The sequence below is a fragment of the Streptomyces gottesmaniae genome, from assembly GCF_031845845.1.
GTDB classification, from domain to species: Bacteria; Actinomycetota; Actinomycetes; order Streptomycetales; family Streptomycetaceae; genus Streptomyces; species Streptomyces akebiae.
This window is the reverse complement of the sequence record NZ_JAVRFJ010000020.1, coordinates 57,672-169,311: the sequence shown is the minus strand read 5'-3', so window position 1 is coordinate 169,311 and position 111,640 is coordinate 57,672. Positions and strand designations below refer to the sequence as shown.

The window sequence follows — 111,640 nt, the reverse complement described above, 5'->3', positions numbered from 1 at the left end:
GCGGGATATGCAGCGCTGGCGCGCTGCATAGGAAACGGCTCCGCTGACGCTTCGCCAGATTCCCGCGCAAGCGCGGGAATCGAATTCCGCAAGCGGAATTCTAAATGCGTATCAATTCGCGCAAGCGCGAATTGATGGAATCCCGCAAGCGGGATTCTTGGGGCTGGCAGTAAGGGGTGTGCATCAAGCGCGGGTCTGTGTAGGGCTTGGGATTCCCAGCCACCACCCCTGCAACGGATATGACAGGTCGTCGGCCTGACGGAGTGCCGGCCTCACGGTAGCGACGGGTTCCGCTGCGCTCCACCCTGAACCCCTCCCCCATCGTCTGACTGTCCCAATGTGTTCACCAACACCCTGTCAGCATATAGGACAACCTGCCGTTCGTGGATGGGATTGAGTCAGGTGTCACCCTCGGGTGCAGAAGTTGGTTCGCAGTGATGCATCACGAATCGTCTCTGTGTAGAGTCTGGGATCAGATGCTACACCCCTACCGCCGCGCACCCTTGCGCCTGGTTTCCATTTGCTATTACGCGCTGCATTCCGCGAAAAGGAGAACACGGGGCATGTCCGTGAAGCTGCGTGACCACCAGATCGAGGCCGTTGCTGCCATTGTGCGCGGTCTTGATGTTCCGCCGGGTGGAATTCCCTGGAATGGTCTTCGTGGGCAGGTGCACGCTGCGTGTGGCACGGGGAAGACCATCATGGCTGCCGCGTCGGCGAGGCAGCTTGTGCCCAGGGGACGTGTGCTCGTGCTGGTGCCGACCCTGGACCTGCTGGCGCAGACGGTGAGGGCGTGGCACGAGGCAGGCCATAAAGGGCCAGCGGTGGCGGTGTGTTCGCTCCAGGACGACCCGGAGCTGTGGTCGTTGAAAGTGCGCTCCACGACGAACCCGATCCAGTTGGCGCTGTGGCACGGCTCCGGGCCCGTGACCATCTACGCGACGTACGCCAGCCTGGGTGTCCTGGCGGAGGCGTTCGAGGGTGTCTACGGTCAGAAGCTTGATCCAGTAGACCTTGCGGTGGTTGATGAGGCCCATCGGACAAGTGGCTCGATGGGTAAGGCGTGGGCGGACATCCATGACCAGAGCGTCATCCCGGCCTACCGGCGGTTGTACCTGACGGCGACGCCGCGGATCTGGGAGGAGCGGCTGAACCGCGAGGTTGCCGAGGGGGTGCGGGATCCGCTGCCGCGGGAGATGGCGGCGAGCATGGATGACGAGAAGGTCTTCGGGCCCGTCCTGTACAAGCTTTCGCTCGCCTCTGCCGTCTCCCGGGGCCTGTTGGCGCGGTACCAGATCATCGTCCTGGAACTGAAGGACCCGGTTGTCACGCCCGAGCGGCTGATGGGCGAGGAACGACACACCGAAGAGGTCCGCGGGCAGCGCCTCGGAGCCCTCCAGGCCGCGTTGCTGCACACGATGGCGCAGCACAACCTTCAGACGTGCATCACCTTCCACCACCGGACCGTCGAGGCCCAGGCGTACGCGGAGGGCCTGGAGCGGGTGGCCGCGAAGCTGCACGCTGATCAGCCCGAGAAGTACCCCGCTCGGATCTGGGCCAACTGGCTGTGCGGCGAGCACGTCCCCGAGCGCCGGCGGGAGGTCCTGGGTTCGTTCGGGTCCACGGCGCAGCGGGCCGTGCTCTCCAACTGCCGTGTCCTGGGCGAGGGAGTGGACATCAGAGCGGTGGACAGCGTTGCCCTGTTGGACCCCAAGGGTGCTCCGCACGACATCGTCCAGGCCATCGGCCGGGCGCTCCGTCAAAAGCCAGGAGAAGGCAAAGTCGCCTCCCTGATCGTACCGGTATTTCTCCAGCCCGGAGAAAAGCCCGAGGATATGTTCACCTCGGGATCGTATCGCCCGTTGGTGAAAGTCTTGGAAGGTCTGCGCGCTCACGATGAAGAGGCCGTGGAATTGCTCGCGATTCCGCAGGAGCCTCAGAAGGACGTGGCGCAGTCGTCGGTGAACATCGGTGTCGCGCCAGAAGAGGGCGAGGAAGAATCCCGGTTGCTGCTGCGTTTTGCTGCCCCCAGGGATCCTGTGATGGTCGCGGACTGGGTCAGTTTCAACGTGATCGACACCGAACGCCAGGACTGGGCACGCGGCTGGGCGAAACTGAAGACGTACGTCGAGCGGGTCGGGAACGCGAGGGTGCCCTACGGACACCGCGAGGGTGCGACACCACTTGGACAATGGGTCGCAGAACAACGACGCGTCTATACAGCCGGGCAGATGACCGGCCAGCGCGCCCGACGGCTCGAACAGCTCGGCATGGTCTGGTCCCTGGCCGATGAGCGGTTCCAGGAGAACCTTGAGGCCGCGAAGGCGTACTACGCGCAGCACTGGACGCTGTGCGCGCCCCGCTCCGCGAAGATGCTGGACCGGCCGTTGGGGATGTGGCTCGCGAATTTGAGGCGGCCGGGTGCGCTGGATGGCCACCCGGAGTGGAAGACGGCGCTGGAGGCCGTGGACGAGGACTGGAAGCCGGAGTGGCCCGCGGAGTGGCAGCGGCACTACGCCGCGCTGCGCGAGCTCGTGCCCGGCGAAGACGGCCAGGCCGGCGGGGTCCATGTCCTGCCCGGCGTCACCGTCCACGGCATGGACATCGGGAAATGGCTGGCCAAGCAGCGGACGCCGAAGGTCTGGCAGGTCCTGTCGGACGGGCAGCGTGAGCGCCTGGAGCAGCTCGGCATCGTGCCGGTGGCCCCCGAGCCGGGAACACCCGCCAAGGCGCCCGCCACGGCCTTTGGGGCCTTCGAGAAGGGCGTCGCGGCCCTGGCGCAGTACAAGGCCCGCGAGGGCTCTGTGACGGTTCCTCGGGCCCACGAAGAGATCATCGTGGTTGACGGCCAGGAGCACGTCGTGAAGCTCGGAGTGTGGCGCAGCAACATGCGCAGCAGGCGAGACTCGCTGCCCGATGCACGGCGCCAGTTGCTCGCGGACCTCGGTCTGTTCGAGTGAGGGATGGCTCAGGGGCTGGTCGACGCTGTTGCGTGGCGGGGGCTGCTTGCTGGGCGGGACTTCTGCTCGCAGAGTTCTGTCTGCGTTCCGCTTCGTTCAGGAAACCGGCTCGGGAACGTCACCCGGCCTGACCGGCACGATTTCGACTCGGGTGCAGCCCACGGCTTTGAGTTCGGTGCGGCGGCGCTTCGCCGACCGTTTGTCGTACCTGCCGGCCGACGCCTGCGGGGCACCGTCAGGGTCGGTCCACAGCAGACCGTAGTGCTGCATCACGCTCGTCATGGCGATCACACTTCCCCTCCCCGACGACCGTAAGCACGCTGCGCGAAGCCCATCGTCGGCAAACTCGCCGCACCCGCCGCGCTGGAATGGGCGCATCAAGGTTAAGGAGTGGGATAAGTTTACGGTTAAGGATTGCCTGGAGCGAGGGTGCAGGGTCATGCCATCCGAGGAAGAGCTGTTCGCGTCCGTCGACGCTCTGTTGAACGAGGAGCCGCGCCTCCCGCCTCCGGCGGAGCGTGCCCGGCTGCGTGAGGCCGCCGGCATCACCCAGGCCCGCCTGGCCACCGCGTTGAAGACCACGACCCAGTCGGTGAAGAACTGGGAGAACGGCCGTAGCGAGCCGAAGTCGCCGCGCCTGGACGCCTACCAGCGGCTGCTGAACGGATGGGCGGCAAAGTACCCCGCCCCCGGCGCCGTCTCGGCTGCCGCGACGGCGCCAGCTGCGTCCGCCGCACCGGCCGCGTCCAAGCTGGAGACGACAAACGCCCCTCAGCCTGTTGACGTTCCAGGGGCGGGACCGGCGCGTCCCGCCACCCCGGCTGGGGCGACATCGCGGCGTCCGGCCCCTAAGAAGGCTGCGAAGCCGGCAGCCGATCCGCGGTTCCCGCATGGGCCGCTCGCTGTGCTCGACGGTGACGGCTCCGCGTACGGGGTGGACGGCATCGTGCTCGACTGCCCCGCGGCCACCGTGGTGGAGCTGGTGGAGTGGACGCTGCGCGAGTCCGGGCTCGGTGCGCCACGTCTGCACCGCAACGGCAAAGACAGCGACCCGCTGATCGTGCTCACCGCCGCGGCCGCCGTGAATCTCGGGCTGCCCGAGCGCCTGGAAGGCCACGAGCAGCGCCGCTCCCTGCGTCTGCCGGAGGATCACCCGGTGGTCAAGCAGGTGGTGAAGGCGAAGTGGCGGCTCACCCAGCGCGGGTTCGGGCCGTGGGCAAGGATCTACCGCAAGGCCCAGGGGCGCGAGCGGCAGTGCGTGCAGCTGGCGATCCTGCCCTGGGACGCTCTCGATGAGCGGTCCTGGCCCGGCGTTGCGGAGATGGAGCCGGCCGACATCGCGCGCGTCCTGGGGGTGTACGCGCAGCGGGTCATCACCCCGCGAGGGTCGACGGCCGTGTCCGGGCTGGAGCTGATGACGGCGCTGCGCCCGCCCACCCGCGCGGTGCAGGACCCGCTGACGGGGAACTGGGTGCCCGGCCACAACCCCGGCTCGCTGGGCACCGAGCCAATGGACCCGGCGCCGCCGGAGGCCACCCCCGAACACCCGGTCGTCGTCGACAGCGGCTGGAGCGGCGGGTTCCTGAACGAGGAGGCGTACCAGTGGGTGCGGCCGGTGGACCTGCTCAACGATGAGGAGTGCACCCTGCCCTTCGCGGTCGGCCTGGATCTGAACACCGCCTTCCTTGCCGCCGCGGCCCGCCTGGTCGTCGGCCTGTCCGCCCCCGACCACTTCGTGGGCCCGACGTTCAACCCGAAGATCCCCGGAAGCTGGCTGGTCGACCTGTCCCACGTCGAGGTGGACCCGTGTCTGCCCTCGCCCTTCACACCGACCGGCGAGCGTCCGACGGGACCGGCCTGGTACCAGACACACACCGTCGCCTACGCCCAGGAACTCGGCTACAACGTGGCTCCCCTGGAGGGGTACCTGCGCCGCGAGACCGGCGCGTACCTGGACCCGTGGCACGACCGCCTCAAGGCCGCCTACGTTGACACCCTCGCCGACCTCGGCGTCACCAAGGACCTGAACGACGCGGAGTTCCTGGCGGCGATGGAGCGGCACAAGGAGGTCGACCCGGCGATGGCGGCCGTCCTGGCCGCCATCAAGGCCACGGTGAAGGGCGGCATCGGCAAGCTGCGCGAGCGCCCGCAAGGCAAGAAGTACAAGGAGGGCGAGCCGTGGTCGGCCCTCCAGCGGCCGACCTGGCGCCCCGACATCCGCGCCGCCGTCATCTCCAAGGCCCGCATCAACATGCACCGCAAACTGCGCAACATGGCCACCATGACGGGCCTCTACCCGCTCGCCGTACTCTCCGACTGCGTCGTCTACCCCTCACCGGGCGACAGCCCCCTCGACTTCCTCCCCTACGCCGCCTCCGGCAAGCCCCAGCCCGGCGGATTCCGCCTCGGCCCCACACCCGGCTTGGCCAAGCTCGAGGGCGTCCAGCCGATGCTGTGGGCGGTCGACCTCATGGAACAGGGCCACAACCCCGCCCGCCACATCAAAGGCGGCGACGCCGTCCACGACGAAGGAGAGTAGCCGTGGCCGGAGAGATCGACGACGCCATCGAACGCGCCGACCGGGAAGCCTTCACCCGCCAGCCACCCAAGACACTCCAGGCACGCATCAACTTCCTGATGAAGCAGCTCAAGACGACCAAAGCAGTCGCAGCGGAGCTCGGCGTCAGCCAACGGTCGGTGGAGCGCTACCGCAAGGGCGAACGCAAACACCCGCCCCAGGCCATCGCCGAACGGATCGACGACGCCGTACGGCAGCGGTGGCAGCCCCAGGTCCGCAAACGCCGCCGCAAGCAGGCCGCCACCACGCGCGGCATCACGGTGGAGACACGGGCCCGGTTCGGGTACACCGCACCCATCGGCACCACTGACGACGGACGCTTCCGGCGCCTGACCGTGCACCTCCCCCCCGCCTACGCGCAACGCCTGTTCGACGCCCGCAACACGGGTGCCAGCGACCAGGAGATGCGGGGGATCATCGCCGAAGGATTCAAAGAGATCTACTTCCAGGACGGCGGAGCCCGCGCTCTGGGACTCTCCGACGTCACCCTCAACGACATCGACTACCTCGACCTCGACTACTGACCCGGCGCCGACCGGGGCAGGAACCTGTCCAGTCGCGTTGCGAGCCGAAGAGGACATCGGGGGTGAGGTGTGGCCGCAGGTGTGTTGCGAACCGTGCCGCTGGCAGGGGAGCTGACCGCGTCGCTGATCAGCCGGGTGGCTGCCCGCTACGGTCTCGCAGCCAGCAGCGTGATGCGGCTGTGGACGTGCCGCAACTCCCCCAGCCGGCACGACGGCGGTGGTGTGAGGGCAGATGCGGAGGTCGTCCTCAACGGGGCCGGGCGGGGTGTGCTCGCCGAGCTGTGCGGAGTGGAACCGGCGGTGCTGGCGCGCGCTCTGCCGTCGTTCACCGTGGACGATCCCACGATCAGCACCGGCCGGGACGCCTCCCTGGCGCAGGCACGGTGGCGGGCGGCAGTCGCGGTGGCGGGGGATGCAGCGTTCGGCTGCCGCCTGTGCACCGCGCGGCGCACCGGGCAGGCCCTGCGGGCGGTGCGGTATGTGCCGCGCCGGCAGCGGGTCTGCCTGCGGCACGGGCGCTGGCTGCTGGACGCGGACGCCGACCAGCCGCTGGAACACCTCGATCTGCGCCTGCTGCCGGAGGTGGTGGCCGCGCAGCGGCGGTGGCCGGGCGTGGCACGGCGTGCGGTGCGCGCCGGGGTGGAGCCGCAGCAGGCGTTCACGCTGGCGCATGCGGTGGTGGCCCGCTGGTGGGAGCAGGCTCTGTACTGGGAGCAGGAGGAGGTCTGGCCGCGCCGTCTGCACCACTTGGCAGGCGGCAACGCGGGATCACAGCTTGGGTGGTGGCGGATCGTGGGCCGGGACGCGGCGATCTTCCCGGAGGTGACGGCCGTGGCACAGGCGCTGCTGGAGCCGGCCATGGCCGAGGTGGCCTGGCGGGCAAGCGGCGGGATGCAGCCTCGGGCGCGGGGCGCCGACGATGCGTTCTGTCACCGGCTGGGCGAGCTGGTAGGCCGCACATGGCTGGGACCCGAACTTGCGGCTGACCACGGCAGCCCGCTGAACGACTGGAGGGGTGCGATCGTGCGCGCCCGCCGCCACGAGACGGGGCCGGCCGGGTGGCGGGAGGATCCGTGGCGGCTGAAGCGGGAGCAGCAGCCCGCCACGATGGCTGGTCAGCTGCGCGTCCTGGCGGCAGAAGCCCGGTCGGGCGGCTCGGGGACCCGGTGGCGGGCTACGGTGAGCGCCGAACAGCGGTTCCGTATCACGCAGTTGGTCGACGAGGCGCGTGAACAGCTGGTGGAGCTGCGCGGCGTGCACAGCGGCACCACCGCCGAGGTGGCCCGCACCCTGCTGGAGCACCTCAGCCGCAGTGCCGCCCTGATCGATGAGGCCCTCGTGCACACCGCCACCGCGGCCGTCGCCGCCGGGGTGGCACTGGAGGAGGTCGCCGCGTGGTCCCGCCTGAGCGCCCAGGAGCTGGCCGAGGTACTCGCGGCGGGTGAGGTCGGGGACTGACACGGCCGGCAGCTGCCGAACGGCGGCGCGGGCCAGTCGGCAGTCGGCCAGCCGTTGCCGACAAGGTGCTGCGCGGCGGGGTGAAAGTGCAGAACTCTACACTGACACCGGTGCCGCCGCCCGGCGCCCTGGGTGCCCCGCGCAGCCCAACAACCCGCGATTGCACCGATGTTGCGGTTACCGGCTGGTTCTCCTGCGCGGCAGGTCAGGCATGGCGTTGTGTGGGGTACGTGATCATCGACAGCAGCCAGGAGGCCGCATCGTCCGCGGTACCCGAGGGCGGGTGCCGCATCCCCGGGCCGCACAGCACGGATGGTGCTGTGCGACGCGAAGGCGGTTCGGCCGTAGACGCCAGCCTGATCGATGTGCGCTTTCGAGACCCTCTGGGGTGCTCGCGTCAGGTCCCGTGGCTTGAGGCTGCGCAGGACGTCCCTTTCGAGGACTCTCCTGCGGTACGGCCTTTTCCCGTCCGGCCCGGGCGGCGTGTGGCTCCGGGTTGGTGGTGGTCGTCGACGACCGGGCGGCTGGTGGCGTACGGGTCCGGTGTCATGCGGACCGAGTTGATGCTGCTGGACCGGGATCCGGCGGTGGTGGCGCTGGCCTGCCGGCCGGTGGAACTGGTGTGGCGTGAGGACGGCAAGGCTGTCGGTCATGCGCCGCAGCTGATGGCCAGGCTTCAGGACGGCAGTGGCCTGTTGCTCGACTGCGCGGGACGCAGCGGGCCCTCTGCCCGGCTGGCGGCGCGGGCACGGGTTGTGGCGGCGGCCGCCGAGGCAGCGGGCTGGTCCTACCGGCTCGCGGAGCCGCCGGATCCGGTGCTGGTGGCCAACGTGCGGTGGCTGGCAGGTTACCGGCATCCCCGGTACGCCGCGGGTCCGTGGATGCCGGCTCTGCTGGAGGCCTTCGGCAGTCCGCGGCCGGCGGTGGAAGCGGTGTGTGGGCTGGGGGATCCGATCGCCGTGTGGCCTGCGGTCTTTCACGCGCTGTGGAGCGGGGTGCTGCGGGTGCGGCTGGACGAACCGCTGCACGAGCGCGTGGTCGTCTCGGTCGCGCGGCAGGAGGCCGAAGCGGCGTGACGCAGGTGGTTGTCGAGGTCGGGGCGCGCCTTCGCTACGACGGACGGGTATGGACGCTCGCCGTGCTGGAAGGCGCCCGGGCCACACTGGTGACCGACGAAGGCGCCGCGGCGGTGGTACTGCTGCCCTACCTGTTCGCTCATCCGTCCTTTGAGGTGGAAGGCGGGACGGCGCCGGGGAGGGTGCCGCCGTTCGGCCTGCTGGAGGCACTGCCGGTTGAGGTGCGGGAGCGGGCTCTGGCGTGGCAGCGGCATGTGCGGGAGGTGGAGACCGGCTTCCCTGACACGGTCGGGCAGAGCGCCCCGCGTGAGCAGTTCGATCCGGCCACGCGGAGCCTGGCGCAGCGCGAGCGGGCGAAGGCCGAGGAGCTGACGGCGGCGGGCTGGTCGGCGAGTGCGGCGACGGTGCGCCGGATGCGGGCGCGCTACCGCAGCGAGGGCTTGTGGGGGCTGGTGGACGGCCGGGCGGTGAGGGAGCGGTCGGCGGTGGGGCGGGCCGATGAGCGGGTGGTCGCGGCGGTCAGGAAGGTGCTGGAGGGGCAGCGGGAGCGGTCGACGGGCACGTTGGTGCGGCTTCGCCGCCGGGTGGGGTGGCTGCTGGAGGAGGAGTACGGCCCTGGGGTGGTGGCGCTGCCGCCTTCGTCGACGTTCAACCGGCTGGTGCACGCGGTGGCCGACGGCCAGGGGCTGCTGGGGACGGCGGCGCAGCGGCGGTGGCATGTGTCGCGGCCGGCGCCGCCGTTCACGCCGACGGTGGCACTGCGCCCGGGTGAGCTGGTGATGCTGGACAGCACGCCGCTGGACGTTATGGCGGTGCTGGACGACGGTGTGACCGGCCGTCTTGAGCTGAGCATCGCGCTGGACGTGGCGACGCGCAGCATCTGCGCCGCGGTGCTGCGTCCGGTGGGCACGACGTCGGTGGACGCGGCGATGCTGCTGGCGCAGATGGTGGTGCCAGCGCCGATGCGGCCGGAGTGGGATGCGGCGCTGTCCATGCAGCGGTCGGTCATCCCGTATGAGCGGCTGATCGCGTTGGACGCGCGCCTTCAGGGGGCGGCTGCCCGGCCGGTGATCATGCCGGAGACAGTGGTCGTGGACCAGGGCCGGGTTTATGTGTCGGCTTCGTTCGTCTCGGCGTGCGAGAGCCTGGGCGTGTCGGTGCAGCCGGTGCCGCCGGCGAACGGCCCGGCCAAGGGGAACGTGGAGCGGACCTTCCGCTCCATCGCCGACGGGTTCAGCCAGTACCTGCCGGGCCACACCGGCTCGGACGTCTCCCAGCGGGGCGCGGCCGCGGAGCAGGATGCCTGCTGGAGCCTGGCACAGCTGCAGGAGCTGCTGGACGAGTGGGTCATCTGCGGGTGGCAGGAGCGCCGGCACGAGGCGCTGCGGCACCCGATGATGCCGCGGGTCGCCGTCTCACCCAACGAAATGTGGGCAGCTTTGGTGGCCGTGACGGGGCATGTACCAGTGCCCTTGTCCGCCCACGACTACGTCGAGCTGCTGCCCCTGCGGTGGCAGGCGATCAACGACTACGGCATCCGCTTCGGCTACCGCACCTACGACCACCCCGGCCTGAACCCCTACCGGCGTCGCCGCTCACCGCGGGCGGACAAGAACGGCCGCTGGGAGGTCCACCACAACCCCTACGACCCGAACCGGGTGTGGGTGCGCCTGCCCGAGGGATGGCTGGAAGTGCCGTGGGTCCACGCGGCGGGGGTGAGGCGCCCGTTCACCGCGTTCACCTTCGACCACGTCCGCCGCACCGTCCAGCGCCGACATGGCCGTGAAGAGCACGAGGCAGCGATCGCCCAGGCACTCGATGCGCTACTGCGCCGTGCCAGCCAGGGACTGGGCAGCAGGCGAGAGCGGACGGTAGCCGCCCGCGCCCAGGCGGCCGCGCAGATGACCGATTCCGCTCCCGCCACCACCGGGCAGCAGTGGCCAGTGCCTCTGGCGCCGGGGGCCTCGTTCGGGCTGCCCGGCTCCTTCACCGTCCCGCTTGAAGACGGCGACGGCTGGGACACCGACGACAGCCTGGACGACCTCGAGGACGACCCGGACGGCGAGGACTACCTTCTCGCCGCCCTCGCCGACGGCCAGGACACCGCGGACCAGTCCGCTGGGCAGACACTGGACGCCACCGGGGCGGGCGGCATGCGCATCTACGACCCGTACCAGGAGGCTCAGGCATGGTGACAGCGGCGCAGCCCGCCACCACGAGCACGTTCAGTCCGCTGACCACGTGGGACGGGTGGCAGCAGTTCGTCGACACGCCCCACGCACCGGCACGGGAGGCCGACGACCAGGAGTGGACGCTGGAGCAGCGGGAGGACTACCACGCACGGTTCGTGGTGCTGAAGACCCCCGCCATGGACACCATCTCCACCGCGGTACGCCGCCTGCTGCTGCTCAACCGCGGCCAGCAGGGCGGAGCCCGGCGCGGCCTGATCATCTCCGGGCCGGCCACCACCGGGAAGACCACCGCGATGCAGCAGCTCGGGCGCACCGTCGAACTCGCCGACCGGCGCCGCCACCCCAACCAGGACGGGCGTCTGCCGGTGCTGTTCATCACCGTGCCGCCGTCCTCCACCCCGAAGATGCTCATCAGCGAGTTCGCCCGCTTCCTCGGCCTGCCCGCCCTGGAACGGATGAACCAGATCCAGATCACCAACGCCGTGTGCGAGCTGCTGTGCGAGATGAGCACCCAGCTGGTCCTGGTCGACGACGTGCACCTGATGGACACCCGCAGCCGGGCCGGCGCCGAGACCTCTGATCAGCTGAAGTACCTCGGCGAGCGGATCCCGGCGACCTTCGTCTACTCCGGCATCGACGTCGAATCCTCGCCGCTGCTGACCGGCGTGCGCGGCTCCCAGCTCGCCGGCCGCTTCAAAATCGTGCGCAACCAGCCCCTGCGCTACGGCAGCAGCGCGGACAAACAGATCTGGCACGACCTCGTGCGCAGCATGGACAGCGCCTTGCGGCTGCGCCATCACCGGCCGGGCACGCTGGTCACGCACGCCGCCTACCTGCACGCCCGCACCGGCGGCCGCATGGGCAGCCTCTCCCACCTCATCCGGGAAGCCGCCCTGGTGTCCCTGCTGGACGGCACCGAGAAGATCACCAAGAAGCTCCTCGAACAGATCGAGCTCGACAGCGCCGCCGAACAACGGGCCCGGGCACCGCACCGCCGCCGGATGCCCTCGCAACGCCAGCCCTGACCTGCGCGTCCGCCCCAACTGTCCGTCCTGATCCCCCATTTGGCGACTACTTGGATGCAGATGCATCCGAGCCCGCCAGGAACGACCTCTGCTCCCTCATGCTCGACTCTCTTCCACCACAGCCGCAGCCGCCTCGGACAGCAGAGGCACGTCCGGGGCCGGTTCGTCTCGCCCCGCTGCGCGGCGAGACGAACCTGTCGTACCTGGACCGGCTGGCCGACCGCTACCGGCTCGGCGTCAGAGACCTCATCCCCGCCCTGCTCCAGGTCGGCGGAGGCCTGTTCAAGGGCTACCGCACGGACGGCGAGGTGTACCTCAACGCCGAAGCCCGCGCCCGCGTCTCCGCGTTCTGCCGCGTGCCCGAGGAGATCCTTCAGCGGGCTCTGCCCGCCTGGACCGCCCAAGAGCCCGTCTCGCCGGACGGGGCGGGTGCGGCCGGGCGGTTCCGGTTCGGGGCCGTGGTGCCGGCCGCGGGGGAAGGCTGCCGGCTGTGCACGGCCACACGCACCGGACGGACCAAGCCCGCCCGGCTCTATCTGCAGCCGCACACCCGCATCTGCCCGCGCCACCGGCGCTGGATGCTCGGCACCCACTGGATCGACGGCGCGCCGGCCGACACCGAGCAGGTCGACTTGGTGGAGCTCGCGGAGGTGGTCGCGGCGCACCGGCGGCATCTGGATCTGCTGCGCCACCGGCCGGACGCCGCCCGCGCGTTCGAGGTCGCGCATGCCGTCGTCGTCTCCTGGTGGGCACAGCAGTGGCCCGAAGAAGAGCAGTGGCCCCGCCGGGTACGCCAACTCACGCCCCAGGGGGCCGATCCCGGCTGGTGGCGGCTGCTGGCCAGGGACGCGGTCACCTACCCCGAGACCGTCGCCCTCACCTCAGTCCTCACCGACGCACGCACCAGGCAGCGAATGCTCGCCGACACCGGCGGACATCTGCCCCACACGCTCGCTCACGCCCCTGGTCTGGTCACCCAGCTGGCGCGGGTGACGAACCGGCCGTGGCTGCCCGAACAGATCGCCTCCACCTCGGCTGGTCCATTGCTGCTCTGGGTGCAGCACTGCGTACGAGCCGACGCGGACACAGCCGTCGCCGACCGGCTGTGGACGCTGCACATGGCACACCGGCCCCGCCCCATCGCCCGCGAACTCACCGCCTACCGCGACATCGCCAACAAGGGCGAGAACGCTGCGGGTGGTACGCGGCTGCACCTGGGGCTCCGGCACACCTCGGACCAGGCATTCACCACCGGCCTGGCCCACGCTCGCGCCTACGCTGCGGTCCACGGCCATCTCGCCGCTCCGATCGGCGAGCGGTTCAACGGCTTTGCCCTGGGCCGGTGGCTGTCGAACCACCGGAAATTCCCCGCGATGCCACCCGAACACGTCGCGGAACTCGAGGCGCTGGATCCGTGGTGGAGACCGCCGTGGACGGTCATGTGGCAGCGTTCCTACTACGAAGCCCGCGACCACGCCCGCGCCCGGGGCGGCCTGCGGCCCGAACACGGCTTCCCCGCCACCAGCTTCGGCCTGGGCGAATGGCTGTACAACCAGTGCACCGGCTACGACGACCTGCACCCCGCACAACAGCGCCTCCTGGCCTACATCGGCCTCACCCGCGACAGTGCCCGGGCGGCCCGGCCCCGCCGCAAGCACATGGCCACCCACTTCCAGCGCGCCCTCGCCTGCGCCCGCACCTTCGCCGAAGCCCACGGCACGCTGGTGAACGCGACCACCGACACCGTCCAGGACGGACTGAAGCTGGGACAGTGGCTGTCCAACCAGCGCAGCAAAGACCGCGCCCACCAGCACCACCACTGCACCCCCTCACCCCGGGCGCAGGCGCTGTCGGCAATCGATCCCTGGTGGAACCCGCCCTGGACACTGGAATGGCAGCGCTCCTGGCACCAGGCACACACCCACGTCCAAGGCGGCCACGTCCTGGACGCCGCGGCAGGATTCCCCGGCACCAGCAGCGCACTCGCCACATGGCTGACCACCCAGTGCGCCCAGTACGACACCCTCCAGCCCGACCAACAGGACCTGCTCGCCCGTATCGGACTGACAATGGAGACCGCGCGCGGCGCTGCCGCCCGGCCCGCCGAGCGCGAGGCCGACTTCGCCGTCGGCCTCGGATACGCGCGCTCCTACCACGCAACGCACCGAACCCTCGCCGCCGCGATCGACACCGTCCACGACGGATTCCAGCTCGGACGATGGCTGCGCCGGCAACGCCAGCACGCCCGTACCGACGCCGACCGGGGTACACCTCCCTCTGCCGCGGCGAAGGCGCTGAACAAGATCGATCCCTGGTGGTGCCCGCCCTGGAGCCTGGCGTGGCAACGCGCCTGGCAGCACATCCACGACCAAGTCCGAGCCGGCCACCGGCTCGACACCGACCACCACTTCCGCAGCTTCGCCCCCACCCAACGCGCCTGGCTCCGCCAGCAGCGCACCCACTACGACGACCTCCACCCCGACCAGCAGCGCCTCCTGGCCGACATCGGCCTCACCCGCGAGAGAGCCCGCACCCGTCCCATCAACCCGTACGCCGAGACCGCACTCACGCATGCCCGCGCCTACGCCGCCACCCACCACACCCTGGCCGTGGCCTACTCCACCGTCCACGACGGCTTCCCGCTGGGGCGCTGGCTGAATGACCAACGCCAACAAGCCCGACGCGATGCCACCCCCAACGCCCGCCACCAGGCATTGACCGCGATCGACCCGTGGTGGAACCCGCCCTGGGACCTTGCCTGGCAACGCGCCTACACCCGCGCCCGCACCACACAAAACCGCCCCACCGGCCTGCCGGCCGACGTCAGAAGCTGGATCAGAGCACAACACGCCGCCTGGACACATCTACGCCCCCAACAGCAGAAACTCCTGACCGACCTGGGAATCACGCCCGGCTCAGAAGAAGCCGCCGGCCCCCGCCGGACCAGCCGCGTCTACCTCGCAAGCCCCGGAGTCACCCACGCCCGCGCCTACGGGGCCCTCCACGGCCACCTCTCCCCCAGCACCGACACCCACCACGACGGCTTCCCCCTGGGCCGCTGGCTGGTACAAACACGCCGCAAAGCCCGACAAGGCCGCCTCTCCCCCACCACCCCCCAAGCCCTCGACACCATCGATCCCTGGTGGAACCCGCCCTGGCCCAGCATCTGGCAACGCACCTACCAACAGGCTCTGTTGCACTACCGCTCCGGCCAGAAGCACTCCCCCGCCCTCCAGCGATGGACCGAGCGGCAACGCACCCGCTGGACCACCCTCCACCCCCAGCAGCAACACCTCCTCACCACCATCGGCATCCACCCCGGATAGAACCGACAACACCACCACTGTCAGACCCATACGGAACAATCCCGCCATGGGCGAATCCCTCGCGACACAGTTCCTCAGCGCGGACCTCGATACGGCCTGCCCCGCCTGCGGCTACCTGATGTGGATCCGCTACTCAGAGGTCGTGGCCCAGACCGCCGTGACCTGCCCCTGCTGCTACACCCACATCTGGCTGGTCGACGAGACCGGCAGCGCACAGAACGCAGGCGACGTCGTCCAGCAGCAGATCGCACAAGCTCTGAAAGGCCTCTTCCGGTGAAATACCAGCAACGCCTCCAGGTCGCCGTACGCGAACGCCTGCGCAAACTCATGACCGCGTCCTACTCCAGTGCCGGCCACGAAGTCCACCTCGCCGTCACCTGGATCAACAGCCAACCGGCCCTCAAAGGCCTCCTCGAGGAGGCGTCCCGGGCAGAGCCAGGTGTAGACCGGGAGCGGTTCCGCACCGGACTGACTCGCAGCGGCCGGTTCGTCTGGCCCAGCCGAACCGAGCAAGGGCGAGCCGCCCTCATCTGGGAACTGATGCAGGACATCGCTTCCAAAGAAGCGAGCAACCCCGACGTCGGGCTGCGGACCGCGATCGGTTACAGCATGCAAAGGCGCCATCAGGACAGCTGGCGAGAGTTCGCCGAGGACATCCTGCAGCCCCTGTTCGACTTCCTCAGCGAACGTGTCGGCGCCGAAAGCAGCATCCTGCACACCCTCGAGCGCTACCGCACCCGCATCGAATGGTTCGACCGGGAGGAGCTCTACACGCGCTTCACCGCCGACACCGCCAACGGCGAAGAGGTCTACAACCTCGACCTCCAGCGCTTCCTCTTCCTCGAAGGCGACCACATCACCCACGCCAAGCCCCGCTCAGCCTCCGGCGAAGCCGACCTCATCGGCGACCTCGACGGCCGTGACCCCCTCGTCTGCGACGGCAAGATCTTCGACGGCAAGAGCCGCGGCAAGAGCTACCTCGTAAAAGGCGTGCACCAGATCATCAAGTACGCCCACGACTACGGGCAGCACACCGCCTACCTCGTCATCTACAACATCACCGACAAGCTCCTCGAACTGCCCACCGACGGAACCCCCGGTGCATGGCCCCCGTACACCAAAATCTCGGGCGTCCGCGTCTACTTCATCCACGTCCGCGTGGCGCCACCCACCACCACCGCCAGCAAAGCCGGCAAAGCCACCCGCGTCACCCTCACCCACGACGACCTCACCAATCCCGACACCACCTGACGTCCGATTCAGCAGATACCTTCGGCGGTCCATACCTCAGTCACACGCCACCCGTTAGGAAGCACCGTGAACAGCCGGGACCGCATCCCGTACTTCCGCTGGCAGCGCCACCTACCGCGCATGATCCAGGACCGAAGCGCGGGCCTGATGATGGCCGCAGCGGCGGTCATAGCCCTCCTGTTCAGCGTCATCGGCGGTCTCGCTGAGCTGTCCAGCCCATCATCAGATCCGTGCCAGCGGGCACGTGACATCGCCGACGAAGCCCGCCCCGCTGACGGCAAAGTCGACTCCGGCATTGAGCGCGAGCAGGCCATCGAACCAGCAGGCGATTGGCTCGATGCCGCAACGGAATGCCGACAGAGCGGCGGCGACCCAGGACCCGGGTTCTAGCCACCCACACCACAGAGCACCGGCGCCCCATGACATCTCAAGTAGCGACCCAGGAAAACTGCACCACGCTCGATCAACCTGCACACATCACATAAACGCAGGTCAGACAGCCACCGCCGCACCCAACCCCACACACCGAGGACCCGACCCACCAGGAGGACCCCACCCACAAAACTGAGAAACCCCAGCTCATAGCCACAACAGCCACTCAGAACCACTAGGCGACGACACTATCCACTGTGCCTGGGGAGATCGTCGTCCAGGGCGAGGACCTCGGGCGGTGGGCCAGAGTCCAGCGCACCGCGGCCGTATGGGACGGCTTGCTGCCCGCCCAGCAGTGGCTGCTCACGCAGGTGCTGCACCTGACGCCGGACCAGGAGCAGCCTGAGGCCGGACCTGCGCCAGGCCGGCAGAGCGTCGTGGGCAGGACGCGGGCGCAGATGTGGGCCGATAACCTTGCCGCTGCCCGCCAATATCATCAGCGGGAAGGACACTTGAACGTCCCTCGCCAGCACGTGGAAAGCGTGGGGGGCGAGGACCGTGCGCTAGGCGTGTTCATCGCCAACTGCCGGGCCCGCCAGCAACGCCTGGCCCCTGAGCGGGTGCAGGAACTCAGTGCCGTCGGGATGAAGTGGGCTTGAGGAATCGCGTGCGGAGGTCGTCGAGGTGCGCGGCTGCGGGCCCGCACCTCCACCCGCTTGGACGGTGTCAGTGTACGGGCTCAAGTGCAGAGGTTGGTGTGCTCCAACCGGCTTCCATACCGGGGGTGGCGGAGCCGTCCGATAGGGAAATGTGAGGACCAGGTCCGAGTGGTCAAGAGCGCCTACGGCGGGGCTTTTGCGGTGACGACGTCGGCGAAGACTGGGGGTGCCAAGAAGTACTCGCCCATCACAGATCGTTGCGCCAGGAATCGTCTCGTCGTAGCAGCACTGTTCCGGTAGCCTCCTGGGCCAATCGACTCCCGGCGACAAGGATGTCAGCTACCAGGCGACGGACGGTTTTAGGCAACCAGGAAACGCGTCGTTCGGCGACGAGCGGTTCGACTGGCTTCGGGGCCGGTCCTCGGGCGTTGTGTCGGAGAAGGAGCCGGTAGAGGCCGACGGCGGGACGGACCGGTGGGAGTCCCAGTGCTGCGCTGGACACGTTGGCCCGCTGCGGGATTGTCAGTCCGTCATCATCAAGATCGCCGTAGTAGGCGATGTCCGTGACGCCGTCCAGCCTCGCGATTCGGGCGATTGAAGCCTCGAAGGCGTGGCCGCCGCCGAACGCAACCCAGCCAACTCGCCCGCAGTCGCCCGCCAGCAGTGTGCTGACGGTTTCAAAGGTGTCGCTGTTCTCGATCACCAGGACGGTGTCACCCTCACCAACGCGTTCGTAGGCCAGTGGCGGCGGGATCCGCTCGGCGAAGAGTGTGGCCAGGGTGAGGCGGCCGGGCGCGAACAAGGTGGTGGCGGCGAGCGCGTCAAGGCGCTTCTCATCACCGAAGATCTCCAGGGAGCGCTCGCGCATGGGGACGATGGTCCGCCGGTCATCGTCCCCGTCGGTGTCGCGCAGCCATCGATTGATCGTCTTGAGGACATCGATCTGAGCGGTGGTCAACTTGTCGGCGCTCGCCCAGGAAAGCTCGCGACGCCAGACGACTGGTGTCGACGCGCGCGCGGATTTGGACTCTGGCTTGAGCGGTACCGGCAGACGGAGCCAGCGCGGCAGCGGCGGCTGTGCGTCGTCCCACCCATCACGGCTTCGCGGCAACTCAACCAGGTGATGGTCAGCGAGCTCATCGAGTAGCGCGGAGAGGACGGGACGGCCTTGTGTGGTGCCGGCCGTCCCGGGGCACGCCTGGTCGAAAGCTGCAAAGATCGTGGCCTGTTCGACACGGCGTTGCGTCATCGAGCTCAGGGTTGCCGCCAGGCAGGCCGCCGATTCCGACAAGGGTTGCCACTCGGCTTCCTCGGCACCTGGGTCGTCGCTCATCAGTCGTCGTCCATCTCGCTGTAGCTCTCCTGCTGTGTCTCCTCGCCGACGCGGGGCGTGGTTTCGGGGTCGCGTGGTTTCACCAGCAGCCGTGCGGCGGAGACTCGGTGGGTGGCATGGTCCTCGTCCGGCATCGTCTCGTTTGCGAGGCGATCGGTGACGTGCAGGTGCCGTATCCCGGTGCGCTGGTCGGCGTCGTTGCGCAGCCGGATGCATAGGGGGAACGTGGCCAGCACCCGGTCCTCCATGTTCCCGGTGGTGTAGATCAGCTGGACGCCGAGCGCGGCGGCCATGTTCATCTGCAAGCTCAGCAGGTAGTCGGCGCTGGCCTTGCCGATCGGGTTGTCCAGGATGAGCATCCCGCCCAGGCGGCTGGTGCTGCGCGCTCCGGTTCGTGTACTGCTGCGTAGTGCGGCGAGGGTGCAGTACAGCATGATCGCGCCGGTGAGTTCCTGGCCGCCGGAGAACACCTTGCCCATCTCGCTGATTGACGCGTAGTCGGCGCGGCCTGCGGAGTCGGGCTTGAGGATCTCCACCTTGAAGTCACGTGGTACCGCGGCGCCGACACAGCGCAGAAGGAGGTCACGGCCGGGGAGGTTCGGCTGAGCGCGGGCGTTTTCGTCCAGGGTCTCGGCGATCCGTACGGCGAGGACCTGCGGCTCTGGCTTATTGAATCCGATCTTCAGGATCCTGCGTCCGGCCCACACTCCGGCGCCTTCGGGGAGGCGGGAAAGCCGTTCGGCCTTCTCCAGCAGGGACAGCGCCTCGCCGGTGTGGTGCTTGAGCTGATCGATCAGCAGTTTCCGGTGCCGTTCGGAGCTCTCCAGGTCGGTGGTCAGGCTCGCGGTCCGCCCCATCAGCTGGACCGTCCACTGGTCGGCGCGCTGGATCAGCGACGTTTTGTCGATCTCGGTGAGCTGCTTGTAGATCGGCGCCTTGAGCTTGCCGAACCGGTTGTGGTTGGCGATTTCGCGGAATTCGAGAACGGCATCGTCCACGGCCTGGTTTGCTTCGTGCAGCTGGTCGGACGCCGTGCCGTATGTCTCAGTCGCCGTATCGGCAGCCTGCTGCGCTTCGTCGGCGGTTCCCACGAACGGTGCAGAACCGGACGGCAGCTCCAGTTTGCGTACGGCGGAAGCAAGGCCGCGGTGGACGACTGTCATCTCGCGAGCCGCAGCTTCGGCCTGGTGGAGCTTGCGCTCGGCGGTCTGTTGCGTCTCAGAGGCTGACTTGAGCAGGGCCTCAGCGTCCTTCAGCGCGGCGGCTGCCCGTTCGGTGAGCATGGTGCCTTCGGCGGGGTTCGATGGCGTCCAGTCGGCATCCAGGCTGGACCAGGGCATCCCGTTTCGCTGGCTGGCGGCGGTTGCTTCCGCTTGCAGTTGGCCGCTCCGCTCGCTACGTCTGCTGTGCTCGGCCTCCAGCATTTTCACGGCGCGGCCGAGTTGCCGTTTTGTGGCCTCGATGGTTTCGGTGCTGCCGGCCTGCGGAGAGGAGGCCAGCGCTTGGGCCCGGACCAGGATGTCGGCCGGTTTGTCGAGTAGTTCGGCGTCAAGATCCGATGCTTCCTTCTGCGCCTGGTCGACGCGCCGACGCAGGTCCTCGCCGACTTCCACGGCGTGGAAGCCCTCCGCCGCTTCCTGATAGGAAATGTCCAACGCAGCCAGGTCGGATTCGCCCTGGTCGTGGCTGAGTGGCTGATTCCCGTAGATGACTTTTTTGAGCCGGTCGGCGTATGAGGCGGCGTCACGGCGGAGTGACTCGGCTTGCACCGCGTATTCGGTGGCTCGGTTGCGCAGTCGCTCGGCTTCGCCGCGGCACTCCTGGGCTGCCGCGTGATGTCCTTCGGCTTCCGCTTCGAGTGTGCCGATCTCGGCACGGTTCTTGTCGGCCTCCGCGACATCGGCCGCGAGCCGCCCGAAGAAGTCGGCGATACGGGTAGCGTCGGCTGCGGCCTCCTCAGCATCTGCAGCAACGATGGCACGCTCGTCGAGGGTGTCCACGGCCTGGGCGTAGGCGTCGCGGGCGGCATCGAGTGCGAGCTTGGCCTCGGCGGCTGCGGTTGACGCTGTTTCCGCGGCGGAGCGCAGCCGGTCGGTGTGACCTTTCGGGTGGTCCAGCAGCCAAGTGTCGAGCCGGTTCTCCAGCTGGAAGGCCGCTGTCCGACGTTCGGCGAGTTCGTGGAGGGTGTGTCTGCGGTTTTCGATGCGGGCTTCGGCCTGCTCCCGCAGGCCAGCGGCGGCTGTCGGATCGTGCAGAGCGGGTGTCGGCTCCACGACGAACCCGATGCTGGGTTCGTTCGGTGCTGTCTGCAACGACTCGGCGGTGGTGACGAGCACTGCCGCCGCTGGCAGCAGTTGTGCCTCAGTCAGTGCCGTCCGTGCCTTTTCCAAGGCTTCCTGGTCGGCCACCACGATGCCGTCGACCAGCGCGGGGTGCGCTTGGATGGCCTCGGCGTGCAGGCGAGGGTTCACCAGCTGTTCCAGTGCCCGCCAGCCCGAGGTCGCGGTGATCTCGTGGTCTGCCAGCAGTCCGAGCAGGTTCTCGACAGCCTGACGCGGTGGCATGAGCGCTTCGTCGTCGACGGTGAGGGCCTCGATCAGTCGCTGATCCGCCCGGTTGTCGGCGGTCAACGCGTCCAGCCGGTCCCCGGCCGATGCCTGCGCCGCGGTGGCCAGGTTACAGAGCGCGGATGCGTTGTCTTCCAACCACAGCGCGGGGTCGCCGCCGGGGACATCATCGTCGCCGTGGAGTTCGGCGAGTTCGCGCAGCAGCGTCTGGGCGGCGAGTGCCCCGGCGGCGATTCCCGTGTCCTCGACCGCCCGTACTGCGGCCTCGGCTGCCTGCCGGGCCTTCACCTCGGGTTCGATCAGCTGTTGCGCGGCCTGGTCGAGCCGGCGGGCTTCCAGCTCGAGTTGCTTGTGGGCGTCGCGTTCCCGCGTCGCCTTGATCTTGCTTTCGTCGGCCTTGTTGCGCAGTCGGGCTTCGGCTCCGGGAACGGATTCGCCTTCCTCAAGGATGCCGTGATCCCGCGCCTCCTTCACGCGGGAGTCCACGTCCTTGACCTGTTTGGCCAGCAGCTCGGCACGGACGGTATGCGAGGTGGCCTCTCGTTCGTCCTGCCCAGCGCGGCGGTCGGCCTCGGCCGCGTCCGACTTGCCCTTGGCGCTCTTGTGGTCGAGGGCCTCGGCCTGCGTCGCGCACCGCTGACCGGCGCTCTGGAGGGCACCTGCGAACCGAGCCCCGGCCCTATCGCGACGTAGCCGGGCTGCACCTGCGGCCTGTTCAGCGGCATCCAGCAGCTCGCTGGCGACCTGGTACTTTTCGTGCGCGGCGGCAGCTTTCAGCACCTTGGGGACGAGCGCCCAGGCGGCCAGCTCCGTGCGCTCGCCGGCAAGCCGGTTCTCGGTCTCCTTGGCTTCGGCACGCGCTCCGTCGCAGCGAAGGAGGAGGGTTCTGCGCCGCACCTCCTTGTGGAGCAGGTCGGCCTGCTCGCGAAGCTGTTGGCGCCCTGCGGCGTTCGTCTTCGCGATCAACCGGTCTTCACGGTGCTTGCGCAGCACGTCCTCCGAGCGCTGGACAGACTCGTGCACCGCTGCCGCGAGCTGTGCCAACGCCGTCGCGGCGTTCTGGGCCGCCTTGGCTGCGGCAATCTGCTCGGTGTGCCGTAAGGCAAGGCGCTGGGTGGCTGTCGCCGTTGCTGTGGAGAAGTCGCGGTCCAGCAGCAGTTGTTCGCGCCGCCCGATGTTCCTGGCATAGGCCCCGAAGGCGCTGCCCAGCTCAGTGAAGTTCTCGGCGTCCAGCGCCTTGCTCAGCAGCCACTCCACGAACCGTCGGCCGGTGGTGGTCTTGAACGCCTCGGCCGCGTCCCCCTCGTCGACGTTCATCGCCTGCTGGACCGCGAAGAGATCTGGCTCCAGGCCGAGCCGCCGCAAGTGGTTCTCCCACTCGCCCTGCCGTTTCTCGATCTCCACGTGCAGCGCCTTGTCGGCAGCGTCCAGCCGTTTGAGCGCATCGTGAAAGGAGTTCATCGGCAGCCGCCGCCGGCCCTCGGCAAACGGCAGCGCGGCCAGGGTCGTGACTGCGTTGGGGTTAAGCGAGTAGAACAGCCGCTCGACCCTGTCGTCCGTGGTTGGGGCCAACACCTGTCCGGTCACCAACGTCTCACCGGTGCGGACATTGACCCATTCCAGGACCACATGTGACGGGGCCGCCGCGGACACCACGTAGGCGCGCAGCGCCTCACGGCCTTTACGGGACTGCCGGTCGGGCAGCACCGTGGACAGCAGCATCCGAATGAATACGGACTTTCCGCCTCCGTTCTCCAAGACGAGCAGTGTCGCCAGCGCCGGACGCCTAAACAGCTGGCCGGCCGAGGGGATCAGCGTGCTGGTTGGGATAGGGGGGCCGCCGTTGGACAGATCCAGCAGGACGTCGTCATAGCGGGCCCCGGTCGGGCCGATGTTGTACAAGCGGACGCGGTTAAGCTCATACATTGCTGGGATCAGGCTCCTGGTCAGCTGGCGGCAGAGACGGGGATGCCACGGTGTCGGCCGTATCAGCGGATTCGGCCTCCGGGCTGCTGAACGAGGGCTTGCCGTCCAAATCCACCGTGACCCCGAGCGCGGCCAGTTCGCCGAGCATCTGCTGTCCGGCCAACTCCCGCACCTGGATCTGGTACCGGGCCGTGGTGGTGTAGGTGCCGCCGTTCTCCCTGCCCGCGCGCCGCAGCATCCCGTTGTCCGCGAGGTACTCGGTGACCCGCTTGATGATCGCGTGCCGGCTCTTGGAGTGGGCTCGGTCGTCCTCAGTGAAGGCCACCGGGTTGCGCCGCTGGTAGTAGCGCCACAGCTGGATGAGGTCCGGGTGGTCGACCGGAACTCCATCGTCCGTGTCGGTTTCGGCGGCCCGGCGCTCCAGCTCCTTGGCAGCCTGCTCGACCATCGCGTCGACGTGACGGACCGTGACGCGGCCGATGTGGGCTTCGTCGTCCAGGTCTTCGGGCCGGTAGTAGGCGAGGGCGGCTATGGCCAGGTGGGCCAGCGCCGCGATCGGCCGGTCGGCGGGCTTGCTGATGTGGTCGGCGACGCTGACCGCGAACTGTGTTTCGGCCGTCGCCCCGAGCACCAGCCCGGCCCGCGGGTCGACCGCGATGACCGTCAGGTCGAAACCACGCGCGGCGGAGTGCAGCAGTTGCGCGAACGCCGGATCGGTACGGCAGCGGCCCACAAGCGCGGCGTACTCGACGTTGCGTCGGGGCGTCAACCCCGCCTGGAAGCCGAAAGCAAGCAGCCGGCTCACTGCGGCCATGTCGTTGACGTCGTGCACGCCACGGCCTCCTTCAGGCGTTCTCGGTCGATGGGGCAGCGGCCGCCGGGATGCGGAATACCAGCAGGTCGTCTCCGGCGAACACCTCGTCGTCCAGCTCGCTGTCGTCTGCCAGTGCGGCCAGCATCGTGCCGTGCTCGGGGTCGGGGCGTGGCGCTCCGAACAAGCCCAGCACGTGCAGGGCGAGCAGATGATCGAGGTTGTCCCGAGCAGCCTTCGCGGTATGACGGCGTGCTGCGTGCAAAAGCTCGGACAGGCGGACGCCCTCGGCGTCGGCATGCTCCAGCAGCGAGCCGACGGCCGTGTACTGCTCGTCGCGGAACGCAGAGACGTCTTCGGCGCTGGCGAACTCGGGGTCGATGATCAGACTGTCGTCGTCATCCTGCTCGGCCGGCAGCGTCATCAGGCCGGCGATCAGGTCGGGGAGGTAGACGATCGCGGGGCGGCGAGGCGGCGTCGCCGCTGTAACGAACCCGTCCAGCAGCGGATATGCCTGCCGTATCGGCAGCTCCAAGGCCGGCTCCAGCAGCTGGTGCTCGAGGTCGACGTGGGACCGGCTCGGGGGCGGCACGAAGGTCTGGCGTTCCTGCTCGGCCCGGAACCGGTCGCCGACCTCCTGCAGGTTCGCTTGCAGTGCCGCGTGCCTGCGTAGGCATTCCTCGAGGATCGCGATCAACTCGGCGGCCTGGGCCGGAGTGGCGTCCTCGGTACTGTTCTCCATCATCCGGACCAGGTTGTCCTTGATGGTGCTCTCGGCGCTGATGCGGTCCTCGATGTGTTCCAGCGCTTCGGTCTGCAGGCGCTGCACGTCACGGTCCCAGTCCACCGAGCGGATATCCCGGCGCATCCCCTCCAGCCGTGTGCGGATGTACTCGGCGTACTGCACGCTGCGGCGCAGCGCCATCTCCGCAGCGCGATGGGCGTCCGTCAGCCGTCCACGTCTCACCAGGGCTTCCAGCTTGGCGTCGGCGGCGACCTGTTCGGAAGCGATGTCGATGTCCACCGCGCCGACCAGCACCGCGATCGCCTCGTTGGAGGCACGAAGCCGTGGCCGTCCATCGTGTCCGGCGACTTCGCGCAGCAACTTGAAGGAGAAGCGGTGCGAGGCGTACGTACCGTCTGAGGCGATGCCGTAGACGTGGCTGAAGTCGCGGTCGACTGTCCCGACGTTCAGCAGGCTGTCGAGGACCCAGCGGGCCACGTCGGCGTGTTCGTCGTTGTCGCGGTCCGGTATCTGAAGTCCTGCGACGCGCGCCACCGCGCTCACGACGTCCTCGTGACGCGCACCGTCCTCGAAGTCCATCTTCAGCGTGACGGTGTCGATGGCGGTGAGCGCCAGTTCCTCCATCTGGTAGCCGCTCCAGTCTCGCGAGGTAAGTAATGGCTTGCGGCGTTCCAGGTCGAGGACCGGATCGGCGACCGCGAGTGCCTTCACCCGTGTGGCCAGACCCAGGGTGTCGCGGCCGCGGACCCACGCTTCAGACATGCAGTTTCCTTCCCACCCCGTTCAGCGCAGTCGCGATGATCAGGGTGAAGGGTGCCGTTGGGTATCGCCGGGCTGGAGTGCGAACGTATGTAACTATCGGATTGGCCGGACCCATCGAAACCACTATTGGGCCAGTTTCTGCAGGCCGCTGGCTAGATCTGCCTGCACCAGCTCGTCCCGTTGGTCCGGTGTCAGCCAGCGCGCGGAGGATCCAGCAGCGTTCCGCCGCACCCACAGCACGTCATCAACGGCCTCGGCGACGGCGTGCAGATGACTGATCACCATGACGAGGCGGTCGCCGTCGGCCTGGGCGCGCAGCACCTCCAGGGCGGAGTCCAGTGCGGTGGTGTCGAGGGCTGCGAAGCCTTCGTCGAGGAACAGTGAGCCGAGACTCGGCCCGCTGCGGGCGTGCACTTCGGCGAGCGCCAAAGCCAGGGCGAGCGACGCCAGGAACTTCTCCCCGCCGGACAGCCGGTTCGGCTGGTGGACAACTCCGGAGCTGCGGCTGACGATGTCGAAGCTGTCGGCGAAGCCGAATCGCATGTCGGTCATCTGCCCGAGCAGGTCGCTGGCGACGCCGAGCAGCGCACGAGTGCGCAGCGTGGTGAGGTGGCCGAGGAACTTGGCGTCGACCAGTTCGCGGCGCAGCACGTCCAGCGCCTCATAGCGGGCCTCCCCGGCGGCTATCGCAAAGTCCAGGTCAGCGGCTGGCTTGATCAGAACCTGTGCCTCACGCTGCTTCCTGTGCTGGTCCTCGACCTCTCTGGCTGCTGTCGCAGCCGCGGCGACGAGAGGGTGCAACACCTGCGGTGCCGTCAGGTCGGCCGCGGGGTCGAAGCCGTCGACATCGGCGAGCGCGGCGGCGTGCTCGCCGAGCCCGGTCAGCGCGGCGGCAGCGCGGGCCGCGCCGGCTGCGGACACCTCGGCGAGCTTGTCGCCCAGCCTCGAGGCGGTCTTCGACAGGTCGGCGGTGAACTGGCGGATCTCGGCGATTCCCGGCTCAGCGGGGGCTTGCGGCATCTGATACGGGTCGGCGGCGCCCAGATGCGTGATCGCCTGTGTGACGGCCTGAGCCCACACGTCTAGGGCGCCGCGCAGCTCGTTCAGCGGCCGTTCCACGGCAGTGCGGTTCTCCTGGTCGAGGGCGCGCTGCAGGTCGAGGACCGCGTCCTTGTGCGACCGCTGCGTTTCCCTCTCATCGAACAGCCCCTGGATTTCGGTCAGGCGGGCGGCTACGGCAGCGGCAGCGGCGGCCGCGTCATCTGCGCTCACATCGATCGCTTCGCCCGGCAGCATCGCCTGGATGCGGACAGGCAGCGCGCGGACCTCGGCGGCCATCCGGACCACGGCGCGGGCGTGCCGCTCGGAGGCTGCCGCGGCGTCATCGAGGTCGCGCTGATGCGAACTCCTGCGCCCTGCCAGCGCCTTGCCTTCTGCTTCGATCACGGCGGTGCGGCCATGCACGTCGCTCTGCAGCCGTTCGGCGTGCGCGGCGGCTGCCTGTTCGCATGCGGTGACGGCGTCAGTGATCGGCGCTGTGTACCGCTCGGAGGATTGCTCCAGGTGGGCGGCGCTGGCGGCCGGCACGGCCAGGGCTGCTGCGGCCGCGGTCAGCGTCGCAGCAGCTGATTCGGCGTCGAAGTCTGCCTTGGTTGCGGCGGCCAGGGCCGCGAGGTCCGCGAAGGCGCGCACTGCGTTTGCTGTGGCGTCTTGTGCCTTGTGCTGAGCGCTTTGATGCTCCCTCCCGCGTTCGGACACGGCCTCCTCGGCCGCGGTCACGGCGGCGCGGGCTTCGGCGAGTCGGCCGGCGGCCTTGTCACGTGAGGCCTTCGCCTCGCGCAGCTGCTCTCTCGCGGCGGCCAGCTCGGCCGTACCGGTCTCGGATGCGGGTTCGAAGTCGGCCGGAAGCTTCCGCCGGCACACGAGACAGTCGCCGCCGGGATGGAGTTCGGCGGCGATCGCGGCAGCCTTGTCCCGCAGCTGGAGCGTCTCCAGATGCGTCTCGGCGTTCGTGACGTCTTTCTCGGCTGTGGCTGATTCCGCTTGCAGCGGGCCGACATCCTCGCGGACAACGTCGCGTTTGGCCACTGCGGCGGCTTGATCGCTGGCGGTGTCGGCGACGCGGCGGACGGCCGAGATGGCAGCGGTGATCAGTGTACGGACAGTGGTGGCGCACGTGCGGATCTCTTGGCTCGCCTCCGCGGCGGCACGGGCTGCCTCTGCCAGGGGTTTGGCGTGGTCGGCGCGCTTGGTCAGCTCCGCTTCGGTTGCGACGATGGCGGCGCTTTCGTTGGCGAGTTGTTCGGTGAGTGCGGCAAGCCGGTCGCGTTCGCCACGGTGTTCCTCAGCGCGCTCCGCGAGGGTCTCCAGGACCACGGCGGCTTTGCCGAGGGCGTCCCGTCCTTCTCCGCCTGTGTCGGCTGCCGTGATCGCTGCGGTCAGTTCATCTTCCCGGGTCGCAGCCTGGGCGGCGCGCTGGTCCAGGGTGTCCCGTCGTGAGGCGATGGCGGCGGCGACGGGCTCGAGTTCGTCAAGGACGGTATGGGCGTCGGTCACCGTGCGCGCGGACAGGGTCCGGGCGGCGGTGGCGGCTGCTTCGGCGACGGCACGCGCTGCGGTGGTTTCCTCCTGCAGCGCTGTGATGCGGTCGATGGCGGTGTTCAGGCGTTCGGCACGGGCTGCGGCTGCGTCGGCGGCCTTGCCGGCTTCTGCCGCGGCCTGCTCGGGGTCCTCCGGCATGACGGCGCGTTTGACCCTGGCATCGCCCAGCAGTCCCTTGAGCGTCAGGCAGTGGCGGGCGGCCATCTGCTGGACGGACTCCAGTGATTCGGCGCCGAACAGTTCCCGCAGCCGCTCGCTTCGCTCCCTGGGGGCGGCGGTGAGGAGCTGGTCGAACTTGCCCTGAGGGAGCAGCCCGACACGCAGGAACGTGTCGTAGCTCATCTGCAGCACCGTTCTGATGCGGGCGTCGACGGCGCTGGCGTTGTCGATCTCCTCGCCGGTATCCAGGTTTTTGAGGTGGTGCCGGCCTGCGTTCGCGTTGGTGGCGTGCATGGTGCGGTGTACGTGCCAGCGCTGCCCGTCGTGCAGGAAGGTGAGCTCGACGCTCATGGCCTGCGCGCCGTCCGCGATGAGCTGCCGGGGTTCTTTGGCATCCCAGGAACTCTTGCGGAACAAGGCGAAGGTGATGGCGTCCAGCAGGCTGCTCTTGCCGGCGCCCGTGTCGCCGAGGACTGCGACCAGGCTCCTGCCGGTGAACTCGACGGTGACCGGGGTGGGGTAGCTGCGGAATCCGGTGAGGGAAAGCGCCAGCGGTCTCATCGCGCCGCCTCCGATCCGGTGCCGTCGGCCAACAGACCCGAGCGGTCGACGCCGTCAAGGGACAGGCCTGCGATGGCCGCGGCCAGCAGTGTCTCCTCGCAGCACGGTGCGGGATCTTCGGGATCCGGTTCGGCTTGCAGGTGGGCGAAGGCGGCCATGACGCGGTCCAGGGCTGGGCCGGTCGTGCCACGGCCGGGCAGGTAGTCGCACAGCAGGTCCTTGATGTCGGGCAATTCCCCGGCGGAGGCCTCCCGGTCCAGCACGCGGCCGGCTACCCCGGGGCGGCGCTCCTCGATGTCAACGATCGTCGCCTTCGGCAGCATCCTGGCGAGAGTCTCCGGCAGGAACGCACTGGAGGCCTCGGTGTTCACCACCGCTTTCACCCAGGCGTCTCCGACGCGGCCGGCGCGCTGCACGATCTCTTCCAGAGTGCCTTCCAGGCGGATCAGGCGGCGGCCGGAGGTCAGGGGTACGAGTTCGATGCGCGGGTTGGCGCCCGGGCCGACCTCGGCGAGTACGACACTCTTAGTGTCGCCGCTCTCGCCGAAGTCCATCTGCAGCGGGCTGCCGGCGTAGTAGGCGGGGAACCCGGCACGGCCGACGGGCTGCGGCTTGTGAATGTGGCCGAGGGCGCCGTAGGCGACGTCGGGCAGGTCCCCGGCTGCGGCCGCGTACCCAGCGCTCAAGGAGATACGCCGCTCCGAGTAGGAAGGCGTGGCCCCTTCGATAAACAGGTGGGCGGCGAAGACCAGGACGTCCCGGGCACCGCGGCCGGCGGTCAGGCGGCGGTAGACGTCGGCCTGGACGGTGCGCATCCGCTCGGCGTAGGTCGCGGTGGTCAGGGCGGGGTCGGCGAAGTCGTAGGTGAACCGGTTGGGATGCAGGTACGGCAGCGCGCCGATGCGCAGCGTCAACTCCCCGTCCTTGGTGGGGTATTCGGCGACGAGCAGCCCGTCGGGGCGGGCGTCGGTAGCAAAGCGCACCCGGACCTGGTCTCCTTCGCGGGTGCCCATGTCGTTCAGGACGAACTCCAGGAACGCCAGGACGTAGGGGGTGTCGTGGTTGCCGGCGACGACGACCACGGGCGCGATCGCACCGAGGCGGCGCAGCGCCTGCGCGGCGCGCCGCATGTCGTCCAGGCTCGGCCTGGGGCCGTCGAACAGGTCACCGCTGTGCACGATCAGGTCGGGGGCGAAGTCGGCGGCGATCTCGACGATCTCGTCCAGGACGGCGTCGAACTCGCCGTCGCGTCGGTGGTGGCGGCCGATCTGGCGACCCAGGTGCCAGTCGGAGGTATGGAATACGCGTCCCGTCACGGGGTGCCTCCAGGAGGACGGTCTGCAGGCCGACGCGGGCTGCGCCGCCGCGGGTCGGAGGTTCGGTGGCAACGACTGTACACACAATCCCAGGAAGAAGTCTGGAAAACTCTGGAAGTCTGGTAGCGTCTGGGCCATGAGTGATCCGCTGGACGCCCTGGAGAAGAGCATCGGCACCCTGCGCCGCGCGATCCGCGACGCCTCCGCCGCCGGTGACACCGAGCGTGCCGGCGAGCTGCGGATGCAGCTGCGCCGCGCCGAGCGGGCCTGGGACGCCCTCATCGACGCCGACGAACCGGCGGCCACGCCGCCCCGCCCCGCCCCGGAAGCAGCCCCTGCCGCCCGGGGGGCGCAGCTCCCGGCGCGCGAACACGTCCACCGGGCCCTGATGCTGCTCGGGACCCCGGCCGCCCCCAAACTGATCGTCGGCGTGCACGAGGCGTTCTTCCCGGGAGAGCTGTCCGCGTCCAAGCTCTCCAGCCTGCGCCGGGACGAGGAGCGTTCCTACCGCTCCAGTCCGGGTGCCCGCCCGTACTACCTGTGCCCGGCGCTGGCGCACGACCTGCTGACACCGGTGCGGGCACTGATCACCATCAGCACCTGGACGCTGGAGCAGCGCATCATCGGCCCGCTGTCACCGCGCGTGGACTTCCTCACCAGCGCGATCAGCATCGCCGAAGCGGTGCACACCGCAGCCGAGTCCACACCGGACGGGCCCAGCCCGGAGGCCCTGCGCCTGCTGTGGCGCTTCGCCGTCAACATCCCCGACGCCATGCCGAGGAACGCCTCCGGTCACGAGGGCGCGCTGGAACCCCAGCAGGTGATCGGCGCCGCCCAGGCCGAGCTGGACGTGCATACCGGCACCGACCGCGCCACCCGGGCGGCAGCCGCACGGCGAGCCCGTAAGTCCCTCGGGGACGACGGACAGCTGTTCGGCGCGCCCCTGCAGGGCGTCACGCATCTGCGGTCGGCCCGCGCCTGACTCCCGTCTCCCCGCAGCCCTTTCTCCTCCGCAAGGATCTACGAGACCGTGAAAAACCCAGTCGACGACCGCCTCGACGCACTGCGCGGATCCGCGAAGCGCCTGGACTACAACGCCAGGTCGCTGGCGGCCCTGGAGAACAACCCGCGCTGCACGCTGCGGGCCCTGCTGGACGCCTCCGGCTCCGACAAGGCCGCGATCGCCACACACGTCGGCCATCCCCCGTCCTTCGGCCAGTCCTCCTTCGCCATCACCCGCGGCAACGCCTTCGAGGCGATGGTGAAAGACAACGGCTGCGCGGAGCTCCTGCGCGTCCTGCGCGAGACCCTGGAGCTGACACTGCCGGAGGTGGGCTACGAGGACCTGAACGACGTCGGCGGCGACGGCCGCTCCAAGCAGCGCCACGAGCGCACCGAAGAGGTCCTGCTGCGGGCCGCCCGGGGCGAGGGCGACGCCACCTTGTTCGACCACCCGATGCTGCGCCTGCTGATCGGCGGGCACAAGGTGTACCTGGAGCCCGACCTGGTCGCCCTCCGCATCGACGGACGCTTCCACGTCGTGGAGATCAAGAGCTTCCCGATCATCGACGACCAGGCAGACTCCACGCAGGTACGGGCGGCGACCACACAGGCATGCGCGTACATCATCGCGCTGCGCGACCTGCTCGGGCGGGCCAGCATCGGCGAGGAGGCCGTCTCCGACACGATCGTGCTGGTCGCGCCGAAGGACTTCACCAACCGGCCGACCGGCGCGTTCGTCGACGCCCGCAAGCAGGTGGCCGCTCTGACCCGTCAGCTGTCCCGCATCGAGCGCATCGGAGACCTGGTGGACCTGCTCCCCGAGGACCTCACCTTCGATCTCGACCCCACCCCTGACAAGAACAAGCAGCCCCGGCGCCCGGCCGAGGAGCTGACCGAGGCACTGGATCAGGTCCTCGTGACGTACCGACCGGACTGCCTGAACCACTGCGAGATGGCGTTCTACTGCCGCTCCCGTGCCCGAGCGGAAGCCTCGCTGGATGTCCTCGGGCCGGCAGTGCGCGAGCAGTTCGGCGGCATCGACACCACGACCATGGTCATGGGACTGGCGCGCGGAGAACTGACACCGAGCGAGGACCAGGTGGAGATAGCCGCGGCCCTACGGCACGCCGCACGGCTGCGCGCAGAACTGGAAGACCTCGGGGGTGCGGCATGAGCACGCTGTCGGCGCTGGCACACGTGCAGGCGATGGAGACGATGCAGGCGGTACCCCGGACCGAGTTCCGGCACCGGCACCTCTCGGGCCGGCCACTGGTGATCGTCCCGCTGGCCATGGCCGGAGAGGCCGGGGCTCCCCTGGCCGCCATGGTCGGCTCCGCCAAGAGGAACGGAACCCTGCTCGTCGTGGCCCAGCCCCGCAACCGCGACCAGCGGTTCGCGTTCGCCGCCGACCTCGGCCGGATCGTGATGAACTACATCGACTCCTTCCGCCAGGACCGCCGCGGGGAAGGCGAGCGTTCCCGGTACACCGACGCGCCTCAGATCCTGGTGCCCAACGCCGGCGGCGTCAAAGCCCTGGCCGACCTGGGCCGCATGTGCCGCTTCCGCGCGACGTCCGGTCCCTACGCGGTACCGGACGTCGTACCGGAGTTCGGCATGTGGCTGACGTTCCTGGTCGACAGGGCCGAACAGGCCGGCACCTCCACGCTGCTGCCCGTCACCGCAATGCTCACCGAGCACTGGGCGACCGGCCAGAGCACGCTCGAGGATCAGAACCTCGCCTCCCTGATGGCCTGGATCGCTCCCCCGCCGGGCCTGAGCGTCGAGCAGGCCATGGCCGATGCCGAGAACCCGGACGTGTGCCCGCCGGCGGGCCCGTCGACCTCCCCCGAGTTCGACAACCGCGACCTGGCCCCGGCGATCAGAAGGTTCGACACGGCCCACACCCTCGGCGACCCGCATGCGCTGGCCGCCGCCGAGACCGAACTGCGGGAACTTATCGCGGGACAGATCCAGCCCACCTGGCGCATGGTGTGGCAGGCCATATCACTGCTGCGCTCCGTGCCCGAGGCACCGCGGACCGCCAAGCGCTTCGAAGGCGACTGCAAGGCCTTCACTAAGTACTCCGACTACCGGGACTCCGACGGCCTTCCACAGCGCAAACGGGACAACGCGATCGGTGCGGCCCGGCGGCTGGGCTGGCTGGAGCACGCGCTGGCCGAATTCGAGTCCGACATGGCGTTCGACGATCGGTTCGTGCTGGCCGATCGGCGCAGCGCCGGGGAGGCGTTCGCCGGGACGGTCGTGGAGGCCGACCCCGGCCGGGTGGTCACCACGGACAAAAACAGGCGTGTGCCGCGGCCCCGCGTCACCGTCCGCACCGAAGATCCCGTGCGCCTGGCCGCCGACACCAAGCTGATCAGCCCGTCCCTGCCGGCCGGACACAAAGCCATGATCGTCTCCGTCCTCTCCGACGGCGGCACCACACGGGTCACGGTGGAGATCACCGGCGGCATGGGACGCAGCCGCGTCCCGCAGCAGGGCACCGTCCCAGAACTGGGCCAGCGCATCGCCTACCTACCCGATCCGGGATGGCGCCCAGCGCCGCAGTTCCCGGCCTCCGACGCCACCCCGTGGACACACAGTGCCGCCGACGAGAGCGGCACCGACTCCGTCATACCCGAGGACGCCGCCGCAGAGGAGTGGGGCAATGAGGACTGACACCAGCGCGACGCCCGAACCAGCCGCACCCAACCCTGCAACGGCCGCTGCCGCTGCCACCGAGGCGATCCTCACAGACATGGCCGACGGGCGTCACAGGGCCGTGGTCGTCGACTCCCCGCCCGGCGCTGGCAAGAGCACTCTGGTGGTCCGCGCCGCCCAGGAACTCACCGAAGGCGGCGAGCGCCCGATCGTCGTCGCCCAGACCAACAACCAGGTCGACGACCTGGTCGTGCGTCTGGCAAAGGAGCACCCCGGCATCGCCGTCGGACGGCTGAGTGCCACCGGCTACAACCCGCCGCCGGTCCTGAATGCCCTGACGAACACAACCGTCGGCCGCACCCTGGCCGACCTGGCCAGCTGCCGGATCATCGTCGCCACCGCAGCCAAGTGGGCCACCGTCCGCGACGCCACGTTCGGCTGGGCGATCCTGGACGAGGCCTACCAGATGCGTTCGGACATGCTGCTGCAGATCGTCGAACGCTTCGATCAAGGCCTGTTCGTCGGCGACCCGGGCCAGTTGGACCCATTCACGATCGTCGGTACCGAGCGCTGGATCGGGCTGCCGCACGACCCCACGCAGAACGGCGTCAGCGTAATGCTGCAGCACAACCAGAACATCCCCGTACACCGGCTGCCGGTGTCCTGGCGCCTGCCGCTCTCGGCCGCACCCACCATCGCCCAGGCGTTCTACCCGTTCACCCCCTTCACCTCCGGAACCGGCGACGACACGCGTGCCCTGGAGTTCCGCACCGCCGGACTCGCCCGCACCGACCTAGACGAAACCCTCGCGGAGGCCTTCACCACCGGCTGGGCACTGCACGAACTGCCCCGCCGCCACGTCCCGCGAACCGACACCGAGACCCTCCAGACCGCCGCCGACCTCGCCGGTCGGCTGCTGGGCCGCGGAGCGGTCGCCACCTGCGAACGCCACCCGGGCGGCCGGCCCCTGGAACCCGGCGACATCGCCATCGGCGTCGCTCACCGCGACCAGGCCGACTTGGTCCGGACCGCGCTGGCCCGGACAGGCAACCCCAACGCGCCAGGCGTGGCGGTGGACACCGCGAACCGGCTGCAGGGCCGCGAGTTCGAAGTCGTCATCGTCGTGCACCCGCTGTCCGGCCGCCGGGACGCCACAGCCTTCCACCTGGAAGGCGGACGACTGTGTGTCCTCGCCTCCCGCCACCGGCAGGCATGCATCGTCGTCACCCGCGAAGGAATCGCCGACCTCCTGGACAGCCACCCCTCGACCGACCCCGTGCATCTGTCCGTGCCCGCCAAATTCCCCGACGGCTGGGAAGCCAACCAGGTCATGCTGGCCAAACTCGCACTGCATCGCGTCGCCGCGTGACTTCGGCACAGGCGCCCTGCCCGCAGATGGCCGGAACGACACAACCATCGCCCTCACAGTTGGAGTAGTTCTTCCGGAGCCGGGGCGCGCTGACCTTCGAGCAGCTGCACGCGAAGTGGTCGGCCGGTTCTCGTGCCGGGGCCCCTTATTGCAGGCACCGGCATCATGCTGGTGAGCACACACGATCGTGGAGTCCACCGACACGGCCCAGGCCAGGTCCTCATCTGCGTCGGCCTGGGCCATCAGCACGGTGAAGACCCGCTTCCAGGTGCCGTCGACGGCCCACATCCGCAGCCGGTTGTAGAAGCCCTGCCAGTTGCCGTACTTCTCCGGCAGTGCACCCACTGCGTTCCGGTCTGGAACTTGAACGCGATCGCGTCGATCACCGCCCGATGATCAGGCCACCGGCCACGACGCTTCGGTGTCCGGTCCGGGAGCAACGGCTCGATTCGCGTCACCCCACATCAGTCAACGGCCCGTCCGGACCATCGATCGACTGATCCAAACGAAACTGCCTAGCGGTCCCGGTGCCGGGCGGCAGGCAGAGCATGGTCGACGGCATGCGCCCCGAGCGCCGGCTGGAGAGCGCCCCGTGAATCCGTGGTGCCCCCAGGTCTCGTGGCGGGGGCATGTGTGCAGTCATCACGGGGCGGCTGCGGGGCGGTCCACGGCATCGGCGGGTTGCCGTCGGGGTGCTCGTGGATCCAGGACAGGCCGCCGAGATCGAGCCGCTGGCGGGTGCGGGTGATGGCCACATAGGCAAGACGTGCTTCGCCGTCGTCGATCGGCCCGGGTACGGGGCGACCGGTGTCGTCGTGCTCCTCGGTGTCCTTCGGCGGGGTGAAGTCGTCAGCGATCTTCACGCGGGGCCATTCACGGCCCTTGGCCTTGTGGGCGGTGGAGACGGTCACCTCCGCCTCCGGCTCGGGGACCATGCGGGCGAGGGCGGCCAAGATGGCGTCGGTGCCGTGGGCGTCGACGAGGTCGACCAGCGGCAGCAGATCGCGCCCAGCCGGATCGTGGGCGGCGTAGTCCTGCAACTCGCCCCAGGAGGGGAACAGCACCAGTTCGGGGTGGTGGGTGCGGCGGCCCTCCTGGAGGTCGCGGGCGGCCAGTGCCAGAGTGCGCAGGCTGTCCCCTCCGCCGGCCAGTCCCACGCGGTGTCCGGCGGCCAGCAGGTCCATGACGTGGGCCATGGCGCCGACGTTGGTGCGGCACAGCACGGCGTCGGGCCGGGTGAGCGGGCCCAGTTCGGTGGGCACCGCCTGGGTGCCGGTCAGCCGGATCGGGGCCTCGGCGATGGCCAGCCAGCGGTTGGCCTCCGCGGCCAGGTGGGGGCCGAACCGGAAGGACTGAGAGAGGGCAAGGTGGGTGCCGTCGAAGCCCGTCATGACGTCTTTGGCGCCGCGCCACTGGTAGATGGCCTGGGCGGAGTCGCCGACCATCACCAGCTGGGCATGGCCGCGCTGGGCCAGGAAGATCTGTTCGACGACGCGGTTGGTGTCCTGGGCCTCGTCCAGCAGCAGGAAATCCGCGTCGATCTTCGGCTGGGTGAGGGCCCAGATCTTCAGGTAGTGGTCGTGGTCAAAGCGGACGTTGCCGTCGTCGGGGTGTTGCAGGTCGGCCCAGGCCTTCTCGGCGAACGGCACGATGTGGCTGGCGAGTTGGGCGTGGAGGTCCTTGTCGTCCAGTCCGCGCAGGCGAGGTACGTGGTGGCGGGTGATCGTCTCGTCGGCCGTGTGACAGAAGTGGGCCACGGTGCGCAGGACGGCGTTGGACAGGGTGCGTTGGGAGATCTCGCGTTCGCCGATACGGACGGCTTTGGTGATGCCGAGGGCCTGTCCGGTCTGCCAGGCCGGACGGCGAGGGGCGTTCAGGCGCGGGGCATAGCGGTGGCCGACGGCGGCGTAGGCCAGGGAGTGGGCGGTTTTGCACTGCACCGTTGGCGGGAAGCGGGTGCTGGCGTCCTGGGCGATGGCCCGGTTGTAGGCGAGGTAGCGGCCGCGGCGTTTCGTGGTGCGGGCGAGGAGGGTCAGGGTGGTGGTCTTGCCGGTGCCCGCGCCAGCCTGCAGGGCGAGGTGGTTTCCGGCGTGGAAGGCGTCGGCTGCTGCCGCCTGTTCGTCGGTCGGTTTCATGGCGTGGGCCTTTCGGGGAGCCGGGTGAGCGCGTGCCCGACGGCGGACAGCAGGTAGGCGGGGGTGGTGTGGGCCAGCAGCTGGCCTACCGCCCGGTCGAGGCGGTCGGTTTCCTGGTCGGCGTGCTCGGCCAGGGCCCTGTGCAGGGCCAGTTCCACGAAGCGCTCCGGGGTCTGCTGCGCACGGCGGGCGGCGGCCTTGAGGACGGCGTGCGTGGTCGGCGGGAAGGCGACATTGAGCAGCACCCTGTGGTCTGCGTCCGGGTAGTGCGTGGTGATCACGTCGATCGGCAGCCGTGCGCCGAGCCGGTGGCGTAGACGGCGGGCTGCCCGGTGGGGGGTCTTGGCAGGTACGAGGGCCATCAGACGGGTGGCGTCGTGGTTGGCAGCGAGCGGCAGCACGCGGGCGGCGCGGAGCAGGACTGCCGGGGACAGGGGGCGGGTGAGCATGATTTCCAGGGCGTGATGCGGCATCGTCATCCCCTGCCGTGCCGGCGGGCTGGGGGGTGGGGCAGGCGAGTGTGGATGTGGGCCGCATGCAGGAGGGGGGCGAAGGGCTGCGATCCGGCCAGGGCGAGGTCAGCGACGCTGGGGGCGGCGGCGTGTGCGGAGCAGTGTTGGGTGCGCCAGCGCAGTTGCTCGCCGTAGGGGAGGTGGCCCAGGTCGTAGACGGCCATCGGGGTGTCGGGCAAGGCGAGTTGGCCTCGCTTGGGGCCGGTGGGCAGCAGTCTCCAGGTCCCGGCCGGGCCGGTGGGGGCAAGGACCGGATTCGTGCAGCGGTGGTGGCGGGTCTGGGCCACGCAGCGCAGTCCCCTGACGGGACGCTCGGCAACGTAGCGGCACAGCAGCATCTGCACGACGGGGCGGTCAGGGACGTCGGTGTCGGCGCCGGGTGCGCTGCCGCCGACGGGCAGGGCAGGGGTGAAGGCGCCGGTGTCGGTCAGACGGCGGGTACGGACGGCGAGTTGGCGGCGGACCGCCTCGAGGCAGGGGCTCATCCGGCAGGTGGGGGTGCGGCGCGGGCAGAGCACGGCGTGCGGGATGCGGCACCATGCGCTGCCGTCGCCGTGCGGGTGGGCGATGCCGCCGCTCAGGTGCCAGTGGCAGGATTCGGGGACGTGGGCGGCGGTCAGTTCGGCGGGGTGCAGGGCGATGGGCCGCTGGTCGGTGCGCGGGTAGAGGTCGATGCGGTTGCCGCAGCGGCGACAGCGGCTGGGGCTGGTGGCGGTCACCCGCAGGGCGGGGGCGGTGGGTGACACGGGGGCTGCCGTCCCAGTGTCGGCCGGCAGCGGCTGGAGTGGGGCACATGGCAGGGACCGTGCCAGGCAACTTGCAGGCGCGAGCAACGTGTCGGAGGGATTTCCCACGGCCAGCTCAACGAGCTCGCACGCATGAGCGTTATTGCGGATGGTTGTTCTATGCCTGTTGCCCGATCGGGTGATTCATGACGTGGTGCACGCCGGGAGGGTGCGAGGGCTCAGGAACGGACCGTGCCAGGCGGAGTGTGACCCTCGCACAGGGCGCCCAGAAAGTGCTCGATGGGCACGTCGAAGGTGTGGGCGAGGGCGTGCCAGGTGGTAACACTGCCGGTGGTGCGGCCGTGTTCGAGGTCGATGAGGGTGCGCCGGGCCAGACCGCTGCGGTCGGCGAGTTCGTCGAAGGTCCAGCCGCGCTCGGCCCGCAGGCGCGCGAGCACAACGCGCAGCGCAGTGAGGTCGGGGTCCGGCGGCAAGATCGTCACCCCACCATCCGACGGTGCAGACCCCTGCCCCGTCAGTGCGGGTTTCTGCACTTTCGCCGGGACGGAGCGGGTGAAGCGAGCTTCACAGTGCGGGAAACTGCACTACGGTTCGTCCGTCTCGGGGGCCTGTCACGGTGAGCCCCCGCCACGGCGCGAACGGACAGGAGGACGACCAGCCCATGAGGCTCGGTGGCGCGCATGCCGCAGTGCGGCGCATCTGGACAGTGGAGCTGCGTCAGCGGGCGGGCGGCCCCACGCTCGTGTGCCCCTCCTGCACTGCCCACACCTCTCCCCTTACGGCCTCCTCCGCGCGGTCCGCCGCCCTGGCACATCTGGCCTGCCATGCCCGCGCCGACGCACTGCCGGCGTATCTACGCAGCTGCCAGTGCCAGGTGCAGGGCTGTTTGTGGCATCCGCGTCGCCGGGGGTGCGGCGGGCCGGTGCTACTGGCCCTCACCCGCGACCGCAGCGGCCGCACCTGGCGACTGGCCGACACCTGCGCGGCCTGCGCGGCGGCGACCAGCCATACCGCCGTGGTGCCGGACACGCTGGTCAACTCTCCCCGGCCGCTTCCCTCTGCCTGCGCGCCGCCGCAGCCGCTGGTCGGGCTCTGGGCGGAGTCCGACCAGCGGCTGCGGGTGCGGGAGATGCTCACCTACCTCGGCGCCGCGCTGCCCCGGTTCACCTCCCCCGCCGCCCGGCTGCTGGGCCTGCAGTGCGCCCTGCGCACCAACAGCCACGGGCATGTCCGGCTGCCGACGGGTCTGCTGCGCGGCATGCGCCTGGGCGGGCACCGGGAGCTGTGGCAGGAGCTGGCCCACGCCGGCTGGCTGGAGCCGCCGGCCGTCAGGCCGGTGCCTGTGCAGGTGCGGCTGCTCGATGCTGCGGTCCTGGACCAGGGGCCCGGTCGCCGTGCCCGCTGCCGCGCCACCCACTGGGCGCTGCGCCCCGCCCCGTTGGCCTTGCCGGCCGCGCCGCCCGCCCTGCGGCTGACCGCTCTGGTGCTGGCCGCACACACGTCCGTCGATGCCGAACACAGCGCCGATATGGACGTCCTCGCCCGCCTGTGCGGGCACAACCCGCAGCAGACCGGAGAGCTTCTCGACCGACTGGTGACCACCCGCACGCTGGAAGCCTGGCACCACAACCGGGAGACCGACGAGGTGCTTTGGCACCTGCCCCAGCCTCGTGGACGAGCCCGCCCTGCGGTACGGCCCGGCCGCCACCAGGCACCGCGGTGTTGAGACCGGCTCCGGGCAGAGGACAGGAAGATCGCGCCGCCCCTCGTCAGGGGCAGCACCTATGGTGGCCGTGGTGCGGCCCGCAAAGGGACCGCTCGTGCGGAGGGGCAAAGGGCGTTGGCCAGCGTGCAGATCACCGACAAGAACCGGTTGTCGACGGTGAAGCCGGACTTGGCCGCAACGCTGGACGCCGAGAAGTCGGGAATCACGGCGGATGAACTCACGGTAGGAGCCAGCCGGAAGGTCTGGTGGCGCTGCCCGGACTTCCCTGACGATCACGACGGGTGGGAAGCCGTCGTGGGCAACCGCACGGGAGGCTTCCGCAAGCGCTATGGCACTGGCTGCCCGGACTGCCGCCTGGTCAAAACGTCCGCGCAGGAGCTGCGCCTGAAGGCGGAACTCAGCACGGTCCTTCCCATCGACCCCAGCCGTGGCGCCATACGTACCACCCGCGTCGAGCATGTCGACATGGTCGTCGAGGCCGACAGCCTGCGTCTCGTCCTGGAGTTCGACGGCTCCTATTTCCACGGGACCGCCGACTCACGGCGCAAGGACAGCATGAAGTCCCAGCGGCTGCGCTCCGCTGGCTGGACCGTGGTGCGTATCCGTGAGGACCCCCTCAGCCTCCTCGACAGCTATGACGTCGTGGTCGGCTTCGTCGCCGAGCCCGAGGAGGCCGCAGCCGACGTCCTGGACCACCTGGCGCAGCTCGGCCTGGTCGATGCCGCTGCAGCCGAGCGCTACCGGGCCCTTGGCGCTCCGCAAGGTGCCGCGACGGCGCGTGAATGGATCCGCGAACGGATCGGCGAGCAGGCGCTGAAGATCGAGTACACGGCGCACAACGATGCCTGGGACTCCATGTTCGAGGCCCTGGTGGCCTATGCCGCCGATGCCGGCCACTGCTACCCCACCGATGATGTGGCTGTCGACGGCCGGAGTCTGGGCAGATGGAGCCGCAAGCAGAGGAGCATGCAGCGCCAGCGACGCCTGCGGCCGGATCGGGCCGAGCGGCTGACCACCATCCCCACCTGGTCCAGCGGCACCGCGCACGAAGCCGGCTTCTGGTCCCGATACCGTGCCTACCTTCAGCGTGCCGAGGCCACGGATCCGGACGAGCGGGAGAACGCGATGCCGGGCCGCGAGGCCACCGTGTGGGCGAACAACCTCCGCAGCCGACGCGAAGACCTGGTCGCGCACGGCCGCGACCTGCCGGACGACCAGCTCAAGGCCGTGCAGGAGATACCCGGCTGGTCCTGGACTCCCTTCGGCGACAGCCACACGGCGAAGGTTCAGGTGATGCAGCAATTCGTCACCACCACCGGCCGACCCGTCGCATCCATCAAGCAACGCGACGAGTGGAACGGCCACCCCATCGGAGTCTGGCTGAATTCCTGGCGCACCAACCGTGGCAGGCTCCTGGAGTCGCAGAAGGCGGACCTGGAGACCCTGGCGGGATGGACATGGGACCAGCGAGGCGATCAGTGGGAGGCGATGTTCCAGCAGCTCACGGACTTCGCCACAGAACACGGCCACCTACGGCCGAGCCTGACCCTCGGCAACGAGCAGGAGAAGACGCTCGCCCGGTGGAAACGCAACCAGAAAAACCGCCTCCAGGGGCGCGACGACGCCAGGGCCAACGCACTCCGCGCGCTGCTCGCCCGGTACGGGGAGGAACTCGCCTGAACCGGCCAGCAGGGCGTACCGGCCGGCTATCACGCCCAGTTGCTCGAACACTCAGGCGCACATGTGTGCCGAAGCACGATAGTTGTCACCGCCGACGGCCGCTGACCTGCGGCTCCAGGATGACGAGGCGCGATAGTTGCCACCGAATCCGCATATTGCTTGTCACCGACTACGGATCAGGCCACGGGCCTCACCCCGGAAGGGTCGGGTGATCAATTTTGTCAGCAGCGGCGGGGACTCGAGAGGATTACACGTTGACTCCGTGGTCCAGCGCGATTCCACGCAACCCAGAGGCGTAGCCTCGGCCAATAGCCCGGAACTTCCATTCCGTGCCGGTTCGATACTCGACGAGCAGACCGTCGTCGTCCCGGGCACCGAGGCTGCCGCATTGATCGTTCCCAGCCTCGCCCGGTCGCTCGTCTCAGTCCTCGACCAGCGCAAACTCCTTGCCGCAAGGGTCGAGGAACTGCTGGATGCCCACCCTCTTGCCCAGGTCCTGACCTCCATGCCCGGCATCGGGGTCAGGACCGCAGCCCGGATCCTCATCGACGTCGGCGATGGCAGCAGTTTCGCCACCGCCGGACACCTCGCCGCCTACGCGGGCCTGGCTCCGGCCACCCGCAGATCCGGCCCCTCTATCCGAAGCGAACAGCCATCCCGGCGAGTAACAGACAACTCACGAGAGCCTTCTACCTCGCCGCCTTCGCCTCGCTGTCACAGCCAGACTCACGTGCCTACTACGACAGAAAACGGCGGGAAGGCAAACACCACGTCGCCGCGATCATCTGCCTCGCCCGACGCCGCATCGACGTCCTCTTCGCCATGCTCCGCGACGGCACCTTCTACCAGCCACCGACACCCGCTACCGCTTGACGAAGACCATAGGGGCACTTTTTCGCCGCTCCCGCGGCGTGCTGGTGAGCCCGGCAGACGGTGGAGTCGACGTTGACCTCCCAGGTGATCAGGCCCTTCGCGTCCACCGTGGCCTGGAGCTGGGTGAGGATCCTTGCCCAGGTGCCGTCCCGCTGCCAGCGCCGGAACAGGTCATAGACCCGGTCCCAGGGCCCGTAGCGTTCGGGCACGTCCCGCCAGGGAGCCACCGGTCCGGGTCCGCCACCGTATGCCGTCTATCAGCTGCCGCCGCGTCCACACCTGCGGCCGACCCGGCTTGATGCCCGTCGGCAGCAGAGGCTCCAGCCGGGCCCACTGGCCGTTCGTCAGATCCCCACGTCCCACAGGACGTGATCATCAACGAACATCCACTTTCGCAACAGACCCTAGGCGAGGCGTCTGTCGACCGCTTCGCGCCATGCGGCAAACTCGCGGAACCACAGGTCCGGTACCTGGGTGGGATCCGAGGCAGAGCCACCAGAAAGGTGAGCAGGAACGGGCCCAATACGGTCTGGGCCTCGTCGGGGTCGGGCTCAACGGGCTGGTTCATCGGGGAAGCCTAGAACCGAATGTGCGCGCCGGGCGGCTTTTCGGTCCCGAGCCTGTACAGGTGGAGAGGCACCCCCGTCGGGAGATCGTGGACGCGATCCGCTACGTGGCTAACGCCGGCTGCAAATGGCGGGCCGCCCAGGGACTTCCCGCCTGGCACACGTGTTACGGCTTCATGGCCAGCGCCGGGTCGCCGTGAACTGCCATGCGCACGCCCCTCACCCGGATCGCGCGGGTGGCGACACCGTCATCCTGACCTGTGGGCCTGTGCCCACCAGGAGATCGGTCGCATGACCGACCGGACAGGCCCCGGCCCCGCCAGGGCGGCGGTCCCCCATCGAGGCGCCTCTTCCGGGGCCGCTGCACGTCGCTGGAAGCGGGGTCCACTGATGCCTGCCCTCATTAAGGGCAACGGGAGGGGCACTCGTGTCCGACCGTGCAATCCCCTCACGTAGAAGGAGTCGACTCATGATGATCGCCGCCGTGATAGCCGGGTGCGTGGTCCTGGCGGTACTGGCCTTCCTCGTCCCCCGCCTCTCGCGCCACCCCGAACGCGGCACGCAGCGTTCGCTCGGCGTGGGCGCACGCGCGGGCGGCAAGGCGCCCGGCCCTCTGGGCCGGCTCTTCGGCAAGCCCTTCCGCAGCGGTTCCCGCGCCGTGGGCCGCAGCGGCTCGGTCGGCCGCCGCGCCCGCGGCCGTATGCCGTTCTGACCGCGGCCGCCGCACACACAGACCACGACAGCCACGACGGACAGCCCGGACCGACACGGTCCTGCACACCAATACTGAAAACATAGCATAATAAGGGAAGTGGTGTGATGAACAAGGATGAGTCGGACAAACTGTTGGACGGACTGACCGTGGACACCCGCCGGCGTGAGCAGCCGGTCGTGCTCGACCAAGCCGGGCGTCCCATCAAGACATGGCAGGAGAATTATCCCTACGACCGCAAGATCGGCCGCAAGGAGTACGAGCGGACCAAGCGCGTCCTGCAGATCGAGCTCCTCAAACTCCAGCGGTGGGTCAAGGACACCGGCGCACGCCTGGTCGTGGTGTGCGAAGGGCGTGACGCGGCAGGAAAGGGCGGCACCATCCAACGCCTCACCGAGCGGCTGAATCCTCGCGGCGCTCGGGTGGTCGCCCTGGACAAGCCCACCGAGCGGGAGGCGGGCCAGTGGTACTTCCAGCGCTACATCGCGCACCTGCCCACGCAAGGAGAGATCGTCTTCTTCGACCGTTCCTGGTACAACCGGGCCGGCGTGGAGCGCGTCATGGGCTACTGCTCGAAGGACGAGTACGAGCTGTTCCTCGAACAGTGCCCCATCTTCGAGAAAATGCTCGTGGACGACGGCATCCGGCTGGCGAAGTTCTGGTTCTCGGTGTCCCGCTCCGAGCAGCGCACCCGCTTCGCCATCCGGCAGGTCGACCCCGTGCGTCAGTGGAAGCTCTCCCCCACCGACCTGGCCTCGCTGGACCGCTGGGACGAGTACACCGAGGCGAAGGTCGACATGTTCCGCGCCACCGACACGGAACACGCCCCCTGGACCGTGGTCAAGAGCAACGACAAGCGCCGCGCCCGGCTGGAGACGATGCGCAGCCTGCTGTCGCGCATCGACTACGCCAGGAAGGACGCCGAGGCGGCCGGCACACCCGACGCCCTCATCGTCGGTGCCGCAAACACCTTGCTCGAACCCGGCGAGGAGGACACGGCCCTGTCCCCCACTCCCCTGTTCCCCCGCACCGACGGACCCGGCAGCCACCCCTCGTCCCCCTGACGGGAGGAGACCTTCTCCACGGGGACCGCTGCGCACGTCCCGCACACGTACGACATCATCGGGAACGAGGTCTCCGGCGACGAGGCGCGAAGTCAGCCGCTGACGGATGATCTTCTCCGCGGACTCCCGCCCACGACCAGCACGAGTACCACGAGAGCCGAGCACACCAGCTCTTTGACCTGGGACTTCAAGTTGACGGAGGCTCAGTCAGCCTCCCCTCCCCATCCACCGCAACAAGCCGCCGCACCACCACACCCCGCGCCAACGGCACACCCCCAGCCGATCCCGCCCCGACCCCACCCGCCGGCCCCCCGAAGCCGTCATACCGCCCACCCGACCCCGCCAACCCTCACACAGGACAGCGAAACCCATGACAGCCAGCAACCGACCTGCTGGTGCTGTGACCGCAAAGTTCGCCGGGGTCTTGGGTATGGCGTTGTTCCGTGCGACGAGCTGGAGGTACACACTCACAGGATGGGGAGGCGTGTTGACCCGCCGGGAGATAGTGCGGCGTGAGGGTAGCGATCTGTTCGCGTTCTTGATCTCGGATGGGGGTTTCGTCGGGCCCGAGGTGCTTGAGTCCGGCTTGGTTTACCACCACCGCTCGGGGCTCCAGATCGCGATCTCTTACCTGGGACCGCGTGAACCGGAAGTGACCACGAGGGTTCGTGTGTCGAGGGACGGCGGCGCTACGCGCTCAGCGTCGCTTGACTGCCTCTGGGTGGCCTTCGAGTACGGGACGCTTCAGGATGTGCCCACGTCAGCCGTCAACGCGCGGACAACGGCAAAGCGGTTGCAACAGCAGGCGGAAGCTCTGCGTCGACTGCTGCCGGCACTGTTGACCTCGGAGGTTGATGATGCGGTTCGTCGCTGCCAAGGGCGGTTGCTGCCCGACGGATGAGGTGCGGTTCAGGCTGCTTGAGTGATCGGGCGGCCTCCCCATCGGATGCCTCTCTCGCTGCGTACCTGGGCGCGTTCGCGGCGTTGGGCGGCGAGCACGTCGGGGTGGCGGGGGGGGGTTGACGTTGCGCCAGCGCAGGTAGCGGTGCAGGGCCCGGGTCTGTGCGGGGTGGCTGCGGTGGTGGGAGTTGGCCAGGGTGAACTGCCGCAGTGGGCCGAAGTGGGCCTCGATCGGGTTGGCCCAGGAGGCGTATGTCGGGGTGAAGCACAGCTCGGCCTTGTTCTTCTTCGCCCAGCGGCGGATGTCCGCACCGGTGTGGGTGGAGAGGTTGTCCACGATGATGTAGATCGGGGCGCCGTCAGGACGGGCGGCGCGAAGCGACTGCAGTGCGGCCAAGCTGTTGGCGGTGCCCTTGCGGCGGCGGTTGACGCCCCACAGGGTGTCGTCGCCCACGCAGTAGCAGCCGTGGAAGTAGGTCACGCCGTGGGTGCGGTGATAGGCCGCGGGGACCCTGTTGGGCTTGCCCTGCTCAGCCCAACAGGAGCCCACCGTGGGGCGGATCCCCAGCGGCCCGAACTCGTCGAAGGCGAAGACCCGGCCCGGGAAGCGTTCGAGCACCTGCTCGATCCGGTCGAGCCTGGTGTCGCGGTTGGTCGGGGGACTCCTTCCAGGTCTTGGTGCGCTGAAAGGTGATGCCGCGGCGCAGGAGTAGACACCGTAAGGCTTCACGGCCGATGCGGATGACGCGTCCGTGGACGCGGCGCAGGTGAGCGGCGAGTTTGCGGATCGACCACCGGGTGAAAGGCTGGCCGAGCTTGGTAGGGCGAGTGATGGCCGGCTGGATGACGAAGACCTCGTCGTCATCGCTGAGCAGGCGGGGACGGCCTCCCGCCCCTTGAGGGTCCAAGCACGCCAAACCGATCTCGTTGAACCGGTGGATCACCTCCCTCACTGTGTCCTCGTCAGCCTGCACCAGCTGGGCGGTCACCGGAACTCGGTTTCCGCCGGCGGACGCCAGCAGCATCATCGCCCGGCGATAGCGCACCGAGCTGGTACTGCCCCGGCGCACGATCCGCTGCAGCTTCTGCCCCTCCTGAGCGGCCAGTCCGCGCCCCCGCACAGGCTCGGCCACCACACCTCCAACAATCGGAACGGACGCGTCACCGCCCATCCACCCGCTCCACCCCCCAACCCGGCGAACCTATGCGGTCACAGCACTAGCCACACCCCAACAGCCGCTCGGTCACCCCATGACAGCGACCACAACCCCGCCCCACACCCCCTACCAGAACATCCACATCACGAGCCCGCTGACGCCCCCCACTGCCACCCCACCAACTCACAGTGGTCGGGGCTCCCCGGTGCCCCGACCACGCACGGGTACGGCCGGTTCACAGGGCGAGGATCAAGGCGATCAGGGTGGCCATCAGCATCACCGCGCCGAACGCGACGCCAAGGGGCTGGGCCCAGGCCGGGTGGTGGTGGACGACGTAGGCGGCGCCAGCCGCGAGCAGCACCACGACGACGACCAGGAGCAGCGCGACGAGCAGAGCAAGCTTGGACACGAACGATTCCCCCTCGGGATTCGGGCACGCCCCTGGACGGGGCGCGCGGATGGTTGGGATGGTTGGGCGGTGGAGGCTCTGCCTCCTTGTCCCTTGCGGGGCGTGGAGTCGTCCCGGACAGGGCGGCTCAGGTTGCCTGGCGCGGGGGTTAGCCCCGCAACCCCGCTGAGAAGGTCTTTGGGCAGATCGATGTGGCTTTTATCGAGCTCGTCGATCAACAGGACCCGCAGGAGGTCGTAGGGCAGCAGCGCGATCCCCAGCAGGCCTGAGGCATGGCCGACTCTGAGCCAACCGGGATCTTCATTCAATGGTTCTGATCTGCGGAAACACCCGCCCGGAACTCTTGAATGCGCGCCGCCCATCCGGTACGCCCCAGGTGGATGAGAGAGGCGTTGCGCCGCCTTCACCCGGTCACCAGAAGAGGCCGCCGCAGAAACAGCACAGCGTTGGCCCGCGGAGGTCTGTCGAGTCATGAACGCAACGGACCGGCGTCCACCCCCCCCCACCTCCAGACGGGCGAACAGCGCAGCGGGCAGACGCTCCTGCGCCCGACCGATGGCGTCCTACTCGTACAGACGGACCCAGAACGTCGTACGTGTCGTGATCGACCATCGGTCGAAGACGGACCTCAGCCAGTACGACACACGCGCTCCTTGGACCCACCGCCGCGCCAGGCCGGGCGGTGAAGAGGAACTACACCCGCCCGCTTGCCGGCGGGCCGCCAGGAGCGCCGGAGGCGAACCCGGCGCGGGGGTGCGAACCGGGCAGCACAGACAGCCAGGATGGGCGGATGACCGACCGGGCACCGGATGCGACCGAGCCGACCCGGTCCGCACGGAGACACCGAGCTGCCCGACGCACCGCGCGCCCTGCTCGCCGCCGCACGCCTCCCCACCACCACGGCAGCCGCGCCCAAGCCCGCGCGTCTGACCGGGCGCCGCGTCGTGAGCATCGGTACTGACTCGCCAGCACTCACAGCCAATGAGACACACTGGCAGTGAGCCTCATGTTCGGCCGGAAAAAAGACCGGTGGCCGGTTCCCTCAATTCAGGAACCAGCCACCGGACGGAACACTCAAATGTCGAATTGAATGTGTTCTACCTCGGTGAATTCGACTTCCAAGCCGTGAGCGCGGCGACCTCCGTCGCGGAAACAAATTCCCCCAGCCCTTCGACGGCGATGTCGCACAGTTGCTGCTCACTCGCCCCCGCGCCCTGGCCGTCGAACAACCGTGCCGCGTAGTACGGAGGCAGGGCGAGAGTGAAGTGGCGGATGCACGCGTCGTCGGTGGTGCCGGGCGCCGCAGTGAAGCCCAAACGGGCGCGGGTGTCGACAACCAGGCCCCTATGGGTGGCAGCCTGGCGACGCGCGTTCACGGACGCCGGGCCGCCAGCGAGCGGTTTCGCAGGTAGGAGCGGACAACATTTGCCGGCGCATTCCGGCAGCACTTAGCGCTCACTCGGGTCGGAAATATTCGATGAGAAGTGACAACACCGGAGGCCGCAACTGATCCATGCCGTGTGCCTGAGTGAGTTGATCTAGACCCGGGCTTGAAGAGCCGGATGGCGGTGGGGAGCTGGCAGTGAAGGGGCGTTGCTCAAACTCACAGACGTCGCGCTGCAAGTCGCCGAGCACACATCGTTCTTCTCGACGTTGATCTGCCTACCAGGTGACCGGAAGTTCATGGACGCCGTAGACCGTCATGGCCGACCGCAGTGGCGCTTCCTCGGGCGCGACAGCGAGACGTAGTGCCGGGAAGCGGCGAAACAGTGCGGGGAGGGCGATGCGCATTTCGGCGCGGGCCAGCCGCTGCCCGAGGCACTGGTGGAGGCCGTGACCGAACGCGAGGTGTCCGGCCGTGGAGCGGGTGAGGCCAAGCGCGTCCGGGGCGGCGAAATGGTCAGCGTCCCGGTTCGCCGCGGAAAGTGCGACGGTGACGGACTCGCCAGCCTTGATCAGGCAGCCGTGGAGCTCGATGTCCACGAGCGCGACGCGGACCACGTGCTGGATGATCGTGAGGTAACGCAGCAGCTCCTCGACCACCGCAGGGGCGTCTTCCTCCTTGTCGCGGACCTCGGCTAACTGTGCGGGGTCGGCCAGCAGAGCGAAAGCGCCCAGCGCGAGCATGTTCGTCGTTGTCTCATGCCCGGCGATCAGGAGCAGGAGCGCCAGTCCGGCTCTCTCGTCCGCAGTAAGTTGCTCGTGCGCAGCGAGCCCGCTAGCACATCTCCCTCTGGCCAGGAACGCTTGTGGCGCAGCAGGTCCCGTAGGTATGCCATGAGCTCCCTGACCGCCTCTTGCCGGTGTTCCGCTGTGAGGTCGATGTTCAAGAGCGTGGCGGCGTTTCGCTGGAACCCCTGCCTGTCGGAGTAGGGCACCCCGAGCAGTTCGCCGATCACTTGTGACGGGATCGGCAGCGCGAATGCCTTGAACAGGTCGGCCGGGCGCCCGGCGAGCTCCATCGCGTTCAACTGGTCATTGACGATCGCTTCGATCTCCGGTTCGAGGAGCTTCATCCGGCGCACCGTGAAGTCACCGGTGAGCAACCGCCGTAGCGGTCGTGCTCGGGCGGGTCATGGCGGGGCGGTCGGCAGGCTGCCGTACTCGCAGCAGCTGGTCGCAGGCCGACCGAGGGCGGCGGCCGGGTGTCGGGCGGCAGCTGGGCCAGCCGCCGTTCGGTCAGCGAGGTCACGTTCGTCCGGTCCGGCTTGGCCGGGACAAGATCCGCGACCTCGTCGGCTTCGGCTGCCCTCCGCGCTTCCAGGGCGACCGCGTCCGCGGTCAGGGCGCCGGCCCTGAGCGCGGAGGCATGCCCCGCGACCAGGTGTTCGTGGGATACGTGGCGGCCCATCAGCAGGACCTCGATCAGGGCCCGGGGGCCGTCCCGCTCGCCGTGGGCAGCGTTCGCCGCCTCCCACCGGGCGTCGTGGACGGGCGTGAACTTCCCTGCGGAACGGGTCTGAGCGCGGCGGCACCGGGGAACGCTCCGGGCTTGCGGACCAGGGCTTCCAGATGGTGGTCCAAGATCCAGCCGGGCCTGCCCCTTGGCGATCAGCCGTTCATGGCGGGCGACCTCCAGCTGGCCGTCGTAGACCACCAGCTCGGACGCGTGCAGCATCGCCCGGGCCGTCCGGCCGATCAGCCGCACCGGCACCGAGTAGCGGTTGGTGCGGACGCTGATCTGTTCTCTGAACTCCGCGATCGGATGCCGCACCCACCGTCTGGACGATGGCTCAGGGCAGGTGCTTGCGCACCTCCGTCCAGGTGATGAGCCGGTCCTTGTCAGGTCCCGGTGGCAGGAAGTCCAAGAGCCAGACCAGGTGAGCCGTCTTGTTCTTGTAGCGGCGAAGTTCGCCGATCTGCTCAGTCGGGAGGTCACGCCAACTGGCGGACATCGCTAGGACCTGGCCAGGATCGAGGGCGAGCGCTGCGAGCGTGTCGGCGGCGAGGGCTTCGGGATCCCAGTCTGAATCGGTGTCAGGGCCAAGATGATCGATGATCCAGGTACGGAGTGCAAAGTTCTGGCGGGTCTTCCGGTCCTGACTCCATGGGGTGTCGCCCGGCAGACGTGCATTGGCATTTAAGGACAGCTTGGCCCAGCGCAGGCGAACGTGCCGTGGCTCGTCGGATCGGTAGGCGTGGGATTGGGCGACGACTCTGATTCGCTCCAGCTCATGGCCCTCCTGTGTGATCGTGAAGGCTTCGAGGCGGTCCACTGTCCAGGTGCTGAGGTCCCGGAGCGGTTGGTCGCGGTCTGCGTCGTTGCTCAACGTTCCTCGTTTCGGACTGCAGGAAGACCAAGGTCAACAACGGTAGCGCCGCCGAGGGATCTGCGGTCGATCTGGGCGATCTTGTCGCTGGCTCCGGCCAAGCCGGCTTGCAAGCCCTCGACCTCGCCGAGCCAGCCCTCGCGGCTCCGCGTGACAGCGTGGCGCGTGCGGCTTGCCGGGTTGACCGGCTTTGCCCAGCCGACGATGACGCGCGCCCGGCCTCCTTGGGCGGTCGGCGGCCCGGCGCTGGCTGGTCGTAGTCGTGGGAAAACAGCACAGCCCACCATATTCGTCAGTATGACGATTAAAGGGGCTATGATTCTGACCAACAGCCGGTGATGTCTGTGTCTACCTAGGCCTTCGCCGGCGTAGGAGACATGGGGCGGGAAGCGAAGAGGCCACGTCGGGCGGTGCGGGCAGCCCGGTCGCGGTACCGGCCGGGAAGCTCATCGAGCCGCCGATGGCACTGGCGCTCAACGTCCACGCGAGCCCGGGCGTGTACGCGCTGTTGCTAGGTTCTGGCATTTCGATCGCGTCGGGCGTAAAGACCGGGTGGGGCGTTGTCGAGGGCCTGGTCGGGAAGGTGGCTGCCGTACGCGATCCAGGCAATGCCGACGCCCGCGCTGAGGCCATGGCCGATCCCGAGAAGTGGTGGGAGTCCAACTGCGACGAAGCCTTGGGCTACTCCGCTCTCCTGGGCGCTGTGGCGCCGAAGCCAGCTTCACGCCAAGCCCTGCTCGCCCAGTACTTCGAGCCCGAGGACGGTGATGACGACGGAGGCGAGGCACCGACCGCAGCGCATCGGGCGATCGCCCAGCTGGTCCAGCGAGGCAGCATCCGTGTCATTCTGACCACCAACTTCGACCGGTTGATGGAGCAGGCACTGCAGGAAGCCGGTATCTCACCCCAGGTGGTGCACCGGCCGGAAGCGATCGACGCGATGAAGCCCCTCGCGCACAGCCAGGTCACCGCAGGCGGCTCCCGATGGCCACGGGAGCCGCCTCTGAGTGCAGGTCAGCGCTCCCGGCCGCGCGGCGGCTGCTCCCGGAACCTCCAGGTGGTGAATAGACCCATCCCCGTGACGCTCACGGTGGAGAGCGCGGTCGCACCTCCCATCGCGTACACCAGCAAAGACAGCGCTGTCAGGCCCAAGAGGGCGGCCAGGTCCAGCAGTCGGCCGCGCACGGGGCCCCGTTCGTCGAACTCGTTCTCGTCCATGCCCCGCAGTGCAGCAGCACGGCGGAGCGGGGCGCGAGGAACGGGAATTCTGGCGAACAAACTCGAAGGCACGGCGTACAACGCAGAACATCAGTGGGTTACCGGCGAACACCGCGCGTTTTCACATGTACGCGAATGTTCGACGCAGCGTCCGGACGCGCGCCCTAGCATGACTGCCACGCACACAAGGGGGAACTATTGGACACTCCGATCTACGGTCCGACCGAGTCGGCGGAAGAGGCGTACCAAGCAGAGCTGACCGCCTTCGCCCGGGATCTGAAAGACCTGCAACTGGCCTGCAACATCACCTACCGCCAGATCGGGAACCGCTCGCCGATCAAGTTGTCGCCCTCCGGAATCGCCGACACCCTGCGCGGGAAGCGGCTGCCCAGCCGGGACTACCTGAACACGCTTATCCGGGTCCTGTACGAAGCACAGGACGGGAAGCCGGTTGGCCACGACGATCCCCGCCCACGACGATGGGAGGAACGCCGCACGCGCCTCCTCCTGCTGCGCGACCGAGCCCAGCAGTCCGGCGCGGGCGTGTCCGGCCACGACACATTGGCGGGCGATTCGCTCCCCACGGACACCGCATACGTTCCTCCGCCGGACGGCGCGACGCTGCTGGAACTGGAGTCAGCCAAGTCGGACCTGCGGGACATCCTCGACAACCTTGAGGAACACCAACGCCAGGTGCGCACCGAGTTCCGTCAAGTCCTCGACGAGCAAGCCCGGGTGAAGGAGGAACTGGGCCGTCTCACCTCTCTCCTCGAACAGGAACGGGGTGACAAGGAACGACTGACACGCAAGATCGCTTCGCTGAAGCGGGAGCGCGCGAAACTGGGCAAACAACTGGACGACCTGCGGGCCCAGTTCGCGGAGATCGACGCGGACAAGGTCGCACTGCTCAAGGAGGAGAGCGACCTCAACGACCGACGCGCCGTACTCAACTTCGACTGGGCCCGCTACGAGGAATTGCTGCGCCAGCGCGCAAATGCCGAAGTGAGCCGGTTACGCGAGGAACTAGACCGGACGCGCACGGACCCACCCACCTGACGGAGGCATTCAAGGAGTCTCGGACTGGCCCCGAGAGCTACTGATCGCTTGCGTAAACGGATGGGTCGACGGTTCCCGCGTCCTCGCCCGGTACTTGAGCGACACCGACCGCGTGAAGAACTCCCCGGGCCCGGGCGATTCTCCACCCGGGGCCCGCTGCTGTCTGTCTGGCCTACGGAGCGCTGGGCTCGCCGCTGATGTGGGCGACGGTCTCGGCGAACGCCCGCTGATCGTCCACGTAGTGCCGCACGCGAGACCACCAGAAGCCGAAGAACTGGCGTTGAACCGGCACGGTCAGCGCGAGCAGCAGTTCCACCTTGGTGGCCTCCTCCCGTTCGGACAGCATGACCGCACGCGCGTGACCGGCGTAGTCGACGGCGAGCCGGATGATGCGGGAGCTGGGCCAGCTGCCGGCGTACGTCGCGGCGTTGTCGAGCAGCCACATGGTGGTCTCGTCGAGCTGCTGCCACCAGCGGTTGCGCTCGTTCGTCAGCCGTTCGCACATGACGGACGTCCAGTCGGGATCGTCGGCCGCTGGTATCCCGAACCTCTGCAGCAGGGAGCAGGCGGAGATGACGCGCAGCATGCTCGCGCCGAAAGTGTCGCGGGCGGTATGGACCTCGCCCACCCGTTTCTTGCGGGCCTCCATACGCGGAGTGACGAACAAACCGACCGCAAGGGCGGTCACCACGGCGGCGACGACGGCCACCAGCAGGGTCCACAAGGTGTTGGGCATGGGGGGGGACATGCTCCCGCACCTCGCGGGTCCGCCCGGACCGTCAGCCCGTCGGGCCCTCGACCTCGCCTTGGGCGGTCCAGTTCCTGTGCACGCGCTCGCGGCCGTCGGTTTCCTCGATGAGCTGGATCACCACGGCCGGGCCGGTGCCGTAGAGCCCAACCCACTCCCTGTACTGGTCCTGCGCGGTGTCCGGGAAGGCCCACTCGCCCTCGACGAGTGAGCCGTCGGTCTGGAATTGCAGCCGGGCGAGGTGCCTGGTCACCACAGGTCGCTCCTCGTCTGGGTGCACCGGACCATCATCTCGCCTGTGCCGTGCTGGGGACGCTCAGCCGGAGCACAGTGCCTCGTCGCAGTCGCCGCACATCCACTCCCGATTGTTGGGAGGGAACCACGGGGCACCGGGCCCGCTCGGCGTGTACGAGAGCTTGTCCATGCCCTGGGTCGGCTCGCCGCAGAGCGTGGTGTCGCCCGGATCGCCGGGCACCACAGGATCAGCGGGCGCGGCGCGCACCGCTTCGATGTAGGGGACGCCGTCCCCGGACCGAAGTCCTCACCCAGCTGCTTCCGTGCTTCCTCGACGACGATGATTCCCATGCCTTCAAGGTGCGGCCACGGCCGGTCGGCCGCACCTCGGAAGCCGGACGTCGGCCCACTCGCCCTCGTTCTCCTCCTAGCCGTCCGGCGCAACGCCGAGAAGCCCGTGCCTTCGGCACGGGCTGCGACGTGGCGGGAGGTTATCCCGGTGCCAAGTCGCGCCCCATCCGCTTTGGCCAGCCATGCAGGCCGGCGAGTAGGGAGCGTTCATCGAGGTCGTCCTGCTCGAAGGTCCCGTCGGTCTCGACCACCGCCAGCACAGGCAACTCGTCGACAGGCCGGACCGTCGGCTCGTCTTCCAGTCGCACGTCCGCGTCGAGGGATCCGTATTTCTGCCCGGGTTATGGATTCTGGGCCGCACGGGGTTCTGGGTCGCCGACTCCCCGAACGCTGCGGACCCGGCGTCGCGCTCGTCGAGCAGGAACTCGTAACCGGTGAAAGTGGGGTTCCGGCGCAGCCCGGAGCGTGCAGGGAGATTACTGACCGTGATCCCGGCCTCGCCCGCTTCGATCCGGATCAGTTTGGACGACGACCACTCCGTGCCCGCCGCGACGCCGAGATTGCCCGGCCGACATTCCTCCCTCGGCACTGCCGAAAAGTTGCTGCGTGATTTCCCTGGGGATGAGTGCACCGAGGTCGAGGAGATGATGCGCCGGGCCGAGGTCCGGGACGACATCGCCATCGACTGCCTGGGCAGGGCCGTCCCCGCCTTCATGAGCGACGTCCTGCCGGAGTGGGACCCGGACAAGGGCCGGAGCCTGGACGGCTTCTTCCTCCATCTCGCCCTGTGCCACTTCCGGGACGCCTACCGCCGGTGGGCCACCGGCCACCGGCGGCGCCTGGGCGCGGTCCTGGGGCCCGACAAGATCTGGATCCAGGGCAGGAAGCACGACATGGTCTACGACGAGGTGTGGGAGCTGGTCCCCGCCCCCGCGCTCGGCCTCGAAGAGCAGACCGTGCTCCGGGAGACCCTGAGCGTCATCCTGGCCGAGACCTCGGCGCGCCGTCTGCGAGGCGATGCTCACCACCGGGGCCACCCAGGAGGAGATCGCACAGCGGCTCGGGACCACCCGCAAGTCGGTCGAGCGGCGCCTGAGCCGGGTCCGGCGACGCGCCCGCAAGCTCGCGGCGGCCGGGCTCATCGTGGTCCCCTCGGTCAGCTCGGCGGTGACCCGGTGAACGGTCCCCTCGACCTCCGGGTGCTCGTCCTCCTGCTGGCCGGCGCCGTCGTGGGGTACATCGCGTACGCGCACCCGGCCGTCGGCGTCGCCCTGCTCGTCGCCGTCGCGGTCGTGACCCTGCTCTACCTCCTGATGGGCCCCAACCATGGGCTGAGGGCTGGTTTCACCGGTCGTGGATGGCCCGCGTCGACACGACTGACGCAGGCCATTCATGTAGGTGAACTCATGCGCTAGAGGAGACCTGGTGGGTGCAGCAGCACGGTGCTCGCCTTCCAGAAGGGGGTCGACGGTCAGGAGACGTGCCGGAAGGCGGCGGCCGGGCCGATCGCGCCGGGCCCGTACTTCGCCCGGATGCGGTCGCTGACGGCTTCGGCGGTCAGGCGTGCCTCGCGCGCCTCGTCCAGGCTGATCTGCTCGGCGACCTGGTCGGCGTCGACGAGGTCCTCGGCCTTGAGGGCGAGGGCGGTGAGGCGGCCGCGCTGGAGCCCGGCGGCGTCCATCAGACGGTAGGCCAGCACGCGCAGATCCTCGTCGTGTGCGGACGGCGCGGCCAGACGCCGCACGGTCTCCCACGAGGTGCCGCCGGCGAACGTCAGCGTCAGCCGGAGTGCCCGGGCGGCCTGGTCCCGCCGCCGCAGGAGCTGTCCGAGCTGGACGACCAGGGAGAGCAGGGCGGCACGGACGTCGGCGCCGTCGAGGGTGTGCTGCGGGAAGGTGCAGCGGGTCGTGGCGGAGGCGGGCAGGGCTCTGGGTACGACGGAGTCGGGGTCGATGCCGCGGGCGCGGTCGGCGGCCTGCCGTCCGGCCCGGCCGCCGAGCAGGCGCTGCACGGTGGCCGGCGGGACGGCGGCGAGCAGGCCCACGCAGTGGATGCCGTAGTCGCGCAGCACACCCGCCTGCCGGGGTCCGATGCCGTGCAGGGCCTGGACCGGCAGCGGCCCGAGCCAGTCGGCGACTTCGTCCGGGGCGACGACCAGGACACCACCGGGACCGTCGATCTGGCCGGAGGCAGTGGCCGCGACCGTGATGGTCGGACCGATCCCGATCCGGACATCGACCCCGAGGCGGGCACCGACCCGCACGCGCAGCGTCTGGCCCAGGCGGCTGGCGTCCACGCCGAAGTACGGCAGCGCCCCGCGCAGCTCCACCAGCGCTGCCGACGGCGGCAGGGCCTGCACCACCGGCGACAGCTCCGCGAGCTGCTCCAGGACCTCGCGGTAGACGGGCTCCGGGATGCGGCCCGGGCAGCGCACATGCATGACCGTGGACACCTCGCGGGCCGTCTCATCGGCTCCCATGGCACACCCACCTCCTCCCTCCCCACATTATCGAACTAGAATTCGAACATGCGAGGTGTCGGCCCCCGCGCGAAAGACTGGATGAGACGTGTTCGACGACCTGCCTCCGGACCTGGAGCGGCTGCGCACCCTGCGGGTGTGGCACGTGATGTGGCTGGAGCGCATCGACCGCAAGATCGCCGCTCTGCGGCAGCGGGAAGCCGAGCAGGAACACGAACGGCGCTCCCGGCCGCCGCGGCCGGACTGGTGTGACTGAGCGCGTTAGTCGGCCGCTGAGCGCTCTGGTTGGCCACGTCGGCGCTCAGCCGTGGGCCTGCTGGCAGCTCCCGCGCTCGCTAGGCTCGGTGGCCCGGTCTGTGCGGCATGGAGGGTGAGGCGGATGACGTCAGCCGATCATGGAGACTCCCAGGCCGCTGACGGGGAATCTCCGACGACTGACCTGCGGCGATGGAAGGTCGGTGGCCTGGTCGCGCTACTTTTGCTGCTCTCGAACGTGCCGCTGGTGTGTCTTGTGATCCTGTGGCCAGAGTCAGCGGAGCTGACCAAACCCGGCCGAATTCACGTGCTGGACTGGTCCTGGACTCTCTCCCCAGAGCGACGAATTCTGCTCTGCGTGGCGTTCTGTGGGCTGCTCGGTTGCTCCATCCGGATGCTCCTACGCATTCGTGGAGACTTCGCCTCCCCGGATGACAGATCGTGGGACATCCCCTGGTGCTTCCTCACGCCACCGATCGGAGCAATCCTTGCCCTGGGCTTCTACTTGGTGATCCGGGGCGGGTTCTTCGCCGCTCCAACCGCCGCTGAGAGCGTCAACCTTTTTGCTTTTGGCGGTACAGGCGTCCTCGTGGGGCTGTTCGCCGAGAGTGCCACCGAACGGTTGGAGGGCGCGTTCAGCGGCGCATTCTCTGGGGCAGGCCGCCAGTCACCGGAGCCCTCTCATCGCGACGAGTCCACTGATGCGCCAGAGCACAGCAGCCGGACGTAACGGACCTGGCCAACTGGACGGCTGACGAGCGGCCAACTAAGAGGGCATCTGATCTAGGTAGTTGGTGTTCTGGGATGTTTTTGTGACTGGCGGCGTTGGCGGTCGTTGCACGGTGCGTGAGTTCTCGCCGTCCGTATCGCAGTGATGTGTCCGATGCCCGCTGGGCTCTGATCGAGCCGGTCTTCGCCGCCTGGCGGGCGAGACGGACCGGTCCCGGCACGGCGGCCCGGGTGCACGACTTGCGGGAGATCGTCAACGCGATCCTGTACGTCAACCGCACCGGCATCACGTGGGAGTACCTGCCCCACGACTTCCCGCCGTGCAAGACCGTCTACGACTACTACGCGAAGTGGGAAGCGGACGGCACCACCCAGCAGGTGCATGACCTGTTATGTGACAAGACCCGACGAGCCCACGGCCGCAGTGCCGAGCCGACCGCGGCCGTGATCGACGCGCAGAGCGTGAAGACCTCGGCAAACGTGGCCGAGACCAGCCAGGGCATCGACGCCGGCAAGAAGATCAAAGGACGCAAACGGCACCTGCTCACGGACACGCTCGGTCTCGTGTTGGCCGTCGTCATCACCGCCGCGAACGTGCAGGACACCACCGGCGGCAAGTTCCTGCTCAACGACGTGGCTGCGAACCAACCAAGCGTGTCCAAGGTCTGGGCCGACGGCGGATACCAGAACAGCGTCTTCAACCACGGCGCCCTCCTCGGCATCGACGTGGAGGTCGTGCAGCGACCTCGAGCGAAGGGGTTCGAGCCCCTGCCGAAACGGTGGGTGATCGAGCGGACATTCGGCTGGCTGATGCAGCACCGCCGCCTGGCCCGGGACTACGAAGCCCTACCTCAGAGATCTCGAGCAATGATCCACTGGGCGATGGCTAACAAAATGTCCCGCGAACTGACGGGAGAATCCACGCCAACCTGGCGAATCGAAACGGACATGACCACCACAACGACCTGAACGTCGATCAGATGCCCTCTAAGTCCTGCCCAAAACCGTCTTGCGTTGCTCGCTCTCGCTTACGAAACCAACCAGGCCTCGCGCGATGGCGATGCTGATGCGCTCACCCAGATCTGCATGGGAAGGCACGGCGGTTGGGGGTGGGGACTGTGCCCTGGACGAGGGCCACGAGGCCTTGTTAGAGGAGCCGTATCGGGGCTATGGCCGCGACGGCCTGCGTAATCACGCGGGTAGGCAGCACTCCTGATGACGCGTTTACGGACGCGGCGGCCATCCTGTGGCCGACCCGGTGCAAGAGGCGGCGTTCGGTGCAGAACCGAACCGGCAGAGGGCCGGCACCCGATACCAGGTCCCGGCCCTGCGGATGAGCGGGTCAGCTCTCGCAGCCGAATTCCTGGTCGCCTACGTCCCCCGGGCAGATGTCCGTGCCGGTGTCGCCGTTGGAGGAGTCGTTGCCTCCCACGCCGTCGATGGCGCCCAGCCGGTCGTTTCCGGCGTTGCCGTCCATGATGTCCCGGCCAGCCCCACCGACGATCTCGTCGTCGCCCGCACCGCCCATCAGGATGTCGTTGCCGTCGCCCCCGACCAGGACAGCGCGTTGCGTGCTGTCGATCGTCTGGAGAGTGTCGCCGCCCGCGTCGCCGTTGAGCGTGGCCCGCAGGCTCGCCCGCAGGATGACCGTGTCATTGCGGTCGCCGGCGCTGAGGAGGATCGTCCGTGTGCCCGCCGGGCAGGACACCGAGTTGGCGCTGAGCTGGGTACAACCCGTCCCTGCCGTGACGGTGTCACCGTTGTCGATGACGGTGATGTTGCTGCCGGACGGGTTGATGATGATCTGGTTCGCCTTGTCGGCCGCGGCGTTGATATTGATGAAGGCCGAATTCGCGGTCACACCGGTGGCGGCGTGGGCCTGCCCGGCCGACAAAGCCAGCGCCGCGCCCATCGCGCCTGCCATCACCACGGCCTGTAAACCCTTGCGTATCGAGGTTCCCACTGTTCCTCCAGTCAGTACGGTGCCTGCGATCAAGCATCGACGGGGAAAGAGGGCCGCACATGGGGAGAGAACCCCCAGATACTGTCCGAGATGGATAGAACGAGCCTGCCGAGCCCGGCGCCCTGGGGTCCGGAGAAACGAGGCTCGGGTTGCTGATCATAGTGGCTTGGCCCTCACCTGACGTGGTGGGACCTCAACCCGCCGCAGACGATCCGGGTCGGCTTCGTGTCTGCGGAAGAACGCGCCGCCCGCGCCCAGGCCGAACCGCTCCCCGCCCCCAAGCACGGCTACGCCACCGATCAGTCTGCGGCTCCTCGGAGGGCCGGAAGCGGCGGACGAACTCATAGCCCAGCAGCACAGGTTGGCCGCTGAGAAGGAACCGGACGGCGGCGGCCCTGTACGCCTGACACTGCTCCTCGCCGAGCTGGCGGCCGCCGACCAGAGTCTGCGTCAGCTAATGGTCAACGCGCGCGACGTCGGCCCTGTGCGGCTCGCGGCGCTGGTCGGGCGAGTCGGCTCTCGTGGGGTCTGTTGAGACCCCACGCCTTTCTGTGGTTCTCAATCTCCGTGTCATGCTCCGACGCTGTTGTAGGATGTCGCGGCTCGTGTCCCAGGGCATCGTGCTGACCAGTGAGTTCTCCGGCTGTCTCACGACGTGGCCGACCACTCTTGTCTCGAACGGGTGGCATTTCCTCAGCGAGAGCTGCGGGTAGAGCTCGTGCCTGGGCCCACTCAGCTGTCGAACCAGACGACGAGTCGCACATTGTCATCGCCGTGCTGCGAGGCGAGCGCCTCCATGACCGTCCAGACCGGTTTCCACTCGCCAGTCTCCGGGACGGCATCTCGACGGCGCAGTTTCTCGGATCTGTAGAGAGTGTCGCCGATGAGCCATTCGCTCCCCTCGGGCCACTCTTGAGCCTCGCCCGGCACTTGGTCAGGAAGGCCGACGGCTTGTGCGAAGCGAGAGCTCCAGGCGGATTTCCCCGTCAGCCTGAGCCCATCCGGAGTCTGCCGGTATTGGTGGAGTCGACCGTCGGCCTTCTCAGCTGACTCGCCCCAATCGACCTCCTTGATCTCGGCCCAGGTGATCCAGGTGGTGCCGTATGCCTGGTCCGGCCACTGGGCAAGTTGATCGAGTTCGGCACGAACAGTCTCCGACGCATCGACTGGGAGTCCTCGGTCTGCGGCCAGCGGTCGGAAGTTCGCGTAGTTGCGGACTCCAAAGAGGCAGCCAAACGCGTCGTAGTTCCGGGTGATGTTGAGGAAGAAGAGGTCGATGGCGGCTCGCCAAACCGAGTCCTCGCCCTCCTCGTGGAGGTCCCATGCTCGGCACTCGACAAACCCGCTGATGTCCGTCCCCATGACAGAGATTCTGCAACCGCCGTCAATCGATTTTTGGGTTGAGGTTCCCCGGCGTGCGGGAGGTTCTGCCGGCCCGTAACAACGGCTAACACAATGAGGTGGATCGGCGCTGATGGCCGTTGCCTGATGGGCAGTTGTGCGTTCGGTGTGTCATGGGGATGTCGCCGTGGATCATGTCGGATGAGCTGTGGGACCGCCTGGAGCCGTTGCTGCCTCAGCGTGAGCGCCGCTTTCGGTATCCGGGCCGCAAGCCGTTGCCGGACCGGCAGGTGCTGTGCGGGATCCTCTACGTGCTGCACACCGGTATCCAGTGGGATTACTTGCCCCAGGAGCTGGGCTTCGGCTCGGGCATGACCTGCTGGCGACGCTTGCGCGACTGGAACGAGGCCGGCGTCTGGCAGCGGCTGCACGAGGTCCTGCTCGCCGAACTCAATGCGGCCTCCCGGATGGACTGGTCCCGCTGCGTGGTCGACTCCTCCCACGCCAGGGCCCTAAAAGGGGGATCCACACGGGCCCCTCGCCAGCCGACCGGGGCCGGGCCGGCTCGAAGCACCACCTGATCACCGACGGACACGGCACTCCGCTCGCCGTCCTGCTGACCGGCGGCAACCGCAACGACGTCACGCAGCTCCTGCCCCTGCTCGACGCGATCCCGCCCGTCCGCGAGCGCGTCTGCATCAGGTGCAGGCCGTCCTGAGACACCGTCTCCACCCAGTCGGTGTGGATCCTCCCGTTGGTCATGCTGCTCTCCCTGCCGTTCGGTGCGAGTGGATTCGATGTCCGGCCGCGGGCAGGGCCGGATGCCGCCCGGCTCGGAGGTGGGCGATCACGGCGTGCCGGACGTCGGTCTCCGGGGTGAGGGACAACGCGACGGTGGCCTTGCCGCTGCTCAAGGCACATCTACGGGCTCGTAGAGCACGTCGGTTCTGAGTATTGTTTTCGTACCCTCAAGAAGCGGGGCCGAGTCGTGAAGCGTCCGATGCCAGAAGAGGAGCGCATCGCCCGGTTCGGGGCGGTGGGCACTCACTATTTCCTCAGGCTTCGCGAGCCGCGGCCAGTCAGAGAAGTCACGTTGCGCAAAGGGAAGATCGTTCTGCTTATCGGCGATGAACCGCGTTTCTCCGCCCACGGCCTCATACGACAGGTAGACGACGACCGTCAGGAGAGTGCGCCTTCCGTCTGTGGCGAAATAGGGCGAATCGTAGTGCGGGGCAATGAATCCGCCGTGTTCGTATGTGATGAAGCGCATACGCGGATTGACGGCCGCCGGCCTCCAGGGCCTTCCGTCCGAATCCGTCGGATCGTCCGATCCCACTTCAAGCGATAGAAGCGTCCGCAGCCTGCGGTAGAATTCTGCCGCCAGGGATGTGGATTCGGCCGTGGCGCGGAGATGGGCGACCGGATCTCCCTCTGCATAGTTGGCGGCAATGCCGTCTCGGCCCACCGGGGCAAAGCGCTGGGCGGCCAGTTCGGTCGCGAATGCCTCCACTTCGGCCGGAGTGAGGAAATGACGAATCACCTTGGCGTTGGCCTTTGGGATCTCCGATTCGATCGGGGTCCATGAGTCATCGGCAGATATTCGGCTCAGCACTTCTTCGGAGAGCTCAAAGGGATTTACCGGCATTTCGAACATGATCACTTCTCCGTGCTGAGGCCGTCGCCGATCCCAACGTGGCCGTGGGCCCCACAGCCCGGAACGGCCGCGGGCAGCGCATTGTGATGGACGGCGGGACTGCGGGCCACGCACTTGTGCGCTTCGAGTCCGTGGAGGGACTCGAAGCCCCTGGAGTCAATGCCTGCAGGGAGCGGGGACCACTGGGCGGTTATCGTCACGATGACGATATTAGGTCGGGGTGAGCCCACAAAGCAAGCAGGACGTACCCAACGCGGCGGAGAGGGCCGGGAGACGGGGCGGGGACCGGCTCAGGGGACTACCGAGGCGAGGTAGTCCCACGCGACGACCGCGACCACCGGGAACTGCGCCTGGTACTCCTCCTCCTCGCCCTGGTGGTGGGCCTGCTGATCACTGCGTCGGCCGTCTACGTTGCCCGTGTGCATCCCACCCTTGCGCAGCTTCTGGGCCTAGGAGCCGCAGTCATGAGCGCGCTCGCCAGCATCGGCGGCGTCGTGGCCCGCGTCGTCCGGAGGTGATCACCCCTGGTTCGATGCGTCGCACCGGTCCAGCGGTCGTCTCAGATCTCGAGGCTGAGTTCGTTTCTTCTGTCCGAGCGGTGCGGGAAAGCCCTTCGGGGGTGGCGCGGCCGGACAAGGCGTGCGAAAGGTCGGGCCCGCCGCCACGGGGGGACTGACGGGCCCGACCTGAATCCAAGGTGCCCTACCTGTCCTCGGCGCGCTCGGTCTCCGGGTGAAGGCGCCGCGAGGAACGTGAGATCTGGGCAGGGGCGGCAGGAGTCGAACCTGCGGCATCCGGCTTTGGAGGCCGGCGCTCTGGCCATCTGAGCTACACCCCTTTGACGGGTGACAGCCTGACATGACCAACAGGCCATCACCAAGCGATTTCTGTCGCTTCAGAGAAGGCGCAGCACACCGACGACCTTGCCCAGTATCTGCGCCTGGTCCCCGGGGATCGGCTGGTAGACCGGGTTGCGGGCCATGAGCCACACCTGCCCGTCCTGCCGTCGCAGTACCTTGACGGTGGCCTCCTCTTCCAGAAGTGCGGCGACGATGCCCCCGTGATCGGCGCTGTCCTGTCGCCTGACGGTCACGATGTCGCCGTCGCAGATCGCCGCGTCGATCACGGAGTCGCCGAAGACCGTCAGGGCGAACAGATCACCCTCGCCGACGACCTGGCGGGACAGGGAATAGACATCCTCGACCATCTCGTGGGCCAGCAGGGGTGCGCCGGCGGCGATCCGGCCGACGAGCGGCACGTCGACGCGTGCCTCGCCCCGGTCACCCAAGTCGGGTGCCCAGGAAGGCTCACGCGGTAGGCGCGGGGACGGTGCGGGTCACGGTAAAGGACGCCCTTGCGCTCGAGGGCCATCAGCTGGTGGGCGACCGAGGACCGTGCTGGCGAGCTTCACGACCTGACCGATCTCGCGCATCGTCGGCGGATAGCCCTGCCGGGCGATCACCTCCGTGATGCAGCGGACGATCGCCGCCTGGCGGCTCGTCAGCTCCCCCCTCCCCCGCGGCTCGGTTGCCCGGGGGGACGACATCGGCGTGCGGGCAGGCACGGCGTTCTCCATCCGCGGCACCTCCGTACAAGATCTCGCAGAGCCCGACCATAACCCTCCATCTCCCGCAAATGGAACATCGTTTCGGTACCTCAGCCGGTCGACGATGGCTGCGCAGGCATGTCTCCTGGTGCCACTCGTTTCTGCAGGCCTTGGTTTTCCTGGTCAGTGCTGGGGCTGCAGAGGCGGGCGGTAATCTGGCGGCCCCATTACGGCCTGAATCGGAAAGTGACTGACTGTGACCTCTGCTGCTGCCGTTCCCACCGCGATCTCAGACTTCTACTGCCACCAGGCCATCCCCGGGCTGGTGGACGTCGAGGTCGTGACGGAGACGGACAGGGTGCTGGCGTTTCACCACACCAGACCATCCCATTCGGTGCACATCGTGGTGGTGCCGAAGGTGCACGTTCCGTCGTTGGTGGACCTCGGGGACGACAACTCCGATCTCCTCCTTGAGGTCATGGATGTCGTGCGGGAAGTCGCCGGGAAAGTGAGGGCCGAGCACGGCGCTGCTTCGATTACCACGAACGAGGGCCTGTACCAGGAGTCGAAGCACATGCACTGGCACGTCTACCACCGGGGTGAGACGGAGAGGGAGATTCTGTCGATGTACGGGCACCACGACGGCTGAGCGCTACTGGGTGCGCGTGCACCGAGGCCTGGCCACGGCCAGGCCTCGGTGGCCACCAGGCGAGCGGCGCGGTGGATTTCTGTGCGGTTGGGCTCCTGGGTGTCGCCGGAGGCGGCGGCTAGACGCACGCACGCTTCTGCCAGTTTTGTTCCATCCGTCAGTGCTTCGTCGTCGGGGATGACAAGGCACCGGCCCGGGTGGCGGCTGGCGTAGGCGTGGGTGTTGTCGAGCTGGTCGCCGCGGCTGACGGAGGCAGGCAGGGGGATGAGCACGGCCGGCTTGGGACAGGCGCCGGGGCTCCGGATGCCCTGCGGGACAGCGGCGCGTACGAGGCCGCCGGCCCGACCGTCTCCGCGGCCAGGCCCACCCCAGCCGCAGGGCACCAGGGCGACCTTGTCACCGTGACCGATGGTGGTCAGCGCAGCCAGCAAACGCACCACGCAGGCCGGGCAGTCGCTAGTCGGCAGGCTCAGAGCGTCGGGCCTGTCGGACAGATAGTCCACCAGGCGGAAGGCGTTCGCACCACGCCGTGCCCGGGCTTCCTCCGCCACGACCTGCGCCTGTTCGGGGGCCAGGGATTCGCCCACCGCTGACCGCAGCAGCGTGACGATCTGCTCCTGGGAGTTGTCTGTTGACGCTACCCAGCTGCCGAGGCCAGAGCTCCTGGATGGATGGGGTACCCCTGGCAAGATGGTGCCCATTCCTTGAGCCGGTTGGCCAGGTTGTCCGAGAGGTCGTTGAGGTAGCTGTCGGGATTCTCTGCGGCACTCGCCGCCGCGCGTTCCAGGTCGCTGAGCGCCACCATCTGAATGCCATGGACCAGCTCCTTGTGACGGAACTGGCACAGCCGGTCGAAGACCACCTTGATGAGCTTGCCGATGCAGCCGCGAGTACTCGCCCGGGGCTCCTCCCGCCAGAGTCCGTAAAGACGTACCGCGACTGACCGCAGGGCACCCTCGTTGGGTTCGCTGGCCGTGGCCATCCGCACGAGAGCCTCGAGGATGAGCAGCTTCGTCTTGGGCCGGTAGGCGGGATTCCAGGAGCCGTCCACCGCGCTCGGCCAGTGCAAGGACTGGCTGACATTGAGCTTGGTAGCGTGACGGCACAGCAGTTCGGCCGCGACGAGCTGCGCGTTGGAGGATGTCGAGCGCAACGCGGCATCGATCACCAGGATGGCCGTCTCGTCCGAGATCTTGCTCTGTTCCTTTTCACCCTCCTCGGGCCACAGGTCGACGAGGAGCGCCACAGCTAGATCGGCATTGTCGAGTTTGGTGAGCGCCAGCAGTCCGGAGGCCATGCCTGCCGGGTGCGCGGTTCCCGAGTCGGCGGGAGAGATGAGCTGGCCGGCCCGCATTGCTGCATCCAGCCTGAGCTGGCGCTGCTGCTCAGCCTGTTTGTGAGCCAGTCGGCGCTCGGTCTGTCGGTTCAGCATCAGCCCGATCAGGGACACGGATGCAGTGACCAGTACTCCGGCGAAGGTGAGAACGGCAGTGAGCCGGGAGGTACTCCCCGCGCCGAAAGCGACCGGGCTGAGCAAAAGCACCGCGGGCAGAACTGCGACGAGGACCACAACACCGAGAGAGGCTGCGGCTAGCTTCTTGCTGTCTTCACTCATAGGGATCCCCGGTCCGAGGCGGCCCGCGTGACCGGGCCGCGATGCTTCATCGTGGCCGCGGTGATACAGCACATTGACCAGCGAAGCACCCGGAGCTGGTGCCGCCGGGCATCGCCACGCCGAGGGAAGGAGTGCTCATGGTGTCCCGATGCCGCGGCGCCAGTCTTCCAGCAGGATGTCACTGTCTGACCTGGTCTTTCGCCGGGTGGCGGGAGTGTAGCGGGACTTCGGTCATGTGGGGGCGGTCTCACGGAGACCGCCCCCCGATCGTGCGACAACGCCGCAGGTAGTGGCAGCGGTGGGCGACTGCTTGGCGTGGGCGGCGCCAGTTCGACCAGTTCAGTGCGTGGTGTCGTCCTCAGTGTCCGCTCAGGTGCTGGGCCGGGCGCGACAAGCTGCCAGGAGTGGCCGAACCTCCGCCACTGTGAGCCCGATCGCCGCGGCTGTCCCATCTGTCCCGCCGCTTTTCCCAGGACTGGTGTGCCGTGGCGGCCAGGAAGGCGTGCGCGAGCATGGCCAGAGCGATGTGCCGCTACCAGCCCAGGTAGCGGCGGACTTCGTACTGGCCCAGGCCGCATTCGTTCACGCGGCCTGGAAGCACTCCTCGATCGCCCCCCGGCGACCCGCACCAGCTCCTGGACAGTGACCTGAGGGGGCATGTAGGCGAGGTAGTAAGCGATCTCGTCCGGCTTGCTGATGCTGCGTCCGGCCAGTGCCCACCGCATCCGGTGAGGGACATCGCCCTGATAGCCGAACTCGGCGACGGCCGGCAGCCGCACCGCTGCCCAGTGGTAGACGCGGGGGCCCCTTCGCGCCGTCTCCGGATGGGATCTTCTCCCAACGCGAACAGCCCCTCGATCCGCGAACAGCCAACGCGGAACTGGGACTTGGGGACAGCCAGGACGTAGCCGACACCCGGCTGTTCCAGCAGCCGGCGAAATCGGTTGTCCTGACCGTAGGCGAAGTCCGCGGTGACCCAGGCAATGTGAAGGGGCTCTTCGGGAGGTAGAGCTCGCGGTCGACGAGAGCCCGGCCGCAGGCGGAGGCGGAGGCGTAGGCGGCGAAGACGTCGATCTGGCAGTTCTCGGTACTGGCGCTGGACCCTGAGGTGGCCGGCCTGTTCGGCCAGCTGCCAGCTGTTCTTGCGAGCGACTGGAGCGAGTAGCCCGCGTACGTAGTCACGCATACGTCGGCGGAGCTCGACCCGACCGAAGCGGTGCCCGATGGTCAGGAAGAGATCGTCCAGTTCGAGGTCCCCCTGCGCGGCGGCAGACTCGTGATCACCCTCGGAGGCTGCCCCGCTGCTGCCACTACCTGCGGCGTTGTCGCACGATCGAGGGGCGGTCTCCGTGAGACCGCCCCGGCATGACCGAAGTCCCGCTACACTCCCGCCACCCGGCGCCGCAGCGACGGGATCAGCCCGGCACGCAACAGGGAGGACTTGCCGCGGCCGGACGGGCCGAAAACGGCGGTGAAGCGGTGTTCGGCCACTGACTGCCGTAGAGCGGCGGTGAGTTCACCGCGCCCGAAGAACCGGTCGTGGTCCTCTGGCTCGAACCGCGCGAGGCCCTGGTAGGGCGGCTCGGCGTCCTCGTCCTCGCGGACCTGGACGGCCGTCTCCCCTTCCGCCGCGCGCCAGCGCCGCTCCCACTCCACCGGGTCGCCGCCGCAGGCACGGACGTACCCCAGGGTCACCGCCAGCGAGGGGAACTGCTCGCCGGCCGCCGCCTGGGAGAGCGAGGTCACCGAGTAGTGTGCGCGCCGCGCCATTTCCCGATAGGTGATGCCGTACGCCTCGCGCCGCAGCTTCCGCAGCTCGTACGCGAAGCGCTGTACCGGTCCCGCGTTCGGGTCGACCGGTCTCTCTCGACGCCCCACCGCGCTGTCCCCCCGTCCCCCCGGCACAGTTCCCTGCGCCCGGCACGCGGACAACTCCCCGTGCGTGCGGCCACGTTAGGAACCCATCCGACTGCCTGGCAAGCGTTCGCGGTCGCTGACCGGCCACTTCTGTTTTGTTCGGTGTGCCGACAGGGGCCTGCTGAACAACCGACCGGGCTGGTGAACTCGGTGTTGCCGGCCCGGTCGAAGGCCGGACACCGCTCCGTCAGGGGCGGTACAACGGGAGGAACAGATCATGAACTCAGGCACATCACGCACTGTGCGCCGCAGGTTGAAGGCCATCGCGACGGCGGGCGTGGCAGCCGTGGCGGTGAGCCTGCTGCCGTCGGCGGCGGGGGCGCAGGAATCGGGGGCGTCGGTGACCGAGGAAACGTCGGTGGCGGCGGCTGCCGCGAAGGGCACGACGTACCTGTCGTTCAAGAAGAACAAGAAGGACCCGTCGAACTCGCGCCTCTCCTTCTACTTCATCCAGCAGGTCTCCCCGGACAAGACCCGCACGTGGCTGGTCGACAGCTGGCGCGCGGGCTCGGGCCTCGGGACCGCCCACAACAAGATCGGCCGCGACGGCTGCAAGAGCTTCGTGGGCTGGCTGCCCAGCGGCACATACAACATCAGGAGCTTCTCCGACAGATTCGAGGGCGACATCAACGGAATCGTCTGGCGGCTCAGCGACAAGAGGTGCACGGGAAAGTCCAAGACCAACCGCACCGCCCTGTTCATCCACAGCGAGATGAAGAAGAACGGCCGGCCGGGCTCCACGGAGAAGACGCGCTGGGACGGCAACAGTGACTACACGTCGAACGGCTGCGTCAAGCTCAAGCCGGCCGATGTCCGTGAGCTGAAGAGCTACCGGTCGAGCTACCCGAAGCCGACGCGCCTGTACGTCTCCTAGATCCAGCTGTCCACACTGGTCCGCCGGCGGCCGGATGACGCGGTCGTCCGTCGGCGGTGGCAGCGCGACGGACGGGGCTGGGGCGGAAGCGGCTGGTCGGGCGGCGTGGAAGCGGTCGGTCGGCCGACGGTGGGAGCGAGACGGTCGCTGGGGGTCGCTGGGGGCCGAGTCAGTCTGTCGCGGGGTGGCTGGTCCGGCCCGCCGAGGACCGGCGCAGTTCGTCGGCCGCCTCTCGTACGGCCGGCAGCAGGGCCGCCACCGGCGGGCTGTCCAGGGCGCGCCCTCGCGCACCACGAGGGTGATCGGCGGATGGACCGGACTGTCACGTTGTTGGGTGGGCGGTGTCTGATGGTGTGGTGGAACGGCGCCGAGTGGCTGTCCCGATCACCGAGTGGCTGTCCCGATCACGGTGCCGACACCTTGTGCCACGGCGGACTCGACCGCCGCGCTGCCCGCGCCTCCGGCGGCGCCCTCGACGAGGAGGATGCGTCCCGCCAGGGGGCCGAGCGCGTCGAGCCCACGCATCGCGGTCACGGATACGAGACCGGCGCCCGCGGCCTGCACGTCGTTCCACGTGGCGGTGGTGTGCGCCCAGGCCGAAAGGATGAGCAGCTCCGCGATCGCGCCGGTGACGCCGCCCAGCCCGAAAACCGGGTCGCCGATGCTCACCCCCTGCACCCCGTCGCCGAGCTCGTCGACCACACCGGCGCCGTCGCGCCCGGGAATGTCGGGCAGATCCAGAGGGAAGATCTGTCCTGGCTGCCCAGCTCAGCGGGGAACTTCACCCTGCCGACCGGTGCCGGGCCTGCCGGCCCTGCGAGTCACAGGAACTCGCTCCGGTAGGTCGAGGCCAACTCGGCCGCGCGGCGGCGGCGCTCCGCGAGCTCGTCCTGCGACAGCTGCGGCGGCGGCGCGTCCTTGCCCGCGACGACATCGCCGATGCGCGTGAAGTACTCGTCCTGGCCGGCCGGGGTGCACATGCACAGCATGCGGGCCGGAGCCCCCGAGACGTTGCGGAAGTTGTGTGGGGCGTTGGCCGGGATGTTGACCGTGGACCCGGCCCGCACGGTGTGCTTCTCGCCGCGGAAGGTGAACTCGATCTCGCCCTCGAGGATCGAGAACATCTCCTCGAAGTCGTGCCGGTGCGGCGGCGGACCGCCACCGTCGGGGACACGCATGTCGATCAGGCAGTACCGGCCGCCAGTCTGCTCGCCGGTGATCAGCATGGCGTACGTGTTGCCCACCAAAGAGATGTACGTCGTACCGGGATCGTCGGGGTCCGCCACGGTCAGCGAGCGGGACAGGTCGTCGTCGGGAATCATCGAAATCGGCTCCTTCAAAGGTCAGTCAGGTGAGGATCAGGTGCCGGGCAGCTCTCATGCAGTCCGGCAGTCTCCCGGCCGTCGATGCGCATGCGGCGCGAAGTGGGAGTCCGGCCCGGCCGCGCGGTACTTCAGTGTGTCCGCCATCGCGTCGGCCATCGGGGCCGGCGCCTGGGTGGTTTCGGGATCCAGACTGAGTGCCATGGTCCTTTCCTTTCGGTGGAGGATCGGCGTCAGTCGGCGGACGGGAGCACGATGACCTTGCCGTGCACCGTGCCGTCGGCGGCCCGGGCGTGGAGCGCCGGGAGTTCGGCCAGCGGCACCCGCTCGGCGACGTCGACGCGCAGCTCGCCGCGGTCGGTCAGCGCCACGAGTTGGGCCAGCTGGTCGGCGTCGCTGCGGACGAACAGGTCGATGCCCCGCACGTCGCGCTCCTCGTCGCTGGGGGCGGGCATCCATACCGTGGTGTTCACGAGGACCCCGCCGGGACGGACCAGGGTGACCATCGAGGCCAGTTCGTCCGGGGTGACCGGTGCGAGGTTGAGTGCGACGTCGACCGGTTCGGTCACCGCGGCGGTCACTTTGGTGGTGGTGTGGTCGATGACTTCGTCGGCGCCGGCCGATGTGACCGCTGCGCTGCTGCGCGGGCTGGCTGTGGCGATGACGTGGGCGCCTGCGTTCTTGGCGAGCTGCACGGCGTAGCCGCCGACCGCGCCGCCGGCTCCGTTGATCAGCACGCGATCCCCGGCGGTCAGCTTGGCGTGGTCGAACAGCGCCTGGTACGCGGTCAGGCCCACCAGTGGCAGCGCGGCGGCGTCGGCCAGGGGGACGCTCTTGGGCGCCGGGGTCAGGACGTCGGCTGGCGCGAGAACGTACTGCGCGGCGGCTCCGGTGCCGTCCATCGGCAGGAAGCCGATGACGTCGTCGCCAACGGCGAGGCCGTCGACGACCTCGCCGACCGCGTCGATGGTGCCGGCGACGTCGATGCCGGGTGTATGGGGCAGCCGCACCGGTATGGGGCCTTGCATGAAGCCGCCACGGATGTTGCCGTCGACGGAGTTGAACGACGTCGCGGCGACGCGGATGCGGACCTGCCCGGCCCCGGGGACGGGCTGCTCCACGTCTTCGTAGCGCAGGACGCTCGGGTCGCCGTGTTCGTGGAAACGCACTGCCTTCATTGGGTTCTCACCTTCACTGCGATCAATTTTGCTTCGAATTCGAAGCAACTGTTGATGACGGTACATCTACTTCGAATTCGAAGCAAGTGGTGTCGGTCACCGCCGGTGCGAGCGCATCGCCGCGGCGAGTTCGACGGCGGTTCGGTCGATGCAGGCGCGCAGCCGCGCCCGCGTCGCTGAGCGCCGTGGCCTGCCAGTCGGCGGGGCCGGCGACGACGACCGTGAGCACGGGGTCGGCGCGCACGTCGGTCAGGCGTCTGCGCATCATCTGCGCGAGGCCGGATGGCTGCCGGCGGGAGCCGCTGTCGAGCGTCAGCAGTACCGGCATGCCGGAGAGGGCTTCGTCCCCGAGAACAGCGAAGAACGAGTCGAACACCTCGCTCGGGGACGCGGCGAGCACCGGGGTCGCCACCACCAGCCCGTCCGCTGCCATGACCGCCGCGATCGCCTCCCGCAGGCCGAGGCCGGCGCGGCCCTGGGCGGAGTACCGGGCGAGGTCGGCCGCCGGCCGGTGCAGCTCCAGCACCTTCACCTCGGCGCGCGCACCCCCAGCCGCCAGTGACCGGCGCACCGCCTCCGCAACCCAGTCCGCGGGCAGCCGAGTCGAGCGCCCGTGACCGACGCCGGCGCACAGGACTGCCAGGGACACCGGGCTCCACGCGGCGGTGCTCGTCCCGGCATCGTGTTCATGGCTTCCGCGCTGCGGCCGGGCTGTCGTGTCGTCACCGGGGAGGGCCGAGGACGACGTTGCGCGAGGCAGGGGATGTCCATGGCCGGTCCTCGGGATACGTGGGCGGCGGCGCCGCCCTGCTGCTCGTAACCCTGTGCCGCGGCACTGTCCGAACTCCATGTTCTGCGGTGCTCAGTCGGGCCCAACACTGCCCACACCGTCTGCTCGCAGGTCACCACATCGGGCCGGGCGACCCTCGCGTCCGTCCGATCCACCTGCCCGGTGTGGCACCGAACTCAGCAGGAGTTCAGCTCCAGCTCCGCCCGGGGTGGCTGGACGGCGCCACCCCACACGCTTCGAATTCGAAGCAGTAGACTTCGGTCATGCCTGATTCACCGCCGTCGCTCGACCCCGTGCAGCTCGGTGCCTACTTCGACCTCATCGAGGTGACCAGCCTGCTCCGGCACGCGGTCGAGCAGCAGCTGCGTGAGGCCGGCGATCTCAGCTATGTGCAGTTCCAGCTGCTGGCCCGCCTCGGGGACTCTCCGACGGGCAGCCACCGCATGACCGACCTGGCCGACGGCGTCGTCTACAGCCGCAGCGGCCTGACCTACCAGGTGGATCTGCTGCAGAAGGAGGGCCTGGTCGTCCGCGCTCCCTCGCCGGACGACGAACGGAGCATCACCGTCACCCTCACCGACGCCGGGCGTGAGCTGCTTGCGAAGGTGCTGCCCGGCCACATCAAGGTGGTCAGCGGCCTGCTGTTCGAGCCGCTTTCGCGCGACGACGTCGAAGCTCTCGCCGGCCTGCTGGCGCCGGTGCGCGACCACATGCGCTCGATGCCGTCCCGCTCGGCCGCTCCTCGGCGCCGCAAAGGCGGAGCATAAGGACCCGACCCGGGCCGCGCAGAAGGGGCGACGACACGTCCCGCTCGACGCCGGGCCGAGGCGAAGTGACGAGCGCGCCGAGGACAGGGACTGAGGCGTAACACCCGGACGACACCGAGTCGATGCCGCACACATCCGAGTAGCGACTCCTGTCCCGCGATGCTGCCCCGCGCTCGGTGCCACTCACGTAGAAAGCGCTTCATCACATCGATCTTCGACGGCAAAATGGGCCTGACGAAAGGAGCCTGGGTTGGGAGCGGCGGGGCTGGCGGACCGACTGGCCGCGGCACGAGCCGGAGCGCTGGTGGGCAGGGAGCCGGAGCGGGCGGTGCTCGACCTGATGCTGTCGGGCGCGGCGCACGCTCCGCTCGTCGCCTACCTGCACGGCCCCGGCGGCATCGGCAAGTCCTCGCTCGTGCGCTACGCCGCCCGGCAGGCGGAACTCGCCGGCCGCCGGGTGGTGCATGTGGACGCCCGGTTCCTCGACGCCGACCCGCGCAGGCTGGAGGAGGCCGCCGCCCCGGCGTGCGCCGAACCAGGCGCGGTGCTGCTCATCGACACCTTCGAACAGTGCCAGCCCCTCGAGACGTGGCTGCGCGAGACCTTCCTGCTGCGGCTCGCCGACCAGGCGATCGTGGTGGTGGCCGGCAGGACCGCCCCCGACGCCGAATGGTCGCTGGACCCCGGGTGGGCGCAACTGTTCAGCGCACTGCCCGTACGGCCGCTCGATCCCGCCGAGTCCGACGCCCTGCTCGCCGCCCGGGGGGTCCCCGCCGAGCAGCGCGGCGCCTTCGTCGCCTTCGCGGGAGGCAGTCCGCTCGCCCTCTCACTGGCCGCCTCCGTGCCCCCCGCCGCACCCGGCGCGCCGTGGTACCCCACCGGCGACACCCTGACGACCCTGGTCGAGCGGCTGGTCGGCGACCTGCCCAGTGCCCTTCATCGACGCGCCCTCGAAGTCGTCGCACAGGCCTATGTCACCCGCGAGCCCCTGCTGCGCGCGGTACTGGGTGACGAGGACACCAGTACGGTGTTCCCCTGGCTGCGCCAGCTGCCCTACATCGAGGTCACACCGGAAGGGCTGCACCCGCACGACGCGGTGCGGGGGACCCTCGAGGCCGACCTGCGCTGGCGGGACCCCGAGCGCTACGACGACATCCGCGCCCGCATCTCCCTCGCCGGCATGGAAGCCGTACGCTCCGCCACCGCCGACGACGCGCTCTTACGCGTCGCGGAATGGATGTTCCTCTTCCGCGACCAGGACGGCCCGGACAACCTGTACAACTACCGGACGCACCCTCACATCGAGGACACTCCGCTCCGGCCCGGCGACGTACCCGCCTTGCTGCGCATGGCCGAGGAGGCCGAGGGCCCGGCATCGGCAGCCGCGGTCGCGCACTGGCTGCGCCGCCAGCCGGACGCCTTCCGCGTCCACCGCTACACCGGCTCCACCACACCCGCTTCGTTCATGGCCATCCTGCGGCTGGACACACCGCTGCCCGAGGACCGCGCCGAGGACCCGGTCATCGCAGCGGTCTGGGATCTCGTGGAGGCGGCCGCTCCCCTGGGGCCGGGCGAGCACCTGGGCATCCGCCGCTTCGCGGTGCAACCCGGCGGGGGCCAGCGGCCCTCGCCCCTGATGGAACTCATCAGCCGGCGCACCCTCGCCGAGGAGATGAGGATCCTTGGACGTGCGGTCACCTTCACCGTCTTCGAAGACGCCGACCTGTGGGGGCGCTACCTTGCCAAGGCCGGAGTGCCGGAGGTCGCGGCCGTGGACGTCGGCGGCCTGCGACAGCATGTCTTCGGCCGGGACTGGCGACGGCAAACAGTGGAACAGTGGGTGCAAAACTGGGCACGCACCGCGGTCACGCCCCTGGCCACATGGCCCGCAACCGCCTCCACCAACGGCCCGGGCGACCAGCTGCCGCGCGCCGCGTTCGAGAAAGGCGTGCTCGAGGCGCTGCGCACCTGGCACACCCCGCGCGAATTCGCGACCAGCGTCCTGCTGCACTCCCATCTCGTGGCGCCGGGCTCATCCGACCCGGCCGCGGACCTGCGCGGCGCCATCACCACCGCACTCGACGCGATACAGATCGACCCGGCGGGCGTCAAAGCCCACAAGGCCCTCACCGCCGCCTACATCTCGGCCTCCCGCACCCACAAGGCCGCCGCCCGACGACTCGGAGTGCCCTACGGCACCTACCGGCGCCACCTCGCCCTGGCCAAGGAACGCCTCATCGAACAACTGCTGCGCCAACCGGCCACGAGATCCACACCGACCGCGCCGCACTCGATACCGCGGGAGTGAGGCCAGCGCGGTACCGCAGGGCAACGTCCTCGGCGAGAAGCGCGTACTGCCACTCGCTGAGCCGAGTGCCGCGTTCGTGGACTCACAGTCGGTGAAGGCCGAGGTCCATCGATCCGCCGTGAGACGGCCCCCAACCGCCGTTGCCTCACTGCCCCAGAGCAACTTGTCCAGGATGATCGGCAGGTCCCGCACTCCCTCGCCGGTCGCGTGATGCACGGCGTTCACCACAGCCGCACCGACCCCCGTCATGGACACCTCGCCGTCGCCGAGAATGCCGAGCGGCATCTTCGGATCCGGGTCGTCCAGGAAGGACACGTCGATCGGCGGAATGTCGACGTGCACCGGGACGTGGTACTCGGCCAGGCCGGGTTCATGATCCGCCCGTTGCGCGGGTCGACAAGCGTCTCCCCCGCCATCGCCAGCCCCAGGCCCGGGCCCAGGCCCAGGCCCAGGCCCATCACGATGCCGCCACGCATCTGGCTGGCCGACGTCTTCGCGTTGATCACCCTGCCGATGTCGAACACCCCGACCCACCTCGACACCCGCGTCTCGCCGGTCTCGGCATCGACCCCCACCTCGCGGAACTGCACACCGGAGGCGGCCTTCACCCACCGCTGGGCATCGAGCATGAAGTTCGAAAGAAACCGCGCCCGCCCGGCGATCCGGCCGAGCCGCGTATCCGATCCGACGACGGCCTCGAGGTGCGGCACCTTCGCCCGCCGCAGAACCTCCTCTTTGCTGCCACCGCCCGTCCTGGTCCGTCCCATTTTTGAGTGAGAGCGGGTTGTGAGAACGAATCCGGGCGCGGCTGGGGTCCGGCGGCCAGTGATTGATCCTGCTCGCGCGAAGGGACCGTTTGTGAGGGGGCGGAGTGCCGAGCCATGCGCGTGCCGTTGTCCGGCCGGCACGCCGTGGCCCGGCCCACCGTCTTCTCAGTCCAGGTCGGACATGTCGAGCACGAAGCGGTAGCGGACGTCGTTTCGCAGGAGGCGGCCGAGTGCCGTGTCCACCTGTGACGACGGGAGTACTTCTATGTCAGCGGCGATGCTGTGGTCAGCGCAGAATTGGAGCATCTCGGCTGTCGCCAGGCGGCCTCCGCTGCCCGCGGAGCTGAGCTTCTTGCGGCCGATGAGCAGATCCATGGCCTCGACGGTGACGGGGCCCAGGTACCCGAGCAGGCTGAGGGTGCCGTCCATCGCCACCAGCTTCAGATACGGGGCGAGGTCGTGAGGGGCGGAGATGGTGTCGATGACGACGTCGAAGGTGTCGCGTGCCGTGGCCATGTGCTGGGTGTCGGTGGAGGCGATGAGGTCGTGAGCACCGAGCCTGCGGGCGTCGTCGCGCTTGTCGTGGGTGCGGCTGATGACGGTCGTGGTGGCGCCGAGTGCCACGGCCATCTTGACTGCGAGGTGGCCCAGGCCGCCGAGGCCGGCCACGGCGACGCGACTGCCGGGGCGCACACCGAGGGAGCGCAGGGGTTCCCAGACGGTGACGCCGGCGCACATCAGCGGGGCGGCTGCGGCCGGGTCGAGGCCGGAGGGGAGCGGGTAGGCGAAGGTGTCGCGTACGACGTACTCGCGGGAGTAGCCGCCCAGGGTGGTCGACCCGTCGTGTCGGTCGGTGCCGCCGTAGGTCAGAGTCGGGAAGGAGTGGCAGAAATTCTCCTGTCCGGCTTCGCACATGGCGCACACTCCGCAGGAGTCGACGATGTTGCCCACCGCGACGTGGTCGCCGACCGAGAAGGTGGTCACCTCCCGTCCGATCCCGGCCACCACGCCGGTGAATTCGTGACCGGGCACCAGGGGCACTCTCGTGTGCTGGTCGTAGGCGCGCAGGGCGTGCAGGTCGGTGTGGCACACGCCGCAGTAGTCGACCCGCACCGCGATGTCATCCGGGCGCAGGTCACGGCGCTCCACCGACGTGCGCCGCAGCGACGTCGGGCCAGCCGCCTGCCATCCGGTGGTCGTTCGCATAGTGACTCCCTAAACAGACTGTTCTGTCTGTTGCAGCGTAAGCGCGACCACACCCCTAGGCAAACCAACTGTTCTGTTTGGTAGGCTGCGGGCATGCCGGAACAACCCCAGACTTCGCGAGGCGCCGCGACCTACCAGCGCATCCTGGACGCCGCCACCGAAGAGTTCGCCCAGCGCGGCATCGCCGGGGCACGCATCGAACGCATCGTGACGGCAGCGCGCACCAACAAGGCACAGCTCTACGCCTACTTCGGCGGCAAGGAACAACTCTTCGACGCGATCTTCCTCAGCTCGCTGGAGCGCATCACCAACGTCGTGCCCGTCGACGCCGACGATCTCGCGGACTGGGCCGTTCGTCTCTATGACGAATACCTGCGCCGCCCCGACCTCATCCGGCTGGCGACCTGGACACGACTGGAACGCCGGCCTGCCGGGCACCTCGTCGAGAACCACCAGCACTACGACGACCGCAAGCTCGCGGCCATCGCCGAGGCCCAGGCCGCCGGGCGGGTCCGCGCAGGGGACCCGTTCGACATCATGGCCATGGTCATCGCGATGTCCATGGCCTGGTCGCCGGTCAGCAACGTATATGCGGCCAGCAGCCAAGAACCCGATGACGTACATGACCAGCGCCGCGCCCTGCTCCGCGACTGCGTCCAAAACGCCACCGCGGTCGGCAAGGGCGACGCATCCCCCTCATGACTGCCGCCACCCCCCTGGTGGCGCTCACGCCCGTTGCCTGGGATCCGGCCAGGACCGGGTGTTCGAGGTGCCGCTTGCCTCATGGGATCCGCCGCGGCCGGAACTGCCGGCTCGGGTGTCGCGGGAGCTGGTCGAACGCGGTGAGGGACAGGAGGACGACCTACCGGACAGCGACCTGCCAGGCGCCGCCCGCGACACCACCACCCCTCTGTGGCTCCCACCTTGCGAACATGCGGACGTGCCTGAACAACCCGTAGATATCTGTCAGGCACGGTGCGCCGAGAGACGCATGCCTCACATGCCTGTCGCCCGCTCGACACCCGAGATAACGCACCTGGTCGCCGTCGACCTCCCCGGCCTGCCCCGACCGCTACGCCTACCCGTGCCGGTGACCGCGCGCGGCGAGCCGTAGAGGGGAAGCCGGGGCCGGTGGCGGCTCGAACTCACCTGGCACCCGCCGCAGTTCGGCCCGGAACGGCCTGGGCACGACCCGTCGTGCGTGTACTGCGCCCACGGCCCAGAGTGCGGGTCCTGCCCGAGGCCGCCCTACGAAGCGGACCCCCCACGATATGCATGCCCTGCGGCCAGGACGCCACCGCCGCAGAACAACGCGCCCGATGGTGTGTGGAGGAGTACTTCACATCGCTGTGCTGAACAGCCGTGACCCAGCTGGACAGGCGCTGAACGTCCCGGTACTCAACCGGGCGACTTTCTGACGCCGCCGGGCGAGCACCCGGGCACTGCGTACGGCCCGGCGGCCCTCCTTGGAAAATGCGGGTCCCTGTGTCATCTCGGTCGGGCCACTTCCCATTCGTGACCACAGAGGCGTAGTTGATCATCTCTGATGCGGATGCGTTCAACCTTGTCCCACCGGACGGCGTCAAGGCCGACATCATCCGCAAACTCCGCAAGTCGCCATCCAGGAGCTGCTCGCCGCGCGATGCGCCGTCGCGCCGGCGGACCGTACGACTCGGGAGCCCGGCGAGGCGGGTGTACGGCTGCGCTGCTTCCGGGACCTACGCCAGGAGCCCGGCTCGTAGCCCTGCGGACGGCCACGCCCTCGCTGACCAGCCGGGGTCGGCGCCATGATCCGCTTGGGGCGGTCAGCGCGACTATTCAGTCGTGAGCCCGACACCGCCTCCTCGCCGCCCACGACGGCCGGGCGGACGGCGAGGAGTCTGGTCACTTCTTCCTGGCCTTGTTGCAGACCCCGATGGTCCACATGACAAGCGACGCCCCTCCAAGGGCTGCCACGATGAGCGGTGGGGCTTTGTTCGACCCCTCTGCCGTGAGGCCTTGCAGCAGCGCGAGCACGGTGACGACCGCGACCACGGACAGAAAGATGCTCATCTTGACTTTGTTGCTCATGGTGCATCGTGCCCTTCCGCCACGGGTCAGCCGTAACTGATGGAGGTCGGCGTTGTTGTAAACGAGGAAGCCTCCGACGCTACGCCCCAGTCGGCGCTGGATGCTGCCGGGTAGGGCACGGCGGCACGGCGGCACAGCGCCCGGCCCCGGCAGAAGCGGACACGGCTACGCGGAAGGAGCCCCTCCCACCCGGCGGGCGTGCCGTCCGCACGTCGCGCGACCACCCGCGTTGCCGGGACCTTCCCGGACACGGCCGGGTGCGCGCAGCCCGTGCCCGGCGTAACCACGGACGGGGGCGGGCTGCCTGCGCGATACCTGTGCAGGGATGCGGGCTGGGCAGGTGTGGATCGGCTGCCCGCTGGCCCGGCCAGCGCGCTCCCCACCCGGGCCTACCGGGCTACTTGGAGAAGTACAGGTACTTCCAGACCCCGTAGGTTGTCGAGTTGACGTTGTCGCCGGACGAATCCTTGACGTAGACGGACCGCATCCGCGCCCGGACACCGGACTCGCCGGGCGCCTCCAGGGCGACGGCCGATTTTCCGTTCGTGCCGAGCGCGAAGTACTCCGAACCGCCGGATCGCCAGGCGCCGTTGTAGTAGACCTGCAGGTCGAAGCGCTGTTTGCGGCCCGAATAGTAGGTCATGGTCGTCGTGAGCAGCGGGTCGGTGTTCTTGTGGAACCAGGAGTACGACGTGGAGCCGATCTTGGCCGTCTTGTAGTGCTTGGAGACGGCGGTGGCGACCTTCACACGGGCGTAGGCGGTGGAGGTGACCGTCTTTGGCTTGTAGTGGGCGTCGCCCTTGAAGACCGCGGAGACGACGGTGTTCCGGGTCATGTCGACCGTTGCGGAGATGTTGCCGCTGGAGTTGGTCTTCGCCGTCTTGAGCAGCTTGTTGGGCTTGTCGGCGCCGTAGGGGTTGGCCCAGATTTCGACGGTACGGTTCTTGTACGTGGTGCCGAGGTGCGCGGTGAAGGAGACGTCGGTGCCGTAGTTGTAACGGTTGCCGTGCTTGTTCAGGGTCAGTGTGGTGGCCGCGCGGGAGACGGTGACCCCGTCGGTGGCGCTGGCCGGGGTGTGGTCGGTGTCGCCCGCGTAGGCGACCTTGTAGGTGACCGTGCCTCCGGCCGGCGGGGTGTCGGTGAAGGAGTAGGTGCCGTCCGGCTTCACCGTCACGGGCGGCAGCGCCTTGCCGCCGGGGCTCTCCATGTCGGTACGGGTGACCTGCAGTTCGGCGCCGGCGGGAAGAGGGAGCGTGGCGGAGGCCTTGCCGGTGACGGTGAGCTTCTTGGCGCGGGTGGCGGTCGCGGGCGCGTTGACCGTCAGCGTCGGAACGCTCTTGGCCGGGTCGGTGAGCGTTTTGAGGACGTAGCCGCCGGGTGCGGAGACGAGAGCGAAGAGCCGGGAGGAGTCCGGGGCCCAGGCGAGGGCGTCCGTGTCGGCGGCGTAGGTGCGGACCGGTGTTTTAGCACCCGGTCGGTAGACCGCCACGTTCGTGCCGCTCACCTGGGCGACCAGACCGTTGGGGGCGATGTCCGCGCGCTGCCCCGCCGGGTAAGCCCCGGCGGCAGTGAACTTTCCGTCCGCGTAGGTGTGCCGCTCAGTGCCGTCGACCAGCACCTCCCCCGCGCCGGGCACGAGGTCGATGTCGTTGACGTAGTTCAGTGAGTAGCCGCCGTCGTGCCAGGCCGTCAGCTGCGGTGCGGAGCCGGAGACATCGACGATGGCCATCATGTCCGTGGCCGTGTCGTCGAAGTCGGTCGCACCGAGGGCCAGGAGGCCGGGCGCGGACGGGTCGCTGTCGATACGTGCGCCGCCGCTGATCGCGGGACTGGGGTGCGGGAGCTGTCTGAGTGCCACCGTCTCGCTTCCGTCGGCGGGGGTCGCCGCCGGGTCGATCGAGCCCAGGTTGCTGTAGCCGTCAGACGGGTCCTCGTAGGTGAACCAGACCTTCTGGCCGGTGAACTCCAGGTACAGCGGGCCGATGCTGGCTGCCACGGGGTAGCGGGCCTTGATGTCCAGGGTGGCCGCGTCCAGGGCCACGATCTCGTGGCTGCCGCGCGCTGCCGCGTACAGCGTGGCGCCGTCGTCGGACAGCGCCAGGTCGAAGACCCCGTGGATGCCGCGCACCGAGTCGACGCGGTTGCCGTTGTAGTCGGCGGCGATGACGGAACCGGTCGCATCGTCGCCGATGAAGACCCGCTTCAACGCGCTGTGCACGACGATGCCGGCCGGCGAGCCGATGGTGGCAGCCGCGGCGGGCCCTGCCGTAACGACGCTCAAGGCCACCGAGCTGAAGACGACCGCGAGCGCCGTCGCGGTCGAGATGCTGCGCCTACGCACAGTGCTGAAACCCCCACAAGGAAACCCGGTACCGCACCGGGGAATCGAGGGCGCCGCGCTACACCCGGACGTGACCGCAGCAGTGTTCACGGTGACCTGCGGGGCGCGACTGCCAGAAGCAGCGTATGACATGCCAGCGACAGAACGGGAGAGGGTTTTCCGCCCGTGTCCGGCTTCGGCGCGCCGATGAAGGGTGCCCGCGACGCTGCCTAAGAGGGCGTTTGAAGTGGGCATATTGCCCTTGATGCCCTAGTAAGTTCCTCGCCAGGCGGGGGTGGTCTCGTCCGTTATGCGCCTGGCGAGGTTGTCGACCGAGGCGATGTGGATCATGGCTTCGGAGCTGGCGGTGAGGGTCTCGTAGTCGCGGGCGAGACGACTGCGCATCATGATCCAACCGATACTCCGCTCGACCACCCAGCGCCTTTTCACAACGTGAAACCCACGGGCGTCCGGGTTTCTGTTGACGGCCTCGGCGTCGATTCCGAGGCGGGCGCCGTGCTCGACGGCGGCGTTCTTGAAGCCGGTGTCGACCCAGCTCTTGGAGATGGTCGGGTACTTCTCCTTCGCCTGGTCGAGGAGGCGTATTCCCAGGGCGTTCTCCGACAGGCCGGCGGCGGTGACGGTCACAGCGAGGATGAGACCGATCGTGTCGGTGAGGATGCCGCGCTTCTTGCCGAAGATCTTCTTGGCCACATCGGTTCCCTGGCTGGTCAGGGGCACATTGTTGGAGGTCTTCACGCTCTGGGTGTCGATCACGGAGGCGGTCGGCTCGGGCTTGCGTCCCTCCTTCACGCGAGCCAGTCCCGTCAGGTCGTAATTGAGCTGGGCGAAGATCCCTTCGTCGCGCCAGACCGCGTAGTAGGCATAGACGGTGCCGTGACTCGGGAAGTCATGCGGGAGGTATCGCCAGGGGATTCCCGTGCGGTTGACGTAGAGGATTGCGTTGAAGACGTCGCGTAGTTCGACTTTGGCCGGCTTTCCGGTCGGCCGGCGGTCGAGGCGGGCCTTTCTCCAGGCCGTCAACGTCGGCTCGATCAAGGCCCATCGTGCGTCGGACAGGTCACTGGGGTACGGCTTGCGCTCACTCACGGCACACCGTGATCATGCACACGCCGGAGGGATGGATTCCGCCGGCCATCAGGCGATTCCGCGGCGTCTTCAAACCAGACGGACTTCCGGGTACGCGAAAAGGGCCTGACCTGTATAAACGCCCTCTTAGAGGGCATCTGATCTAGGTAGTTGGTGTTCTGGGATGCTTTTGTGACTGGCTACGTCGGCGGTCGTTGCACGGTGCGTGAGTTCTCGCCGTCCGTATCGCAGTGATGTGTCCGATGCCCGCTGGGCTTTGATCGAGCCGGTCTTCGCCGCCTGGCGGGCGTGACGGACCGGTCCCGGCACGGCGGCCCGGGTGCACGACTTGCAAGAGATCGTCCACGACAGCGACCCACAGGCTGACCGCGCTTCGGGGGCGTCGCCGTCAGTGATCGCGCAGATGCCGACTCCGGGCGGGCCGGGGTGCACGGCCCGCCCGGACTCACCGCCGGTCGGCGGTGGCCCTGCCCGTCAGACGACCATCCACTGCTGGTTCGCGCCGGCGGTGCACGTTGACTGGTCCAGGGCCGCGCCGTTGGCGGTAGACGCCCCGGCGACCGCCAGGCACTTGCCGCTGCGCACGTTGGCGAAGGTGACGTAGCCGCCGATCACCGGCGTCCTCGTCCACAGCTGATGCGAGGCCCCGGTGCACGTGGACTGGACGGCCACCGCACCGTCGACGGTGGAGGCGCCGGAGATCTGCAGGCATTTGCCGCTGTTGACGTTACGCAGTTCGTAGTTGGAACCCACGGCGTTGGGCACCCACTGCTGGTTGGCCCCGGAGTTGCAGTTGCCGGAGTTCACCGCCGCCCCGTCCGCCGTGCTCAGAGACCAGACGTCCGCGCACTTGGCGCTGTTGCGGTTCAGCAGGTGGTTGTTGGCGGCCCCCAGCGGACTGGCGATGACGGGCCAGCCGCCCGCGAAGGTCACCTGGCGGATGTCGAGTGTCTCCCGGCCGGAGTCGTTGCCGTCGTAGTAGTGGTAGGCGAGGAACTTGGACGCGCCGTCGTCGTAGGCGTCGGCGCCGCCGGCGGCCACCCTGGGATAGGCACCGGTCAGGACGGTCGTGCCGCCGCCGGAGGCCATGTCGGTGCCGTTCTGGTCCCGGTACGGTCCGGTGATGCTGGTGGACCGGCCGACCACGGTGTAGTAGGTGCTGTTGGTCCCGCTGCAGCACAGGCCCTTGGAGCCGAAGAGGTAGTAGTAGCCGCCGTTGAGGATGATCGTCGGGTTCTCGATGTCGACGGCGATGCGCCAGAGGTTGTGGTCGGTGGTGGACAGCTTGCCGGTGGACTGGTCCAAGACGTGCATGTAGGTGCCGGAGCCGGTCCAGGAACCCCAGGAGATGTAGAGCCGGCCGTCCGGTCCCCAGTCGACGTTGGGGTCGATCGGGTAGTTGACGTCGGTGACCATGCCCTGGTCGGTCCAGGGGCCCTCGATGTTGGTGGCGGTGGCGAGGCCCATCACGGCGTAGTTGGTGCCCCAGCGGGAACCGGCGTAGTACAGGTGGTACTTGCCGTTGAAGTACTTGATGTCCGGTGCCCAGATGTTGGGCGGGGTCGAGCCCAGCGTGCTGGTGATCCAGGACGGGGTCGACTCCCAGACGTTCCCCACCTTGGTCCATCCGGATGCCGCTGTGCCGGCGCACGTCCTGCGGATGGTGATGGATCCACTGGGGTTGAGCGAGTCGTTCTCGAATCCGGTGGAGAAGCCGTAGTGGCAGCTGCCCACCTTGATGACGCTCGGGTCGTGCATGCGCAGATCACCGCTGAGTGCCTGTGCGGGGGCAGCGGTGATCAAGCCGAGAACGGTCAGGAGGGCGACCACGATCGTGGCGAGGACGGAATGCTGACGATGTCTGCGTGTCCCGGGGCGGGACTCATCGGCGGCGTGATGGCTGCTCATGCGAGACTCCTTTGTTTCGCTGGGGTGTTGGCGCGAACCGGCAGGACGCGTACTCGAAGGACGGTCAGTGTGAGTCGGGGCCGGGATACGGTCGTCGGGTGGTGGTGGTCCCGGTCGGCAGGGTGCTGACGCCTCCGTCGGGCCACTCGATCCGTCCGGTGGCCCCCGTCGGCACGGTCGTTTCGACGGTGAGATCCGTTTCCCGCAGCTCCCATCGGATCGCCACGCGGCCGTACGGCGACTCGTGGGCGGCGCTCGCCCAGGTGATGCCGCCGCCCGGTCGTGGGCGGAAGACGATGTCGCGGTAGCCCGGCGTACTCGCGTCGATCCCGGCGACCGTGCTGTGCAGCCACTGTGCGACGGCGCCGAGGGCGTAGTGGTTGAACGAGGTCATCTCGCCGGGATTGACGGTGCCGTCGGGCAGCATGCTGTCCCAGCGCTCCCAGATGGTGGTGGCGTCGTGCTTGAGCGCGTACAGCCACGAGGGGCACTCCTGCTGGAGGAGCAGCGCGTAGGCGGTGTCGTCATGGTGCGTGGTGCTCAGCGCGGGTGCCACCAGCGGAGTACCGATGAATCCGGTCTGGATGGTATGGCCGCCCCCCTCGACCAGTTCGGCCAGGCGCCGTCCGGCGACGGCCCGGGCTGCCTCGTCGGGGAGAAGGTCGAACTGGAGGGCGACGGCGTAGGCGGTCTGGGTGTCGCTGGTCATCAGGCCGCCGGGCAACACGTACGCGTCGGCGAACGCCTGCCGGACTCGTCGCGCGAGTTCTCCGTAGCGGTCCCGGTCGTCCGCACGTCCCAGGACGTCGGCGGTCCATGCCACATGCCGCAGCGACCACGCGTAGTACGCCGTGGCGATGAGATGCCGGTCGGTACGGCCGGCTCCGGGGTCGTCCGGCGGTGCGAACGGGTCGAGCCAGTCGCCGAGTTGGTAGCCGCGATTCCACAGGCCCGACTCGTCGGCGAGTTCGGTGATGAGGTCGACCCATCGCCGTGCGCTCTCGTACTGGGCGGCGAGCAGAGCGGTGTCGCCCGAGGCCCGGTAGAGCTCCCACGGAGTGAGTGCCACGACGTCGCCCCAGCCGGCGCCCGGTCGGGCGGGGGTCCACTGCTCGCCTCCCGGGATCGAGGGGACGTACCAGGGGACGGTCCCGTCGTCGTGCTGTTCGACGGCGACGTCGCGCAGCCAGGAGGCGAGCATGCCGTGGCAGTCGTACAGGAAGGCGGCGGTGGGGGCGAAGACCTGGATGTCGCCGGTCCAGCCGAGCCGCTCGTCACGCTGCGGGCAGTCGGTGGGAAGGTCGACGAAGTTGCCGCGCAGGCTCCACACCACGTTCTCGTGCAGGCGGTTGACCTGCTCGTCGGAGCACTCGAACCAGCCGGTGCGGGCCATGTCGGTGTGGTGGACGCGGGCGACGATGTCGCGGCCCGGGTCGCCGCCGCACCAACCGGTGATCTCGGCGTACCGGAACCCGTGGATGGTGAAGCGCGGCTCCCAGGTCTCAGGTGCGCCGCCCCGCAGGGTGTACCGGTCGGTGGACACGGCATCGCGCAGGGGGCGCACGCACAGCTCTCCGTCCTGGAGCACCTCGGCGTGGCGGATGACGACCGTGTGCCCGGCGGGACCGGACACGGTGATGCGGACCCTGCCGACGAGGTTCTGCCCGAAGTCCACCAGGAGCCGGTCGGCGTCGAGCGCGGTCACCAGGACAGGGGTGATCTCCTGCGTGCAGCGCACCGGCGGGCCGGTGGGGGCGACCAGGGTCGCCGGGTCCCGGTCGACGAGGTCCACCGGCGACCAGTCGCCGTCGTCGAACCCTGGACTCGACCAGCCGGGCTGTTCCTCGCGCGCGTCGTAGGTCTCGCCGTCGAGCAGTCCCGAGGCAAGGATGGGGCCCTGGCCGGTGCGCCATGAGGTGTCGGTGCCGACGACGGTGACGGTTCCGTCGCGGTGGACGATCTCCAGTTGGGCGATGAGCGCGACCCGGTCGCCATAGAGGTCGGTGTTCCCACCGCCGAAGCCCAGCCGCCCTCGGTACCAGCCGTCGGCCAGCCACGCGCCGAGGGCGTTGGCACCGGCGCGCAGGTGGTCGGTGACGTCGTGGGTCTGATAGCGCAGCCGGTGGTGGTAGCTGGTCCAGCCGGGCGCGAGGGCGTGGTCGCCGACCCGTCTGCCGTTGATCTCGATCTCGTACAGGCCGTGGGCGGTGACGTACAGCCGTGCGCGTTCGACGTCCGCGGCGACGGTGAATTCCTTGCGCAGCAGGGGCGGTCGCCGCTCGGCGTCCGGCCTCTCCGAATGGTGCGGCTCGTGCGGCGAGATCGCGCGGGCCGTCCAGTCCGTCGGTGTCAGCAGGCCCGTCTCGATGCGCAGGGGTGGGCTCCAGCCGCCGGCCGCCTGGTCGGTTCCGCGGACCCGCACCCGGACCTCGCAGGCTTCCCGGGACGTCAGTGGCCGCAGGGGCCAGGGGACGAGCACGGAGTCCCGAGAGGTCACCCAGCCCGTGCGGTGCGTCCCGTCGGCGCGGGTGGCCTCGATCTCATACGCGTGCTGCGTCCAGCCGGCGGGTGCTGTGGTCTTCCAGGAGATCCGGGGCGACGACTCGCCGATGCCGAACGGCTCCCGGTGATGTTCCGCGGTCGGGAGGGCCACCGCGGGTATCCGTTCGGCGCTCATCCCTTCACCGCGCCGGCGGTCAGGCCCTTGATGATGCGCTGGTTGATCAGCAGGTAGAGCACCAGGGCGCCGACGACGTTGATGCTGATCGCGGCGAACAGCGGTCCGTAGGCCGTCTCTCCGTACTGACCGGTGAAGTTGAGCAGTCCGACCTGGACGGTGCGCAGGCTGTCGTCGGTGGTGAACGTGAGCGAGACGAGCAGGTCGTTCCAGATGAAGAAGAACTGCACCAGCGCGACCGTGAAGACGGCGTTGCGGACGACGGGGAATCCGATCCGCCAGAACGCGGTGAGCATGCCCGCCCCGTCGAGGGTGGCGGCCTCGAAGATCTCGCGCGGGACGGCCCGGAAGTAGGTGGCCATCATGAAGACGGTGAGCGGGAGGCCGACGGCGGTGTAGGTGATGATCAGCGGCCACATCGTGCCGGACAGACCACTTTGGAAGAACACCCGGAACAGGGGCAACAGGATCATCTGGCTGGGCACCATGATGCCCAGCAGGAAGACCAGGAGCACCTGGTGGCGTCCGCGCCAGATCATGACCTCCAGGGCGAAGCCCGCGGCCGTGCCGAGGACGATGATGAGCGCGAGCGAGGGCACGGTGGCCAGGAGGCTGTTGCTGATGTGGAGGCCGACGTTCCCGCTCGTCCAGGCGTCGGCGTAGTTGTGCAGGTCCCACGTCCCCGGCAGCGACCAGGCGGGGTCGTTCACGAACTCGGACTGGGTCTTGAAGGAACTGAGCACAAGCCACAGCAGCGGCGTCACCTCGACGACCACCAGCAGCGTGACGAGGAGGTTCCGCGTCAGGCGCCGGGTATGCGCCCGCCCTCGGCCCGTGGTCGGCCGCGGGCTGGGCAGGAGTTCCCGCGGCGGTGCCGTCAGGGTGTCGGTCATGGAGGTTCAGCCCTTGGTCAGGTCGCGGCGCGAGAAGCGGAAGATGATGAGGGTGACGCCGAGGCAGACGACGGTGAGCAGCGAGGCGATGGTGCTGCCGTAGCCGTAGTCGCCGTAGGAGAACGCGGTGCGGAACATGTAGAGGGTCAGGGGCGTCGTGTCGCTGCCCGGCCCGCCGTTGGTCAGGGCGAGGACCGAGTCGAACACCTTGAGGGTGCCGTTGATGCTGAACACGACCGACGACAGCAGCACGGGCGCGGACAGCGGCAGGACGATGTGCCGGATCAGCCGCCATCCGGTGGCGCCGTCCATTCGCGCCGACTCGAGCGTCTCGTCGGGGATGTCGAGGAGCCCGGCGAAGATGAGGACGCCGTAGAAGCCCATGGAGCGCCACACGTCCATGACGACCAGGACGATGAAGGAGCCGCCCGCGCCGGCGAACCAGTCGCCGTGGTGGATGCCGAGCCCTTCGAGGGCGACGTTGGCCAGGCCGTTCTGCGGCGCGACGGCGAAGAGCTTCTGGAACATCAGGGCCACGGCGACCGTCGGAAGGATCACCGGGAAGAACACCAGGGTACGGACGACCGCGGACGACTTGCGCAGGACGAACACGTAGAGCAGTGCGAGCAGGTACCCGCAGAGGACCTGCCCGGCGCTGACCGCGATCGCGTACTTGAAGGTGAACCACAGCGCCGAGTGCGCCTGCGGGTCGTGCCAGAGCTTGTCGAAGTTTCCGAGCCCCCCGAAGGTGAAGCCCTCGATGACGTTGCCCTTGAAGAAGGTGTAGCCGAGGGACCAGCCCATCGGTACCAGCATGACCAGGGTGTACACCAGCAGCGCCGGGCCCAGCAGGACGGCGATGGCACGGCGGTCTCCCAGAACGGAACGCATGTCGGCTCTCTCACGAAGGGGGGTTGCTGCGGATCACGGTGGTGTGGGAGGGGTCAGCCGTTGTCGAGATCCGCCTGGATCTTCTGCATGAAGTCCTTGGCCGAGAGGGATCCGTTGACGAGCGGCGCGGCGTTCGTCTGGCTGGTCTCTGTCGCCTTCGTATTGAAGAGCGCCTCGAACCACAGGGTGCTGGTCTTGGTCCTGGTGATGGTGTCCTGGACGGTCTGGGTGAGCGGAGGCAGTGTGCCGGTGTCGCCGCCCGGCTTGAACCCGGAGACGGTGCCCTGGTCCTTGAGCGAGGCGGCACCGTAGTTCTTGCTGATGCAGGAGAGCCAGTCGCCGACCTTGGCGTCGTAGGACTTCGCGGAGACGGCGACCGGGAGGCCGACGTTGGCCGGGATCTGGTCCGCGCTGCCCTTGCCGCCCGCGACGGCCGGGAACGGCATGAAGCCGACGTTGTCCGCACCGATCTTGTTCTTGGCCGGGTCGTTGAAGTCGCCGAGCGCCCAGCTGCCCATGTAGTACATCGCGGCCTTGCCGGTCAGGAACTGCTGCGCTGCCGTGTCGTAGTCGATCGATCCGACGCCCTTGCCGAAGTAGCCCGCCTTGCCCAGGTCGGCGATGGCCTGGGCGGCCTTCACGTAGGCGGGGTCCGTCAGCTTGGCCTTGCCGTCGGCCACCGCCTGCAGGGCGTCCGGGCCGAGTGCGCGGTAGATGTAGCCGCTGACCAGACGGGTGAGGGGCCAGCCGTCCTTCCCGTCCGCGGAGAACGGGGTGACACCGGCGCCCTTGAGCTTCGCCGCCGCCGCGACCAACTGGTCGTACGTCGTCGGGACGGTGATGTCGTGGTCGGCGAAGAGCTTCTTGTTGTACCAGATGCCCTCGATGTTGAACTGGTAGGGCATCACGTTGAACTTGCCGTACAGGTTCTCGACGGTCTGGACGGCAGCCGGCTGTATGTCGTTCCAGACGCCGAGGTCCTTGAGCGTCTTCTCCAGGTCGAGGATCTGCCCGGCCTCGTCCAGGGTCTTGGTGAGCTGTGGTGTGCCTCCCGCCGCGAACTGCACCGGCAGGGCGTTCTGGCCGGCGAGAAGCTGCACCTTCTGGTCGACGTTGCCGATCGGCAGCGTCTGGATCTTCAGCGGCAGAGCCTTGTTCTGCGATGCGCACGAGCCCTTGCCCAGGGCCGTGAGCTGCTGCTGCACGATGTGGTTGTCGTCGTTGATGGTGAGGGTGAACGCCTTGACGTCGCCGCCCGAGGCGCTTCCGCCGCAGGCGCTGAGCAGCAGGCTCGCGGTGGTAGCGGTCGCCAGGAGGGCGATACGGCGGGTTCTGAGGGTCTGGTGCACAGGTGCTCCTCGGCGCGCAGTGCGTTGAAACGCTTCAATGGAGGGATGCCGGGAACCTATGACCCGTTTCTGCGTGTGTCAAGGATCTGTCCTGGATGTTTCCGAACCGCATCGGCGGGACGCCGGGACGGGCGGCCGACGGGGCTGCCACGCGCGCGAGGTGACGAACTGCCGGTCAGCGCGGCAGGCTGATGCGGACGGACAGAGGTGCGGACGGGCGCGCAGGTCAGGCGGAGTCCGCTGCGCTTCGACAGCGCTCAAGCGCTCTGGAGGGCGCGGGGAACTGCCCGGCCGGTCACGATGGTGGCGCGGAGGGCCGACAGCGCATCCCGGCACTACCAGCGGAGCGCTTGGCGCGGCCTGTCAGCGCGGCGCGGACGATCAGCTCGGTGCGCCGGCGCGGACGTCAGCTCGGTGCGCTGGCGCGGACGATCAGCTCGGGCTCCAGCACGACGGTGGCATGACGGTGCCGGCTGCCCGAAGCCACCTCGTCCATCAGCAGCCGGATCGCTTCCTGCCCCATCGTCCGGCCCGGCATGTCCACCGCGGTCAGCGGTACAGCCGCGGCGCCGGCCGTGCGGTTGTTCTCGCAGCCGACGACCGCGATGCGGTCGGGCACGCGGATCCCCGCCACGGTGTGCAGCTCATGGATGATGGCGTTGGCCAACTCATCGGTGACGGCGATCAGGCCGTCCGGCAACTCTCCGGGGGCTCGCCGCGCGAGATCCTGCCCGACCACATGTCCGTGGGACGCGGTCAGGCCGACGCTGTCGATCTCCTCCAGGCTGACGCCCGGTCCCGCCTCCTCGACCGCCGCACGCACTCCCCTGCGCCTGTCGCGCACGGGCTGGTAGTCGTCGTGCGCCACCACATAGGCCAGTCGCGTGCGCCCGGTGTCGATGAGATGGCGGGCTGCCAGATATCCGACGTGCTCGTTGTTGACCAGCACCGAACAACAGGTGCCCGGCTTCGGAGCGTAGTTGAGGAGCACGACCTGGCGCCCGTGCGAACGGATGCGGGCGATGCCGGCCGAGGAGTCCTCCATCGGAGCCAGCAGCACGCCGGTGACCCGGGACTCGTCGAAGAGGTCCAGGTAGTCGTCCTGAAGCGTCATGTCGCACGCCGTGTTCGCCAGCAGCAGGTTCTGGCCGGCCGCGCGGGCGGCGTCCTGCGCACCGTGGGCCATGTCGATGAACAGGGAGTTCTCGATGTCGGCGAGCACCATGCCGACGCTGTTGGTCGATCCCGACACCAGCGACCGGGCAGCATCATTGCGCACGAAACCCAGTCGGCCGATGGCTTCGCGGACGCGTTGCGCCGTCGCCGGGCTCACCTTCGACGGATGGTTGAGGACGTTGGAGACGGTGCCGACCGAGACGCCCGCGGCGTCGGCGACGTCCTGCATGCTCGGACCGGCATGCCCCTGTGCTCGCGGACGGGCGGTTGTCACAGCGCTCCTCGACCTCCGGATTCAATCAACCCCGGACCGCACGGCACTCACAGTGACCAGGCTGTCGCGGACAAGCCGCAGAATACATGACGCGCGTTGAAGCGTTCCAAGTCCTTACGTCCAGCCAGGCTCCCAGGGCGGCCGCGCTCGTCGACAACAGCAGGTCACAGCACTGCTCCGAGCTGATCTCCGCTACGACCCCGGCGAGCGCCCGCCGACCAGGGTGAACCAACCGGCGCAGGCGGAACCGCAGCGGAAGCAGGTCTGATCAGGGAAACCGCTGTACGGTAATGTGACGGCCCGCAGAGAGCGTGTGCGTCTTCGCCGTCGACTTCATTGAAGCGCATCAATCAGTGGGCCACCGCACGCGGCGGCCACGCAGGCGCCGCACCACTCCGCGGCCTCCGCCGGGAAGGCCATAACAACAGCCCGGCGTCTGCCGGCCGACTGGTTGGCCGGGCTGCCGGAGCGCCGGAGCGCCGGAGCGCCGGAGCGCCGGAGCCAGGACATCGCGATCGCCCCCTCCGCACGCTTCCGAAGTGCCCTGTTCGGTCTGGTCCTGGAGGAGGCCGACGACCCCGAGGGGGTGTGGGCGGAATTCTGCCCGGGCGCCGTGGGTTTCCGGGCTCCCCGGGACGGCCCGGGCAGGTGCGGCCCACTCTGGTACCCCACTGCGCGAACTCATGGACGTACGCGACGCGGGCTCGCTCACACGGAGGCGATCCGTCGCGGCGGATTCCCGTACGCCCCAGGGACCACCACGGTCAGACCACAAGCCGTTGCACGTCCGTCAGGCCGCGCTCCCCGGTGCGGTGTTCCGCCGGCAGGATGTAGGTGCGCAGACCGCAGGCGGCCGCGCCGCCGTCGCGGACCGGGTTGTCGCCGACCATGAGGGTGGCGCGGGGGTCCGCGCCGAGGTCGGCGCAGGCTTTGAGGAACAGCTGCGGGTCGGGCTTTTCGCGGCCCTGTTCGTAGGAGATGACGCAGGTGTCGATCAACGCGTCCAGCCCGTGGTGGGCGAGGTGGATGCGCAGGTCCCAGGCGAAGTCGCTGACGATGCCGACGCGCAGTCCGCGCCGGCGCAGGGCACGCAGGACCGGTTCGGTGTCGGGATAGGGAACCCAGGCGTCCGGAGCGGTGAGTTCCCGGTAGGCCATCTCCTCCGCGCCACGCAGAAAGTCCACCTGCCCCCACCATCCCCACATGGCGCGGCGGTGCTGTGCGGAAGAGAGATCACGGCCTTCCTGGAGGGCTACGACGGAGGGCAGCCGGAAGGCGGCGCGCAACTGGTCGGAGATCCCGGCCACTGCGCCGGGCTCGTCCAGCACGGCCGGGCGGCCGGCCGCGGAGCCGACCCGGCGCAGCCACGTGTCCAGGTCGATCATCTGGAAGATGGTGTTGCTGAAGTCGAACAGGACGGCCTGGACCGGGGGCACCGGCGCGGCCATCTCGGCGTCGCTGGGGCGGTAGGCGCTCGGTGTTTCGAACAGGGTGTGGATCACAGGGAAGGCTCTTCGGGTTCGACCGTCTCGACGGGGACTTCGAGGTCGCGTATGGCCGCGAGTTCCGTGCCGGGGGTGCCGGTGTCGGTGATGACGGTGTGGTAGTCGGCCACGGTGCCGTACGCGTACGTGGCGGTCTTGCCGAACTTCGAGTGGTCCACCAGGAGCAGCGCCTGTTCGGCGGAGGCGAGCATGGCCAGCTTCACCTCGACGTAGTCGTTCAGGGGGTGGAAGAGGCGTCCTTCCAGGACGGCGGTGGCGGACATCAGGGCGAGGTCTGCCCGGATCTGGGACAGGGCGCGGGTGACGGTGGGGCCGGTGCAGGAGTTGAAGTCGCCGCGGTAGCGGCCGCCCAGCAGGGTGACGTTCACCGCGGGGGCGGCGGACCCGAGGCGCTGCGCGAGGCCGACCGAGTTGGTGACGACGTGCAGCTGATCCACCTCGGCCAGCGCCGGGACCAGGGGGAACAAGGTGGTCGAGTCCTCCATGAGCACCGTGCTGCCCGGTCTGATCCGGCCGGCGACGGCCGCGCACAGCGCGTTCTTGGCCGCGAGGGCGCTGTTCTCACGGAAGCGGGTGGCCGTCTCCATGGTGAGGGCGGGGAACGCCACAGCCCGCCCGCGCTCCTTGCGCAGCAGATGCCGCCCGGTGAGGTCGTCCAGGTCCCGGTGCATCGTCATCAGGCTGACGTCGAAGTGCCGGGCCAGGTCGTCGATGCGGGTCTCGCCATGATCGGCGACGTACCGCAGCACGGCCTGGCGCCGCTCCTCGACGGCCGCCTGGGACAGTCGCGTACGGCCGGTCACGGCGCCCCTCCTTCCCGCTCGCTCCGGTCTCGCAGTTTCCCACACGGGCCGGTGCGGGTCGGGGCCCGTCCGGCTCGCGGGACTCGGGCCGCTCGTGCGGCGGCGGCGTACGACCTGCGTGTCCGTGTCCATCTCCGCGTCTCTGCTCGCGTGGCCGTGGGCTACGGTCCGTCCACCGTGACCAGCACCTTGACCTGCTCGGGGTCGACTGATGCGGCGAACGCCTTGGCGGCGTCCTCCAGCGGGTAGGTGGCGGTGACGATCTCGGCGGTGTCGATGGCGCCGGAAGTGATCAGGGACATCGCGGTGCGGTAGTCGTCGCCGGTGTACATCAGGGTGCCCTCGACGCGGATCTCCCGGTCCTGGATCAGGTCGAGGCGGACCGGGGTGGTGCCGGCGGCGCCGACGCCGACGACGATGATCGTGCCGCCTTTGGTGACCAGGTCGGTGGCCTGGGCGATGGACTGTTCGCGCGCCACGCAGTCGAAGACCACGTCGGCCGGTCCGCCGAGCGCCGCGTGGGCCTGGTCGGCGAGGTCGGCGGCGTCGGCGGGCAGGGCCGTGTCGGCTCCGAGACGCAGGGCGCGGTCCCGCTTGCCCGGCAACAGGTCGGTGACCGCGATCTTCGCGGCGCCCGCGTGCCGGGCGGCAGCGAGGACGAGCAGACCGATCGGCCCGGCGCCGAGCACGACGACCGCGCGTCCGGTGAGGTCACCGGCCTTCGCCACGGCGTGCACCGGGGTGGCCAGGGGCTCGACCAGGGCGGCCTCGATGTCCGTCATACCGTCGGGGACGCGGTGGACACGGTCGGCCGGGATGGTGAACAGATCGGCCATGGCGCCGGGCGTCTGGCAGCCGAAGACCTTCAGCTCCTGGCAGATGTTGTAGCGGCCGGAGCGGCACTGGGGGCACCGGCCGCAGTACAGGTTGGGCTCGATGATCACCCGGTCTCCGGGGACGAAGTCCTCGGCTCCCTTTCCTGCCGCGGCGACGATGCCCACCGCCTCGTGTCCGGGACGGTAGGGCAGGTCGACGAAGGGGTGGTGGCCGGCCGCGGCATGGGTGTCGGAGCCGCATACGCCGACGACCGTGGTGCGTATGAGGAGTTCGTCGACCCCGGGGACGGGGACCGGCACTTCCTCGAGGGTGATGTCGTCGAGGGATCGGACGAGAACGCGGCGGATCTGCTCGGTCATGGGGGGTTTCCGTTCGGTTCGGGCGTTCACGCGGTGGCGAGGCCGGGCTGGATCTGGATCTTGCGGCCGATGCCCGCCTGGAAGCGGGTGACCGCGTCCGGGAACGCCGCCAGCGGGAGGCGGTCACTGATGAAGACGCGCGGGTCGATGACACCGGTGGCGAAGAGGTCCACCGCGCGTTCGAAGCTGTGCAGGACCGCCATGGAGCCGGTGATCGTGATCTCCTGGTTGTAGATCTTGTACGGCTCGATGGTGGCCCGGGTGACATGGTCGGCGACCCCGAACTGCAGGTACGTGCCGCCTTTGCCCACCCGGCCGAGGGCGTCCTGAATGGCTTTCGCGTTGCCGGTGGCGTCGATGACCAGATCCCATCCGTAGGGCGGCCGGTCGAGCTCATCGGCGGACGCGGCACCGGCGGAGCAGCCCAACTGCCATGCCGTGGCCAGGCGTTCGGCGTTGATGTCGACGACGTCGACGCTCGCGGCGCCGGTGGCCTTGGCGAGCTGGAGCATCATCAGGCCCATGGTTCCGGCGCCGTAGACGAGCACCCGAGAGGCGAGGCGGCTGCGCAGGACGTCGTAGCCACGCACCGCGCAGGACAGGGGCTCGATCAGGGCCGCGTCCTGGGCGTCCACATGGTCGGGCAGTCGTACGCAGTTGGCGACGGGCGCCACGGCGTACTCGGCGGCGGCGCCCGGATGGGTGACGCCGATGGCGGCCCAGCGTTCGCAGAGGTTGTTGTGGCCGAGGCGGCAGTAGTGGCACGCGAAGCAGTACAGCGACGGGTCCACGGCGACTCGATCGCCGAGCGCGAGTTCGGTGACCTCGCCACCGAGGGCCACGACCTCCCCGGCGAACTCGTGGCCGGGGACGATGGGCAGCTTCGGGGCGAACTCCCCCTGGAGGATGTGCAGATCCGTGCCGCACAGTCCGGTGGCCGCGACCTCGACGACGACTTCGCGCGGACCGGGAGCGGGGTCGTCGACGGTGGCGATCTCGATACTGCCGGGCTGGGTGATGACGGCCGCTCTCACTTCACCGCTCCCAGGGACAGGCCGCGGACCAGCTTGTCCTGGGCGGCGAAACCGGCGATGAGGACGGGCAGTGAGACCAGGGTGGCCGCCGCGCACAGCCGGGCCAGGAACAGGCCCTCGTTGGTGATGAAGCCGACCAGGAACACCGGCGCGGTGGACGCCTGCGTGGCGGTGAGGTTCACGGCGAACATGAACTCGTTCCAGCTGAAGATGAAGCAGATCAGCGAGGTGGCGGCGAGTCCGGGCATGGCGACCGGTGCGACGACCCGCCACAGCACGGTGAGCAGGCCCGCGCCGTCGACCTCGGCCGCCTCCAGGATCTCCTTGGGGACCTCGGCGAGGAAGGAGCGCATCATCCATACCGCGATCGGCAGGTTCATGGCGGTGTAGAGGATGACCAGCGTCCACACGTTGTCCAGCATCCCGGCGTCCTTGACGATCAGGTACACCGGCAGCAGGGCCGCGATGGCGGGGAGGAACTTGGTGGACAGGAAGAAGAACATCACGTCGGTCCACTTCTCGACCGGCTTGATGGACAGCGCGTAGGCCGCCGGCACCGCCAGGGCGAGGACCAGGATCGTGGAAAGGATGCTGGCCATGGCCGAGTTGAGGAGGAAGGGGGTGATGTCCCGGCTGAACAGGAGTGTGTACTGGTCGAAGGTGACAGCGGCGAAGGGGGTGGGCGGGTTGGTGGCCGCGTCGGCCTCCTGGTGGAAGGAGGTGAGGACCATCCAGGCCACCGGCGCGAAGAACGCCAGGGTGGCGAGCCAGGCGACGAAGGTCCACAGGGGTGAGAGCCGGGGCTCACCGCCCTGGTCCGGCTTGCGGCGGAAGAGCTTGGTGAGCCTCGCTCCGGGCGCGGCGACTGCTGCATGGGTCATCGGGATGTCTCCTCGCGGAACAGCGACGCGATGGTGCGCAGCGCGAAGGTCGCGATGACGAACGCGCCGAGGACGACGACGACACCGGCGGCGGCTGCCTCGCCGTACTCGTACTTGCGGAACATGGTCAGGTAGATCTCGTAGGGCAGGTTGGTGGTCTGGGAGCCGGGGCCGCCCTGGGTGATGGTGAAGACCGCGTCGAAGGTCTGCACGACGTAGATCGTGCCGAGCAGAACGCCCAGTTCGATGTACTGGCGCAGGTGCGGCAGCGTGATGTGGCGGAAGGTCTGGAGCGCGGAGGCGCCGTCCATGCGTGCCGCCTCGAGGACGTCACCGGGCTGTGCCTGCAGGCCGGCCAGGAGGATCAGCATCATGAACGGGGTCCACTGCCAGACCAGCGAGATCACGACGGCGGGCATCGGGTAGGACGAGATCCAGTCGACCGTGGGGCCGTTGTCCGCGCCGAAGAACCTGTAGACGGCGTTGAGGGTGCCGTTGAGCAGGCCGTAGTCGGGGTTGTAGATGGCGTGCTTCCACAGGAGCGCCGCCGCGACCGGCATGACCAGGAACGGGGCGATGAGCAGGGTGCGGGCCAGCCCGCGGCCGGCGAACCGGCGGTCGAGGAGCATCGCCAGACCGAGTCCGAGGATCACGCTGATGACCACCACGGACGCGGTGAGCACGACGGTGTTGAGCACGGCTGTGCGCAGCCGCTCGTCTGTGAAGACGAACGAGAAGTTGGACAGACCGACGAAGTGCCTCTCGCCCGGCTTGAGGATGTTCCACTGGAAGGGGGAGATGATCAACGTGGCCACGAAGGGCAGCTGCGTGACGACGATGGTGAAGATCAGCGCGGGCAGCAGTGGGATGCGACGCTTCCACTGGGCCGCCGCGCCCGAGGACTTCCGGGTGCGGACGGATGGGGGTGCTGTCTTGGGGGGTGCGGTGAGCGTGGTCATGAATGGTTCCTCTGCCGGTGAAGGCCGGGGTCGCGGGGAGCGGCGCCCGGCCGGCATGAGGCCGGCCGGGCGCTGAAGGTCACTTCTGGTAGGTCTTGGCGACGTCCTCGGCCAGCTTCTGGCCGTCGTCGAGGGCCTTGTCCACGCTGGTCTTGCCGGCGATCGCGGCGGAGATCTCCTGGGTCACCTTGGTGCCCAGGTCCTGGAACTCGGGGATGGCCACGTACTGGATGCCCACGGTCGGCCGGGGCTGGACGCCCGGGTTGGCCGGGTCGGCGCCCTCGATGGACTTCAGGGTGATGTCACCGAACGACGCGGCGGCCTTCTTGTACTCCGGGATCTCGTACGTGCTGGCCCGCTTGCCGGCCGGGACGCGCGCCCAGCCGAGCTTCTCGCCGACGAGGTTCTCGTACTTCTTGCTGGAGGCCCACAGCATGAACTGCGAGGCGGCGTCGGCGTTCTTCGTGGTCTTGGGCATGGCCCACGACCAGGCCCACAGCCAGCCGCTGCTGTCCGTCTTGACGGTCGGCGCGTAGGCGTAGCCGACGTTGCCGGCGATCTTGCTGGAGGCGGGGTCCTCCAGCGACCCGGCCGCGCTGGTCGCGTCGTACCACATGGCGACCTTCTTCTGGCTCAGCGCGTTCAGGCACTCGGTGAACCCGGCCTGCGGGGCGCCGGCTTCACCGTGCTCGCGGACCAGGTCGACGTAGAACTTCGTGGCCTCCTTGAAGCCGCCGCTGTTGACCTGCGCCTTCCAGTCCTTGGTGAACCAGGTGCCGCCGAAGGTGTTGACCATGGACGTCAGCGGCGCCCCCAGCTCGCCCCAGCCGGCCAGACCGCGCAGGCAGATGCCCTTCATGCCGGGCTCGGCGCCGTCGACCTCGGCCGCGATGTCGGCGATCTGCTGCCAGGTCGGCCGTTCGGGCACCGTGATGCCCTTCGCCTCCATGACGGCCTTGTTGTACATGAGCATGGAGGACTCGCCGTAGAACGGCAGGGCGTAGAGCTTGCCGTCCGAGCCGGTGAGCGACTGGACCATCGGCTTGAGCAGGTCGGCCTTGTCGAAGCCCTTGTCCTTGTCGGCGTAGGAGCCCAGGTCGTGCAGCCAGCCGTTCTTCTCCCAGATCGGCACCTCGTAGGCGCCGATGGTGGCGACGTCGTACTGGCCGGCCTGGGTGGCGATGTCCTGGGTGACTTTGTCGCGCAGCTCGTTCTCGGGAAGGATCGTGAAGTTGACCTTGATCCCGGTGTCCTTGGTGAAGTTGTCCTTGGTCAGCTTCGCGATGTCCTCCATCTGCGGGTTGCCGACCATCAGGACGTTGATGCTCTTCCCTCCGCCCGAGGACCCGCCGGCTCCGGCTCCGGAACAGGCTGTGGCGAGCAGGGCGGTGGCGGCGGCGCCGGCTATGAGGGCATATCTGGTCGATGCCATGTGACGGGGGGCCTCTCGTGCGGGTTCGCCGGGACCTCGACTGAGGCGCGGCGGGTCGAGCAGGGGTATGGATGCGTCCTTGGGGAGTCGGGCGCGTTTCGATGGCCGAATTATTAGCAGGAGACTGCGCCGTTGTTAACACATCTTGCGAGAAAAACTCTGCGGACTTATCGTCAAGCGCTCCCTGAAGGGGCTACGAGCCTCCATCGAACAGCCCCGCCATACAGCCCAGCCGAGCTCTCGGCCTGTCGCCGCCGTCCCCGAGGAACCCACATGAGCACCAGACCGGAACCCACGGATCAGCCCGCCGTCGTCGTCGCCGGCGACGCGCTGGTGGACCTCACCCCCGCCCGAACGGCCGACGGTGCCGCGGCGTTCCAGCCGCGCCCGGGCGGCTCGTGCCTCAACGTCGCCGCCGGTCTCGGCCGACTCCGAGTCCCCACGGCACTGCTCGCGCGCATCTCCGACGACCACTTCGGCGATCTCCTGCGCGCGCACCTAGCGGCCTCCGGCACCCGGCTCACCCATACGCTGCCCACGGCCGACCCCACCACCCTCGCCGCCGTGCATCTGCGCGAGGACGGGTCGGCCGCCTACTCCTTCCACGCGAACGGCACCGCCGACCGCGGCCTGCTCCCTGAACACCTCGCCGCTCTCCCGGACGGCGGCACGCTACCTGCGGGGACGGCTCTGCACCTCGGGTCGCTGGGCCTGCTGCTCGAACCCCTGGCCTCCACGCTCGACGGACTGATTCGCCGGGAGGCGGGGCGGCGACTGGTGTCCCTCGACCCGAACGTGCGGTCGGGCCTGGTCACCGACCGCGCCACCTATCTCAGGCGGTTCGCCGAGTGGGTGGCGCTCGCCGACGTGGTGAAGGCGAGCGATGAGGACCTGGCCTGGCTCCACCCCGGTGAGCCCTACGAGGCGGTGGCCGAACGCTGGCTCGCCTCCGGGGCGGGACTCGTGCTGATCACGTTCGGCTCCCGGGGCGCCTGGGCCGTCGGCCGCGACGCCCGGGTCCATGTGCCGGCCCCGTCGGTCCAGGTCGTCGACACGGTCGGAGCGGGCGACGCCTTCACCGCCGGAGTGCTCGCCCATCTGCACCACACCGGCCGACTCAGCCGCGAAGGCGTCGACCATCTCGGCGCCGACACGCTTGCCCGGCTGCTGTCGTACGCCGTGGAGATCGCGGCCGACACCTGCACCCGCGCCGGCGCCCAGCCGCCGTACCGCTACGACGGCGTGCCCCTCATCTAGCGGCAATGGCCATGCCCGGAGGCTTGTCGATCCCTCATGTCGCCGACTCGTCCGGCACTCGCCCCGGACGCTCGGGCGCGTCCAGACGGGCCCAGACCGGTCCGAGAGCCCCCAACGCCTCTTGGTACACCGCATACGCCTCGTCGAGTACGGCGACCCGGTCGGGGTCGGGTTCATGTCGTCTGAGCACGGTGGCTCCGGCGCGCGGGTCCGTCACGTCGTCGAGCAGTCCGACGGCGGTGGCGGCGAGCAGCGCCGCCCCACGGGCAGCACTCTCTTGCACGTCGGTCACCTCGACCGGCCGCCGCAGGGCGTCGGCGAACATCTGGCTCCACACCTCGCTGCGCGCGGCGCCGCCGGTCAGCCGGGCCGACCCGCTGATCGGCAGCTTCGAGCACAGGGCGTCGACGTGCCAACGGTGATTGAGGACGACGCCTTCCATCAGGGCCCGCAGCAGATGTCCGCGACCGTGCCAGCCGCGCAGCCCGAGGAACGTGCCGGACGTGGGATGCGGGTGCGGGGAGCCGTAGACGAACGGGTGGAACAGCACCTCCGACGGACCGTCCAGGTGTGCCTCGACCTCGCGGCCGATCACCTCGTGGACGCCGTCCCGCTGGTCGGCCGGCGCACCTGTCACCCGCAGGAACCACTCCATGTTCGCCAGCGACGCGGGCGAGGTGGACATGGTCATCCACTGGCCCGGGCGGACGAAGTGACGAACCTGCCAGCGCGGATCGACGACGGGGTGCTTGCCGACCACCTGGTTGATGCTGAACGACCCGGCGATCAGGCACAGTTCGCCCGGCTCGGTGCCGCCGACCCCGAGCGCGGCTGCATCGACGTCATGGGCGCCCGTCACGACGGGGGTGCCCGCGGTCAGCCCGGTGAGCGCCGCGGCGTCACGGGTGACGGTTCCGCTCAACGCGTCGCACGCCAGGACGGGTGGCAGCATGTCGGCGAGCGCGCCGAGGCCGTACAGGTCGAGCAGCTCTGGCGAGTAGCCGCCCCGCCGCATGTCGGTGAACGAGGCACTGGCGTCCGTGGGATCGGTGGCCGCCACGCCCGTCAGGCGCAGGCGCAGCCAGTCCTTGCAGGACAACAGCCAACGCGCCCGCTGAAGCACCCCTGGTTCGTGACGGGCGAGCCAGGCCAGCAGAGCGGCCGGGGAGCCCGCGAAGGGGACCGTGCCCGACAACTCCAGGGCACGGGACCAGACCGGAGTGCCCCGCCACTCCTCCAGCACCGGTTCGGCACGCGTGTCCATCGCCACGATCGCGGAGCGCGCCGGCCGACCGAGCTCGTCGACGGCGTACAGTCCGTCGCCGTGCCCGGCCAGTCCCACCGCGGCGACAGCCCGCCCCGCGTCCGGACCGGCCTCGGCGAGACAGGCGGCGATGGCCTGGTGCGCCGTTCGCCACACGTCGTCCATGTCCCGCTCGACCCAGTACGGGCGAGGGGTGGACAGCGGCAGCATGCCGCTGCCCTGCGCCACCGGCCGGCCGGCGGCGTCGAACAGAACGGCCTTGGTCACGGTGTGCCCCGCGTCGACACCGAGCACCAGTTCACGCGCCACCGCTCACACCCACCCACGTCCGAAGAGTTGACCACCGTGACCCCACCGGCCGGTCGCGGCGAGGTGCGACGACCGTGGCGTTACGGCCGGACTCCGGTACGGCCACGCCGCGTGCTGTTGGGCATCGAAGCAGTACCCGGCAGGGAGGAAACGATCAACGCCGACGAGAACCCCGCCATGCGGTCTCCTCGCGTGGCGAAGCCACACCGCTCACGAAGCCGATCGTCCCACATAACAGGACGGCGGATCCGGACCGCCGCCTGCTCAGCGGCAGACAGGCCCGCGGATGTGGACCCTCCGGCAGGGCGGCCCGGCGGCGCAGCCGGTTCCTCTCGTCGCGGTCGTCATGGACGGCTTCTTTCGGCAGCCTCACTACAGGGATCCGTACGTATGGCGGCGCCACCGCGCCCGGGCTCGACCGCCAAGTGAGGGACAGCCGGGGGCGGCGGCGTGGTCGTTGCGCGGGTCGCGCGCATCAGCGCGAGCGTGGTCAACGGTACGAGGGTCAGGGCGGCCGTCACCGTGCCGACCAGCGGCGGCCCGGCCTGCCCCAGCGGTGAGGCCAGGGCGATGCCTGCCACCCAGGAGCCGACGGCGATCCCCACGTTGGACGCCGAACTGGCCAGCGCGGAGGCCAGCGTGGGCGCGGAGCCGGCGAAGCGCATGACCAGCGCGCCGAGCACCGGAGTCGCGGCGAACCCGGTCACCCCCATCACCGTCACCAGGACAACGGTCGCCACGGGGCTCGTGGAGAAGAACACCAGCAAGAGCAGAATCAACGTGCTCGCGGCAGCCGCTGTGATGAGTGTGGCGAGCGGCCGGCGGTCACCCATGCGTCCGCCGACCGTGGTGCCCAGCAGGGCGCCCGCACCGTAGCTCGTCAGGACCAGCGGCACGGCCGCGGCGGGGATCCCGGCCCGCTCGGTGAGCAGGGGCGAGATGTAGGTGTAGGCCGCCAGGACACCTCCCAGGAGCAACGCGATGGCGCTCAGCGCCAGCCAGACGCGGGCCTGGCGCAGCGCGGCGAACTCGGCGCGCACAGAACGCACTTCGCGCTGCTCCTCGTCGGGGATGAACCGGCCGATGACCAGTGCGGCGCCGGCCGAGAGGCCAGCCAGCACCCAGAACGGTGCTCGCCAGTTGGACATCTGCCCCAGCCACGAGCCCAGCGGTACGCCGGCGACGTTGGCCACGGTCATGCCCCCGAGCAGCATGCCCAGAGCCCGCGATGTCGCTGCCGGTCCTGCCGCGGTCGTGGCCACGACCGCGCCGACGCACCAGAAGGCACCGGTGGCCAGTGCGGTCACCACACGGGCCGCGAGCACGACCGCGAAGGACGGGCTGAGGGCCGCGACCACATGGCCCAGGGCGAAGACGGTGAGCGCGAGGACCAGCGTGAACCGCCGCGGCAGGCGCAGCGTCGCGATCGCCATCACCGGTGCGCCGACGATCATGCCTGCCGCGAACGCCGTGATCAGCAGCCCCGCGTGAGACACGCTGACACCTAGATCGTCCGCGATCTCCGGCAGCAGACCCGCGACGACGAACTCGGTGGTGCCCATCAGAAACGTTCCGGCGGCCAGCACCAGGACGACGAAAGGCAGCTTGGCGGGCCGGTCGTCGGTCAGGGGTGACATGTGCGTTCTCTTTCCGGAGCGGGCGCGACTGGCCGCGGGGAGCGCTGACGCCGCACAGCCTCGCACCGGATACCCGTTCTGTGAGGGGGAGGAAATTCTCCCTTGACGGGGGCAAAGTGTCCGCGTAGGCAGATTTCTCCGCTCAACGGTTACTGGCAGAGCGTCAGGGGTGGTGTCCCGCCGGGGGCGTAGCCGGGCAGCCTTCGCGGCCTCGGAGGTCGTAGCGCCGATCGGCCCCACACCGGGCGTCAGGGCGGCATGTGCCGCCCCGGCCCGCACCGAGAATGTCGCAGTCACTCGCTACCGCAGCACCCTCGTCGACCGCCTTACGGTCACGCCGACGGAGGGCACGCTCAAAGCGCGGACGTATGAGGTCAGCGACGCCAGGCTCGCAACACTACGAGTTCAAGCTCGGTAGCCAATGCGTCAGAACATCGTGTTGTCGTTCGCCGAGGTCTCGGGGATGTTCTGGGTCACGTCCCAGTGCTCGACGATCTTCCCGTTCCGTACCCGGAACAGGTCGACGACGGCTTGACCCCGTTCGCCGGGCGCGTTGACGTAGTGGGCGTGGACCGCGACCAGGTCGCCCTCGGCGACGACGCGCTTGCGGGTGATCTTCAGTTCCGGGAACTGGTTGAAGTACCAGCCCAGCCCGGCCTTCACGCCGTCGGCTCCGTTGTCGACGTACGGGCTGTGCTGGGGGTACTCCGTGTTCCAGTGCCTGTCGATGGCGGACAGGTCCTTCTGCACCAGCAGTTCGTCGAAGGCCTTGGTGACCAGCTTCTTGTTGTACGCGGTGAACCGGCGGGGGCCAGGCTGCTCGGTGCGCGGCCGGCTGAGGGTCGAGAACATGTCGTTGCCGTTGACGGTCGTCTCGGGGACCTCCTGGCCGGTGTCCCAGTGCTCGCCGAGCTTCCCGCCCTGGAAGCGGAAGATGTCGAAGACGGCCCAGCCCCGCGTCCCGGGGGTGAAGACGAGGTTGGAGTGCACGACGACGAGGTCGCCCTCGGAGATCACGCGCTTGACGTCGTACTTCGCGTCCGGGAACTGCTGGGGGAACGTCAGGGCGAGGTTCTTCAGCGGCTCCTTGCCGTCGGGGGCCTGCGGGTTGTGCTGGATGTAGTCGGACCGCACGTAGCGGTCCACGATCTTCGTGTCGCCCTCCTCGAACACACCCTTGAGGACCTGGACGGCGACGCTCTTCTGGTAGGCGAGGCGAGCGCTCTCGTCGTGACCGGCCTGGCCCGCGACGGGCGAGAAAGCGACGGCGGTGGTGGGCACGGCGGCCGCTGTCGCGGTGAGGGCGGTGGCCACGAGCGCGGCGGCAAGGGTACGGCGGAGACGTGCGGTGCTGGTCATGGAGTTTCTGCTCTCCGTTCCTGTGGGGGACAACACGGCGCCGGCTCGCATGTGAGCCCGAGCGCAAGAACTTGAACCTTAAAGAAAATGCTTCAAAATAAAAGCACTACCGGTTGGTCAGCGTCAACCACTGACCGCAGTCGGGTAGCCGTCGCAGGCAGGGAGCGCGCCCCCACATGTAGGCGGCCGGTACGCGCTCGACGAGACGGTCGGTGCTGGTCGTTCGCCATCTGTGGAGGCACCCCCGTCGGCAGACAGCCGTCACGCGGACTCGCGCACCACCAGCCGGATGTGCGCCTCGGCCGGGCTGTCAGAGGCCTGCGCGCCGGAAAGCGCGGCCGTCACAGTGTCCGCGCACTGCTCGGCGATGGCAGGGAGATCCTGGACGACGGTCGTCAACGGTGGGCAGGCCACTGCCGCGACGGGGGTGCCATCCACGCCGACCACCGCCATGTCCCTGGGAGCCTCGAGGCCGAGGTGCCGCAGACCGGCCAGCACGCTCATCGCAACCTCGTCGTTGAATGCGCAGATGCCTGTGACCGGAGGGTCGGCAGCGAGCCAAGCCCCAATGGCGTCTGCGGCCACGCTCGGCGTCAGCGGGACGGCTCGGACCTCGGGGGCAGGCAGACCCAGGTCGGTACAGACGCCTCGGACGCCGTCCAGCCGCAACTCGGCGAAGACGGCGACCCGTTCGTCATCGGGGTACGCGTACCCCAGTCGCCGGTGGGAGGCGACCAGATGGCGGGCCTGCGCGGCACCGATCGCTCTTTCGCCGGCGACACCGACGCCCGTCCCGAGCCATTTCGAGTCGTACAGGGCGACGACCACCTCGGTGCCCGCAGCCCGCATCGCCGTGGCGTCGGAGTCGGAGAAGGTCTCGAAGGCCAGCACGGCGGCCGGCGTGAGGGTCTTCCATATCTCGCTCAGCGAGCGGGCACCCCGGATGCCGGAGTGGACGACGAAGGTGAGATCCCGTTTCGCGAACGCGACCGTCAGCTCCTGGACGAGGTGCCCGACCGTGAAGCCCAATGGCCACTCGGGCAGCAGGCCGAGCACGACATCGGAACGGCCGTACCTGAGGGTTCTCGCGGCGGCCGACGGGGCGTAGCCGAGCCTTATGGCCGCTGCCAGCACCCGCTGACGTGTCGCGTCGGTGATCTTCTGATGCCGGGTGTTGTTGAGGACGAAGCTCACCGTCGCGCGGGACACACCGGCCTCACGGGCCACGTCCGCACTCGTCACCCTGCTGCTCCGCGGTGCCATCGACGACCACCTTTCACGAACCTCTTGCGCAGCGCAGGAGACACGGTTAGTTTACGGGCACTCACTATAACGTGTTAACGACACGTTATAGTTACCCATAGTAGCGAGGTGGTGCGATGCACAGTTTCCCCAGCTCGTTCCGGTCGCCGGCATCGAAGCAGACCGCTCGTGTCGTCCACGAGACGGAGTGACCCTCCGGCAAATGGCGTGCGTGCCACCACCGGGGCCAGACCGCTGGATGTACCGCTGACCGTGGTCCGGCGCCAACGCTCCTGACCAACCTGTCGCAGTGCGACCGGGCCACGACCGGCCGACGGGCGGTCGACGCGTCATCCGATCGGTACACCGGCGTGCTCCCACCCGACCGCGACGGATGCGCCACCGCGCCGCGTCACCGGTCGCTTCCGGTGAGGCGTACAGCACCAGTTCAGCCCTGCGTGACCTCTCACGCGTTCCCCCCGGCCGCCGATTCAGCATCGACGTCCACTTCAGCGACCTCTGGCGCTGAAGTCCCCGCCTGATGACTCACAGCCCGCAGTCCAGACCATCGGTCTGGTCCCCTGACGAGCCACGTGAATTCCCGCTCCTGGCTCACCCCGGCAGCTCATACAACGGAGACTCCTCAATGAAGAGAAGAACCGCACTCCAGGTTTCCCTCGGCGTGGTGGCATCGCTCGCACTCGCCGCCTGCGGCGGCGGAAGCACCAGCGGCGACAGTGCCGGCCCGGTGGACCTGACCATCGCGCTGTCCTCGGCGCCCAACAGCCTGGACCCCGCCCAGATCGCTGTCGGGCCCTTCCTCAATTACATGGACCCCGCCTACGCGACGCTGCTGACCCGCAAGGCCGACGGCACTCTGGGGGCCGGGCTGGCCGACAAGTGGGGCTACGTCGGCAAGAAGAACAACAAGTTCGAGCTCCACCTGCGCGAGGGCCTGAAGTTCGCCGACGGCACACCGATCACCGCCTCCGACGTCGTCAAGTCCCTCAAGTACTTCGCGAAGGGCAGCGGACCCGCCGGCGCCTGGTTCCGTCCCCTGACCTACTCCACGCCCGACAGTTCGACCGTGGAGGTCAGCAGCCCGACGCCGAACCCTGACATGGGGGCACTGTTCACGCCCGCGTTCCTGGGGGGCGCCATCATCAGCCCGGCCGGGCTGAAGGCCCCGAAGAAGCTGGCCTCCGCGACCTTCGGCGCCGGACCCTACGTCTACGACGCCAAGCAGTCGGTCTCCGGCGACCACTACGTCTACGTCCCGAACAAGAACTTCTACGACCAGGACGCCATCCACTTCAAGAAGATCACCGTCCGGGTGATGCCGAACGTCAACTCGCAGGCACAGGCCCTGAAGTCCGGGCAGATCGACCTCATGTACGGCACTCCGGACGTGGCGCCGACCATCAAGGGCGACAAGTCGCTCACCACACTCACCAAGCCCACCACCTGGGCAGGTCTGTTCCTCCTGGACCGTGAAGGCACGGTCGTCGACGGGCTGGGCGACGAGCGTGTCCGGCAGGCCCTGAACTTCGCCATCGACCGCTCCGCGATCACCAAGGCGGTCTACGGCGACTTCGGCACACCGATCTCCCAGCCGGCGATGCCCGGGTACGACGGCTACAGCCCCGCGTCTGCGGACGCGTACCCCTATGACCCGGCCAAGGCCAAGAAGCTGCTGAAGGCGGCGGGGTACGGGAAGGGGCTGACCATCCCGGTGAACTACGGGTCGTTCGACCCCTCGACGACCAAGATGGTGCAGGCCGTGCAGGACCAGCTCGCCCAGGTGGGCGTCAAGCTGCAGCTGAGGGCCGCTGCCAACTTCGGTGGCTGGATCAACGACCTGCTGTCGAAGAAGTACGCGGCCACCGTGCTCTCGCCCGGCATGGGTGGCGATTCCAACTTCTACGCGCAGCAGGGACCGTTCACCAAGACGGGCATCATGAACCTCTTCGGCGCGACCGACCCGGACTTCGATGCCGCGTACGCCCGGCTCGCCGAGTCGGACGCGAAGTCCGGCGCGGCGGCGGCGAAGGACCTCACCGACGTGATCGTGCGCGAGGCGCTCGCGCTGCCGGTGTCCGCCACCGACACGATCGTCATGCACGACAGCAAGCTGCACGGGGTGCAGTTCCCGGAGGGCGGCGCTCAGCTGACCTCGAACACCATGTGGACCTCTCGCTGACGAGGACAGATGTTTCCCATCATTCTCCGTAGGCTGGCGCTGGCCGTCCCGCTCCTGGTGGTCGTCTCGGCGATCACCTCGCTCCTGGAGTCGTTCGTGCCGGGTGACCCGGCACGAACGGTCCTGGGCATCAACGCGACGCAGGAGCAGTACGACGCGCTGAGGGCCGCGCTCCATCTCGACAAACCGTTCCTCGAGCAGTATTCGCTGTATCTGCGCGACATCCTGCACGGCGACTTCGGCAGCTCGCTGTTCAGCGGCGAATCCGTGCTGGGGCTCATCGGGCAACGCCTGCCGGTCACACTGACGCTGGTGATCGGGGCCACCGCGCTGTCGACCCTGGTCGGCGTCCTGCTCGGGGTGTACAGCGCGACGCGTGGCCCGGTCACCCGTCGAGTGACCGACGTGATGTCCCTGATGGGCAGCGCCCTGCCCAACTTCTGGCTCGCGCTGATGCTGGTGTCCGTGTTCGCCATCAGGTTCCCGATCTTCCCGGCAACCGGGTACACCCCGTTCGCCGAGTCGCCGGGGCAGTGGGCGGCCGGCCTCGTGCTGCCCGTGATCGCGCTGTCGATCGGAGGGGTCGCCCTCATCTCCAAGATCACCCGCGATGCGATGTTGTCCACCCTGGGGCTGGACCACATCAGAACGCTGCGAGCCTCCGGCGTCCACCCCGCATCCATTGTCTGGAAGCACGCCCTGCGCGGTTGCGGGCTGCCAGTGGCGACCGCGATCGGCATCACGATGATCTCGTACATTCCCGGCACGATTCTCGTCGAGAACGTCTTCACCCTGCCCGGGCTCGGGACGACGGTTGTCGACGCGACCAACCAGCACGATCTGCCGGTCGTGCAGGGGCTCGTCATCACGTTCACGGTGATGGTGATTGTGATCAACCTTCTCGTCGATGTTCTCTACAGTCTCCTGAACCCGAAGGTGCGTGTGGCATGACCGCTGCAGATCCGCCTGTGAGCGTGCCATCACGGAGGTGGACCAGCCCCTTCGCCGGGATCTGGCGCCGGCCTCTTACCGCGGCAGCGCTCGTCGTAGTCCTGACGATCACCGTCGCCGTGATTCTCGCCCCCCTGCTGGCACCGCACCCGCCGCTGGCGCAGGACCTGCTCCAGGCGCGCGGCGGTCCGTCGGCAAGCCACCCGCTGGGCACCGACGACCTTGGCCGCGACGTGCTGAGCCGACTGCTCTACGGCGGACGGCCGGCCCTGCTCGGCGTGGGTGTGGCGGTGAGCGTGTACATCATCCTGGGCATGTCACTCGGTATCCTGGCCGGCTATCTGCAGGGCTGGACCGACCGGGTCATCGTGGCCGTGATGGATGTCATGCTTTCCGTTCCCGTGGTCATCCTCATGCTCGCCGTCCTGGCGATCTTCAGCCAGAGCAACGTCGCCGCGATGCTGACGCTCGGCTTCCTGTCCGCCGCGGGCC

General features: G+C 68.9%; 87 protein-coding genes, 1 tRNA gene and 10 pseudogenes (1 of these 98 running past the window's edge). 39 read left to right on the top strand and 59 right to left on the bottom strand.

The genetic code is table 11. The features are described from left to right. The first annotated feature begins 563 nt into the window (after positions 1–563). Entirely contained in the window at positions 564–2,960 is a 2,397-nt protein-coding gene (locus tag RM704_RS23395; RefSeq protein ID WP_033528239.1) for a DEAD/DEAH box helicase, read from the top strand. A gap of 96 nt (positions 2,961–3,056) precedes the next feature. Here RM704_RS23395 and RM704_RS23390 read toward each other — a convergent pair whose 3' ends face one another. Beyond that, positions 3,057–3,242 carry a DUF8636 domain-containing protein gene (locus RM704_RS23390; protein ID WP_282089577.1) on the bottom strand — a complete coding sequence of 62 codons (186 nt, stop codon included), beginning with the start codon at positions 3,240–3,242 and terminating at the stop codon, positions 3,057–3,059. A gap of 157 nt (positions 3,243–3,399) precedes the next feature. Here RM704_RS23390 and tap point away from each other — a divergent pair, with 157 nt between their 5' ends. The 11 genes from tap (at position 3,400) to RM704_RS23335 (ending at position 17,421) form a co-directional block, all read left to right on the top strand. Next, positions 3,400–5,499 (top strand): telomere-associated protein Tap, encoded by a 2,100-nt coding sequence (tap, locus tag RM704_RS23385; RefSeq protein WP_033528237.1) that lies wholly within the window; start codon positions 3,400–3,402, stop codon positions 5,497–5,499. A gap of 2 nt (positions 5,500–5,501) precedes the next feature. Continuing rightward, complete coding sequence (gene tpg / locus RM704_RS23380; RefSeq protein WP_311591144.1) at positions 5,502–6,062, top strand: telomere-protecting terminal protein Tpg; 561 nt, start codon at positions 5,502–5,504, stop codon at positions 6,060–6,062. Between the two features lie 93 nt (positions 6,063–6,155). Then, positions 6,156–7,520 carry a TniQ family protein gene (locus RM704_RS23375; RefSeq protein ID WP_192829691.1) on the top strand — a complete coding sequence of 455 codons (1,365 nt, stop codon included), beginning with the start codon at positions 6,156–6,158 and terminating at the stop codon, positions 7,518–7,520. 383 nt (positions 7,521–7,903) lie between these two features. Further along, on the top strand, positions 7,904–8,596 hold the full coding sequence (locus RM704_RS23370) for a TnsA-like heteromeric transposase endonuclease subunit (protein WP_078937190.1): 693 nt from the start codon (positions 7,904–7,906) through the stop codon (positions 8,594–8,596). Further along, the gene (locus tag RM704_RS23365; RefSeq protein ID WP_033528234.1) at positions 8,593–10,791 is read left to right on the top strand and encodes a TnsB C-terminal domain-containing protein; all 2,199 of its coding nucleotides are present in this window, start codon (positions 8,593–8,595) and stop codon (positions 10,789–10,791) included. Before RM704_RS23370 ends, RM704_RS23365 begins: the two co-directional genes overlap by 4 nt. After that, positions 10,785–11,813 (top strand): TniB family NTP-binding protein, encoded by a 1,029-nt coding sequence (locus RM704_RS23360; protein ID WP_033528233.1) that lies wholly within the window; start codon positions 10,785–10,787, stop codon positions 11,811–11,813. Before RM704_RS23365 ends, RM704_RS23360 begins: the two co-directional genes overlap by 7 nt. Positions 11,814–11,911: 98 nt before the next feature. Continuing rightward, positions 11,912–15,139: a Helicase associated domain protein gene (locus RM704_RS23355; protein ID WP_033528232.1), complete on the top strand. Its 3,228-nt coding sequence runs from the start codon at positions 11,912–11,914 to the stop codon at positions 15,137–15,139. Positions 15,140–15,185: 46 nt separating this feature from the next. Beyond that, entirely contained in the window at positions 15,186–15,416 is a 231-nt protein-coding gene (locus RM704_RS23350) for a hypothetical protein (RefSeq protein WP_033528231.1), read from the top strand. Continuing rightward, complete coding sequence (locus RM704_RS23345) at positions 15,413–16,390, top strand: hypothetical protein (RefSeq protein ID WP_033528230.1); 978 nt, start codon at positions 15,413–15,415, stop codon at positions 16,388–16,390. The genes RM704_RS23350 and RM704_RS23345 overlap by 4 nt, the downstream gene beginning before the upstream one ends. Positions 16,391–16,456: 66 nt before the next feature. Further along, a complete protein-coding gene (locus RM704_RS23340) occupies positions 16,457–16,780 on the top strand; it encodes a hypothetical protein (RefSeq protein ID WP_033528229.1) in 324 nt (107 codons plus the stop codon). A 239-nt stretch (positions 16,781–17,019) separates the two neighbouring features. Next, the gene (locus RM704_RS23335) at positions 17,020–17,421 is read left to right on the top strand and encodes a helicase associated domain-containing protein (RefSeq protein WP_052146325.1); all 402 of its coding nucleotides are present in this window, start codon (positions 17,020–17,022) and stop codon (positions 17,419–17,421) included. Positions 17,422–17,668: 247 nt separating this feature from the next. On the opposite strand, the gene RM704_RS23330 is transcribed toward RM704_RS23335, so the two are convergent. The 6 genes from RM704_RS23330 to RM704_RS23305 form a co-directional block, all read right to left on the bottom strand. Beyond that, positions 17,669–18,754 (bottom strand): Wadjet anti-phage system protein JetD domain-containing protein, encoded by a 1,086-nt coding sequence (locus RM704_RS23330; RefSeq protein ID WP_311591138.1) that lies wholly within the window; start codon positions 18,752–18,754, stop codon positions 17,669–17,671. Further along, complete coding sequence (locus RM704_RS23325; RefSeq protein WP_157856760.1) at positions 18,754–23,223, bottom strand: coiled-coil domain-containing protein; 4,470 nt, start codon at positions 23,221–23,223, stop codon at positions 18,754–18,756. The genes RM704_RS23330 and RM704_RS23325 overlap by 1 nt, the downstream gene beginning before the upstream one ends. Positions 23,224–23,239: 16 nt before the next feature. Then, a complete protein-coding gene (locus tag RM704_RS23320) occupies positions 23,240–24,079 on the bottom strand; it encodes a hypothetical protein (protein ID WP_033530291.1) in 840 nt (279 codons plus the stop codon). A gap of 13 nt (positions 24,080–24,092) precedes the next feature. Further along, the gene (locus RM704_RS23315) at positions 24,093–25,565 is read right to left on the bottom strand and encodes a hypothetical protein (RefSeq protein ID WP_033530290.1); all 1,473 of its coding nucleotides are present in this window, start codon (positions 25,563–25,565) and stop codon (positions 24,093–24,095) included. Between the two features lie 123 nt (positions 25,566–25,688). Then, entirely contained in the window at positions 25,689–28,886 is a 3,198-nt protein-coding gene (locus RM704_RS23310) for an AAA family ATPase (RefSeq protein ID WP_033530289.1), read from the bottom strand. Continuing rightward, a complete protein-coding gene (locus RM704_RS23305) occupies positions 28,883–30,202 on the bottom strand; it encodes a metallophosphoesterase family protein (protein ID WP_033530288.1) in 1,320 nt (439 codons plus the stop codon). The genes RM704_RS23310 and RM704_RS23305 overlap by 4 nt, the downstream gene beginning before the upstream one ends. Positions 30,203–30,338: 136 nt before the next feature. Here RM704_RS23305 and RM704_RS23300 point away from each other — a divergent pair, with 136 nt between their 5' ends. From RM704_RS23300 to RM704_RS23285, 4 genes are read left to right on the top strand one after another with little or no spacing between them, the layout of a single operon-like run. Then, positions 30,339–31,184, top strand: coding sequence for a hypothetical protein (locus tag RM704_RS23300; RefSeq protein ID WP_033530287.1), 846 nt, complete (start codon positions 30,339–30,341; stop codon positions 31,182–31,184). 48 nt (positions 31,185–31,232) lie between these two features. Beyond that, positions 31,233–32,378 (top strand): hypothetical protein, encoded by a 1,146-nt coding sequence (locus RM704_RS23295; protein WP_033530286.1) that lies wholly within the window; start codon positions 31,233–31,235, stop codon positions 32,376–32,378. Next, positions 32,375–33,883, top strand: a complete 1,509-nt coding sequence (locus RM704_RS23290) for a hypothetical protein (protein ID WP_033530285.1) — start codon at positions 32,375–32,377, stop codon at positions 33,881–33,883. The genes RM704_RS23295 and RM704_RS23290 overlap by 4 nt, the downstream gene beginning before the upstream one ends. Continuing rightward, positions 33,873–35,234, top strand: a complete 1,362-nt coding sequence (locus RM704_RS23285; protein WP_033530284.1) for an AAA domain-containing protein — start codon at positions 33,873–33,875, stop codon at positions 35,232–35,234. Before RM704_RS23290 ends, RM704_RS23285 begins: the two co-directional genes overlap by 11 nt. Positions 35,235–35,749: 515 nt before the next feature. Here RM704_RS23285 and RM704_RS23280 read toward each other — a convergent pair. From RM704_RS23280 to RM704_RS23265, 4 genes are all read right to left on the bottom strand, one after another. Then, positions 35,750–37,369 (bottom strand): UvrD-helicase domain-containing protein, encoded by a 1,620-nt coding sequence (locus RM704_RS23280; RefSeq protein ID WP_078937332.1) that lies wholly within the window; start codon positions 37,367–37,369, stop codon positions 35,750–35,752. After that, entirely contained in the window at positions 37,366–37,848 is a 483-nt protein-coding gene (locus RM704_RS23275; RefSeq protein WP_033530283.1) for a hypothetical protein, read from the bottom strand. The genes RM704_RS23280 and RM704_RS23275 overlap by 4 nt, the downstream gene beginning before the upstream one ends. After that, complete coding sequence (locus tag RM704_RS23270) at positions 37,845–38,627, bottom strand: DUF6083 domain-containing protein (RefSeq protein WP_311591134.1); 783 nt, start codon at positions 38,625–38,627, stop codon at positions 37,845–37,847. The genes RM704_RS23275 and RM704_RS23270 overlap by 4 nt, the downstream gene beginning before the upstream one ends. A gap of 218 nt (positions 38,628–38,845) precedes the next feature. Then, entirely contained in the window at positions 38,846–39,109 is a 264-nt protein-coding gene (locus tag RM704_RS23265; RefSeq protein WP_033530282.1) for a helix-turn-helix transcriptional regulator, read from the bottom strand. Positions 39,110–39,549: 440 nt separating this feature from the next. Here RM704_RS23265 and RM704_RS23260 point away from each other — a divergent pair, with 440 nt between their 5' ends. Together RM704_RS23260 and RM704_RS23255 are read left to right on the top strand one after the other, a co-directional pair. Next, on the top strand, positions 39,550–40,353 hold the full coding sequence (locus tag RM704_RS23260) for a hypothetical protein (protein ID WP_311591132.1): 804 nt from the start codon (positions 39,550–39,552) through the stop codon (positions 40,351–40,353). Positions 40,354–40,476: 123 nt separating this feature from the next. Beyond that, a complete protein-coding gene (locus tag RM704_RS23255) occupies positions 40,477–42,033 on the top strand; it encodes a Helicase associated domain protein (protein ID WP_157856759.1) in 1,557 nt (518 codons plus the stop codon). Between the two features lie 247 nt (positions 42,034–42,280). Here the strand turns inward: RM704_RS23255 and RM704_RS23250 are convergent. After that, positions 42,281–42,376: pseudogene (locus RM704_RS23250) on the bottom strand (TerD family protein); the annotation flags it as partial. On the opposite strand from RM704_RS23250, the pseudogene RM704_RS23245 reads away from it, so the two are divergent. Further along, a pseudogene (locus tag RM704_RS23245) lies at positions 42,377–42,906 on the top strand (transposase); the annotation flags it as partial. Between the two features lie 17 nt (positions 42,907–42,923). Here the strand turns inward: RM704_RS23245 and RM704_RS23240 are convergent. Continuing rightward, a pseudogene (locus tag RM704_RS23240) lies at positions 42,924–43,269 on the bottom strand (IS5 family transposase); the annotation flags it as partial. Positions 43,270–43,537: 268 nt separating this feature from the next. Here RM704_RS23240 and RM704_RS23235 point away from each other — a divergent pair. The 4 genes and pseudogenes from RM704_RS23235 to RM704_RS23220 all read left to right on the top strand — a co-directional run. Then, positions 43,538–43,654, top strand: a pseudogene (locus RM704_RS23235) (transposase); the annotation flags it as partial. A 287-nt stretch (positions 43,655–43,941) separates the two neighbouring features. Further along, on the top strand, positions 43,942–44,184 hold the full coding sequence (locus RM704_RS23230) for a DUF6411 family protein (protein ID WP_033530280.1): 243 nt from the start codon (positions 43,942–43,944) through the stop codon (positions 44,182–44,184). A gap of 107 nt (positions 44,185–44,291) precedes the next feature. Further along, the gene (ppk2, locus tag RM704_RS23225; protein WP_033530279.1) at positions 44,292–45,248 is read left to right on the top strand and encodes a polyphosphate kinase 2; all 957 of its coding nucleotides are present in this window, start codon (positions 44,292–44,294) and stop codon (positions 45,246–45,248) included. Positions 45,249–45,618: 370 nt separating this feature from the next. Next, complete coding sequence (locus RM704_RS23220; protein WP_157856757.1) at positions 45,619–46,149, top strand: hypothetical protein; 531 nt, start codon at positions 45,619–45,621, stop codon at positions 46,147–46,149. Between the two features lie 8 nt (positions 46,150–46,157). On the opposite strand, the pseudogene RM704_RS23215 reads toward RM704_RS23220, so the two are convergent. The 8 genes and pseudogenes from RM704_RS23215 to RM704_RS23180 all read right to left on the bottom strand — a co-directional run bounded on the left by RM704_RS23215 (position 46,158) and on the right by RM704_RS23180 (position 52,702). Next, positions 46,158–47,281, bottom strand: a pseudogene (locus RM704_RS23215) (IS630 family transposase). A gap of 259 nt (positions 47,282–47,540) precedes the next feature. Then, positions 47,541–47,714 carry a hypothetical protein gene (locus RM704_RS23210; RefSeq protein WP_192829784.1) on the bottom strand — a complete coding sequence of 58 codons (174 nt, stop codon included), beginning with the start codon at positions 47,712–47,714 and terminating at the stop codon, positions 47,541–47,543. A 1,074-nt stretch (positions 47,715–48,788) separates the two neighbouring features. Further along, positions 48,789–49,109 (bottom strand): annotated as a pseudogene (gene tpg / locus RM704_RS23205) (telomere-protecting terminal protein Tpg); the annotation flags it as partial. A 267-nt stretch (positions 49,110–49,376) separates the two neighbouring features. Beyond that, on the bottom strand, positions 49,377–49,841 hold the full coding sequence (locus RM704_RS23200; protein ID WP_052146321.1) for a cytochrome P450: 465 nt from the start codon (positions 49,839–49,841) through the stop codon (positions 49,377–49,379). A gap of 26 nt (positions 49,842–49,867) precedes the next feature. Then, a complete protein-coding gene (locus RM704_RS23195; RefSeq protein WP_157856755.1) occupies positions 49,868–50,230 on the bottom strand; it encodes a cytochrome P450 family protein in 363 nt (120 codons plus the stop codon). Continuing rightward, positions 50,227–50,928 carry a Mu transposase domain-containing protein gene (locus RM704_RS23190; protein ID WP_311591130.1) on the bottom strand — a complete coding sequence of 234 codons (702 nt, stop codon included), beginning with the start codon at positions 50,926–50,928 and terminating at the stop codon, positions 50,227–50,229. Before RM704_RS23190 ends, RM704_RS23195 begins: the two co-directional genes overlap by 4 nt. A gap of 19 nt (positions 50,929–50,947) precedes the next feature. Continuing rightward, a complete protein-coding gene (locus tag RM704_RS23185; RefSeq protein WP_052146319.1) occupies positions 50,948–51,484 on the bottom strand; it encodes a hypothetical protein in 537 nt (178 codons plus the stop codon). A gap of 1,014 nt (positions 51,485–52,498) precedes the next feature. After that, a complete protein-coding gene (locus RM704_RS23180; protein WP_033530278.1) occupies positions 52,499–52,702 on the bottom strand; it encodes a hypothetical protein in 204 nt (67 codons plus the stop codon). Positions 52,703–52,900: 198 nt separating this feature from the next. Between RM704_RS23180 and RM704_RS23175 the strand changes: the two genes are divergently transcribed. Beyond that, complete coding sequence (locus tag RM704_RS23175) at positions 52,901–53,758, top strand: hypothetical protein (protein WP_033530277.1); 858 nt, start codon at positions 52,901–52,903, stop codon at positions 53,756–53,758. A gap of 172 nt (positions 53,759–53,930) precedes the next feature. Here RM704_RS23175 and RM704_RS23170 read toward each other — a convergent pair whose 3' ends face one another. From RM704_RS23170 to RM704_RS23160, 3 genes are read right to left on the bottom strand one after another with little or no spacing between them, the layout of a single operon-like run. Further along, complete coding sequence (locus RM704_RS23170; protein WP_311591127.1) at positions 53,931–54,506, bottom strand: hypothetical protein; 576 nt, start codon at positions 54,504–54,506, stop codon at positions 53,931–53,933. Between the two features lie 31 nt (positions 54,507–54,537). Continuing rightward, positions 54,538–54,762 (bottom strand): hypothetical protein, encoded by a 225-nt coding sequence (locus tag RM704_RS23165; RefSeq protein ID WP_311591126.1) that lies wholly within the window; start codon positions 54,760–54,762, stop codon positions 54,538–54,540. A 60-nt stretch (positions 54,763–54,822) separates the two neighbouring features. Further along, positions 54,823–55,008: a hypothetical protein gene (locus tag RM704_RS23160; protein WP_311591125.1), complete on the bottom strand. Its 186-nt coding sequence runs from the start codon at positions 55,006–55,008 to the stop codon at positions 54,823–54,825. 727 nt (positions 55,009–55,735) lie between these two features. Between RM704_RS23160 and RM704_RS45620 the strand changes: the two genes are divergently transcribed. Beyond that, positions 55,736–56,506, top strand: a complete 771-nt coding sequence (locus RM704_RS45620; RefSeq protein ID WP_157856753.1) for a hypothetical protein — start codon at positions 55,736–55,738, stop codon at positions 56,504–56,506. Positions 56,507–56,562: 56 nt separating this feature from the next. Here RM704_RS45620 and RM704_RS23150 read toward each other — a convergent pair whose 3' ends face one another. Beyond that, on the bottom strand, positions 56,563–57,570 hold the full coding sequence (locus RM704_RS23150; protein WP_033530274.1) for a DNA polymerase Y family protein: 1,008 nt from the start codon (positions 57,568–57,570) through the stop codon (positions 56,563–56,565). Positions 57,571–57,658: 88 nt separating this feature from the next. On the opposite strand from RM704_RS23150, the gene RM704_RS23145 reads away from it, so the two are divergent. From RM704_RS23145 to RM704_RS23135, 3 genes are all read left to right on the top strand, one after another. Beyond that, complete coding sequence (locus RM704_RS23145) at positions 57,659–57,826, top strand: hypothetical protein (protein WP_157856752.1); 168 nt, start codon at positions 57,659–57,661, stop codon at positions 57,824–57,826. Positions 57,827–57,949: 123 nt separating this feature from the next. Then, positions 57,950–58,555: a hypothetical protein gene (locus RM704_RS23140; RefSeq protein WP_157856751.1), complete on the top strand. Its 606-nt coding sequence runs from the start codon at positions 57,950–57,952 to the stop codon at positions 58,553–58,555. A 116-nt stretch (positions 58,556–58,671) separates the two neighbouring features. Continuing rightward, positions 58,672–59,523, top strand: a complete 852-nt coding sequence (locus RM704_RS23135; protein ID WP_033530272.1) for an IS5 family transposase — start codon at positions 58,672–58,674, stop codon at positions 59,521–59,523. Between the two features lie 373 nt (positions 59,524–59,896). On the opposite strand, the gene RM704_RS23130 is transcribed toward RM704_RS23135, so the two are convergent. Together RM704_RS23130 and RM704_RS23125 are read right to left on the bottom strand one after the other, a co-directional pair. Beyond that, positions 59,897–60,550 (bottom strand): calcium-binding protein, encoded by a 654-nt coding sequence (locus tag RM704_RS23130; protein WP_202808152.1) that lies wholly within the window; start codon positions 60,548–60,550, stop codon positions 59,897–59,899. A 699-nt stretch (positions 60,551–61,249) separates the two neighbouring features. After that, entirely contained in the window at positions 61,250–61,879 is a 630-nt protein-coding gene (locus tag RM704_RS23125) for a hypothetical protein (RefSeq protein ID WP_033530270.1), read from the bottom strand. Positions 61,880–62,037: 158 nt separating this feature from the next. Between RM704_RS23125 and RM704_RS23120 the strand changes: the two are divergent. Beyond that, positions 62,038–62,543, top strand: a pseudogene (locus RM704_RS23120) (IS5 family transposase); the annotation flags it as partial. Positions 62,544–62,768: 225 nt separating this feature from the next. On the opposite strand, the gene RM704_RS23115 reads toward RM704_RS23120, so the two are convergent. The 4 genes and pseudogenes from RM704_RS23115 to lexA all read right to left on the bottom strand — a co-directional run bounded on the left by RM704_RS23115 (position 62,769) and on the right by lexA (position 65,088). Beyond that, entirely contained in the window at positions 62,769–63,512 is a 744-nt protein-coding gene (locus tag RM704_RS23115; protein WP_311591124.1) for a 2OG-Fe(II) oxygenase, read from the bottom strand. 290 nt (positions 63,513–63,802) lie between these two features. Continuing rightward, positions 63,803–63,937 (bottom strand): hypothetical protein, encoded by a 135-nt coding sequence (locus tag RM704_RS23110; protein ID WP_311591123.1) that lies wholly within the window; start codon positions 63,935–63,937, stop codon positions 63,803–63,805. A gap of 339 nt (positions 63,938–64,276) precedes the next feature. Then, a tRNA-Trp gene (locus tag RM704_RS23105) sits at positions 64,277–64,350 on the bottom strand. A gap of 57 nt (positions 64,351–64,407) precedes the next feature. After that, positions 64,408–65,088: pseudogene (gene lexA / locus RM704_RS23100) on the bottom strand (transcriptional repressor LexA). 226 nt (positions 65,089–65,314) lie between these two features. On the opposite strand from lexA, the gene RM704_RS23095 reads away from it, so the two are divergent. Then, entirely contained in the window at positions 65,315–65,707 is a 393-nt protein-coding gene (locus tag RM704_RS23095) for an HIT family protein (RefSeq protein WP_078937326.1), read from the top strand. Between the two features lie 637 nt (positions 65,708–66,344). Here RM704_RS23095 and RM704_RS23090 read toward each other — a convergent pair. Both RM704_RS23090 and RM704_RS23080 read right to left on the bottom strand, forming a co-directional pair. Next, entirely contained in the window at positions 66,345–67,322 is a 978-nt protein-coding gene (locus RM704_RS23090; protein ID WP_157856749.1) for a hypothetical protein, read from the bottom strand. Positions 67,323–68,723: 1,401 nt separating this feature from the next. Further along, positions 68,724–69,200: pseudogene (locus tag RM704_RS23080) on the bottom strand (helix-turn-helix domain-containing protein); the annotation flags it as partial. A gap of 256 nt (positions 69,201–69,456) precedes the next feature. On the opposite strand from RM704_RS23080, the gene RM704_RS23075 reads away from it, so the two are divergent. After that, complete coding sequence (locus tag RM704_RS23075; protein ID WP_157856748.1) at positions 69,457–70,113, top strand: hypothetical protein; 657 nt, start codon at positions 69,457–69,459, stop codon at positions 70,111–70,113. Between the two features lie 390 nt (positions 70,114–70,503). Here the strand turns inward: RM704_RS23075 and RM704_RS23070 are convergent. The 4 genes and pseudogenes from RM704_RS23070 to RM704_RS23055 form a co-directional block, all read right to left on the bottom strand. Then, a pseudogene (locus tag RM704_RS23070) lies at positions 70,504–70,860 on the bottom strand (alcohol dehydrogenase catalytic domain-containing protein); the annotation flags it as partial. Positions 70,861–70,934: 74 nt separating this feature from the next. Next, complete coding sequence (locus RM704_RS23065) at positions 70,935–71,435, bottom strand: cupin domain-containing protein (RefSeq protein ID WP_033530265.1); 501 nt, start codon at positions 71,433–71,435, stop codon at positions 70,935–70,937. A 233-nt stretch (positions 71,436–71,668) separates the two neighbouring features. Continuing rightward, a complete protein-coding gene (locus RM704_RS23060) occupies positions 71,669–72,613 on the bottom strand; it encodes an NADP-dependent oxidoreductase (protein ID WP_033530264.1) in 945 nt (314 codons plus the stop codon). Positions 72,614–72,635: 22 nt separating this feature from the next. Next, entirely contained in the window at positions 72,636–73,463 is an 828-nt protein-coding gene (locus tag RM704_RS23055; RefSeq protein WP_078937325.1) for an NAD(P)H-dependent oxidoreductase, read from the bottom strand. Between the two features lie 203 nt (positions 73,464–73,666). On the opposite strand from RM704_RS23055, the gene RM704_RS23050 reads away from it, so the two are divergent. Next, positions 73,667–74,170, top strand: coding sequence for a MarR family winged helix-turn-helix transcriptional regulator (locus RM704_RS23050; protein ID WP_033530263.1), 504 nt, complete (start codon positions 73,667–73,669; stop codon positions 74,168–74,170). 250 nt (positions 74,171–74,420) lie between these two features. Further along, complete coding sequence (locus RM704_RS23045; RefSeq protein ID WP_202808151.1) at positions 74,421–76,478, top strand: ATP-binding protein; 2,058 nt, start codon at positions 74,421–74,423, stop codon at positions 76,476–76,478. 245 nt (positions 76,479–76,723) lie between these two features. Here the strand turns inward: RM704_RS23045 and RM704_RS23040 are convergent, their stop codons facing one another. Both RM704_RS23040 and RM704_RS23035 read right to left on the bottom strand, forming a co-directional pair. Further along, the gene (locus RM704_RS23040; RefSeq protein ID WP_311591120.1) at positions 76,724–77,245 is read right to left on the bottom strand and encodes a molybdopterin cofactor-binding domain-containing protein; all 522 of its coding nucleotides are present in this window, start codon (positions 77,243–77,245) and stop codon (positions 76,724–76,726) included. A 165-nt stretch (positions 77,246–77,410) separates the two neighbouring features. Continuing rightward, entirely contained in the window at positions 77,411–78,451 is a 1,041-nt protein-coding gene (locus RM704_RS23035; RefSeq protein ID WP_033530261.1) for an NAD(P)-dependent alcohol dehydrogenase, read from the bottom strand. A gap of 93 nt (positions 78,452–78,544) precedes the next feature. On the opposite strand from RM704_RS23035, the gene RM704_RS23030 reads away from it, so the two are divergent. Together RM704_RS23030 and RM704_RS23025 are read left to right on the top strand one after the other, a co-directional pair. Next, the gene (locus RM704_RS23030; protein WP_033530260.1) at positions 78,545–79,153 is read left to right on the top strand and encodes a TetR/AcrR family transcriptional regulator; all 609 of its coding nucleotides are present in this window, start codon (positions 78,545–78,547) and stop codon (positions 79,151–79,153) included. Positions 79,154–80,070: 917 nt separating this feature from the next. After that, positions 80,071–80,193 (top strand): DUF6207 family protein, encoded by a 123-nt coding sequence (locus tag RM704_RS23025; protein ID WP_311591150.1) that lies wholly within the window; start codon positions 80,071–80,073, stop codon positions 80,191–80,193. A gap of 142 nt (positions 80,194–80,335) precedes the next feature. Here RM704_RS23025 and RM704_RS23020 read toward each other — a convergent pair whose 3' ends face one another. The 16 genes from RM704_RS23020 to RM704_RS22945 all read right to left on the bottom strand — a co-directional run bounded on the left by RM704_RS23020 (position 80,336) and on the right by RM704_RS22945 (position 100,929). Continuing rightward, positions 80,336–80,521, bottom strand: a complete 186-nt coding sequence (locus RM704_RS23020) for a hypothetical protein (protein ID WP_033530259.1) — start codon at positions 80,519–80,521, stop codon at positions 80,336–80,338. Between the two features lie 397 nt (positions 80,522–80,918). Continuing rightward, positions 80,919–82,862, bottom strand: coding sequence for a YncE family protein (locus RM704_RS23015; RefSeq protein ID WP_033530258.1), 1,944 nt, complete (start codon positions 82,860–82,862; stop codon positions 80,919–80,921). Positions 82,863–83,111: 249 nt separating this feature from the next. Further along, positions 83,112–83,951, bottom strand: coding sequence for an IS5 family transposase (locus RM704_RS23010; protein WP_033530257.1), 840 nt, complete (start codon positions 83,949–83,951; stop codon positions 83,112–83,114). 474 nt (positions 83,952–84,425) lie between these two features. Next, positions 84,426–85,859: a family 43 glycosylhydrolase gene (locus tag RM704_RS23005; protein WP_033530256.1), complete on the bottom strand. Its 1,434-nt coding sequence runs from the start codon at positions 85,857–85,859 to the stop codon at positions 84,426–84,428. 64 nt (positions 85,860–85,923) lie between these two features. Next, positions 85,924–88,536, bottom strand: a complete 2,613-nt coding sequence (locus RM704_RS23000) for an alpha-L-rhamnosidase (RefSeq protein WP_033530255.1) — start codon at positions 88,534–88,536, stop codon at positions 85,924–85,926. Continuing rightward, entirely contained in the window at positions 88,533–89,429 is an 897-nt protein-coding gene (locus tag RM704_RS22995) for a carbohydrate ABC transporter permease (protein WP_033530254.1), read from the bottom strand. The genes RM704_RS23000 and RM704_RS22995 overlap by 4 nt, the downstream gene beginning before the upstream one ends. 6 nt (positions 89,430–89,435) lie before the next feature. Beyond that, on the bottom strand, positions 89,436–90,320 hold the full coding sequence (locus RM704_RS22990) for a carbohydrate ABC transporter permease (RefSeq protein WP_033530253.1): 885 nt from the start codon (positions 90,318–90,320) through the stop codon (positions 89,436–89,438). A 53-nt stretch (positions 90,321–90,373) separates the two neighbouring features. Further along, positions 90,374–91,669, bottom strand: coding sequence for an ABC transporter substrate-binding protein (locus RM704_RS22985; protein ID WP_033530252.1), 1,296 nt, complete (start codon positions 91,667–91,669; stop codon positions 90,374–90,376). Positions 91,670–92,075: 406 nt separating this feature from the next. After that, a complete protein-coding gene (locus tag RM704_RS22980) occupies positions 92,076–93,074 on the bottom strand; it encodes a LacI family DNA-binding transcriptional regulator (protein WP_033530251.1) in 999 nt (332 codons plus the stop codon). 809 nt (positions 93,075–93,883) lie between these two features. After that, positions 93,884–94,621 (bottom strand): HAD family hydrolase, encoded by a 738-nt coding sequence (locus RM704_RS22975; protein ID WP_052146314.1) that lies wholly within the window; start codon positions 94,619–94,621, stop codon positions 93,884–93,886. Continuing rightward, positions 94,618–95,427, bottom strand: coding sequence for a DeoR/GlpR family DNA-binding transcription regulator (locus RM704_RS22970; protein WP_033530250.1), 810 nt, complete (start codon positions 95,425–95,427; stop codon positions 94,618–94,620). Before RM704_RS22970 ends, RM704_RS22975 begins: the two co-directional genes overlap by 4 nt. A gap of 161 nt (positions 95,428–95,588) precedes the next feature. Then, the gene (locus RM704_RS22965; RefSeq protein WP_033530249.1) at positions 95,589–96,623 is read right to left on the bottom strand and encodes a zinc-dependent alcohol dehydrogenase; all 1,035 of its coding nucleotides are present in this window, start codon (positions 96,621–96,623) and stop codon (positions 95,589–95,591) included. Between the two features lie 26 nt (positions 96,624–96,649). Continuing rightward, positions 96,650–97,657, bottom strand: a complete 1,008-nt coding sequence (locus tag RM704_RS22960) for a zinc-dependent alcohol dehydrogenase family protein (protein ID WP_033530248.1) — start codon at positions 97,655–97,657, stop codon at positions 96,650–96,652. Continuing rightward, a complete protein-coding gene (locus RM704_RS22955) occupies positions 97,654–98,538 on the bottom strand; it encodes a carbohydrate ABC transporter permease (protein WP_078937323.1) in 885 nt (294 codons plus the stop codon). Before RM704_RS22955 ends, RM704_RS22960 begins: the two co-directional genes overlap by 4 nt. Next, positions 98,535–99,497, bottom strand: coding sequence for a carbohydrate ABC transporter permease (locus RM704_RS22950; RefSeq protein WP_033530247.1), 963 nt, complete (start codon positions 99,495–99,497; stop codon positions 98,535–98,537). The genes RM704_RS22955 and RM704_RS22950 overlap by 4 nt, the downstream gene beginning before the upstream one ends. Before the next feature lie 79 nt (positions 99,498–99,576). Continuing rightward, a complete protein-coding gene (locus RM704_RS22945; protein ID WP_033530246.1) occupies positions 99,577–100,929 on the bottom strand; it encodes an ABC transporter substrate-binding protein in 1,353 nt (450 codons plus the stop codon). 273 nt (positions 100,930–101,202) lie between these two features. Here RM704_RS22945 and RM704_RS22940 point away from each other — a divergent pair, with 273 nt between their 5' ends. Beyond that, positions 101,203–102,186: a carbohydrate kinase family protein gene (locus tag RM704_RS22940; protein ID WP_052146313.1), complete on the top strand. Its 984-nt coding sequence runs from the start codon at positions 101,203–101,205 to the stop codon at positions 102,184–102,186. Between the two features lie 34 nt (positions 102,187–102,220). On the opposite strand, the gene RM704_RS22935 is transcribed toward RM704_RS22940, so the two are convergent. From RM704_RS22935 to RM704_RS22920, 4 genes are all read right to left on the bottom strand, one after another. Then, positions 102,221–103,759 (bottom strand): FGGY-family carbohydrate kinase, encoded by a 1,539-nt coding sequence (locus RM704_RS22935; RefSeq protein ID WP_052146312.1) that lies wholly within the window; start codon positions 103,757–103,759, stop codon positions 102,221–102,223. 344 nt (positions 103,760–104,103) lie between these two features. Beyond that, positions 104,104–105,396, bottom strand: coding sequence for an MFS transporter (locus RM704_RS22930; RefSeq protein ID WP_078937322.1), 1,293 nt, complete (start codon positions 105,394–105,396; stop codon positions 104,104–104,106). 426 nt (positions 105,397–105,822) lie between these two features. Beyond that, complete coding sequence (locus RM704_RS22925; protein ID WP_033530245.1) at positions 105,823–106,755, bottom strand: nuclear transport factor 2 family protein; 933 nt, start codon at positions 106,753–106,755, stop codon at positions 105,823–105,825. 261 nt (positions 106,756–107,016) lie between these two features. Further along, a complete protein-coding gene (locus RM704_RS22920; protein WP_033530244.1) occupies positions 107,017–108,018 on the bottom strand; it encodes a LacI family DNA-binding transcriptional regulator in 1,002 nt (333 codons plus the stop codon). Between the two features lie 625 nt (positions 108,019–108,643). Here RM704_RS22920 and RM704_RS22915 point away from each other — a divergent pair. The 3 genes from RM704_RS22915 to RM704_RS22905 all read left to right on the top strand — a co-directional run. Further along, positions 108,644–110,197: an ABC transporter substrate-binding protein gene (locus RM704_RS22915; protein WP_033530243.1), complete on the top strand. Its 1,554-nt coding sequence runs from the start codon at positions 108,644–108,646 to the stop codon at positions 110,195–110,197. Between the two features lie 9 nt (positions 110,198–110,206). Beyond that, on the top strand, positions 110,207–111,148 hold the full coding sequence (locus RM704_RS22910) for an ABC transporter permease (protein WP_033530242.1): 942 nt from the start codon (positions 110,207–110,209) through the stop codon (positions 111,146–111,148). Between the two features lie 119 nt (positions 111,149–111,267). Then, positions 111,268–111,640, top strand: the 5' end (the start) of a protein-coding gene (locus RM704_RS22905) for a dipeptide/oligopeptide/nickel ABC transporter permease/ATP-binding protein (RefSeq protein ID WP_311591112.1). 1,265 nt of this gene lie beyond the right edge of the window; the window shows 373 of its 1,638 coding nt (coding positions 1–373); it begins with the start codon at positions 111,268–111,270; its stop codon lies beyond the right edge, outside the window.

Coding starts and splice junctions, on each gene's coding strand:
- RM704_RS23395 (WP_033528239.1), top strand. CDS start 564: ATGTCCGTGAAGCTGCGTGACCACCAGATCGAGGCCGTTGCTGCCATT.
- RM704_RS23390 (WP_282089577.1), bottom strand. CDS start 3,242: ATGACGAGCGTGATGCAGCACTACGGTCTGCTGTGGACCGACCCTGAC.
- tap (WP_033528237.1), top strand. CDS start 3,400: ATGCCATCCGAGGAAGAGCTGTTCGCGTCCGTCGACGCTCTGTTGAAC.
- RM704_RS23360 (WP_033528233.1), top strand. CDS start 10,785: ATGGTGACAGCGGCGCAGCCCGCCACCACGAGCACGTTCAGTCCGCTG.
- RM704_RS23355 (WP_033528232.1), top strand. CDS start 11,912: ATGCTCGACTCTCTTCCACCACAGCCGCAGCCGCCTCGGACAGCAGAG.
- RM704_RS23350 (WP_033528231.1), top strand. CDS start 15,186: ATGGGCGAATCCCTCGCGACACAGTTCCTCAGCGCGGACCTCGATACG.
- RM704_RS23330 (WP_311591138.1), bottom strand. CDS start 18,754: ATGAGCGACGACCCAGGTGCCGAGGAAGCCGAGTGGCAACCCTTGTCG.
- RM704_RS23315 (WP_033530290.1), bottom strand. CDS start 25,565: ATGTCTGAAGCGTGGGTCCGCGGCCGCGACACCCTGGGTCTGGCCACA.
- RM704_RS23310 (WP_033530289.1), bottom strand. CDS start 28,886: ATGAGACCGCTGGCGCTTTCCCTCACCGGATTCCGCAGCTACCCCACC.
- RM704_RS23300 (WP_033530287.1), top strand. CDS start 30,339: ATGAGTGATCCGCTGGACGCCCTGGAGAAGAGCATCGGCACCCTGCGC.
- RM704_RS23290 (WP_033530285.1), top strand. CDS start 32,375: ATGAGCACGCTGTCGGCGCTGGCACACGTGCAGGCGATGGAGACGATG.
- RM704_RS23285 (WP_033530284.1), top strand. CDS start 33,873: ATGAGGACTGACACCAGCGCGACGCCCGAACCAGCCGCACCCAACCCT.
- RM704_RS23280 (WP_078937332.1), bottom strand. CDS start 37,369: ATGAAACCGACCGACGAACAGGCGGCAGCAGCCGACGCCTTCCACGCC.
- RM704_RS23275 (WP_033530283.1), bottom strand. CDS start 37,848: ATGACGATGCCGCATCACGCCCTGGAAATCATGCTCACCCGCCCCCTG.
- RM704_RS23230 (WP_033530280.1), top strand. CDS start 43,942: ATGATGATCGCCGCCGTGATAGCCGGGTGCGTGGTCCTGGCGGTACTG.
- ppk2 (WP_033530279.1), top strand. CDS start 44,292: ATGAACAAGGATGAGTCGGACAAACTGTTGGACGGACTGACCGTGGAC.
- RM704_RS23220 (WP_157856757.1), top strand. CDS start 45,619: ATGACAGCCAGCAACCGACCTGCTGGTGCTGTGACCGCAAAGTTCGCC.
- RM704_RS23200 (WP_052146321.1), bottom strand. CDS start 49,841: ATGCTCGCGCTGGGCGCTTTCGCTCTGCTGGCCGACCCCGCACAGTTA.
- RM704_RS23195 (WP_157856755.1), bottom strand. CDS start 50,230: ATGAAGCTCCTCGAACCGGAGATCGAAGCGATCGTCAATGACCAGTTG.
- RM704_RS23180 (WP_033530278.1), bottom strand. CDS start 52,702: ATGGACGAGAACGAGTTCGACGAACGGGGCCCCGTGCGCGGCCGACTG.
- RM704_RS23170 (WP_311591127.1), bottom strand. CDS start 54,506: ATGTCCCCCCCCATGCCCAACACCTTGTGGACCCTGCTGGTGGCCGTC.
- RM704_RS45620 (WP_157856753.1), top strand. CDS start 55,736: ATGATGCGCCGGGCCGAGGTCCGGGACGACATCGCCATCGACTGCCTG.
- RM704_RS23150 (WP_033530274.1), bottom strand. CDS start 57,570: ATGGGAGCCGATGAGACGGCCCGCGAGGTGTCCACGGTCATGCATGTG.
- RM704_RS23140 (WP_157856751.1), top strand. CDS start 57,950: ATGACGTCAGCCGATCATGGAGACTCCCAGGCCGCTGACGGGGAATCT.
- RM704_RS23125 (WP_033530270.1), bottom strand. CDS start 61,879: ATGGGGACGGACATCAGCGGGTTTGTCGAGTGCCGAGCATGGGACCTC.
- RM704_RS23115 (WP_311591124.1), bottom strand. CDS start 63,512: ATGTTCGAAATGCCGGTAAATCCCTTTGAGCTCTCCGAAGAAGTGCTG.
- RM704_RS23110 (WP_311591123.1), bottom strand. CDS start 63,937: ATGCACACGGGCAACGTAGACGGCCGACGCAGTGATCAGCAGGCCCAC.
- RM704_RS23090 (WP_157856749.1), bottom strand. CDS start 67,322: ATGAGTGAAGACAGCAAGAAGCTAGCCGCAGCCTCTCTCGGTGTTGTG.
- RM704_RS23075 (WP_157856748.1), top strand. CDS start 69,457: ATGAACTCAGGCACATCACGCACTGTGCGCCGCAGGTTGAAGGCCATC.
- RM704_RS23065 (WP_033530265.1), bottom strand. CDS start 71,435: ATGATTCCCGACGACGACCTGTCCCGCTCGCTGACCGTGGCGGACCCC.
- RM704_RS23060 (WP_033530264.1), bottom strand. CDS start 72,613: ATGAAGGCAGTGCGTTTCCACGAACACGGCGACCCGAGCGTCCTGCGC.
- RM704_RS23055 (WP_078937325.1), bottom strand. CDS start 73,463: ATGGAGTTCGGACAGTGCCGCGGCACAGGGTTACGAGCAGCAGGGCGG.
- RM704_RS23050 (WP_033530263.1), top strand. CDS start 73,667: ATGCCTGATTCACCGCCGTCGCTCGACCCCGTGCAGCTCGGTGCCTAC.
- RM704_RS23040 (WP_311591120.1), bottom strand. CDS start 77,245: ATGGGACGGACCAGGACGGGCGGTGGCAGCAAAGAGGAGGTTCTGCGG.
- RM704_RS23035 (WP_033530261.1), bottom strand. CDS start 78,451: ATGCGAACGACCACCGGATGGCAGGCGGCTGGCCCGACGTCGCTGCGG.
- RM704_RS23030 (WP_033530260.1), top strand. CDS start 78,545: ATGCCGGAACAACCCCAGACTTCGCGAGGCGCCGCGACCTACCAGCGC.
- RM704_RS23020 (WP_033530259.1), bottom strand. CDS start 80,521: ATGAGCAACAAAGTCAAGATGAGCATCTTTCTGTCCGTGGTCGCGGTC.
- RM704_RS23005 (WP_033530256.1), bottom strand. CDS start 85,859: ATGAGCAGCCATCACGCCGCCGATGAGTCCCGCCCCGGGACACGCAGA.
- RM704_RS23000 (WP_033530255.1), bottom strand. CDS start 88,536: ATGAGCGCCGAACGGATACCCGCGGTGGCCCTCCCGACCGCGGAACAT.
- RM704_RS22995 (WP_033530254.1), bottom strand. CDS start 89,429: ATGACCGACACCCTGACGGCACCGCCGCGGGAACTCCTGCCCAGCCCG.
- RM704_RS22990 (WP_033530253.1), bottom strand. CDS start 90,320: ATGCGTTCCGTTCTGGGAGACCGCCGTGCCATCGCCGTCCTGCTGGGC.
- RM704_RS22980 (WP_033530251.1), bottom strand. CDS start 93,074: ATGCAGGACGTCGCCGACGCCGCGGGCGTCTCGGTCGGCACCGTCTCC.
- RM704_RS22965 (WP_033530249.1), bottom strand. CDS start 96,623: ATGACCGAGCAGATCCGCCGCGTTCTCGTCCGATCCCTCGACGACATC.
- RM704_RS22955 (WP_078937323.1), bottom strand. CDS start 98,538: ATGACCCATGCAGCAGTCGCCGCGCCCGGAGCGAGGCTCACCAAGCTC.
- RM704_RS22950 (WP_033530247.1), bottom strand. CDS start 99,497: ATGACCACGCTCACCGCACCCCCCAAGACAGCACCCCCATCCGTCCGC.
- RM704_RS22945 (WP_033530246.1), bottom strand. CDS start 100,929: ATGGCATCGACCAGATATGCCCTCATAGCCGGCGCCGCCGCCACCGCC.
- RM704_RS22940 (WP_052146313.1), top strand. CDS start 101,203: ATGAGCACCAGACCGGAACCCACGGATCAGCCCGCCGTCGTCGTCGCC.
- RM704_RS22930 (WP_078937322.1), bottom strand. CDS start 105,396: ATGTCACCCCTGACCGACGACCGGCCCGCCAAGCTGCCTTTCGTCGTC.
- RM704_RS22925 (WP_033530245.1), bottom strand. CDS start 106,755: ATGACCAGCACCGCACGTCTCCGCCGTACCCTTGCCGCCGCGCTCGTG.
- RM704_RS22920 (WP_033530244.1), bottom strand. CDS start 108,018: ATGGCACCGCGGAGCAGCAGGGTGACGAGTGCGGACGTGGCCCGTGAG.
- RM704_RS22915 (WP_033530243.1), top strand. CDS start 108,644: ATGAAGAGAAGAACCGCACTCCAGGTTTCCCTCGGCGTGGTGGCATCG.
- RM704_RS22910 (WP_033530242.1), top strand. CDS start 110,207: ATGTTTCCCATCATTCTCCGTAGGCTGGCGCTGGCCGTCCCGCTCCTG.